This window comes from Paenibacillus sp. FSL H7-689 (genome assembly GCF_000517905.1).
Taxonomy (GTDB): Bacteria; Bacillota; Bacilli; order Paenibacillales; family Paenibacillaceae; genus Paenibacillus; species Paenibacillus amylolyticus.
Map to the genome: position 1 here is coordinate 57,672 of NZ_ASPU01000017.1, position 115,343 is coordinate 173,014.

The following is a 115,343-nucleotide window of genomic DNA, read 5'->3' on the forward strand; positions in this document are numbered from 1 at the left end:
ACCGTGATGCCAACAGATAAAGTTAATACGGCTCCAACCAGCAAGGAACGTTCCTGTCGATTAAATGCGTAAAGAATACAGGCATACATGCCGTGGAGGAGCAGAACCAGAAAGGTGAGCATCTGAAAACCAATGGAATACCAACGCGAAAAATCAACGGCTGCCTGTGAACCAAAGCGAACAGGTTTGCTAATTCCGCCCATATAAGGGCTGTCGTAATTGGCCACGCGTATCAATAACTCAATGGATGTTGTTCCTTCCTGATCATAGGTCGCTGTATATGAAGTGCTTCGGGGTATATATGTACTGCTATCCGCGGAGACCTCACCCATACCCCCGTCCGCGTCTCCATTCAACTCGATCTCGGATGAACTTCGGATTCCCTTGAACCAGAAGGTTATCGGCGTCTGAAGTGGATCTGTCAAAATGCGCAATCGATATGTTCCGTAACCGTACGAACTCTCTTGTTCCTGATTCTGTGCACTCCCCCAGTCTCCTGGGACCTGAACAGTCTTTGCACCGCCATTCCTCTTCGCAATATCTTGTTGGGTCAGCAACTCATCCGGGTAAAGTTCCCATTCCCCATTCAAGTACATGACAGGGGACTGATCCAGATCCACATCTCTCAAATCAAGCACCCCGTTAACGGCGCGATGCTCATCTACTGTGTGGAATAGCTCAGACCATACCGAGCGCATGCCAATTAACACTCCAAAAATGATTAGCATGATGAACAAATATCTGTAACGGTCCATACGTTTCGTTTGAAGTAATTTCATTAATTATTTTTTCATGACTTTGGTTAAACCGAGCTTCCAGTCCTGATACCATTCGGTAATGTCCTCACTGATCGGTATCTCCAAATCTTGCTCCATTCTGGTGGTTAAGAGACGATACTGCTCCTCCACACCGAGATCGTTGTGCATTTCATCATATAACTTCATTAGCATAAAATAACTTTCTTCTTCGTCCGGAAGCATATGCTGGATACGTTGGGTACTCTCGACCACTTTCTCCGCCAGCCCATGCTGCTGGTAATACAGACTTAGTTGTCTCATATGATACAGCCACAGATAGCGTAATCTTTCCCGCTCAGGTTCAGCCCACATGTATTCATAATTGCCAAGATAGGTACCCTTATATAGATGAAGCGCTTGCTCATAGGCATGAACGGTACTTGCGTCTACGACTTTCCATTGCCTGATTTCCCGTTCCCACTGCTCACTATCCAACTGAGCCTCACCCAATTCGAGTCGATAGCCTGCCTCCAGGTGTCCACTCTGAATCGTGATCATATCCATATTGCAAGTTTTCAGGGTTTGGCGGACATGATACATTGCAGTGTAGAGTTGATGTGTCGTCTTCTCCTCTTCCATTCCCGGCCACAGAAGCTCCAGCAGAACACTGCGATGGATGACCTGGTTCCGGTGGTGAAGCAAGTATGCAAACAGCTCCTGCGCCTTGCTTGTACGCCATTTGGCCACCTGAACATCCTTGCCTGGAAGCTTAAACTGAATCTGATTAAAACAGCAAATTAAAGGTACGTTTGTATCCTTTGACCGCTGCTCGCGTTTTACGCTCAGTTTCTCTCTTACACGGCTCACCGTCTGCTTCAATCGATCCTTTTGGATCGGCTTCATCACATAGTCCAAAGCCTGTAATTCGAAAGCATGCACCGCATATTGATCGTAACTGGTCACAAATATAATTTCGGTGCCCGGTGTTGCCGCCTGAATCTGTCTTCCCAGATCCATACCATCCATCTCCGGCATATGAATATCCAGAAATACAACATCAGGACGGTGCTCCACAATACCCGCCACAGCCTCTGTTGGATTCATATATGTAGCGATAATTTCAATGCCGCTGACTTCTTTTTCTAGTGATTTTTGAAGGCCTATCAACGCTAGACGTTCGTCGTCAACCAATATCACTTTCACAGGAGCTTCCTCCTCGACCCTGAGGTCTTGAGATTTATTTTCACTATTATATCATAGGCATTTTAAGTATTTAGCGTTCTTCGTTACCCATTTTTAATTTTTAGCAATTTAATTGTATAATACTAAATAGAAGACAGGTTATCAGATCCGGTCTTGGAAGAGAGGAAGGTACCATATGTCAGATGTTAATCAAAGCTTTGGGCAAGCCCTTGTCAAATCATTAGTGGGGGAACGTGGTCATATCCGCATCGCCCGTGCTCTACCCGATATCGATGTCACACTTGCTGCTCGTACACACGATGCCATGCCATATACGATCTATCAGTTGGTGAAGCACATGCATTATTGGCAGCAATTCATGCTCGAACACTTGGAAGGACGCAAGCCACAACTCCCTGCTAACGTGAGTGAGAGCTGGCCTGAGGAGAAGGGTCCACAGGACGAAGCCACGTGGAAGGCAGATATTCAGGCCTTCTTGGATGGGGTTGATCAAGCCGTAGCCATTGCAGAAACTGCACAATTAGATGATCCACTGCTCTATTTCCCGGGTGAAACCAAGGCAGGACTTCTGCGCAATATCGCCTCCCATAACTCGTACCATCTAGGGGAGATTGTTCTGCTGCGTCGCTTTTACGGCGCATGGCCGCCTCCAGGTGGCGGTTTCCCGGCGTAAACCGGAAAGATTCCGATAGAACGAAAGCAAGCCGCAAGGGAATGTATCTCCCTCGCGGCTTGTATTGTTTTTACCATACTCTACATTGTCTAGTTAGCACTAGTATAGAGGCGCTTCAACACAATGATATTATTCATACTAGACTTCTGGAGTCATCAGCCCTTGGATAAACATCTCAAAGTTCGGTGCCAGCGGAATGATCTCTTTGGGATTCTCCCTCTTCACATAAACGACCTCAGGTTCTCCATCATTACCGAATGAACGATAATCGAGCATGACAACCCCCGACTCCGAAGGAGATACCGCGATGACCACACCAATCTCCGGATACCCTTCACGTTCAATCAAATTCCAGCTACCTTGAATACCCGCTAGTGTGCGAGGCTTCTCACGGCCAATGCCCAGTATACCTTCAATTTCAACATAATCCGTAGCTCCCGTATCTGTGTTCGCCACAGGGAAATAACGATTGTACGGAATACCGCCGTTATGTAGCTTCATCATCTCAATGTAGGAAGCCGGCAGTCGGAACACCAATTGCTCCTCAACAGAATCAATGAGGCCATCACTTGGCGGATTGGACACATAGTGCTCCAGTGCCTGCTCACTATCGTTCCAGAATTCGCCGGATTCCGGTCTGGGAATCGCTTCAAAGGTCGCTACAACGTCAACGGGTACATGGAATTCTCCAACAGCCTCTGGATCCGTTTCAACTTCATGTTCAGATTCGGACGGCTCCTCCATTTTGCTTCGAATCCATCCCAGAAACTCCAGCGTATCTTCATCCTCAGGGTCCAATTGATCCGCTCTTTCGAACGCTTGCTGGGCATGCGCGTATTGCTCCAGATAATAATAAGCCAGTCCAATCCGATAATGCCAGAGTGGGTCACCTGTGCCCTCTTTAGCAACCGTCAGGAATTGTTCAACCGCTTCTTCATACTGTTCCAAGTTATTTAGCGCTCGTCCCAAATGGTTAACCAGCTCATAATCCCTTTCTTCCACGGGAATCGCTTGGATTGCATCTACAATTTCCTGAAATTCATCTTCTTCATGCCACTCTTGCAATTGAACCAACAGATCGTCTCTCATTCTCTTTTCCTCCCCGTTCATTCACTCATGATTACGTATTGAAAATTATACCACTATCCGGATCACCATCTCCAGCAAAGCAAGATCCTTAGGGATCTCATGAATCGATATCTTTTCATTTCTGATGACAAGACTAAAAGAGGTAACCTGAACCCGGTTAGGAAAACCAGGCAGACTACCTCCTTAATTCCTTCCACTACATTGAATTCTTCATTCAATTCAGCAATTCAACACAATCGTAGACCCAACCTGCACTTAACCAGTTACCCAAGTCACTGGAACCACTGATCGGCGTAATCGTGATAGTGTTGGAACCATTGACGAAGTAGGATGCTGGAACATTCCAGCTAAAGGTTGTGTTGTTACCACGATAGGTACCAATGGTGAAGCTACGAGAATTGGGCTGTGAAGACGCGGCAGGATTAGTTAATGCATGTCCATTAACCGTTACACTCGGTCTCCCATTATTATAGGCTGCGGTAATACCGATGTTGAGCGTATGAGAAGATGCCGCTTGAGATGCATTCAAATTAAACGTTATTGTGGTTGGAGAATTCTGACCACGGAACTGGATTGCCGGGAATCGATTGGTCGCGCTACCGGTAGCATAGGTGACAGGTCCCCAGCTTGGGTTGCGACTATCGGAAGGGTGACGAATCGGAATCGTCTGTCCATTCAGGAGCTCCCGTGGTGTACCATCCCAATTACCAATTCGCCAGATGTTAGAGGCTTTACTCGGGTCATTGTTGATTGTACGTGTATTCAGAGTCGTCGTTTGCCCTGCCGTGACATTAACCGTTTCCGTATATACGGCCAGTTCTCCCTTATAAGCTGTCATAGTGTACGTGCCCGGGATCATGCTGTATTTGGCTGCCGCCCCACTTGAAGACGTCCCCACCCAATACTGGGCGTTGCTATTGGCAAACCCAATTGTGTAAGCATACCCTGTATCCATCCCGGAGAGGCCATTAAGTACCACGTTCCCCCTACTGGATACCCAACCCTGCAGATTAAGACCAGACATCCAGCTGAAGTCGGGTACACTTGGCGTACCTCCCGTTGTAAAGATCAAAGCGTACGGCCCATGCAGACCCAGGCGCCAATTCTCCGTCTGTGCATGTCCTGAGTTCATATAGTTATATACTTCCGTCTCTGTTCCACTTTGGAACTGGATGTCGCGGAAGAATGGACCACCAGAGCTTTTTTCCCGATTGCCGTAGGCCATAAACACACCGACGCCATTCCCCGTAACTCCACGAACGGATAAATCTTTGGCCTGATCATTACCATAATATTTGGAGGCCGACTGTCCATTTGCAAACCCGAACACATCCTGACTTTCAATCGCTCCGGTGTTACCCCTGTTGTTTGAATTCGCCGGAACACCTGTCAAAACACTACCATTACCACGGAAAATGTATCGCAGCTCCCCGATCGAAGGTTGAGCCGTGATATGCGTGGCCATGTATATGATATTCTCCCCACCACGTGAAGCATAATAGTGAGTTAGTGTGCTTGTGGATACCGTGATTAACACGGTTGATCCTGAAGGAGAGGTATTCCACGTCACATTGGCGGAGGAGCCCAAACCTGAGCCGATATGTGATCCTCTGTTGCTGTTCAGCTCCGTACCGTTCATTTTGGCCGATATAATATCCCCATTGGTTTTGTTCACCACATAGACTAATCCTGATCCGGTGTTCACTTCAATTCTGGAGCCGTTATCGGTCACATTAATGGTTGCCGCGTGTCCGGTAGATGCAGGGTATACAACAGCTGTTGCGATCATAACGATGATTAAAAACAAACCAAGCGCCTTTCTCACTATACTTTTGGTCATGAGTAATTTCCTCCTTGGAACTCATTTGATAAAGCGCTTACATTATAATGTATAATAACTGACACTTCCGTCTCATATCGATATGTCTGCTATGTGAGCCTGTCCATAATCAATGGAATGTTATGTCTGCGTGCGTATAGAATAGAGTCATCACTTCATGTAAATCTGATCTCGCCACCCCCTTTTTAAATCACTCTTCTACATACAAGTATTCTTACAATTCCAATAAAATAATACCATTATATTACATATATTTGCAATGAAAACGGCCCGTATATCTGATTGCAAATTCTGAATACAAAAAACGCAGCTTCAAAAAGCTGCGCCCGCAGATACCAAGCTCGAGACAGTATCATCTCTTCCGAATAGGTATCCAAATCTCGCTTCTATATTTCTCTACAGTAACATCCTTGTGCTCATTCCATAGCATTTCCGGACCCTCACTCAGCTCATAGTCCGATGAAGGAAACCATTCCGCGTAGATCCGGCCCCATACCTCCTGAAGCGTGCCTGGAAATGGGCCAACGACAGTAAATACAGCCCACGTCGAAGCAGGAACCTCCAGGTGTTCCAGTCCTTCAGGCGTCTCTTTTGTCGTAGCTGCACCAATGTAATGATCCAGTTCTCCCTGTTCTGCCATCCGCCCCTCACTGAAATGGGCCGAAGCACTAATTAAGCCCAGAGGCTGGACGTTCGATGCCCCCTTAATCGTGTCGATCAATTCCGGTGTAAGACTCTGGTACATCGCAGCGATCTCCGGATTAACCCCGTTGAATACGATTGGCACCCTTTTACGAATACCCACGATTCGAAACGCCTCTTTATCTTCAATACGGTAGTTCATTTCGCTTCCTCCTTGAATGGTCAGTTGAAATGTCATCCGTGGGAAGGCTTTAAGGGATGGGCCATGGTTTCGCGCTTCGGAGGGCGTAGTGCCATGCATGCTTTGAAATGCCCTAGTGAAAGAATCCGGCGATGCATACCCGTACTTCAGCGCAATATCAATGATTTTGCTGTCACTGTGGCTTAACTCCATGGCTGCAAGTGTCAAGCGGCGACGTCGAATATATTCCGAGAGTGTTACACCACTAAGAAAAGAGAACATGCGTGTAAAATGATACTCCGAGCAGCAGGCAATCCGGGAAATCTCCTTCATGTCCACGACATCCATCAGATGCTCCTCAATATAATTCGAGGCTTCATTTAACCGCCTCAGCGTATCCATATCATCCCTCCCACGTTAATTTAAGCTTAGCAAAGTCATTCTCTTTGCATCCGACATTACCTGCACCATTCTGTAGGCTCTTTGCATTTAAACCAGAAAAAAAGAGCAGCATCAGCTACTCTTTTCTAACTTTGATATTCACATATCACCAGTAGTCAAGTCAAACAGGTCAAACCAGATACTCCGCCATAATCTGCTCGATATCATAGGGTGTAATACCTTGATCGACCGAATAGATTGTATCCGCCTGATCTATTGTATCCACCAGTTCTCCTCTAGCTTTGGCGTGGAGCATGAACAAGTCGTGCAGATCGGGTTTGCGTAAAGTCGTTAGTGCTTTGCCCATCAGCACGATACCTTTTTGATTCCCCTCTACGTTATTGTAGTAATCCGGATATCTAGTCAGCGCCAGGTCTGTCCAGATGACGGTACGTTCAACCAGGTCCATAATGACAGGGATCGCAATCTGCGTATCCGCGGTAATATCGATTTTGTTCGCTACGGTAGACGGTTCGAAAATCTCGCCAGACCCCGGCTTCTTCCTCATCATCCAGCCCACAAAACATTCGGGCAGATCACAATACGGATGACTGGTAAACGATAGCAGTGTCGCCACCACATATCGTCCACCATAAGCCACGATGGATGGAATATGCAGATCAATGAACTCACTTGCGCCGTTAGGTGCAGTCACGATATCTCCGCTATGGACAGCCTTATAGTTAGAGGATCGCAGATTCGTATAGGAAATATGCTCCACATAGTTCCAGTCCTTATCGTACATCACCGCAGACAAGTCAATGTCCACACGCCCTGTAGACTGGCCATTCACGTCCCCCTCTTTCCACCAGTTGAAGAAACGAATCGTATCTCCCTCCGCCATCGGCACACGACTCCCACGAACAATGGTATGGAGAGCCTTGCTCGCCGATCTCTGGGAAAAGGGCACCAGATAATCATGGAGCTGCGGATCGACATAGGTCTTCCCGAGCGTGGGAAGGGCTGCGAAGCGCTCTATCAATGCCTTCTCGCACAATTGCACGACATCCTGACATGTGGCTTCATCGATCTCTGGCAGCTCATTCGGAACAGCAAAAGCTTTGGCTACATTGCCTTTCGGGAAGAAGACACGCAGATCCTGCGGTTCATTACGGTGGGCAAAATGCTGTCTCACCTGCAATAACACCGGGGTAGATACTTGCTCCAGTACCTCACCAAATGCGAGCAGTACATACGCTTCATCTTCGGTCATCCGCAACAAGTGATCCAGTCTTCTCGCAAATTCACCTGGACGCTGTGACAACAGATCAATCAGACTCCATACATTCCGATATTGGAAGGCAAGCTCCACACTTCCGTTGAAGGTCGAATAAGGTTTATTATTACGCAAAATATCAAAGGCTTCTTCGCATCGTGGATACCGAAGCTTATATTCCGAAGGATGCAGAATTTCGCCAAGGCGAATCCAGCGATCCTTATATCGCAGCATATCCTCCGTCATGGAGCCACACTGCTCCAATAATCCGAGCAAAAGGCGTCTCTCGCGGCGTTTGAATTTCCGGAAGGGAGAAGCCGCAGCCAGGCTGACATCACCATCGGACCAGGCAACAGCCAGACGCAGGACATCACTTGCCGTTTTGAAATACGGACCGATCCGGTCGATGTTCGCTTTTTCATGCTTCAACAGCGAGGCGACCACAAAGCCCACATTTTCTTTGAACGGAATCTCAGTGGGTAATAGCGCATCCACGTCTTCCGGGTCTGCATGCTCCAATACCGTGTCGATATCGGCCTTGTCTGTTTCCGAGATGGAACCTTTTGCTTCAATGATCTGACGAATGAGTGTCTGGAATTCTTGCTGGTTTCCCAAACCAATGACTTTCAAGTCCGTCTTCTCCAGCAAAGGCGTTCTCTCCACCGATGGTTGATCCGGATAGACCACAGTCAGGTTGGTCAGATAATGAATAATCGCATTAAGGTATAACTCCGCTTCATCCGCTTGCATCACCTGCATTGGGAATCCTGCATACATCGGTGTGTACTTCACATGTGCGCCGACCATGACTCTTAGATCAGCCACAAGTTGATGATACACTGTTTCAAATTGTTCCTTGGACAGCTGCCGCATCGCCTGCATTAGCTCATCCGAGAAGGTGTATCCGAGTGCTTCAATATTTTTGAGGGCAGTCGCCAGATATGTCTTCGGCAACTGTTGTTTCCCTTCATTTGATTCAATAATGAGTTTATTCGCTCTGCGCAAATAGATCGTATTGTTCATGATAAAAGAGTCCAGGAAAGCCACATCCCTATATAACGTGAAAGGTTAGGGTTAGAAGGAAGGAATGTGATAGCCTGGACGCCTCCTCTCTGAAATAAAATCTTCAGGAGAGCTGCGACCCTATGATCTCCAATGATTGTAGAAGGAAGGATCGCAATAGCCTGAAGGCCAGCAGTTCAAAGTTTGTCACCCGAACCTCTGGTGAACCCATCATCTCAGATTCCACGATCTGCCAACAGGGCGAAAGTATTACGACATGGATTTAAGAATTTAATAAAAATAGAAAAAAGCCTTTGCCGACCCCCAATGTCAGCAAAGGCTTTTCATTTTAGATTGTGTTTATTGATCAATCAAGTTTGTTACTTTCAACATTCTTGCAATCAATGCAGTAACCTCGGCACGAGTCATCGTGGTCTTTGGACTCAGCACCTCCGGCCCATTACCTTGGATGATTCCGGCTGCAATCAACTGGGCTACATCTTCTTTGGCCCAATTCGATACATCCGTTGCATCACTGTAACGTTCCAGTTCAGAGTTCATCTGATCCGGGCTGATTACCGCTTCCGGCTCAATCAGACGGTAGGCACGAGCAACCATAGCAAATCCTTGCTCACGTGTGATTTCCTGATTACCGTTGAAGTTCCCATTATCGTAACCGCGAACGATACCGAATTCATTTGCAAGGGCTACCGCAGAGCGGAACCATGCGGAATCGTTAACGTCAGGGAATAGATTCTGTGGTGCATCCTGACGCATTAAGCCCAGTCCAAGCACAACAATCTCGGCAAACTCAGAACGAGTAACCTGACGGTTCGGTGAGAATGTGTTATCTCCGTTACCTTGAAGATCTAATCTCGCAGCGATGTTGTTCACATCGGTTTTGCCCCAATGGGATCTGGCATCTTCAAAATCCTGTGGGTTCCAGATAACCGAGTAACTTCCGCTGCTACGCAAGTCATTAATGAGTGCGTAGTAACGACTACTGATCTTTGTGACAACCGTTGGTACATGGAAGATGCTACCGTCCGGATTAATGATTACGCCTGTAGTAATCCGGTTCGGATCGATACCTTCCGGAAGTGCAATATACTTCGGTGCATAACCGTTCAGCTGGCCGGATCGCACGGTCTGTCCATCTTTCGTAAACGTCAGATCCAGATCAACCGGTGTGACAAGTAGCTCGTATCCTTGGGATGCGGCTCTTGTCTCAGCGCTGTCAATCAAAGCATCCGAGGAACGTGCGATATCAACATGGACATCAATATCATTCAACGCTGCATTACCAAGCTTTCTGGACACACCATTCACGTCCATTTTACCACCAGGTACCGGATAGATTGCCAGCGGATTGCTAATGTTTAGTTTGGAACCTTGATCCACCAATTGTTTCAGTGTTTCCAGGGTTAAACCGTTCACCTTCATATCCCCATCATTCGGTGAATGAATGGCGAACTGCTGGCCTGTGCCTTGTGACATGGCAACATTCAGCTTGGCTGGATCAACTTGAACCAATGTTTCTTTGTTGTCAGATGGTTTGGATGTAGCAAATGGTTGATGGTTACCATCCCGAGTTGTTTCCAAATTATCCTTCACGGGTACCGGAGTTGGCGTTGGTACTGGCGCAGGTGTAGGTGCTGGTGCTGGTGTAGGTGCTGGTGCTGGTGTACTTCCGCCGTTACCTCCCGTATTTCCACCGCCGCCATTGTTGCCTCCACCATTGTTACCATTGTCACTGGATGCTCTAGTCACGTTGATTTTATACGCCGTAACATTTCCAAGTGAATCGGTTACTCTAACAACGATCTTATTTCCACCGACTTGGAGCGGTAGATTCTCACTTACAGTACCACTTGAAACCTCGTTCCATTCTCCATCTCCAACAGCTATTTCAATCTTCGCAAGTGGATCAAGTGCCGTTGGCGTGAGCTGGAATTGATATACGCTATTCGGCACAGAGATGGTGTACGTGTCTTTCGCCGGATCAAAAGCCGGAGACAATCTTCCCACGGAAGGGACCAGTGTTTGCAACGTAGACTCATCTGTACCAATTACTTTGGTAAGTCCCGTTCTAGCGTTAGTCAGATCCTGAAGTGCCTTGTCTACCTGCGCTTGATTCGCTGTCAGATCATTAAGCACTCGATTTGCTTCATTCATCGCATCTTTGAGTGCTTCCCAGCTCGCTGGTGTGTACGCTGACTCTTCCAGGCTTTCACCTGTAATTTCAGTTACTTTCGCTTGCAAAACTGATTTATCTACAACGGGTACAGATGTTGTAGGGATTAGGCCCGTTCTTGCATCTGTCAGATCCTGAAGTGCCTTATCTACCTGCGCTTGAGTCGCTGTCGGTTCATTCAACACTCGCTCTGCTTCATTCATCGCATCTTTGAGTGTTACCCAGCTCGCTGGTGTGTACGCTGACTCTTCCAGGCTTTCACCTGTAATTTCAGTTACTTTCGCTTGCAAAACTGATTTATCTACAACGGGTACAGATGTTGTAGGGATTAGGCCCGTTCTTGCATCTGTCAGATCCTGAAGTGCCTTGTCTACCTGCGCTTGATTCGCTGTCAGATCATTAAGCACTCGATTTGCTTCATTCATCGCATCTTTGAGTGCTTCCCAGCTCGCTGGTGTGTACGCTGACTCTTCCAGGCTTTCACCTGTAATTTCAGTTACTTTCGCTTGCAAAACTGATTTATCTACAACAGGTACAGATGTTGTAGGGATTAGGCCCGTTCTTGCATCAGTCAGATCCAAAAGAACCTTGTTTACCTGCGCTTGGGTCGCTGTCGGATCATTCAACACTCGCTCTGCTTCATTCATCGCATTATCCAGTGCTGTCCAGCTCGCTGGTGTGTACTCCTCTTCGTCCAGTTCGCCTGTTTCGATATTACCGTTAATCTCATCGATTTTGGCTTTCAACTTCGCCTTATCAATAACATCATAACTTTTCGAATTCGACTCTTCTGAATCTGAATAGGCTGGATTGTTCGTCTTCGCTGTTACTGTCACTTTGTAGGTGCCAACTTCTAGCGATGGTACCAATTGCGACAGGTTAAGCGCCATTCCGGTTACTTCCACCGTCCGCTTCGTGCCGTCTTCCAGTTCGATTGTTACTTCATATTTATCTGCATGTGCAACTGCTTCCCATGTCAACTCATCGTCGGTCAGTGTGACGTCCGGTACCGTCAAAGGAGTAGCAGCAGTTGCAATGGTAAAGTATGAGTTCGGACCAAAACTAGAGGTATTCAGGGTTAATTGGCCATTCTCAATTAAATGTAATGAGTTTGGATTACCAAATTGAGTATCATCGCTGATCACAACATACCGAGGCAACGCCGGGTTACCTCCCGTTTCGTCTACCTGAAGTGTAATCTGTGATTCAGTCCAATTTGCTTTCTGTACCTTGAAGACACGCTCCATCCCAAGTAGTTTTTTCCCATCTTTCGTAATTGGTGTTTTGAATTCAGTACTTGCTCCATTGTCACCAAACGTAAAGAAAGAAGAATCCTTTAAGAATTCATTTTTATTTGCAGAATTGGTATCCTCAACACTGTTGCCCAATGCAATCGTCAACGTAGATCCCAGTTCCTGCGCTTTGGCTTGTTTCTGCATCAATCCGCTCTGATCATCTCGACCGATGCTTGTAATGCGATGGGTATAGACTGCGTTCTCCTGGGCATCCCAGATCGTAGCCATGTTTGAATCGACATATGAATTTGCTGTCGTCTGATCCATCGTGTAGCCATATTTGATCGCCAGATATGTGCTGACTTTTTGGCGTTCTGCGTCCGTAAGAGCATGGTCAAATACGATAATTTCTTCAATCGTACCCTGCCAATGTTCAATGCCCGTAGCTGCTGGGATCAGCTTACCGACTACTGCTCCGCCAGAGTTACCAGTATCCCATAGCTTAACATTATCTTTTCCCCAGTCATTTAGTTGCTGTACCTGCTTCATTTTACTGTACAATCTAGCTTGGTTTATACCAGTATCTCCGCCTGTCCAAGTAACAAATTGCTCGTTCGGGAAAGTCGTGCCCAAGAATCCTTCAGGGGTGTATAATGTTTGGTTCCTATCACTGTTAAATGTCGTCAAGCCGCCCCTTGTATTATTCTGAAGCATCCCCATACCCGTATAAGCATTCGGTGTTTGTACTCCCCATGAAATAATATAATTGAGGCCTCCCGTTTTATTGGTTTTGCTAACGGTAATGATCGATCTGGGGCTCTTCCCTTGAGGAAGCTTACTTACATCCAGATTCATAAAACTACTCGTGCCGTTATATTCCAATACCGGATTGAAATTGATATTATGATTTTTATCATCCCAATAGGTCGGTTGATTAGCTTCCGTACTTTGGGTTGCGTTGTTTATTTTACTGCCTTGATCTTCCCAGATACTCACCTTTTCGCCGCTGGCAACTCCGCTTACCCGCTCTGGTCGTAGCCATAGTGAAGGGGATCCAACTCCGCCCGGACCAACAGGAGTCTGGTTAGTTGCCTCCGCTTGAGCCAAACTCATGGGCAACGTTCCAATCGCTAGAATAAAGGAAAGAACCAGCATGGAAATTCTTTGCCATGGTTTCTTCCGGATTTTTGCTGTGTACATAGTTTCCTCCTACTTAATATGTTATTTTTGGACTGCTTACTGACTCAAAACATCATATCTACCCTCATCTTGCTTATTCTACACATGGCCTCTTACCAAACTCTTACCAAACCTTTCACTAGCAAATACAACAAAAAACAGCCTTGCAAATGAAGCTGCAAGGCTGTATATTTCCAATTAACTATTCGAATTTTTCCATTGTTGGTACCATAACTCAACTTCTAGGCCAGGGCGTATACCTGCCTCTTGTTCTAAAGCGATAACCAACTGATTATATTGAGCGACCACAGGATCTTTATTGCCTAATCGATCGTAGGTCTTCATTAAGGCCAGTCCGACTTCCTCCAATGATGGTTCGAATTGCTGTACCCGGTAATATAACGTGAGTGCTTCCGTATTCTGTCCCAGTTCGATGTAATATTGTGCAAGTTGCATGGCATGATTACGCCATAGTGCATGCAAGCGCTGACGCTCCAGTTCAGCCCATACGTAATCGTCCTCACCATAATATTTGCCTTCATATTGATCTGAGGTCTGTCGATGTTCAGCTATTGTAGACGAAGATAATAGAGGCAATCGGTTAAGACGGCTCTCCCATTCTTCCGCGTCAATCCTGAATTCACCCGTTTCCAATAGATAACCAAACTGTTGATAGCGAATGGACATCTTATCCTCACCCATGAGTTCGTTCATCATGCTGCGTAAGCGATGGATCCCACTGTGCAGATTGGATATACCTCTCCGCTCATCCAACTCTGGCCACAACAATTCAAGTAGTGTATCCCGCTTAATTGGTTTGTTCCGATGGTGGAGCAGATAAGCAAATAACTCTCTAATCTTGGTTGTTCTGAATTTCATATGTTTTGGCGGCTCATTGGGGTGCACTTGGACTTGGAGCATCCCCAGACAACGGATCAACATGGATGGCCCTTCTGCTACATTCAGACTTGCTGACACCGTTCGGCGTTGATACATCTTCATCGTTTTTTCCAAACGGTCACGCGTTACAGGCTTCATAATATAATCCAGCACTTCAAGCCCATAGGCCGTCAGTGCATGTTCGTTATATGCGGTTGTGAAAATAACTTCTGTTCCAGGAGAAACCTCATGGATACGTTCGGTCGCCTCGATCCCGTTCATCCCCGGCATTTGAACGTCCATGAAGACGATTTCCGGCAGATGAATTTCGATCTGATCTATGGCTTCCTGTGCCGTCAGAAAAGAGCCGATAACTTCGCAATCCTCTCTCTCTTGCAACAGTTTGTTCAACCTGCTCAGAGCGAGATATTCATCATCTACCAAAATCACTCTCATATGCACAACTCCTCTGGCTCACTGATCACCCTTTAATCTATAATTTTACCATAAATCCTGACGTGGGACCGCTATCATTTAAATATAGAATCTATGTTCCGGTATTCAAAAAAATGTTCATCTTTGGCAGAGGGCATGCAGGAATTTGAAGTAAACTGTCGAAAACTAAAGTCTGCCATGAAACCAATAACCTATAAAAAGATACCCCGTTATGTAGTGCTGTCGATTCTATTCCTGACTATTTTGCTTGGCTTTCGCTGGATATGGTCCGAGACTTTCACTATACCCGCACATCCTGAACCCATTGAAGGCTTGTTAGACCTTCGAGGCTGGGACCTCGCCAACACTTCACCCATATCCCTGGATGGAGAATGGGAGTTTTATCCCCAGACGTTAATCTCTAATCGTGACGCGAAAATAGCGGATAACCCATCCACACCGATTCAAGTTCCCGGTGACTGGCGTGATGCATTACCACAATCCTCATCGTCGTTCGGATATGGGACGTACCGTCTTCGCATACTTTTAGATCCATCTGTGGAGGAAGTCTCTCTCTGGGCTCAGAAAATCCAGACATCATCGATTATCGAGATGAACGGGACCATTGTTGCCGAATTCGGCCAACCTGCCACTCATGCCGAAGCCTATCGACCAGAAAGGACTGCATTTACAACTTCCTATGTGCTTGACGGTTCTACCGAACTCAATCTTTTGGTGCAGACAGCCAATTTTGACGATCCTTATAGCGGAGGGATCACACGCTCTCTCTATTTTGGTTCTCCAGAAGCCATTGGAAGTGAACGAGGACTATCCATTGACTTGCAAAAGATTACATTCGCTATACTGCTTTTGCACAGCCTATACGCTTTTGTCATGTTTCTATTTATCCGAAAGGAACGAGCTCTTCTGACGTTCTCGATGCTAACACTGGTAGCTGCCCTAACGGTCGCTTCCGACCATGACAATCTGTTATTAAGTTGGATTCCTCTCAACTTCACTTGGATCGTTAAGGCCAAAGCGTTGTCCTATCCGTTGTTCGCATTCTTTCTTTTACAAATGGCTAAAAGCTTCTCCCATAATCTACAATGGCGTAAACTGTTCCGTATCTATGCCAGCGTGCTTGGCGTTTACTGTTTATTTTTACTCGTCGCACCCGTGACCCTAATCTATCATGTACTTGAGATTGGGCTTTCTGATTTCCTCTATCTGTTTGCCATCGGCTGGTCTGTGTACCTATTCTTCCGAATGGCAGCCGAGAAACGAAGCGACGCAAGCTTTTTGCTCTTTGCGGCTACTAGCAGCCTATCAAGCGTGTTATGGGGAATTGTGAACTCACATAGCGAAATTACCAACGTGTATTATCCGATCGATGTGATTGCGGCCATGTTTGGCTTCTCCGCCTATTGGTTCAGAAAATACTTCCGCAATTCAAGTGAGATCGAGAAGTTGTACGAACAGCTCAAAGAAGAGGATCGCCAGAAGGATCAGTTTCTTGTGAATACGGCTCATGAATTGCGTACACCGCTGCACGGGATCATCAATATCGCCGAGAGCATCGCGGTCCGTGAACGGCGTAAATCAGGTGGGCAGCAGGCAGAAGACATGAAGCTGTTAGTTACCATCGGCCGACGCATGTCCCAACTGGTGGATGACCTCCTGGATGTTATTCGTTTGAAGGAAAAACGTATTACGCTTCAGAAGAAACCTTTATCTCTTGCATCTGTCATTCCAGGCGTGATCGGTATGTTCCGATTCATGGCAGAGGGCAAGCCCATCCATATGAAGGTGGATATTCCAGATTCACTGCCGTTGATTCAGGCCGATGAGAGAAGACTTGTTCAGGTGCTCTACAACCTATTGCATAATGCGCTCAAATTTACCGATGAGGGTACCATTACCGTGTCTGTTCGTGAACATGGAGAGTACGTCTTGATTCAAGTTTCAGATACAGGTGTTGGTATGAGTGAGGAGATACAACAGCGAATATTCGAGGCGTATGAACAAGGGACCCCAGAGGCCCGTTTAAGCGGAGGAATCGGCCTCGGTCTCAATATCAGCAGGCAGCTCACAGAACTCCATGGCGGCCAACTCACCGTGCAATCCGTACCTGGGCAAGGATCGACCTTCCAGATCTCGCTTCCACGGGAGGACACCGCATCGCTATCGGACCAGACTGAGCAGCAATGGGACGCTCACAGCTTCGATGAAATTGCGATTGCAGAGCCGCAGCAGCAGACCGTCTCTCAAGATAAGACTGCCGCAAGAATTCTTGCCGTCGATGATGATCCTGTAAACCTGCGAGTACTGATCTCCATGCTTGCGAATGAACCGTATCATATTCAACCCGCGGCCTCGGCGCTTGAGGCACTTGAATTATTAGATAAGGAGCCTTGGGACTTACTGATTGCCGATGTCATGATGCCTCATATGTCCGGTTATGAACTGACCGAGAATGTACGCAAGCGTTATTCGGTATCCGAGCTTCCCCTCCTGTTGCTGACAGCCCGTAACGAGCCAGCGGATGTATACGCCGGATTCATGGCCGGTGCTACGGACTATGTCACCAAGCCCGTGGATGCCGTTGAATTAAGGCATCGCATCGGGTCTCTGATCGTACTGAAACAATCTATAGATGAGCGACTGCGCATGGAGGCTGCTTACTTACAAGCACAGATTCAGCCCCATTTTCTTTTTAATACGCTCAATTCAATCATGGTTCTTAGTGAGATGGACACGGAGCGAATGCAGAAACTGGGCGATGCTTTTATCGAGTACCTTCAGACCAGTTTTCATTTTGTTAATTCGGAGAAAATGGTTGAGGTCACTCATGAGTTGGATCTCTCCCGCGCCTATCTCTACATTGAGAAAGAACGATTCATGCATCGGTTGAACGTCATCTGGGATATTCCCGATGATCTTGATCTATCCCTGCCGCCACTCACCATTCAACCGCTCATTGAGAATGCTGTTCGACATGGTATTCTCAGCAAAGTTGAGGGTGGAACCGTGCATATCCGAATCATCAACCAAACAGCGTCCACCTTGATCGAAATCGAGGATGACGGTGTAGGGATGCAGCCCGAGCAGATCGAACGGGCACTGGCATGGCCCAAGAAAGGTCCCGGCGGAACCGGAGGCATTGGATTAACCAATACACATCGCCGGTTGACCCAGATGTACGGACAAGGTTTGACCATCGTCAGCTCGCCGGGCCAAGGTACGAAAGTTTCCTTTGTCATCCCTTTGGACCGCAGTTGAGAGCCTGAGCATTAAGATCGTTCTATAACTCTACAGCGGCATATTATTCGATCCATATCCGTTTGCTCTGTGTAAGGTCTACGGGGAGCGCTGTGATAGCGGATATGTTCAAGTTCAAGTTCAAGTTCAGGTTCCGATATACCAAATAAACCAAAAGAGAGCTAAGCACAGGTTTCGACCCGGCTTAGCTCTCTTTTCTATGACTTCATTATGATCTAACGCGATAAACTAAACGTTATACGTGCATGACATGTTTTTCATCCGATAACCCCAGCGCCTTGGCTGTTGAAGAATGAACCTCTTTGAGGAGATCCAGATTCTCCACAAGGGATATACCGTAGGAAGGAATCATTTCCTTGATCTTTGGCTCCCATGCCTCCATATGCTGCGGAAAGCACCGCTGAAGAATCTCAAGCATGACCTGAACCGCGGTGGATGCACCCGGTGATGCACCTAGCAGAGCCGCAATCGTTCCATCTGCAGACGTGACCACTTCTGTACCGAATTGGAGCGTACCCTTGCCACCTTGAACGGTATCCTTGATCACCTGCACACGCTGGCCCGCCAGAACCATATCCCAATCCTCGCTCTTCGCACCCGGAACAAAGTCACGCAATTCTGCCATACGTTGTTCTTTGGATAACATTAGTTGTTGGATCAGATATTTGGTCAAAGAGATTTCTTTGACACCTGCTGCGAGCATCGTAAGCAGATTATGCATCTTAACCGACGTGATTAAATCAGCATTGGAACCCGTCTTCAGGAACTTCGGCGAGAACCCGGCAAACGGTCCGAATAACAGCGACTTCTTATTGTCGATAAAACGGGTATCCAGATGTGGAACCGACATCGGCGGAGCCCCTACCGAAGCCTTGCCATATACTTTGGCGTGATGCTGTTCCACGACTTTTTGATTTTTACACACCATAAAGATCCCACTGACCGGGAATCCGCCGATATGTTTACCTTCCGGAATGCCGGTCTTCTGGAGCAAATGCAGACTTCCGCCGCCCGCGCCGATGAAGACGAATTTTGCCTTATGGCGTTCGACTGCACCACTCTTCAGGTTTTTCACGGATAATTCCCATTGTCCATCGCTGGTGCGTTTCATATTCTTCACGCTATGTTGGTAGTGGATGCCCACGTGTTGTTCCTTTAAATGTTTGATTAGCATACGCGTTAAAGCACCAAAGTTAACGTCCGTACCGGAGTCAATTTTGGTCGCTGCAACAGGTTCATTACTGGTACGATCTTTCATCATCAGCGGCATCCATTTTGCCAGCTCTTTCTTGTCATCCGAGAATTCCATGCCTGCGAATAGCGGGTGATTCGATAAAGAGTCATACCGTCTTTTCAAAAACTGGACATTGCTCTCTCCATGTACATAACTCAAATGAGGAATCGGCATAATGAAGTCCCGCGGATTACGAATCAGACGGCTATTGACGAGATAGGACCAAAATTGCTTTGAGATCTGAAATTGTTCATTCACTTTAATCGCTTTGCTAATATCTACGGTTCCGTCTGGTCGTTCAACGGTATAGTTAAGTTCGCACAATGCAGCATGCCCGGTTCCGGCATTATTCCATTCGTTGGAGCTTTCCTCTCCTGCAGTGGCTAGCTTTTCGAAAACCTTAATATTCCAGTCTGGTGCCAATTCTTTTAGCAAAGTTCCCAAAGTTGCACTCATAATTCCGGCACCAATCAAGATAACATCTGTACTCGTTTGTCCCTGGCTCATGTCTACCGTCCTTATATCCTATATTTGCCAAAAGGATGTAAGCGTTATCGATTTGGCATTTGCAGCAAGCCCATTCTTGAACGGGATCGCACCTTCTCTGAATGATTATAACCTTGATCTAGTGTATCAATAATATAGAGCAATTTAAATATGCAATTTCAAGATATTTGCTATTCCATCAGTATACGCTAGTTTACATCGGAACGTTAGCCCGGTTATAGGCCTGAAAGATATATTTGTTCAAAACAAAGAAAGGAACCCGGATTTAGGGGGACTTGGGTGATCAAATGGATGCACTAAAAGCCGCTCTCGAATCTCTTCGTAAGGCGGCTTCATATATAAATCAACGATTACAACCCCCGGCGTTTCCGGGAGTACTCAGAAAATTGAAATCAGTTCCCTTGTATACGGATGGCGTTCTTCAGCGAACAACGCATCTGCACCAAAGCGGTCAACGATCTGACCTTCGCGCATAACGATGATGCGCTGGCTCATGCGATGTACCGCGGCCAGATCATGCGAGATAAACACGTATGAAAGACCAAGTGATGTGCGGAGATCCGTAAGCAATTGCAGAACTGCACCTTGCGAGATCACGTCCAGGCTGGCTGTCGGTTCATCCAGGACAACAACGTCCGGTTCAATGCCAATAGCACGTGCAATCGTGACGCGCTGACGCTGTCCACCACTTAGCTCATGGGGGTAACGTCCAGCCAAATCGCTAGGAAGCTCCACCGCTTCAAGCAACTTTTGGACGTAAGCCTCCTTCGACGTATAGGTAAAGTGGGACAGCTCGGCGTTCCGTCCAAGTTGTTCGTACGGATCAATCAGCGAATCAGCAATCTTGAGCTTCGGGTTTAGTGCAGCCATTGGATTCTGGAAAACAATCTGAATCTTCCGGCGATGAGGTCGCAACCGTCGGCCGCTCAGCCGTGCAATATCCTGTCCACCCAGTGTAATCGAGCCTGTATCTGCATCCTCAATCCGTAGCAGACAGCGGGCGAGCGTACTCTTGCCGCACCCGCTCTCGCCAACCAGGCCAAGACATTCGCCGTGGTTCAGGGTGAAGGAAATATCGTTCACAGCCGGTCGGTCTGCACCCGCATACGTTCGGCTCAGATGTTCCACGTGAAGCACAGGATTGCCAAGGGTGCTGAGCGATGAAGCATTGTCTGAACCGGCATTATCTATATCCGCATCTGTATCCGCATGATCTGAATTTGTAGTATTTATGACTGTATTGTCTGTGTCTGCATGGTTTACGTCTTTTGCAAAATCGTGGCTTCGCACACCAGATTCTTCTTCGGACTGCACAAGTCCACAGCGTTCAGCATCTGTGGTTGTCTTCATTCCGTTCCTGCCTCCTTCAATCCCGACTTCAGTGAGCGACTCAGAACGGGAGCCGCATCAATTAGCTGGCGCGTATATTCATGCTGGGGATGGTCAAGAATGCGATGCTTCCCGCCAGATTCGACGATCTGCCCTTCCTTCATCACAGCCAAGCGGTTGGCATAGCGACGTACATGGCGCCAATCGTGTGTGATAAACAGAATGGCACATCCCGTCTCCGCTTGTTTGCGTGCCAGCAGTTCCAACACGTGATGCCCAGACACACTGTCCAGTGCCGTTGTTGCTTCGTCAGCAATCAGCAGACGAGGAGACAGCATTAGCGATGTGGCGATTGATGCCCGCTGAAGCTGTCCACCGCTTAACTGGAACGGATAGCGGCGCAGCAATTCAGCGCCAAGGCCAACCGATTCCAGCGCTTCCTCCGCTCGTTTCTTGCGGATAGCAGAAGACTTTTCCCCATGTACCTTCTGGTATTCATCAAAGTGCCCACCAATGCTGCGAAAGGGCGTAAATGCTCCCTGATAGTCTTGAAAAATATATGAGATGCGGCTTCCCCGCAGGGCGCGCATCTCCTTTGGCTTCCGTTCGAGCAGGTTGCTACCTTCGAACATGACTCGCCCCGACGCATGCAAGTTGGGCGGCAGCAGACGACCAATCGCTTGCGAGAGCAAGCTTTTGCCACTACCACTCTGTCCAACCAATGCCATGAACTCGCCTTCGCGAACAGCCAGAGAGACTTGATCTACAATCGTACGATCCCGACTGGAGATGCTCAGTTCCTCAATGGAGAGAATCATGGCTGCACCTCCTTCTTCACGTCAAACCGGTCTCTTAGATAGTCGCCCAGCATGTTGGCAAGCAGCACTACCGAGACAATGGCAAGACCCGGATAGATCATCAGCTCCGGCCGAGACTGGAAGTAAGGCCGTGAGTCGTTCAGCATCGCACCCCATTCAGGTGTTGGTGGCTGTGCACCAAGGCCGATGTAGGACAAGGAAGAGATGAGTAGAATGATTTTACCCAGATCAAGACTGGCCAGCACAAGCACATGGCCTGCGATATGCGGAAGCAGATGTTTTCTCATGATACGACCGTCCGAAAGTCCGTTGGTCCGGGCGATGCGAATGTAATCCTTTTGGGACTCCGATAAAACCGTACTTCGAACAAGACGCGCATAGCTGACCCACTTCACGATCACAATCGCCAATACTAGATTACCGATTCCCGCGCCAAGCAGGCCACTTAGCACAATCGCTACGATGGTATCAGGGAAAGCAAGAAAGGCATCAGCAATCCGCATGAACAACTTATCGACCCAACCACGTTTGTATCCTGCGATCAAACCAAACGGAATGCCAATCAGCAATGCAGCACCGAGTGCCAGCAGACTATAACCCAGTGTTTGGCCGCCGCCAAGCAGCAGACGTGTCAGTACATCGCGGCCCAGATGGTCGGTGCCGAACGGATGGAGAGCACTTGCACCCTGCAATCGTCCTCGCAGATCGGTTAAGGTATGATCATGTTTCAGAACTAAAAAGGCATATACGGAGGCCGCGATGACCAGCAGTGCAAACAGCAGACCAACGATCGCCTGCCAGCTATGTTTTTTGGATTTTGTAGGTGGAATGGGCAGGGGTATGGTTTTCATCGGTGGGCCTCCTTTTCCTTGAGTTTCATTTCAGGATTCAAATAACGATAAGACAGATCAACCGCCGTATTCACGAGGAATACCACGATAGCCATGATCAGAATGTAACCCTGAATCAGTGGATAATCACGCTGGCGGATGGCGTCAACAACAAGCTTGCCGATGCCCGGATAAGCGAACAACACTTCAATCACAACAACTCCACCAATCAGGCTACCGAGACTGACACCGAATACCGTAATGACAGGCGGCAGACTGTGCCGAAACGCGTGAAGCATGAAGATCCGGCCTTCAGATAACCCTCTTGCCCGGGCGGAGCGAACGAACTCCTGGCTAAGAGAATCCAATAGGCTGGAACGCAAAAGACGCACATAAACGCTGGAGATGGCAAGTCCCAGCGTCAGAGATGGCAGAATAAGTGAGGTGAATCCATCCCGGCCCATGGTCGGCAGATTGCCAAAGCGTACGCCGAACATATCGATTAGGATTAGACCCAGCCAGAAGCTTGGCACCGCCGCACCCACAATGGAGAGCATCCGGCTGCCGCGGTCAATCCAACTGCCACGATGGAGTGCTGATAGCGAGCCGAGCGGGATAGCTATAACAAGCATGACCAGCAGTGCGCCAATCGTCAGTTCAGCCGTAGCAGGCAGCGCACGCATCAGGGTCTGCATAACTGGCTGGCCTGTTGAATACGATACGCCGAAGTCGAGACGAACAAAATCGAGCAACCAGTTGCCGAACTGGACAGGAAGCGAATCATTGAAGCCCATCTCCTCGCGTACAGCTTCGACCTGCTCCTGACTAACGGACAGTTCGTCCACGTTCAATATCGTCAGCACGGGATCACCCGGAGCCAGACGAATGAACAGGAAACTCACAAACATAATGAACAACAGAAAGATAAATACCTCAAGGAACTTCCGAAGCAAAATGTGAAACATTACATCACATCCAGCTTATTGGTAATCATGTAATATTCACTGCGAGTGGTAACCCAGTTCTTGATCTTCTTGCCGTTATAGGCAACGATCGTACCTGGATGCAGCACGAATGAATTTAGTACGTTATCATGCACATAGTTGGCTGCCTTCTCGGCAAGCTCTGCGCGCTTCTCCGGTGCAACCGTGAGATTCAGCTCGTCGATGATCTTAGTCAGCTCCGGATCTTCCGATCCGCTGAAGTTAAGAGCACCCTTCGGATGGTATGTTGCATTCAGGTAATAACCAGCATCCCCACGCGGAGCCGTCAAATTACTGTACGTCGCAATATCCCAGTCGCGGTTGGACGCCATATAATCTTCCGGCGTGTCGATCTGACGGATCTGCACGTCGATGCCGATCTTCTTCGCATCAGATTGGAACACTTGAGCGATCAGCGGCAGATCGGCACGGGCTGAATATGTCAGCAGCGTCAGCTGCAATGGTTTGCCATCCTTGGTCATCACGCCGTTTTGCTGCGTGTACCCTGCTTCGTTGAGATATTTTACAGCAACATCAGCTCCGGATTCCGTTGCTGTATCCGTATAGGTTGGTGCGAATGGCAGCGATGGCAGGAACGGTCCGATAGCAGCTTCACCGTAGCCGAGCAGGATCGTGTCCACGATACCCTGACGGTCAATCAGCGCATCCAGCGCACGACGAACATTCAGGTCCTTCATACTCTCCCGCTGCATGTTCATCGTTAGCTGATGCACGCGGAACGTCGACGTGGACTCAACGGTCATGCCGTCCATCGCTTTGAGCGATTCGAGGCTCTCGACTTCAGGACGGTATACGATATCTACCTGCCCAGATTTGAGCGCTAGTGTACGGGCATTGGCATCTTCATTGAATGAGAATGTGATGGAATCCAGAGGCGATGCTCCGTCCCAGTACTCATCATAGCGATCCAGTTCCAGCTTGCTGCCTGGGGTAAAAGAAGTCAGCTTGAAAGGGCCCGTACCAATAGGCTTGTTCACAATGTCCGGCTCACTCACGTCGATAATCGCTGTGTTGGGATTCACCAGTTCCGAAGCGAACTCCGGGAACGGCTGAGTTGTGGTAATCTCCAACTTGTCGCCCTCGGCTTCAATCGTATCGATCTTCAGCGCGTTCTGGATGGCTACATTCTCTTCCAGTGCCCGCTCAAGGGATGCCTTAACGGATTCACCCGTCATTGGCTTGCCGTTCTGGAAGGTCACATCATCTCGCAGGTCAATCGTCCAATGCTGACCGTCCTCGCTCTCCCAGCTCTCGGCGAGCCATGGAGCAACCGTCAGGTTATCTTCATCGAGACGAACCAGCGTTTCCGTAATGCCCGCGCGGAGCGGCACATAGCTTGAATCCACATGCGGATCTAGCGAACTGGTGGAGAAGTTATATAGGAAGTGAACATTTTTATTATCAGTGGATGACTGCGCAGCGGGACTGGACTCAGATGATCCGCAGGCGCTCAACAGTCCAGCGCTCAAGGCCAAGGAGACCAGCGCTAGCAGTGGCGTCTTTTTATTCAAGGTAATGCCCCTCTCTCTTAATCGTAATCATTATGATCTAAACAATGAGTATTATCATATCGTAATGATTACGTTTTGACAAGAGTTATATTGGTGTTAGAACGAGAAAGAATCCGACTCTCGGATGAGAGCGGATTCTTCATGTTTTTTGTTACATATGAGGGCTTTATTAGTGGGCATTTCCTTTACGATCCGGGATTGTTTGCAGGTAGAACCGTGCAGGATTACTCGAAGAGTTACAACCCAGTTTCGTAGTCTTCCAGCAGATGTGACCAGTAACCTCAATGTTGTTATCACAATTTTAAAGGCTAACCTTTTTCAGAAAACGTTCTAATAACTCAGCGTACTCTTCCTGATCTTCTTCATCAGCCCATTCGAACTGAGAAAGATTACTCTTGATAGTCTGGAGTAATTTTTTCAGTTGTAATAAGTCTCTGAAATTATTCGTTTCAATAGAACAAAGAAGCTTCAACAAATGTCCATCATACATCTCCCCAGCAAGGGGATCTTCTGATAATATTTCTATAGCCTTTTCTATACCAAGATCTATAAATACATGTTGGCCCAACATTCTACTAACATCTTCTAAATCAAGCTCATTCACTTTTTTATTTATAAGTCTATCGTACCAATGATCCAAAGGTGAATCAGAGTTATCAGTCTGGATATTTTGATCTATTGAATATATTTCTTTAATTAATTTACTCATTTATTTTATTCCTCCAAATGGTTCAAATAAATCCTCGATTTTTTTCAAATTAGTATTGGCCTTGTCCAAGGCCCCCTCCAATGTACTTTTCAGTGAAGGCGATAGATTAGGGTTCTGTAGAGAACCTTCTAATCCGCGTTTTATTTTACTTAATCCTTTGTATGAGTCCTGCATCTCTTGTAAATGATTCCAATACCCGCCTGTTTTTTTGTTCGGCACTGGGTTTCCTTGCAAATCACGTAAAGTACCGGAAAAATCCATCTCAGTAAGATGCTTATCAACTATATTATCCAATGTTGTAAGGTTCCTTTGTTGCGCTCTAGAAAGATCCTCGACAATAGGAGAGCTTCGTGTTCCCTCAACTGTTTTCTCCGCTGGCTTATTAACCAATTTCGCTTCCGATTCAGCCTTCTTTATATTATTCTGAATCTTAGATGCCAAGCCAGTTGACGAAGTTTTAAACGGTCCCGAACGTCCTGGCATACTCCCACGAACCATCTGAATGGCCATGAATATCTGACTAAACTTCAGAGAGGTCACCATCATCTGAGCATACTTATCGGATACAGGCTCGCCCGTCGTAGGATGAATCCCCATCTCAAATGCCTTGATCTGTAACGCAAAAATATCTTCCCCAGGCGGTTCAACGTTCACAGCTTGCATGCGATTAAAGTCCAGATTTCCCTGATCCCTCTGATAAGCCCGAAGAGCAGCCTGATCCGCAACACCATTCTCGTTGACAGGCATCCATACCAATTTACCGAACATATTGATTTGCGCCATCCGATAGCCCTTGTCACCCGAACCTGAACCACCTGTTGATTTGGTCATCATAGCTGCGGCACCGACTGCTCCAAACGCACCACCCAGACTTACCTTCTGAGCATCTGCATCTTGGAATCGCGTGGCGATATCCTTCAATTCCTTGGATGTATTCACCATACTCTCTAGCGCTTTATCCAGTATAGGTCGTGACTGCTCGAACTCATAGTAAAATCGCTCCTGCGTCGCACCCATCCACATCATCTGAACGAACATGATCTGTCTCATCAGATCACTTCGTATACTCTCCAACTGCTGTCTGGCTTGATCCACCTGATTCGATACGTGATTTAGTTGTTCAGGGGTAACTTTGATTGTACTCATACGTTTCTCCGCTCATTCAAAATATGATTATCCTATGTTAGCAGAAGTGTAATATGTAAACTATCCGGCTAACATCCTGATTTCACCATGGTAAAAACACAAGCTGTGCTCCTCATCGGTGCTATGGTCCTATATGCATATACCCACTTCAAGGCATATCCTACCAGTTTCAGTAAATACCTTTCCTACTTCATTTCCTCCAACATGACCCGATACCGCCCGATCTGCTCCGCTGTCGCCTCTTCCCGCAATGATTCCAACAATGCTATGCACCTTATAAAATACCGATCCAACCCAAGCTTATCCGCTAACCGAATCCCCTGCAAAATGAATTCCACGGCCTCCTGCGGTCTTCCCATCCACCGTTCATACAAAGCCCGCTGATAACAGTAATGGTACATATCATCGTTGTTTGAAGAATTCATTTTTGTGCCATCGCCCAGCATCTGATCCTCAATCACCTGTAAAACCCGATCAATCTGCCACCTATGCCGCACTGCTGCCTCCGTAATCACTTTCAGACCTGCCAACCATTCCTCCGGATGCTCAAGCAAAAAGTTCACAAACTCCTCCAGCAGTTCCACCTGCCCAGCTTCAATCTCAAGAGCATACCGATTCACCTGTGCCTTATGCCTGAACTCCTGTACCACCTGCATGCCTACCTCATCCAGATCCTCCATCCACCCCAGTTCTGCGTACTGATCGATACATGCCCGCGCCTGATCTACCTGTCCCATCTTCCGGTGAGCCATACCCCGCATTAAGTGACTGAACCCGTAATAGTAGACCAGGGGCTGCTCGATGTGTATATGTGGTGCAGGCACTCCCTTTGACCGATACTCCTGCCGCTCTTCATGGATCGACTGCACACATTGATATAACATGTCTGCCCTCTCCATCACCTTGTTCCAATTTTCAAAAGCCACAGCCATCTCCAACATTTCAACAATGATGTCAGGTTTGAGTGATTTTAGGATAGATTTCCGCAAAGATAATCCTCCTTAATTATCGATTTTCTTATAATTGTATAGATAAATCAAAAGAAGATCAATATAAATTGTACTTATAAGTACTGTTTAATAATCATTTCCTTTGCACATATTAGTCTGTAAGGATTCTATAACCTCTTCTAACCTTAAGTGGAGGTGATCAAATGAGTTTACCAGAGGACGTAGGAAATCGAATACGTGAGTTAAGGAAAGCAAAAGGCTGGACTCAGGAACAACTGGCGGAAGCAGCAGGTCTTCATTACAGCTATATTGGTGGAGTTGAACGGGGAGATCGTAACATTTCTTTGGAGACTCTTGAGAAAATAATCAATGGATTGCAGGTCACTGCTGAAGAAATCTTTAAATTCAAAGAAGACTCTGAGTACAAAAGAGCCTTGGATGAACATATAACTTTAATAAGCGGCAAAAGTACAGATACAATCGTATCATTGACCAAAATTAGCAAAGAATTTTTAAATGCTATCGAAAAATCACATAAAAATTCCGAATAAATATCTCTACATCAAAATCATACGCTAACACCAAAAAGAGTGGAGTACGTCTCCACTCTTATCTTATTTCTCTTTTCAAATAACTCCCCGCTCAAACTCCGCAAACTCCACTCTGTTACGCCCATTCTGCTTCGCCTGATACAAGGCCTTATCCACCGCAGCGAACAGCTGAGTCAAATACCCCTCCGGATTGTCCGGTACATGCACAACTTCAAAGTCCTCAAAGGAAAGAATCCCAATACTAATCGTAATCGACACCTGCATAATCTCGTGATCCACCATAATGTGGTTGGACTCCACAGCTGTTCTCACGCGCTCTGCGATTTGGTTCGCCAGATCATGCTCCGTATGCGGAAGGTAGATCATGAACTCTTCCCCGCCATAACGCGTCAGGATATCGGTACTGCGAATGGATTGTTTGACCGCCTCCGCCGTACGGACGAGCACTTCGTCCCCGATGACATGCCCATAGCGATCATTGATCGCTTTGAAGTAGTCGATATCGAGCAGCAGGAGTGAAAATGGTGTTTTGTATTGAATATTGGTAATGACCTCGTGATTCAGGTGTTGGGTCAGATATCGACGGTTGTAACAGTTGGTTAAACTGTCCGTCAGCGCCAGTTCCTCCAGTTTGCGATTGGCCTCGGATAACTCCTGACGGATCAGGTCTAGAGCCTGATTTCGCTCTTGAAGCGTTACGTTCTGGCGATTCATCTCTTTCACATAGAAGCGCTCTTGCGAGACATCCTGGAACGTGAGTATATGACCAATCGGCACAAGAGCCGAATCCACAATCGGAGAAGATTGCAGGATATAGTGCCGGATATTGTTGTCCCGCTCCACGATCACTTCGATGTGAGAGAGGGTATTTTCTTTTTTCTTATAGTGATTCACGAACTCCCGACAGCTGCCCACAACATGAACAGACTCCAGAAAGGCTTCCATATCAAATGAATCCCCCACATGCAGATCCATAAAGGATCGTGAGGCTTTGTTCGCTTCAACAATGATTTCATTCTCATCCAGTACCAGGATGCCATATGGAATGGTATTGATTACGTCCTCATGGGCGATGGAGACCAGATCGAACACATTGTATCTTTTGATCACATAGACAAAGAACAGGTCCGACAGAAAGATCCCCAGCGAAGTCATGCCAGGAATGATCGGCAACCAGCGGGCTAGAACGACATTCAGAATCGCATCAATTGTTGCAAAAACAGCCAAGACGAAGATGCCCCACAGGGTAATCCGCACCTGTTTTTTGATCATGGCAGACGTCTGCGAAGAATACACCGCCCGGAATAGAACCACGAGAGAAGTCAAGAAATAACTCACCAGAATAGTCATCACAACCCAGAACCAAAGGCCGTAATCCCGCTCGATGTACCCGCCCTCCAGTGGAATGACGAACTCGTTCCATGGATTTGCGACCACACCTATAGCCCCGATCACCGCAGGGATAAATAGCAAGAAGGTTCCTTTTGCACTCAGACGCTCTGAATAACCGGTAATAAAGATCGTCAGTAGAAGCCACCCGCTCCCAAGCAGAGAGACCGCAACGAAAGATAAGGTAACGTAGAACAATTGCAGACCGGAATCATCCGTGAGCGTACTCGCAAATTGACAGAAAGGCCAGAGCATCATCAACCCGTGAAATAAAAAGTACACTTTATGTAAGTTCGTAATTCTAACCGTAGCAAACACATATACACCTACACCAAACAAAAGGACAAATAAAAAGAGATCATACCATACTAAAGGGTTCACGAATCTTCTCCTTCTTAGATGCTACAATGACAACGTGGTTGTTCATGATTCTATGTGATACTTATATATAACTTCAATAAACACCTATACAATTCTGCTACGCCAAACTTATTGGTTAATTTAACCATATCTTATCACACCACCATAAGGGTGAGTAGCCCATACACTGGAAGTCCGACCAACCTCTGATCGAAATGCTGATCTATTTCTGATTATTTTGAATGCTTTTGAAGGTTAGAGTACAAACAGGAGAGGAGATCATCTGCTCAGGAGATATTCGGGTATCATCAAGTGGTCGATATTGAGCCATCCGGCTACCGGACGGCCCTTGTATCATTCGGTTACTGCATGTAGAGGGAGATTGTCCGTGAATAGATCGGGGTTATGCTTGAGCATCTCCGTAATTACCTCTTCTGTCTTAGCCGCATCACACACTCTTACGACCGCATCGCCGAGCTTTCCTATACGCATCGCACCTTCGCGAACCAATACCTCGTCTACTTTCCAGAAATGCTCCGACCATGGCAACCCACAATGTCTGCGGGATGGTACTGAAATCTGGCTTCCATCCGGTAAAACCGTATACAGCATCTCATGCTCGTCCGTCATTCTGCCAGGGATGTCCACCCACTCTTCGACCCCGTGGATAAATGTATTCCGCTTCAAGTCAACGCCTACTAACAAGATCGACGCTTTCCGATCAAGCAGTTTCCCCCATGCTGAACCTCTCGCACACGGTGTATCGAAGAGATGATCGTCCTTCGTAAATGCCTCTGCGTCCCTTCCCAGTGCCGCTACCGAATGCGTAGGGTGCCACGAACGAACTACGCCCGCACGTTTACGAAAAAGTTCAGGCAGAATGCCCACGCAACAGGTAGTATTTTCCACGTGGAACACTGGGTTATCCGCATTAATGGTAGACCACGTATGAGTGGGAAGCACCAACAATCCCTCTTTCATATAGTCACTAAAGGCATCCAACACCGTGTCTGCTCCACCTTCAACCTCGCCTATACTTTTCATTGAAGAGTGAATGAGCAACGTGCCTTGCCTATCCATACCAAGCTGCTCTAGCTGCTGCATCAAGCTTTCTTTTGTATACATGTCCTTCCTCCTTCATTTCTTATCCCTTTTCGATGAAAAAGCAAATCCTTGCTCAGCTTCACATCATGCTTCTCAGCATAACAAACAAAGGGCCGAGGGTTAACCCCCGGCCACAGAGAAAAAAATTGTATGAGTTCAGGCAGTAGCTGCCAATCCACTTTTACTTAATAATAACGTACTCCAGATTCACCAGCTTCGCATACGTCACGATCTGATCTGTAGTCAGGTTCAAGGATACAACCGTATGGTGACCACCACCATTTTCGATCCATGCCTTCACTCCATCTTGGAAGTTCGGCTTCACGCTCCACAGAACACGTGCTACTGGCAGATTAGGTGCTGGAACGGTTGGTTCAAAAGCAGATACTTCGTTGATCAGCAGTTTGTAATGTGTACCGAAGTCTGCCATGGATACCACGACACCTTCACCTGCTTTGCCGTCGAATACGAGACGAGCCGGATCTTCACGATCGCCAATGCCCAGTGGGGACACGATGATTCTTGGTTTGGTGCTGGCAAGTGTCGGATCTACTTCAAGCATGTGAGATTGCAGGATAGCTTCCTGTCCAGCAGCCATCTCGTATGTGTAATCTTCCATGAAGCCCGTGTTCTCGTTATGGGCCATGATTTTCAGCAAACGATCCAGCGCAGCTGTTTTCCAGTCACCCTCACCGGCAAATCCGTACCCTTGAGCCATCAGGCGTTGTACAGCCAGACCCGGAAGTTGTTTCATGCCATGCAGATCTTCGAAGTTTGTAGTGAAGGCACTGTAACCACCTTCGTCCAGGAAACGTTTGATCGCAATTTCATAGCTCGCTTGCACACGTACACTGGCTTCCCAAGCTTCCTTGCTGTTCGTGCCGTAATCGAATTCGTAGAGGTCTCCATACTGAGCAATCAAATCATCGATTTCCTGCTCTGTTACAGCGTTCACGTATTGCACGAGGTCGCCAATGCCGAAGTAATCAACCGTCCATCCGAATTGGATCTGTGCTTCCACTTTATCACCTTCGGTTACGCCCACGTTACGCATGTTATCACCGAAGCGAGCTACTTTGATGTTAAAGCTTTCATTATAAGCTACCGCTACGTCCATCCAGTCAGCAACCTGTTGTTGCACTTCTGGGCGCTCCCAGTAGCCAACAACGATTTTATTTTGTTTTCTCAGACGGGCATTAATGAAGCCATATTCACGGTCACCGTGTGCCGCTTGGTTCAAGTTCATGAAGTCCATATCGATGGTTGCCCAAGGAATGCTTTCGTTGAATTGGGTTGCCAAGTGCAGCAAAGGTTTTTGCAGCAATTTTGTACCACGAATCCACATTTTCGCCGGGGAGAATGTATGCATCCATGTGATCACACCCGCTACTTCGTCGCGGTAATTGACTTCTTTCATCGTGCTCGTGATTTTATCTGCGCTTACCGCCAGATCCTGCAATACGAGCGGGTACGGCAGTACGCCACTTGCATTAAGCGCATCCGTAATTTTCTGTGCGTTGGCTTTTACTTCACCCAGTGCTTCTTCTCCGTACAAGTGCTGTGAACCGACCACAAACCAGAATTCTTTTGCTGCTGACATATAATCATCCTCATTTCATTATTTTATAGTTGAACAAATGGGTTACACTAGAACACTGCGATTGCAGTACCATCTTCCGATCGCTGGTTATCCCCGGATTTCTTTGATCAATTTTAATAAGGATGATATCCGGTTATAAAGGCGAGCGCTTCGCTTCTACAGATTGGTACTGCACTCTCCGTTATCGTGTAAAAGTTTGATACAACTTCATTGGTAGTAGTAACAAACAACCTATTCGCTTGAATTATTATCAACCGATCGCTATATAACCTAATTACTTTTGTCCGTAATACGCGTCTTTTCCGTGTTTTCGCAGATAGTGTTTATCCAAAATGCCTTGTGGCAGTTCTTTCGCGAAGTTATTCAATTGCCGCGCGTACAGGTTCATTTTGCACACTTCCTCCAGCACGACACTGTTTACCACCGCAGACTTGGCATCTTTCCCCCACGTAAACGGCGCATGACCATGAAGCAATACAGCCGGAACAGCCATAACATCAATCCCGCGCTGTTCAAACGTTTCAATAATGACGCGTCCCGTCTCCGCTTCGTATCCTCGATCCACCTCGTCCTGATTCAGGAAACGTGCACAAGGCACCGCTCCATAGAACGTGTCTGCATGTGTTGTTCCCATAACAGGGACGTCCAGTCCGGCTTGCGCCCAGATGGTCGCCCATGTGGAGTGTGTGTGCACAATGCCGCCAATCTCCGAGTAATGCTTATATAGTACGGCATGTGTTGCGGTGTCCGAGGAAGGTCGCATCTCACCCTCCACGACGTTACCGTCCAGATCAACCACAACCATGTCGCTTGCTTTCATCGTATCGTAGCTGACGCCACTTGGTTTGATCACGAACAGACCGCTTTCCCGATCGATTGCGCTGACGTTACCCCATGTGAATTTCACAAGTCCGTGCTTTGGCAGTTCCAGATTCGCCTGAAATACCTCTTCTTTCAGTTGTTCTAACATGTTATTCCCTCCCGTTCTCTAATAGTGCGTGTTCAAAAAGTCGGTTTTCAGTACCGAGAAGATGGGATGAAGCTAGAAATGGAGTAGCGGAGCGTAGATCGAGCTACGTGAGCAACGGACATTTCGGCTGAATTCCATATTCGATGTTGATGATGCCACTAGGCATCCTTCGTAATCAAAAGCGGTCTTTTTGAACAACCTCTACCAGATGATCTACGGCTGATTGCTCAATCGCAAGTCCACTCCGATAGCGTTCGATAAATGCTTCAAACCCTTTCACATCCGATGCATCCGGTGCCACTTCGACACCCTCCACATCGTTAAAGACTTTCTGCTCCAGGAACACATCCAGGCTCTCCTCTTGATCCTTGTTGATCATGTAGGAAGCTAGAAGCGCCATGCCCCATGCGCCGCCTTCACCAGCGGTAGACATTACCGATACCGGTACGTTCATCGCAGCAGCCACAATACGTTGTCCCACCACAGGAGTCTTGAACAAGCCACCGTGCGCCAAAATACTATCAATGGCTACATTCTCTTCCTCCGTCAAAATGTCCATACCCAACTTGAGTGCACCGAAGGCACTGAACAGATGTGTCCGCATGAAGTTTGCCAGATTGAAGTTGCTTTCTGGGGAGCGGACAAACAATGGACGGCCTTTCTCAAGTCCCGTAATGTTCTCGCCTGAGTAGTAACCGTAGCTGAGCAAGCCACCACCATCAGGGTCTGCCTCCAAAGCCTTGTTAAACAACACGCTAAACAACTTTCCGTTGTCCACTTCATATCCCATCGCTTGAGAGAATTCACGGAACAATCCAATCCATGCATTGATATCACTGGAACAGTTGTTGGCATGCACCATCCCTACTGGACTGCCATCCGGCGTGGTGACCATATCGATCTCGGGATACACTTTGGACAATTCCTTCTCCAGTACGATCATCGCAAATACGGATGTGCCGACGGAGATGTTGCCCGTACGTTTTCTCACGCTATTTGTTGCCACCATACCCGTTCCGGCATCGCCTTCTGGCGGGCAGAGCGGAATGCCTGCTTGCAGATCTTGTGAAGGGTCGAGTAACTTGGCTCCCGCTTCCGTTAGCTCACCCGCATTCTCACCCGCGAGATATACCTTGGGCAGAAGGTCCTCAACTTTCCACGGATAACCTTTGCCTGCGATCTGTTCGTCGAACTGTTGGATCATGGATGGGTGATAGTTATGTGTAGACTCGTCAATTGGGAAAATGCCTGAAGCATCGCCGATCCCAATCGCCTTATTGCCCGTCAGCAACCAGTGGATGTATCCAGCCAAAGTTGTCAGGTGATCGATCTGTGGCACATGCACCTCTTCGTTCAAAATCGCTTGATACAAGTGGGCAATGCTCCAGCGTTCCGGAATATTGAATTTCAGAAGTTCCGTTAGCTCTCTTGCAGCTGCTCCCGTCGTAGCGTTACGCCACGTGCGGAAAGGTACCAACAGTTCACCAGCGCTATCCAAAGCGATATATCCGTGCATCATGGCCGAGAATCCGATAGACCCGACCGTGCGCAGCGTAATACCGTATTTCTGTTCCACATCTTGCTTCATCTCACGATAAGCCGTTTGCAGACCTGTGATGATATCCTCCTGGTTGTACGTCCAATATCCATCTTTCAGGAGGTTCTCCCATTCATAACTGCCTGACGCGATGGTCTCAAAACGCTCGTCAATCAACACCGCCTTAATCCGCGTTGATCCAAATTCAATACCGAGCGAAGTAGCACCCTTGGTAATGGCTTCTTTCAAGTCCAATTGACTCATAATCACGTGTATCCCCTCTCCGGTCGCGATTTCACATCCCAAAGGATGCATATATAAGGTGAATCTCTTACTTATAGCAGTGACTAATAATATTTTTGTATAAATGCTTCCTGTTGTGTTTTCAAAGAATGCGCTTTCCTTTTCTGACAGCCTTAGTATATTTTTTGTACGTACATTTGTCAATAATATATAATAGTTATACTTACAAAGGACACATATTGTACTCTATTTAACCATTCAAAGGTCTTATATGGCTATAAATTGGCTATGCTGTAAGGTACACCTCTTTCTAAAAAGACCTGATATGTACGGTTTATTTCAAAAATTGTGCTGTTTTATATGCATTCAAACTGAATCATGCTAAAATATGTACGTACAACTATTTGAACAACTACGTTTATATAGATGAGTAACGATGAAAGAAGTGGACTACGTGAAGCCAAAATATCAGGTCATCATTGATGATATAAAGAGTCATATCCTTTCGGGGACATATAGCATAGGCGAACAGATCCCCACCGAGTTGGCTTTACAGGAAAGCTACACCGTAAGTCGCCAGACGGTGCGGAAGGCTATTTTGGAGTTATCAAACGAAGGGTTTTTACGAAGCGAAAAGGGTTCAGGAACTTACGTTAGCAATCAGTATCGATCACGATCAGGTGGCCATACGTCTAAGAAAACGATTGGTGTGATCACGACATACATCTCGGATTACATCTTTCCGTCCATCATTCGCGGTATTGAGAGTCGTCTGAATGAGGACAACTACTCGTTACTGCTGGCCAGTACTAATAATGATGTAGCGCAGGAGAAAAAAGCCCTCGAAATGATGCTCTCCTACGGCGTGGATGGCCTGATTGTCGAACCAACCAAAAGTAATCTCTACAATCCCAACATTGCATACTACCTATCGTTCAAAGAGCAGGATGTGCCGTTTACGATGATTAATGCATTTTATGAGGAGCTGGAGGTTCCGTTCTTCTGCCTGGATGACGTGCAATCCAGTTATCTTGCCACACGTGAATTGATCGCCAAAGGCCATACCCAGATCGGCATTATTGCCAAAATGGATGATCTACAGGGCAAGTACCGGATGAAGGGGTACATCAAGGCGCTGGGTGAAGCGAAGTTACGGTTCCATCCTGAGCAAGTGCTTTCCTTTGATACCGCATCGAAACCGGATTTATCTTCTAGTGTAGCCACATATCTGGACGAAAACAGGGATGCGCTCACCGCGATTGTTTGTTACAACGATGAAGTGGGACTGGAGGTCGTGCACGCCTGCAGGCAACTGGGCATCTCGATCCCGGATGAGTTATCCATCATTGGACAGGACAATTCGTATATTGCCAAGAACGCCAACATAAGGCTTACAACGCTCACCCACCCCCAAGAGCAAATGGGCCGCGATGCTGCCGACTGGGTGATCAAGAATCTGCAAGGCAAAAAGGATCTGCCAACGAACACCTACTATCAGCCTGTGCTGGTTGAAGGAGAGACGGTGAAGGAGATCGAAGTGGAATAATATTGTTGTGGGACGGGCGTTAATTTGTTACCGAGCGTTTCTGTTCAGCATGTTTAAAGAAGGCCGTCAGAATATCTGCGGCCTTCTTTGTTTTTGTTCAATATAATGAGGGATTAACTTCTTCTTACATATACATATACATTTTTTCTAATCGAAACTACTTCGCCTGATCCGCTTCATCGCTTACCAGACTTACAAGGACACCTTTCTTCTCCAGCTTTTTCACAACCTGCTCTGCTCGATCATTCAACGGATTGTTAGCCAAATATACCTCTGTTAGATGTGGGATGGTTTCGAGCACTGAAATATCCTCAATGAGGTTATTTTCTACATATAGATACTCCAAGGTCGGATGATTTTTTAAAGGAGTCAGATCCTGAATTTTATTATCGTTCATAATGACCCATTCCAGCTTTAACTTCTGAAGAGGAATTAGATCAGTCACCTGATTACCACTGGCGAGCAGACTGGTCAGCTTATGCATATTTTTTAATGGAGCCAGGCTTTTGATTTTGTTATCGTCCATAACCAGATTTTGCAGATTAGTCAGACCTAAAAGTGGCGAGATATCTGCAATCTGATTGCCTTCAACAGCTAAGAACGTCAATTTCTTTAACTTGTAGAGTGGCTTAATATTTTTTATATTTTGACCAGGCAAGAATAGATCCGTCATATTAACGGCATGTTCAAGACCTTGCAGGTTAGAAATCTTACTTTTTAATTCCATAGCATATAGAGATTTTAATTTTTTCAAATCGGCAGCCTTTATTTCCTTCTTAGCCGACATCTTCAGATCTGCTCGAATAACTTTGGCCAAGACCGGGTCCTTAATAAGTGACGACGCAGCCAAAACGCTCGTTGCTGGTAATAATACAAAAACCAAACAAAGAACGATCAACTTTTTGATGAATTGATTATGCATGTAGAATCTCCTTACATTATTTAATAATACAAATATACCATGATCTGGAATGTAATACATGGATATTATTTTTATCCTAATTTAATAGAACCCCTCCTGCTCTCATCCTATAACTGTTCCGTTAAGAACGGATAATGGACTACTTCATCAAGGAATGTAACCCTCTGTGCTTCATACCGGGAAACTTGTGGCTGAGGGTAAGCCCGCAGAGGTGATAACCGCCCCACAGGTTAAAGACATTTTCGGATTGGAATGTACGGTCATAGAAGACCCCGTCTCGGGATCGCCCATGGTGGTGCCTAAAGGACGATATCATGCGAAATAGACAAATAGCGGCAGTTGCGACAAAGATCCCTTTGTCCTAACTGTCGCTATTTTATTTCGTCCACCACACCTCTTCCTGACTCATGCCGATTCCCTGAACCGTTACTCGCATCTCTACCCATTGCTTCACTCTCTTGGCTATTATGGACTCTGATCAAACATCCACTCTACAATGAGGACTACACCAAAAAGCCATACGGATGATGGTCCGTACGGCTTTTTAGCGAATTTTTACTTATGCATAACATGTGCGTGAATGATGAATGACGTTGAAAAAGTTACTTCCAAAGCTCTTCAGCAATTTCCTTAATGAAGGCAAGTTTGCGCCATTGCTGTTCCTCGGTCAGATGGTTGCCTTCTTCCGTGGAAGCGAAGCCGCATTGTGGACTCAGGCAGATTCGATCCAGATCAACATATTGTGTAGCTTCCTCAATCCGTTTCAGGATATCTTCCTTGTTCTCCAACTCTCCGAATTTGGAAGAGAAGAGGCCAAGTACGACCTGCTGATTGTCCTTCAGGAATCGAAGTGGCTTGAAGTCTCCAGCCCGTTCCGTATCAAACTCCAGATAGAATCCAGAGTAGTTATCGATGCTCAGAAGTGTCTGCGCAATCGGCTCATAACCGCCACCGACTCCTGCAAATGTCGAAACATAATTACCGCGGCAGACATGAGTGGTTACCACGAGGTCTTCCGGCAGGCCAGATACCACATCTTCGTTCAGTTTTGCGAGTTCATTGGCGTACTCTTCCACATTAACACCAATCTGCTCCATCACTGTGATGAACTGTTGGTCACACAATGCACCCCATGTGCAATCATCAATCTGGATGCTACGGCAGCCGGCTTCATAAAAAGCCAGGATGGATGCTTTGTACGCTCCGACAATGTCCGAGAGAAGCTCTTGGCGGTTCGGATAGATGGCCTGTGTGCTTTCCTTATTATCTGCCCGGTCCAATTCGAATAGGAACTGAGCTGCTGCTGGAATGGACTGACGGGCAACAACGTCTTCCCCAGCCGCTTCTTTCAAGAAGGCATAATGCGCTACAAATGGATGACTGCTATAGCTGATTTTGCCGCTCAGACGAGCTGTTTCCGGTCTGGATGTCGCACCGTTGAATCGGTAGCCTTCCTCAATGATTGTCCGCTCTACACCATCCAGTCCCCAGAAAAAGTCCAGATGCCACCAAGAGCGGCGGAATTCGCCGTCCGTTACAGCCTGAAGTCCAACCTCTTTTTGCTTCTGTACAAGTTTCACAATCTCGGCATTCTCCACTTCATTCAACTGTTCCGTGGTAATTTCGCCGTTCTGGTATTTTAATCGGGCATCCTTCAACGCACTCGGGCGCAGGAAACTGCCAACAATATCATATCGAAATGGAGTGACTGTTCGTTGTTTAGGTTCTGTTTGTATGCTCATAGTTTAATCTCCCCGTTTATCATTATAGAATTAAATATAACATATCCGATCGGAATAGCTGTTCTACGAAAGAGTTATAGCCCGCTATAGGTATTAGCTATAGCGGGCTATATTTAAGGAGACTCTATATACAATCATGTATTCCATCTATCCTGACCTGATGCTCAGAACAGGATCTCAACAATTATGATCTCACGTCAAAGTAAGAACGATCTGATCCCCGGCACGGGTGATTTTGTAGATCCCCTCTTGCATGTCGATGCCATAATGTTTTTTCAGCAACCACTTGGCATTGAGGTCCGTCTCCACAACCACCAGATAATCGTAACCGCTCAGAAGGTTATCCATATTATCCTCATAGAACAACACAATTCCGTCCACATGAGGAGCATACAAGAAATACTTCCCTACATATTGCATGTAATAGTTCGTGACCTGTTGGTCCCTGTCTGAGGCGTAGAAGAGATATCTGTTATTATCCTCTTGCCCATCTGAGTACCACCGATCACCAGTAACCGCATGAATCTTGTAAGGGAGCGTTGTATCATAACTTTGGGCGATAGACACGATACCATTATATTCGGACAAAAGGATGGTGGCCGCAACCGCCATACAGCCGATGATGCCTTTTTGATAATGACCTTTGGTCTCAACCGTCTTAAAGGATTGATAATCAGGCACTTCACCAATCCGATAGTGAAATGATCGCTCCAGGTCGATCGCAGCACACAACACCAGCCCACCGGCGAACAGCACCACGATACTGGACGCATAACGCTCAAATCCAGCTAGGACAATTGCTTCATCCAATGGCATGGAGAAGAGATACAGGGCCAGGATCCCTGCGTAATACAGTAACAGAACAACGTCCAGTGCAATTAGTGCTTTCCACAAGTTCCACTTCTTCTTGAGCACAACGATGGCAAATACAGAAGCTGCGATTGGGATAAGCTGGAAAATAACAATGCCGATCACTGGCCGTGTCGTCAGATCCGTACTGGCCTTGAGGAAAGTCCACAGAATCTCACGCATCTGCTCTGGCGTTTTGCCGGCCTGAATCCCCGAGGTAGCCACATCGAACTTGTTATCAATCCCTTGGAACACCTTCGCCATTCGCCAGCTCCAGCCAAAGTAGGGAATCAGCGCACCGCAGATCGTACCCACTACAGCGAGCGCTGTTTTCCAACTGAACTTTTGCTTATGTTTTAGCCATGAGTACACTAGGAAAATCAGACTGATCGCGGCGAAAATAATACCCGTGCTTTTGATGATGGTCAGTAATCCCGCAAGCGGAAAAACAACAATACATGCCTTTTTGATCTCATTACGATATTGGTAGATCACTGCCAGGATCGCGAGCGCGTAGATCGGAAGCAAGAAATCCACGAGCAGGTTAGTGATCCGAATCGTAAGATTGAAAAACGAAAGTGTAGATAACCCGAGTCCAAGAAAAGCATACAGAAGAAAGCGTTTCTTCTCCGAAACAATGCCAAACATGGCATAAAAACAGGAAAAGATAAGCAATCCCTGTGCCAAGAGCATTACGGACTGGGAGTGCCCCATGAAACGACAGACATAATAAATGAACGACGAAGTCCCGAGCGGATAGTTTTTAAAATCAATCAGGTTGGAGTCTGGCGTCGGAAAGGCATCTGTACTCAACATCTGCTTCAATACGATAGCCCAGTGTGAGAAATTATCGTAATGTGTTAATTGGTTCTGAAAGAGTACCAGCAAGAAAACAAAAGTTCCTGCCAGGAATGAAAATTGGAATATGGAAAAGGACATACGTAATGATGCCCCTCGGCGCGGCCTGAGAAACAACATTCCCCCATATAAAAGCAAACCTGCAATCAGGATGACAAGGCTGCCCGTAAAGAGCTGACCTGCCAAGCCAGCGAAATATACGATGCAGGCAATCGAGGAAAACACAAATACAGGGATAAACTCCCACCGTAGTGCAAATGTCTTCCGAACAAACTGCATATAACCAACAAAGGAGATTATCAATAAAACTCCCATCACAAAATGAAGCACAATGAGCATCTCTATCTCTCCTAACCCTCTCTGGTGGCACGATCAGAATGTGGCTGAATCAAATCCGTCAGCAATTGGTCGATCAGGCCCTTCTCCACAATATCATCGATATTCTCCACCGAGAGAAGCACTTCGCGCTCACGGGCTGTCGTTTTTCCCGTATGTTGCAAAATGACTTCAATATTACTCTTCGTATAAAAAGTAACGACCGCTCCTGCCGCAATATCACCATGGAAACCCGTCGCGGAGAAGAAACGATAATTGAAGCTGCGCAGCGTACAGCTAGCATCATTGGTGAAATGAACTGGAAGCTGAAGGGAAAGCCGCGGCATTTTTCGCTGATCCGATCTGGGTTGAACAATCCTTTTTTTCACATTACGTAACATATCGTCATAAGCCGTATCCCACAGATTCATCTGCTCTGGCAACGAGTGTTTACGGTCGTAGATGATTTGCATGTATTGGCGGTTATCATTCTCATCAATCGGCTGAACCGTTGCGGAGTAACGCCAGCCCTCTCCATCCTGTTTCACATAAACGATGACTGCATCGAGATTGGCCTCATACCGGTCGGTTTTGACAACCAAAGAGATGATCTTCTGCTCAGCCAAATAAATGGGATATGGGACATAGAAGGCAATACCTTGCTCAGATACATCCACCGTCTTGGCCTGATAACGCAGATTGTTGGCTTGGTCGTGAATCGTGACATCTTCCTGCGCCCGAATCCGTTCTGTCTCCCGATACGCACGGCGGCCGATCATGAAGAACAGGGCATAACACAGCGCAATCATGTTATGAATCAGCCAGAAAATAATGATACTGCTGAAGAACAGCGCAATGCCGTACTTGCCATTCACATACCGAATCACGGCTGCAATGGAAAGCAACAGCAAGAAGATATGCGGAAGTGCATATAACAGAGCAGACATCCATTGTCGACCGCTTGCTCTGCTTTTGTTGGTGACCTTGAATTTTTTCTCGCGAATTCCCAGCGTCTCCAGGAGAACCGGCCAGATCAGATAAGGCATAAATATGGTATCGATAACCTGACTCCATCGCTGATTCCGAATATTACTGGACAGATATCGCATGGATACACTATAGAAGAAATAAGATGGAAGCCAGAATATTAGGATTTGCCAAAAGGTTGTATTCACAATCTGGAAGTCGAACAACGCAAACAAAATAGGTGCCAAAATGAAAATCAACCGATTAAAGAAGGACCACCAGTATAAGAAACTGCTTAAGTAGGTCACTCTCGTCCAGAAAGGGAGCTTGCCAGATAAAGGTGCACGCGTATTCTGCAGGCTCTGAATGATACCCCGTGCCCAACGAATTCGTTGTTTAATCATGCTCTTCACTGTTGTTGTTGTCTGCCCGGCAGCTTGAACCTCTTGAGTCGCATAGGTAATATAACCTTCCTGCTGCAAGCGGATGCTTGTCTCAAAGTCCTCGGTGATTGTATTGAGCGGAAAACCTCCGATGTCTTCCATACCCTGCCGGGAAATGATCGTATTACTTCCTGTATAGGCTACCGCATTGGAGGCATTACGCAGGATGTTCACTTCTCTGGAGAAGAAATCCTGTTCATTCGGAATACCTTGCTCTGCATACAGGTTAAACTGGAATAGATCTGGATTGTAGAAGCTTTGCGGGGTCTGCACCAGACCAAGCTTGAACTTAGGGTCCATCTCGTCCTCTCGGCGAGGACGCCATACCTCATTCTCCTTAATAAACGTGGAGAGCATGAAATAGGGTACCGTTTTCATCAAAAAGGTGTGCTGTGGAATCATATCCGCATCAAACGTTGCAATGAGCGGCGAAGAGCTTTTGCTCAGTGCATTGTTCAGATTACCAGACTTGGCATCCTTGTTTCCGGGGAACCCCAGATACCCCACGCCAAATTGTCTGGCAAGCTCCTCCACCTCAGGTCTTGCTCCATCGTCACAGAGATAGATATGAACCTTCTGCTTGTCCGGGTAATCCATGAACGTACAGGCATTAACGGTTTTATATAACAGATCAACAGGCTCATTATGCGTAGCAATAAATACATCCACATCCGGATAATACTCCGGCGGAACGATTGGGAAATCGAGCTGTGTACGTTCTTTTTGCATCTTTTGAAAGAATAATTCAAAGGTTGTCAGTACGGTGACCGTTTCAGCCACAATCAGCAGCATACCAAAAATGACGTTCAGTACGCCCTCACCCCATGGCAACGTAAAGAACGTACGCCATACCAAATAAATCGACATCAGGATCATCGTGATGACAAAAAAGATATTCTGCCTTTTTTCGTTTTGCACTACAACTGCTTCCTCCTTGCTGCAAATACCCATCTTCGCTGCAATTGGAAACTGAGCAGGAACAGCAAGGCATCACAGACGAATTTCGCCAATTTCTCATCTACGAAGAGAACGGTATGGAATATATAAACACCGGTACTGGACAGCAAGATCACTACTCCGCATAACGTTAGATAGCGCCATAGACTGCCCTGGCTATCCTCCTTGCGGAATACAAAGTGTCTGTTCAGTACATAGTTGACCACAATGGAAATAACTCTCGCAATCACGGTTGCAAGCAAAATTCTTAAATAGTGCTGCTCACCCAACACGGGCCGCAACGCGTCGATCAAAAACCAGGCGATACCCAAATCAACAACAGAACTGGCCACAGATGATGAAATGAACCGCAGAAAATTGGAGAACAACACACCCATTACTCGGGCACTATCCTGGATTGCTTTAAAATGAGTTCCCGCATTGCCATTTTCATAAATGACTTGGATTGGCATCGTATGAATCGGTATGCCAGACTGAATGCACGAGATGAGCATCTGCAGCTCATATTCAAATCGAGTGCCGCGAACATCCTGCATAAACGCAAGTAACCCTGGACCGAAGGCACGAAGCCCAGTCTGGGTATCTGACAGTTTTTTACCATAGAGCATGGCAAAAATAAAGGAGGTCATTCGATTGCCTAACAGGGACTTTGGGGGTATATTCCCCTCGCTGAAGTTTCTTACCCCGAGCACCAATGAGTCCGGATAAATCCTTGCTTCTTGGGCTATGAGGTATACATCCTCAGCTGCGTGTTGTCCGTCTGAATCAGCGGTTACGACGAAGGAAGATGCGTCGAATTGCTTCCCAATATACTCAAATCCGGTCTTGAGTGCCGCACCCTTCCCCTGATTTTCCGCATGTGTTAGCAGAGCACAACCATTCTCACGAAGCTCCTCGAAAATCGACTGGTAGGCCTCACCCGATCCGTCGTCCACAATAACAATATTGGTCAATCCATACTCTCGCAATTGCCGTACATAGGTTGGAAGTCTCTCATCCGGTTCAAGTGATGGAATGAGGATGATCGCTTCGCCGTTTTGTTTACCTATAATCATCCTGATAAGCCTCAATTCGACATATTTCAACAAATTTTTTTGAATATTGTGAGTATAACATCGAAAAGTCATACAGTAAACGAATAATTTATATATATATTGGTAAAAAAGTCGCACTTTTTTATAAGCTAATTTATAGGTAAAAAGTACTAGTGGAAGGTCAGTCTAGTACTACTCAAACCATTTCACATTTGGCTCTTGTTTCAGTACATGTACCAGCACGGCATGCCGTTATCCACGGTGGTGATAGAAGTGAGCCTGCGTATCCAGAAGCACTCAAAGCGTGAATGAGCGCCTTCCCAGAATGCAGTAATTTCCGCAAAAGTTCATCTTCTGTCTCCATCGACCGATTGGACATGCATCGACTTACAAATCTGGACGAATGGTCACTTATGCGAATCACGAATTTGAATTAGAATTACCATAGACGATTAAAAAAAGGCTGTGATTCCAATGTTATTCGAAAGAGACAAATGGTTGCAGTGTGGCATTCTGCGCGATGAGCCCTCTCTCGCTGAACGGTTGCCAGAAACACAGTTGCTTGAGAAGGATACGTTAACGAAGATGCTTCTTCAGTATCCCAGCGTTGTACTGAAACCTCGTAATGGCAGTTACGGAAGGGGTATCCTGTTCATTAAACGAAGCGGTGCAAATGCTTATCGTATTCAAAATGAAAATAACACAGTCACCATGAGAGACAACGAGCAGTTACTGGAATGGTTCGAACAAACAATCAAAAGTGATGAATATATTGTCCAAAAGCGTCTGCAGCTTGCTCAAATTAAACACAGGCCGTTCGACATTCGGATCATGGTTCAGCGCAAAAAGAGTTCCTCGTCCACTTGGAACGTGACAGGTTCCTATGCTAAAGTCGCTGCACAAGGATACCAAGTCACCAATGTGAATAACCGCCCCATTCCCGTTTTTAAAGCACTGAGACTGGCTCGAATTGGAGATCGGCGCTTACTTGTCAGAGCGGAACAAGTTGCACGATTAGCTGCCAAACGATTGGGAGAGCATTACCCTATGCTTAGACAAGTCGGGTTCGATATAGCCATCGACAAGAAACGGCGAATTTGGATTATAGAAGGCAATTATCAACCAGCCTTACGGCCTTTCCGACTTTTGAAAGATTCCTCGATGCACCGCAGAATATTATGGTACAAAGAACATTAAAGCAAAAGAAGACGACCTGCCTGCTAGCCCGGGCAAGTCGTCTCTTCATGTTTCGTACCTAATCTCGATATTAACCCTCTTCGGTTATTTCCGGCATTTTCTAATCGCACTTGTAACACGTGTCACTCGGAACTGATTTACCCCTACCTGTATAATGGCGAACTGGCTGTACGAAGTACCAGAAGAGGTATACGGTTCAGCCTCAATATTTCCACTCGGTGTTCTAACTGTCGCGGTGATTCTAGTTACCAGGCACACACCACGGCCGGAAGATCTCCAAGTCTCATCACGCTGAACACTATATCTATCGTTGCTACAAAAGATGGATGCATACTCCACTACTCCACTCGCATTAAACGAAGTCGAGTTATAGATCTGAACAGGGTCATAACCACCTCTAGGTGCTCCAGGTCTTCTATTTCCCATTCTCAAAACCTCCTTTTTTATTGATAATCTATTAAATGCAATTAAATAGTTTTGGTGAGGTATAAATGTGGACAAGGCAGAAAAAGTGTGTTTGTCCGAGGGTCGCAGACATAAAAAAGAACCACCCTTTCATGTGCAAAGGTGGTTCGAGAATTATAGTCCTATTATCATAATCATCTTATTCAGCCAATTGAGCCGAAACGGTACATTATAGAAGGTCAAATAGAAGGTCAAAACTCCCTAAATTGCAGATGCTTCTATTCTGCCGCCTCCGCCAACCATGCTTGCATAGCCGGAGATTCCGCCCGATTCAAACGTAAGGCAATTTCGGTATTGATCTCATCCGGCGGCATGACTTCAACAAGGGCACATACGGACTCTCGCGATTGATTTAAGGCAAATACGCCTTCATCATCGAGCATTTTCATCGCCAGCTCCATGGCGTTCAGCCTCACATCCAACTCGCGCTTCCAATCATCATTCTCCAGTTCCGCAATGAAAGGACGCTCGTTATATCGTTGTTTGACATCGTCAAAGTGATCATCCCCAAAACAACAATAGGGCGAATCCGCATACGACCATTTGATGAGATCCGCAATCGTGGATACCGGCGTATCACTTTCCTCTGCTTGCCTAGCAGATTCTAACGCCAAAGCTTCCCACGACCATGCAGAGATACTTGGCGCATGTCCCTCGCCAGTAGTGTATAACGTGCAATAATAGTAACGTTCACCATTTTCAAAAAGAGTACAAAAAGACGTTCTGGCGGCAGCGGCGATCTCTATGGCCAGCGTCTCTATTTCTTGCATTGGCTTCATGATTAGAGTTCCCCTTTTCATTCGTTGATCATTTGCCCCTTCGATATGAATTGGCTATTTGGACTAGATACCAGACACCCGCACCCACAAGGGCAGCAAACACCAGATTGATACAGCCGAACACGATGAGTGACTTTGCTTGGCCTGGACCAATCCGGAAAGCGGTAACAAGCTGGAAGACAGCCGGTAGCAAAAATGCCAGCCAGGAGATGGTTATAAGCTTTTCTGTTCTGAAACTCCACCATACTGCGGAACATGAGGCAACTAGCAGTACCCAGGTACAGATAATATTTAGGGCGAACGTCATTTCAGCCCCTCCTATTTGCCATGAATCACAAGTCTATATTTACTGAAGATCCACGATTGGCTCAATTTGTGCATTGCATCATGGCTTATACGCACAGAGGGCTTTTGCTCCTTCATCGCTTCTGCATCAAGGGCTGAGAAGCGAAGGGGTTTGGTCATTTTTTTGATAGAGTCTCTTATTTCATCGAAAAACGTATAGGTCAGCGGCTTATGGTCCCGGATATCCTCATATATATAGTACTTTCCTTTTTCATCTTCCAAATTAACTTGGAAACCTTTCGGAAATGAAATCAAGATACACGGCAGTTCATCCTCTGCCCATTGTCCGTGATATGGAAAAGAAACCCCTTCATTTCTCACAAAAAATCCTGAACTTTCTTGATCCGATGCAATAGAAATAGAGTAAACAAAGAAGGGATGGATGTCATCTCTCTTTTCTCCTGCCACAAAATACTGATAGAACGTCTGATACTCCTCGTACACCTGATTATAATCATGCTCTGTTCGGGCAGCATTGGTACGATGGAATTGCGCTTGCCGATGCTCCAAAAGCTGCAAAAGGCTTTTAAACTCTTCAGGAGTGATGAAGAATCTCAGTTTATAGAATCCGCTATTCTTTAATTTGTCCATTTCTTTTCGCTCACCGCCCTGTTTAGAAATGTTATGCCAATGACCTTAGCAGTTCGGGTTCAACTATATATGTATCTTATTTCCATTATAGTGATTACCTTTCCTGAGTCTACCTACTTTACACCTGAATTTTGCGAATGAACTTTGAAAGGGTAGCGAAATATCAGGATCATTGCGCCTGTACGCGAGCAAAAGACATACGTAAGGTGAATTCCAGACTACCCGTCCTTGTGAGGATGGGAGCACGCCAACATCTCGTAATCAGCACAAATTAGCCGTACGGATGATCACCCGTACGGCTAATTTTGACTTATTCAGCTTTGCGAATTTAGAATTGTTAAGGTTTAACTACAGAGAGAAGAGACTCATTCCCCTCAGAGATCACCGTCACATCTGGTGCAAACGTAGCATCACTTACATGTAACGTTTCACCAAGGTCCATAGCACTAATGTCGAATTCAATCGACGTTGGCAAGTGTCTCGGCAATGCCTCCACTTCAATAGAAGATAATTGAACTTGCACGACTCCGCCCTGCTTTGTGCCAATCGGTGTGCCGTTGAACTTCACAGGAATTTTAGTACGCAGGATCTCATTGGTCTGCACCTGCTGAAAATCCACATGAAGTAAATCCCGTGTAACTGGATCACGCTGGAGATCTTCCAACAATACAGTCAATGAGCCTTTCTCTTCAAACTGCAGTTCTATAAAACCAGACGTACCCTGCTTCAACCATTTTTGAAATTGTATTGTTGGAATATGAATCATTTCATTCTCCGTATTTTTGCCAAAAACAATACCTGGCAAACGCCCGGATTTACGTAAATCCCTAAGTCGGGATGTATTTAATGGAATGCGGTTCTCCGCTTGAAAACTAGTAGTCATGCTATGTTCGCTCCTCTTTATTAAATGATATTTTCACATTTTTCATACTCATCCAACCATCCCCTGTTGGGGCTAAAGAGAGAAACATAGCATCACCACCTCCATATACGATCCAATTGATTTTAAAATACATTTAATGTAAGCACCCATAATATACATGAAGGCACTCTACTCCGAAGAGTAGAATGCCTATGGGATGCTTCAACCCTATCATAGAAACATAGATTTGTCGATTTAACCCGCCATTTCCCATTTTTACGACTGGAACAGGCCTTCATCTCCTCATTACATCCTCGATACTCGTTGGATTCGTCAGAATTTATCGATCTGCGTAATTCCTCAAGCCACATGTCCATGAGCACCTTATTTCGGGGACAATAAAAATCGCGTCCTCTAAGGAGAGGACGCGAAATAAAGCAGATTGATTTTGTGTTTCAGCATCGTCAATTAACGCTTTCGAGCCACCACCGCTAACCTACCGTTTTCGGTCGAATACTCGCATGTGGACAGCACAATAAGCTTGTCACCATACTGTGCTGTTACACCTGTGTCATAAAGAGAGCGTTGTTTGATATTCTGAACATATGAATCGAACTCGGCGGGCGTATTTACATTCTCAATCTGGTAGTATTTAAACACGTCGTCCGATTTGCGATAAACTTTTGACAGAATAACGGCAACAATTTCATACTCTTCCTTTTCATAAAGCGTGCTGAACTGGAACGTCGCATGTTCTTGATAAAAGCTTTCGTTCTTGTACTTCATTAAATCTTTAAACATCCAACCACTTTTCATGTGATGACCATGAATCAGCAAAATGTCCGAATGGTTGGTCGTACTAGACTCGTCCAAAAAAGGAAGACCGCCTTGGTTTTCATTTTTATCAAAATCATGATTGAGATAGTACTCCGAATCCTGTGGGCTCTGCATGACTGGGTACTCAATTCGGGTACCGTCAATCTTCAGCCAGCCGACGATGTCTGAGTTCCTCTCGTAAAGATCTCGAAATTCGGGAAGCATAACCGGCTCATTGCCTTTATTGAACAAAAGGGAGGGGATTGCATCCCCTCCACCTTGTTCTGATCCTTCTTTCCAAACCTTTGTTAACTCTTCGATTTTCTGCTTCTCGGCATAATCTCGCAAGAAAGTCCTCGCAAGACTGACAAGTGAAAATACCAACACAAGCAAGGAAACAGCGATAAGAATTTTTTTAGTTTTGCTCATTTTCTTACCGCCTTCCCTTCCATTACTGGATGTGCTTTTTCTTCTTGTACCCGAGCAGACAGAACCCGATCGTCATTAAGGACATCAGCGCCAAAACCATATACAAGAATGGCGATACGCTGTTATCTCCAGTTTTCGGAGCATCGTCCAACTCGTTGCTATCGTTCTTAAGCTGATCGTTACCATTGCTTGGTTCAGGCGTTACGATGCCTGGTTCTGGCGTTACAGTGCTCGGATCTGGCGTTACCGTGCCTGGATCTGGCGTTACCGTGCCTGGTTCTGGCGTTACAGTGCCTGGTTCTGGCGTTACCGTGCCTGGTTCTGGCGTTACCGTGCCTGGACCTGGCGTTACGGTGCCCGGATCTGGCGTTACGGTGCCCGGATCTGGCGTTACGCTGCCCGGATCTGGCGTTACGCTGCCCGGATCTGGCGTTACGCTGCCTGGACCAGGCGTTACGGTGCCGCCTCCGTTGTTACCATTGCCGCCATTGCCGCCACCAGAACTAATTGGCTTCATTGGCACATCGTACCTGACAATGTCAAAATCGACTGAAATCGTACCACTTGTGTGCGTTTCGTATCCGTCCTTCGTTACGATCAGATAGTAATCCGCTTCAGGAAACACCATGTACGCATAGAAGCCATCTGCATCACTATTCTGCTCCGGGCTCTCATTGTCGTACGGTGGGAAATTTGGAACCTTTGGAAGCGTTACTTTCGTACCCGGAATGCGGCCGTTATCTCTATTCCGCTGCGTATCCGCATAATACAGTGTAACTTTGGCTCCATCAATTTTCTTGCCAGTGACGGCATCTCCTGTCGTTTCATCATAGACCGTACCGTAAGGGTCGACTAACTCCTCTGAAATATTCAGCTCTCCGTTAGCTTTAACGTCAAGTTGCGCCACTTTGAGGAGCAATTCCTCGCCTGTCTCAGCTTGATATCGAACTTCCATTGTGTACGTCTGCTCGCTTAGCCCTTCCACAGAGAAAGTTCCATTCGTAGCCATAGGGAATGCTTTAGGTTGGCCGTTTTCCTTAATATAAATGCCATCCTTGTCTTTCAAATAGATATGCATCTGGCTAGTCAATAAATCGTTGAATAGCACTGTTGTTCCATCCAGTTGTTTGAACAGAATGATCCCCACGGCCGTAATGTCCGCTGGAACAGTCTCGTCCGTTACACTTCTGTTCACATTTGCTTTCTGCGTAAACTCAACAGGTACATCTTTACCGCCTACCCGATACAATTTCGTATATCTGATCGTATAGTCGGTATCCGCTACGGCTGGAATTGAATATTCACCCTTCTCATTCGTCTGTGTCTGAATCTCTTCGCCTGTCTTCAGATCGGTTACCGTAATCGGTGCATTCGGAATGACTTCTCCTGTGTTATTGTTACGCAACACGCCTTCCAGATACGGTCGGGTATTGGCAAAATGTGCTTCAGACCATTTTTTCTCTGGAATAGTGCCAATGTGAGTGAGACTTTTTGGATCAGTCACATAGCCATCTTGCGTATAATCATCTTGGGTCACTTTGTACTGAAGATTGGTTGGAAGCCCTTGGACAATGAGCGTCTGGCCATCTGTAAGCTCAAAGCTCTCACCGCTCTTGATCATGCCCTTGCTGCCGTCTGATTTCTCATAGACGTAGGATTCGTCCGATCCCTCGCCGGTGAAGGCAACCGTGTATTTAAACAGCTTCTTCTTGTCTTCATCTTTGCCTTTAACTGTGTTGCTGATTAATAGGCCGCCCTTCAAAACTCGCACGTTCGTGAATGGGGCATCTTCATCAATGCCTTTCATGACCCCGGTATAGTACCGTTCTTCAGGAGTAGTCATGTATTCATCGGTTGTGTAATCTTGTTGGGTAACTGTGTATTTCAGATTCTTAGGCAAACCCAAAATATCCAGTGCCTCTCCATCCTTAAGGCGGAATTTACCGCCGGACTTGATCGAACCTGTGCTGCCGTCCGTCTTCAAGTAAGAGTAACTTTCCTCTTTGCCTGTATCCTCAAAGTTGACGGTGTACTCGAACTCCTTCGTTTTATCGCCGCCGTTGCCCATGACCGTATTGCTGATGGTCAGCTTGTTAACGGTCCGTTCATTGATGAAATCCGCCTTGTGATCACCTTTATTCACGATTGAGCCAGACAGCTCTCTCGTACCCGGTATCGTCGTATAACCGTCAACGGATGTATAATCAGCCTCGGTTACGGTATAGACCAGATCCGCAGGCAAGGCTGGGAACGTCACAGATTCCCCGTGCTTAAGGGCAATCTTGCCTCCGCTCTTGATCGTGCCAAACGTATCATCCGACTTCTTATAGGTATACTCTCTGTCCTTACCTTCGCCGGTGATGGTCACGGTGTACTCGAACTCTTTGTCCGGATCACTGCCGTTGCCTTCCACCTTATTGGTAATGGTCAGCTTGCCTTGGGCCGGTGTAGGCACGATCAGTGGATTATCAGAGGTTAATTTCACCCCGTCTACCCAGATGGGCTTCCCTGGCGTATTCCCTACATATACTTGGTATACCCTTGTAGTTGGTAGCCAAGTATTGGTGTCAATATAAGTTTCTTTCAGCTCATAATACCCTGGATCAGGGAATAGCAGATTAAGTTTCCCTCCGCTATCGGTTTTTCCTTTGGTGATTATAGTTCCGCCGTCTTTCTTATAGAGTGTAAACTCTACGTCTTTTAGCGGATTGCCATTGGGATCTACCTTTTTCAGAGGCAACAGAGCATTGGAACTTGAACTGCCGGCCACGTCCGAACTGTCCAGCGTACTTTCGCTTCTGGCACTGACAGATTTCAGATTGTCATCGCCCTCCAGTTTTACCTCGTTGCCCATTGTGTCTCCAGCTTTCGCTTTAGATGGATCAACTTCTGTTTGGTACACAAACTGGTAAAGCTGATTAGGGTCGTCCATTTTAAATGTTAGAACCGTAGCGCCACCCGTGCCTGGTGCAGCTTCTACTTGAACTTCAGCATTCGGGTCGCTGAGGTCCAGTGCTGCGCCCTCTCGTTCAAGAGTGCCGCTTGCGGTCAATTTAGCAGGATAGACTGCCATACTAGGTGATGTCAGCACAAGCTTTCCGTTTTCTTCATAACGCAAATTCATGCCTGCACCCAGGGTATCCTGCAAATAAACACCCTGCTTCATGTTAAATGGCGGGCTATAGTTCACCGTCCATTCCAGCACTCCTGGAACTGGCTTAGTTACCGACTTTCCAAGGGTCTGAATAGGTACAATAACTTTGCGCTGTTCGGTGACAACCTTCTCCACTCCACCCCATGTCATATGAAGGTCGGCTTTGTTATACAGCACCTGTTTGTCCGTGCCGTTGATGGTGTATTCCTCTAAATACTTCTGCAGAGCATCATTGGAAGGTCTTGCCTTCACCAGAATGATATAAGGACTTTCCAACTTGGAGAAGGTGAAAGTACCCTCGTTTCCAATGTGTGAAAAATGGACTACATGAGAACTGGTACCTGGTTCAATTAGAGTTCTAGCATCGTTTCTAACACCATATTCTGTTCCTGCACCATTGTCCGAAAATCCTTTCCAAAGCTCAAAGTCCTTAGTTTCAGAGAAAGGAACGAATTCCCAGCCTTCGGGAAGTGTATCCACTAACTTAATATTACTAATGACTCGATTACCGCCATCCTTAGCCATTTCTTCTGTGTTATATCCAGGCATATTTACCCCTAAACGGAATGTGACCGTTTTGGTTGTCCTGTCATAGCCAGAAATTGTCCATGCTTCATTGTTATCATTTCTAATGTAACTGCTAACGTTATTCGGCGTCACATTGTCAAAAGTACCATCTACTTTTAATGGCCTCGAAGCAAAGAGCATATCCTTGTTCAACATATGCATGTGTAGGTTGGCGCTGTTATCTGCTTTTTTTACGGTTTCGCCATCAATGAGCAAAGCCCGATTCGAAACAGTTTTCCCTGCGTTAATATCCTGTCTGAAGAGAATGTTCGGGTTGGTCTCAAGTGCACGGAAGCTGAAGGATGCCGCTTCTTCGGTGTATCCGGTCACCTTGATCAAATCCGCCACCACTTTACCGTCCACGGTTAATGGAATAGCTTTCATCGTCAATCCGGTTGCATTCGACTTCAGAGTTCCCGCTTTGTACTGCTTCCAAAGCTGCGCAGAAGTGATATTTGCTTTAATTTTCGCAATTGTCTCCGCACTCACCTCGCTGGTTTCATCTACAGCGTTGTCCAAGACGTTCAAGTCACCGCCATGCACAAGGACATCGTATACTACCGCGTTAGGTAAGGCATACTGTGGTGCTAGATTAACGGTCCACGTGATACTGCCCAGGTTATAATCCTCGGTTGATACTGCGCCTGTTTTTGTAAACGTGTGTGCGCCAATGCTGACGACTGCCTCATCTGTCACCGCAATAGGTCTTTTACCCGTCATTACATCGTTGTTCTGTATAACCCCTGGTGTATCCAAATTCCAGTTGGCACGAGGGTCAATTTGGAAGCTGGAACCACTTATCGCCTTGCTTTTAATCAACAATTCGACTTTTCCGTTAATATCCCCGAAGGAATACACGCCGTTTGAATCTGGTGTAATTGGCGTTTCTTCAGATACAGCGCCATCTACCCATGTCTGCCATGCAGCCGATTCAAATTCCAGCCCAGCCGGTAATACATTTGTGATGGTAAAGTCCTTTAACTCTTTTTTATTATATTGGTTAACCGCGATCTTCCATGTAATGGTTTCATTCGCATGGTCATACGAAGCGCTGGCTTGAATCCAGTCGGGAGCAAAAGAAATCTCCTGACCTGCCTGTACCAACATGTTGTTGTCCTGTCTCAGTTCCACTTTGCCATTCATGTCCCGGTAGCTGCGACCAAGATTGTTTGGCGGATTCCGATGTTCGTAATAATAAGCTTCCTTTGGAATCCATGTTTTATATTCAACCTTTGGATCTAGACCTGTTCCCTGCGGAAATATGTAAGTCAGCGATCCGTCGCCCCCAATGACTGGCGTTACATTTTGGCCGTTTACTTTGAATGAACCCTCCTTATAGATACCACGGACATTTCCAAAACCCGTATTATAAGTGGCTGGATTCGTATAGAATGTCTTCCCGTCTAACGGCAATTTGACTGTTTTATCAAACTGATCGAATGCAGAGACGTTTGACTCCCAAGTAATTGCACCTTCAACCAATTGCGCTGGCTGAATCCCGCGGTAACCATACTGATCCCACCTGATCATTCCAGGCGAGCTTAAAGTAATGTTATACTCTGCTGTAACATCTGGGTTCTCTAGCTGATATGCACCACCAAAGATGTTGATCGGCTTTTTATCGCCATACGCTAGTCCCGTTATATCTGCATTGGCAGTAGATTCAAAGCTGAAGGCAATACCTCGTCCAACACCATTGAAAAAATTATCTTCACCGTTAAATACAATCTTGATGCTATTTGGAGTGAAATAGGCGGTACCCAGCTGTTTTGTACCTGATTCCGTCTGTGCATTCAAGGTTTTAGTAGCTGTTGGCAGCACCACTTCCTTGAAGTAATCTTCTCTTTTCAGCTCGATCCAGTCACCCTTTTGGATGTATTTCTCAGGATCTGCATTAGTTGGATTTGGGTCATCACCATTCACTGGTACCTTGAGACCTTCCGATTTGAGCGTAAAGGGCTGTCTACCCTGAATAATACCGTTTGGATTAATAACAGCATTCCCCTGTGTCACTTCCAGCGGAAAGGTTGAATTAGATTCCATAAATACCGCTGTTTTGTCCGTTGGGACTGCCGCCATCGCTACGAAATTATTCGGTTTGTCGTTCACTGCCTCTGGTACCGAAAGCGGTTCCTCTTGCACTTCCTCAGGTTCCGAAGGCGGTTCGTCGGCACTCGGTGAGTCAGATTCAATGACCGCTTCCATTCCGGAATCGGTTGGCACACTCTCCGCATATGCGGCGGTGGAGTATATCACTGTCTGCAAGACGAGCAGCATTGCCAGAAATAAAGACAATATCGGTTTACCTATATTGCGTTTTTGTTTCAAACGAAAATCTCCTCCACTTCTAAAATTTTTGCAGCAACCAGAAACTTTTTCCCTTTCCTTTGGCCATTCCATCCTTACAACAGAAACTGATAAAATTCATCAAGTTCATATGGCTTGCCTTACCATTTTACTGTAGAGCCCTTACCAAATTCTGAACACTAAACGGTAACCAAACCATAGAGCCAATTCAGACATAGATTTCTCCATAGAATCGTGGATTTTAAGCATAAAAAAAACATCCTAAATTGGGATATGGCATTCTCTTGGATAAACCCTTTTCACCAATTAAAGAACTACTTGATGAGAGGGTTTATCCGTAGAGGAATGCTCATTCGCCCGATAGGATGTGTTTCTCTGTTTTAATATAAAGTTTGAATAAGTTCTACATTATGAAGCTTTTGCTGCAACAGCTTTTTCAATTAATGCTTTTGCATCCTTAGTAGTCAGACCTAGTTTAGGTTGAAGTGATTTTTTATCTGTTCCAGCAAAAATACCTTTGTCAATCAATTTTGCCATAGGTTTAATTGCATAGGCAGACACGGATTTACCATCTTCGAAACTAGCAATAATTGTAGCAGCGTCTTTATCAGTCGCTTGATCTTTTACCAATTTAGCAAGAATGGTAGCAGCTTCTTCACGTGTGATATCCCGATCAGGATAGAAGTTTCCACCATAACCTTGAATGAATCCAGCATGCGTAGCTTCAGCAATCGCATCTGCATATGCAGCATTAGCCGCAACATCTTTGAATGCAGGTGCTGTAGCTACTTCGTTAAGTTTCAACATGTCGACCAGAGCACTTACAAATTCAGCACGAGAAATGACTTCTGTTGTTACAGGTGTTTCTGTTGGCTCGGTAGATGCAGCCAGGTTTGTGATACGTCCTTCATTTTTAGCTTCGATGCTACCGCCTTTATACGTGTCTACGATGTATTGGTAGAATACATCAAGATCGATAGGACCTGCCAGGGATGATTTAGCATCCAGCAGCACTTTATAGTTATCTCCACCTGCAGCCATAAAGTTGTTAACTACAGCCGTATATGTTTTTGCAGGATCAATCGTTGTTCCATCTTCAAGACTGAGACCTGTAACGCGTTCTGCGACCGGCTTATTGAAATCTGCAGTGTATTTCAAACCAGAGATTTGGAGTGTTTTGGTATTAGGTGTACCGTCAGCATTGATACCCCATTGCTGCTGCAACAAGGTTTTAACCTGTTCGCCAGTCAGCTCAAGTTTTACTAGAGTATTACCAAACGGTTGGATTTTGGCAAGATCAGCAAAGGTCACATCGCCTTGTGGCAGATCCGCACGAATACCGCCTGGATTCATAAATGCAAAGTCAGCTGCACTTGCCTCATCCCCAAAGTCTGCTTCACGCATTGAATCTGCAATGAGGTTGCCTAGAGGGGCTTCGTTATTATAAGCATCTGTACGGGTAACAGAACCATCCGTTGTACCTACTGGCTTCGTCAGCTCAGGATGCTTGTCTAATGATTTTTTAATAATAGCTAAAGATTCAGGGTCTTCTTTTACACCCTCTTGGAAAGTCGTTGTAACAGTCGCTGATTTTTCAGTTACATCCCCGGTAGCAGGGTCAATCATCAGCTTGATATCTTCAAACGCCGTACCATATGAGTAGGCTTGCACAATCAACTTTCCGTTCACTTCACCGTTAGCCAAAGCATGATTGTCACCTGCAACGATAACGTCAACAGGGGAGTCCGCCGGTAAAGCTTTTGCCAGATCAGCTGCTTCTCCAGTGGTTACGCCTTCTTTGGTTGTTGCTGGATCATGTGCCAAAACAATGATCGTTTCTACACCTTGGTCTTGCAATTCTTTAGCATATTTATTAACGGCTTCCACTTCTTCTTCTGCGCTCAAGAAACGTACGCCAGCTGTCCCCGATGGAGATACTTTGGCAGGTGTGGATTTCGTCACTAGTCCGATAAATCCAATTTTAACTCCGCCCACTTCTTTAATCACATACGGCTTAATCAATGTTTTTCCTGTGGCAGTTTCAATCACGTTTGCATTGACGTAATCAAATTTTGCACCGGCATGTGTTACCTTACCTTCTTTTGGATCAAGGCCACCAAAGATCTGTGCCTTTAAAGCAGCGACACCTTGGTCGAATTCGTGATTCCCTAAGGAACCTACATCAAAGCCCATCATATTCATCCATTCCATGGTAGGCTCGTCACGATCCAAAGATGAGGCTGGAGCAGATGCACCAACAGAGTCCCCATTATGGAAGAGTAGAGAGTATTCATATTTGGCTTGAGCTTCTTTGAGATAGGTTGCTAGAATTGGAGCCGTTCCTGCCTTCTTATCACCCACGATTGATGTGGTATCTAACTGACCGTGGAAATCATTGATTCCAATCAAGTGTACTTCTACATCGTTACCTGCGGCAGAGACAGAACCTGTTGCGCCCAATAGTTGCGTGAGTAATAGTGCAGCAGTAGCTACACGCAGTGTGCTTTTACCCAAAACTTTTTTCCAAAACATGAATGAAAAAACCCCTCTCCAATTTTAGATCCTGAGATATTTTACCATAGTTCAATTCATAAAAATCATTAAATATATAAAATTGATGTAAAAATTTTGGGAGATTGATAGAGGAGATGAATACCTATGTCTCGAGCTGCACCAAAGTTAGTGTTTGGCTTCAATTTATTCAAGCGAATAATAGGTTTTTTTCTAGCTCAGGAGACGAGAAGTTATAACGCATTGGTTGTAAGTAATAGATTCAAAATTTCATATAGAAAAATATGGCTTTTATATTTTTTGTTGCTATAATGGAAAATAAAGTATGTATTTTCACTTGATGATATAACTCCTCTACTAAAAAACACTTAGCTTCCATCTCCTAAAACACACACATCCCATTACATAATATGTATCAAAGATTTTCACACTTCTATTAAAGGAGGTGACCGTTGGGAGCATTTTAGATCTTAGTTCCCGTTTTACACCAGATGGGGACGTGTTACCTCACCGCTCCTGACTGAATACAACGCAGAAACATGCAATAGCTGTAAGGATTTGTTGTTCTATGCATTTAACTTTAACCATTATAAGAAAAATAGGAGCGTGTCCAATGAACAAACGACTTTTTCCCAGATCTTTTCGAGTTCTTATGGCTTGCTTGTTGATTCTTGCATTTGCCGTACCAGCAACAGCTTCTGCTGGCTATCTTGGAGATAAACTCACGATCGGCCAAAGCATGGCAAAGGGTGACTATCTCACCTCCCAAGATGGCAGGTTCTCAGCCATCTGGCAAAATGACGGGAATTTTGTTATCTATCAAAATGGTTCTTCTCTCTGGAGTAGCGGAACTAGTAATAGTGGGGCTCTTTCATTCAATTTTGAATCACAGTATGGGAAACCTGTCATCTATAAATATGGCATGAAATATCAAGACGTTTACCAATATGGTTATCGTTATGGTTTCAACCCGGCTACAGGTAAATTCGAATATTACACCGGTTGGGGATGGGATAAAGTTTTGATGATTGATACTTCTGTACAGGTAGCTGCTTGGTCTCCCAATACCACCTCATGGATTCCAGGTCATCACGGGAGCAGCTTACCGGCTAACACAACAGGTGATACACTGGTCATGCAAAGTGATGGGAATTTAGTTCTCTATAACACAACCCTGACCAATAGCAATTATCCGAACAGTTGGATTCCTGTCTGGGCTTCCAATACGGGCGGGCGTTAAAATCAGATAGAGAGCTGCATGATGCGCGGCTCTTTTTTTGTTTATTCAGAAGGATATCATTGATATTGTTCATATTGCTGTTGAATAGACAGCGAAGGCTGTAATCCAAGTTCATGAAGCAGTAATTGCGTATATTGCTCATAGTGTTTATGTAGTGATTTTCGATCTCCCATGGCTCCCAATATACTTAACAACAGCAATGTTGACTCTTCCTCAAACTCATTGCGGGATACAATTCTTCTGGCAATGCGTGCTGCTTCATTATATTGATTCCGTTCCAGCAACCAGCTTGCAAGACGCTTGGCATAGGAAACGTACACAATTAACAATCTCTCACGTTCCCCTGTCGCCCAATCAAAAGATTTACCCTCAAACAACTCGCCTACGAACTGTTTCTCTAACGCTATGGCCGCTTTTTCATTAGTTATATTGAATTCGAATAACTCCAACATGGTCTGTTCGAATCGAATAAAATCAACATCGGCTTGATCTAAATCTACCCGATATTGTTCTTGTGCTGATAGGATCATCTCCTTGAACCCATGCTCGGATAACACCTTTCTAAGCTGATAGACAATCGTATTCAAGTACACTTCCGCCTGCTTGAGAGGCCTCCCTGGGAAGAGATCCTCCAGGATTCGGGATTTGGCTACACTTCGACCCTGATGAACAAGCAGATAGGCAAATAGCTCCATGCTTTTCTTGGATTTCCATTTTACTGCACCCGCTTGCTTGCTGCTAGCCTCGAAGCAACTCAGTCCATGAACCGTCAGCCGATTAGGCACAAGGTCGTCAGCAAGATTAGAAGAAGATCTGCGTCTGCTGGCCGCCCTAGTGAGCGTCTGAGCCAGTCGCATTCTGGAAATCGGCTTAACCATGTAGTCCAACGGATAAACATCGTAAGCGTGAATCGCATATTCTGCATGCGAAGTGGTAAACACAATGTCAAGATCATTACAAACTGAGATCAAGCTGCGTGCAAGCTCTAATCCATTGTCCGTAGCAATCTGGATGTCCAGGAATGCGAGATCCACTTCCCTGTTCTTAACGAAATCGAGTGCCTCTGCCGCATTCTGAAAGCTTCCGACAATCTCCACATCTTGCATATTCGACAGCATCCGCTTCATTGCCAACAGCATGGCAGGCTCATCATCAACGATGAGAACTTTCATCTCTCTGTTCCGCCTCTCAAAGTGAAGTGAAATACGCTTCCTTGTCGCACCGTGCTTTCTGCCCACATATCTCCACCACTTAGTTGTACGAACTGTCGACTTACGAGCAGTCCAAGCCCTGCCCCTTTTTCACCTAATGTACCCGCCATGGAGTTGAGTTGCTTCTCGTTAAATAGCTGACGAACTCGCCCCTCTTCCATACCTACTCCGTTATCACGAACGGACACGATCACCATGTCTCCTGACAACTGAGCGTACACTTCGATTAAACCACCCAATTCGGAAAATTTGATGGCGTTGGTTAATAAGTTACGAATAATTAAACCAACTGTTTCCCGGTCTGCATATACATGGGTGCCTATAGCAATCTTATTCATCACGCTGATATGTTTACTCTCACTTTTAATGTGTAACATATGACAACAGTCCTCAACAACCTCCGAAAGCTCCAGTAACTCTGGACGAAGTGTCATGTCTTCAACCTGACTGCGAAACCACTCCAACAAGTTATTAGCCATTCCAAGTGTATTACGAATCTGGTCACCCAGCTGCTCAATGATCTCCTGATGATCCGCAGCGAAGGATTGCCTGTCCGCCTCCAGTAACTCCACGAGTTGAAACTGCAGCGCTAGCGGACTGCGAATATCATGCGATATAATTGTAAACAGTTGATCCTTCAACTGGTTCAACTGTGCCATCTGCTCCAGATGCCGTTGTTTCTCTGTAATATCAAAAATAAGAGAAATATTACCCTGTGCCTTACCCAGTGTATATAATGGATATACGTTTACACTATATATTTTTCTTTCTCCATCCAGCCACTTATCAATCTCTACACTGCCCGGTTGCATAGACTTGCTCAGCTTATACCATTCTGGCCAGGATGCTAGGATTTCCGATATATTCCGACCCGAAATATTGGTATAGCCCAACTCTGAGAACCATTGTGAAGCTCGATTATTGTTATCGATGACCTTTCCCGAACCATTCACAATCACAATACTCTCCTGCAACGTATCGAGCACAATATTCCTGGCAATCGGAACGGTAGAGAAGAACTTAATCCTCAGAATAATCACCAGCATAATTGTCCCTGTAGATCCGCAATAAACTGTTAATGGAAGTAACCATGATGACCACTCAGGCTTCACAAATTTGATAATCTCCAGGATAAACGGTAATGTAGCCAGAAGGAGAACCCACATTCCCGGCTTACGATAATCACTCCTAATATTCCTTACATACTGAAATAAATAGTAGAGGCATATAACCACTGCACTATAGCAAATGAGGCTGAATGCTCTAGAATAGAGGGTTTTTGTTGTGACTAGGTGGCCATTATAAAGCTCAATCGTCAGATATATAATATGAAAGTTTGGGTCAAGCCACATAAGCAACGACCACGATACAAATACGGCAAACAATAGGATCTTCCATTGGTTCTTCAGCAGCTTGTCTCGACCGACTAAGTGATAAACGAATAAGATCAAGAAAGGGACCATTACATTTTGGGTCGTATTCTGAATATTGCGAAAAATTAATTTAGTCATAAATACATCGCTATGTCTCTCCAGAATGATACTGCTTGAGTACATCATTCGGCATACGATCAAACCTACGAGGTAGATTACTCCGCGCTCTCGTCTAAACCCGTACACAGTGAGTAAGATGATACCCGTCATGATCAATGAAACAATCATCAGGATAAGTTCTACAGTGGAATTCATACATCAGGTCCCTTTATATTTAAATTAAGAAAATAGACACCTTATGCCTTTTCTATCCATAATAGTAGAGGGAATTATGGATTACAAGCATATCTCCTATCAGGCTTCAACAAAAACTGACCCCTGTTGTCATCTAATGACATCAGGGGTCAGTCCTTTATTGCTTAATGTATAGATTTCCAAAGTCGCAAGAGTACAACCGCAGCTTCGGCTCTTGTTGTTCGTCCCTCCGGAACAAATCGATTACCCGCTTGCCCTTTCAGAAGTCCGTGCTCCTGAGCAGCTTCGACATATGCCTTGGCCCATGTTGGAATGCTTGTATTATCAGAGAAATAAGAGCTAGCCGTACGATCAGCATTCCACTTCATGGCCTTGGAGACCATCGTAGCCATCTCTGCACGGCTTACCGTTTGCTTCGGCCGTAATGTTCCATCGGGATATCCTTGCAGAATTCCCTCGGCTACGGCTGTCTGGATCGTCAGGTGTGCCCATGCCGGGATGCTCTCTGCATCGCTGAAAGACACCTCACTTGATTCGTTACGTATCGGGATCTGAATTGTCCGCATCAGCATAACGGCGAACTCCGTTCTTGTTACGTTGCCTCTTGGTACAAAGGTGTAGGCATCTATCCCCTCCACAATACCCAATTCTGCTGCCTCGCATATATCTGATGTTGCCCAGTGATTCTCGATATCCGTGAACCGACATACCGGAGCTGAAGGAACATGATGTTCATCATGGGTCATACGGTTAATGGTGACGGTATACGTCTTGATCGTTCCATCCTCAGCTTGAACCGTAAGGGTTAATACATTAGCACCCATCACCAAAGGAACAGTCGTCATCTCACTTATCCGTTCTCCCAACAGCTTCACAACCGCCTTGGGATGGGCTGAAGCTACTTCCAGTTCAACCTGCGCAGCGTCTGTTTCTACTGTATACGTCGTAGTCCCCGACGTGAACTTAGGAGATAATTCCAATGTCTTTCCGGAATTATAAACATTTATTTTAGCTAAAGCTGCCTGGTTAGATCGGGATGGGGTTACCGAAGGCCCAACAGGTGAACTACCGCCTTGATCTATTGGATTCGGTGCTGGTACCGGCATTGTGTTATCCAGTAGAAAAGGATTGGAAATCGCATCCGTAACATTCCCTACGTTGTCTGTTGCGCGAATGTGTAAGTACCAGTTGCCATTTCCGCTAGTCTGACTCAAGTTATCACTGTTGCTGAAGGGCAACCAGCCACCTGTCGGAACGACGGTACTTTGCGTCCACACATATTGCAGTGAATGATCATCTATTCCGCTTTGTAGGTCGCTGACCGTTACGATACTCGCTGCAGTTTTCGCTGCCACTACACCACCATTCGTACCAAACTGCACTTCCGGAGGCGTTGAATCGATCGCCAGCGTAATGGTATACGTTTTACCGGGTAACAAGTAGGGCTCCACGCGAACAGGAATAACCGTATCCGTGGTTGCTCCCGCAAAGTTTATCATCTTCGTGCTACCTGACGGCAGCAGCTCACCGTTCACATACATAACTGTCTGGTCAGTGCTCTCGAGTGTCGGCGTTACATCTACACTGGACAGCGATTGACCGTCGTAATAATACGTGTAGTCCATGACTGAAGGATCAAAGGATTCTGTGAAATCCCCTTCCTGTAGCTTAAGATCGCTCAGATTGGCATTCCCAGGTACATTCATTTGTCCATCCTGATTATATCCCCAGGTAATTACGGTACCATCTGACTTTAAGGCAAGCGAATGAAAATGACCTGCAGCGACCGCTACTACTCCTTCTAAGTCGGCTGGTACATTGGTTTGACCACCATTATTGTATCCCCAGGCAACCACTGTGCCATCTGACTTTAGCGCTAATGAATGATATTCTCCTGCAACAATCGCCACTACTCCGTCTAAGCCCGATGGCACATTGGTTTGACCGTCCTGATTAGATCCCCAGGCAACCACTGTACCATCTGACTTTAGCGCTAGTGAATGAGTTTCTCCTGCAGCGATCGCCACTACTCCGCTTAAGCCTACGGGCACATTGATTGCACCACTATTATTGCCTCCCAAGGCGACCACCGTGCCATCTGACTTCAGTGCAAGCGAATGGATGTTTCTAGCAGCAATCGCCACTACTCCGTCTACAACCACTGGTTCATTGGTTTGACCGTTGGAATTGTTACCCCAGCCGACAACCGTGTTGTCTGACCTCAGTGCAAGCGAATGGTTGCTTCCTGTAGCGATAGCCACCACATCATTCAAGCCCGCTGGCACGTTTAGTTGACCAACGCTATTGTTACCCCAGCCGACAACAGTACCGTCCGATTTCAATGCAAGTGTATGGAAATATCCAACATCGATTGCAACAACTTCACTTAAACCTAAGGGAACGTTTAGTTGACCAAAGTCGTTTCTCCCCCAGCCGACCACCGTGCCATCTGACCTTATCGCCATTGAAGCAAGACCTCCTGCGTCTATTTTATCCGCTTTAACAGGTGAAGAAGGATCTGCAGCATAAACTGATCGCACCTCGAATGGAACGATTATGCTGAACAACAATACGAAGCTTATAACAAGATAAACCGTCTTTCTCCAATTAAACGATAACAATATGTATTCTCTCCTTCATCCCTTTGATTCAGGCAACGCCAGAGCATACTTTTTGATCAGATCCGAGAGTCATCACCTTCTATGGATATTAACAGAGCGCTATGAAAGAATAATGAAAGAAAGTAGGATGATGGAACCAACTCGCTATATTTGTGATAAGGTTCAGCTTTAATTTTACATACTGCAAGGTGTGCTGATAGACTCACCACTTAACAAAAAGAGGTCAACCAGTAAAAATGGCTGACCTCTATACATAAATATCGTATGGACTATTCCGCTCTCTATATTTCGGGGAAATAAAATATCTCTAGAGAGTCTATTACTTTGCCGTCTGAGCCTTCTTCAATTTATCAGCAACGGCTTGAGTGTTGGATTGAATAGCTGCAGTTGCTTTGTCTAATGTTTTCTTCCCGTTTACTACCTGTGTCAATTCTTTCAATACAATTGATCGAAATCTCAATTCAAAATTTGGTGACTTGTTCATAAGAACATAACTTGTTATCGATGAATCCAGATTAGGTTTTAATTTATAGAATGCATCCAACTTGTACCCTGAGTACTCCTTAATCATGCGAGATAGAGGAGCACCGATACTATTGTTCGAGTTCTTGGGTTTATAGTATTCATTAGCGTAGTCATCTCCATTGAAATATTTGATGAAATCCCAAGCTGCATCAACATGAGATGCGTCTGCTGGAATCGCAAATATCTCATTAACATACACGTTCCCTGTTGACTTTCCGTCCTTAGCGGCAGGGCCGGCAGCAATACCAAGCGTGAAAGGTTTATAATTCTTCATACCTTTTTTGGCTGCTTGCAGGGACTGTAACTGACTAATAGAGGCTACTTTCATAGCTGATCGTCCCATAATGAACGAACTGCTTTCCAAGTAACTTTTGCCAGACAGACTAATCATTTCGTCAAGTACCCCGAACTTCGTTGCCTTGCTCGACAGACGATAGGCATTTTTCCACGCAGCTGTATTTGCAGTAGCCTTTAGGGTATTTGGATCCAAGTACGTTAATCCTTCTGTTCTGGCGATATCCATTACCAAATTGCTTGATCCAAAGGAGCTTAGGCCCCAGATTCGGGAGTTCTTATCTCCCTTAGTGGGGAATTTCTTAGCAAGATTCAATATCTCTTCCCATGTCATCCCATCCGTTGGAGTTTTAACATTGTACTTTTTAAATAAATCAGCATTATACAGAAGAGCGTAGGAATCCGCTTTTGGGCTTAATCCATAAAGTTTGCCACCACCTTGTTTCTTCAATTCATCAAGCAAGCCGGGGTATAACGTTGTCGTGTCATACGTATCTCGCTTAATTAAAGGTTCTAAATCGACCAACTTTTTATCTTTAGACATTTGTTGGTATTGGTAAGGGGGGAGCATCACAAGATCGGGTGAATACTTATTGATAGCCCCGCTGTAATCCTTAATCGCTTCCATACCTCCAGGTGTAACTACTTCGATATTTACATTCGGGTACTTCTGACTAAACAGATCTCCATATGTCATTTTGAAATCATTTTCATTCCAGTACAATACTTTTAAAGTACGTGTAGAATCTGCCCCGTTGTCCGAATTTGCAGAAACTTGCTTGCCTGTGCTAAAAACTGTTGAAATACCGATTAACATAACACTTAGACTAACAAGCATGGCCTTCTGTAATACCTTATGCTTCAAAAATAAAACCTCCACTCATGTATTGTTCAAACGATGATTCGCTTGTGTTGTACTCAGTATAGAAGTGAAAGCTTATCATCTAACTACCGAACTTCTTATCATTTCCTTAAATCGTCCTGACGTTATTCAATGCATAAGAAATATCGCTTATAATTATCGTGATGCTCTTCAATTTTTATTTTATCGAGAATTCTCCACCTCCAGACCAGTTCCTGTTGAAAGTCAACGTAAATCAGTTAGTTCTGTCCAATGGCCCGGATCAGCAGAATCTGCTCACTGGAGACTGGAGCTTCGAAATTCCTGTGAAGAAAAATTATGAGCAAAAAAACAACGGTCAAAGCGAGCCCTTGTAGAATTCACCAGACAGACCTAGTACGTTTCACATCAGCTTTAAAAAAACCTGAGGGACCTAGTTAGGTCCCTCAGGTTAGTTTGAGATAAATTGCTTATACTTTTAAGCTTGAGTGTATTGATAGAGCGAGATTACCACAGATCTTCCGGGATGTACTTGATCATCGTTTCGGAGCCATCTTCATTGATCTTATACGTATGGGTTCTTGTGGCTTCCTCGACATGTCCATATGACCATTTGTCCAAACGGTTGTCCGGATATGAAGGTTCTGCTCCAGTCAGAGGACCTCTATACAGCATCCCATTAATCATCTTAACGGCTTCCTCTCGGGTAATCTGACTTCCAGGTTGGAAAGAAGCATCCTTATACCCTGATACGATACCAAAACGGAAAACTTCATCGATAGACTGCTCTGCCCAGTTCCCCTCAATATCTGTAAACGAGCTAATTCTCAAGATAGGGTCCATCTTCAGCTCTTTGGCAACGCCGAGATAACGCGCAATGGCTGTCGCCAGCTCTGCTCTTGTAATGGGCTGATCCGGTCTGAATGTATGATCCGCATAGCCTTTGAATATCCCTTTATTTGCAACAGCTTCGATATAATTGGCACCCCAGTAATCCGTAGCGACATCGCTGTACAGCTTGATTTGTCGAACCTCATCTTGCAAATGAAGTGTACGGGCAAAAATAGCTGCAATCTCTGCACGAGTGATGAGCTTTTCAGGTTTCACATTACCGTCTGGGTACCCCATAATATATCGATCATGTTTGTGCTCATAACGGTTAGAGTACAACATCACTTTAATCAAGGACGTATCGTCCTGCGTATTCACAAGCGTAAGCTTATGATCTGAGCCGATCACAGCCGTAACAGAAGCATAGTTCTCGCCCTCGGTCATTTCGTTAACCTTTAGTTTAAACGTCAGTTGGCCTCGTGTGTCTCCTGCCAGCTTCCCAACATTCCATTTTATTTCTTGGCCGGTAACGACGCCGCCGTTAGCATCAACTAAACTCATTCCGGCCGGGATCGTAGCTTTAACATACAAGCCATCAGCCTCAGTCAACGTTTTATTGGCGTAAATCACCGTGAAGGTTAGAATATCATCTTCTCTGCCCTTCATTTTGTCCACAAGGATAGCTGTGGCAAAGTCAATGGGCTTGGTCGTTATGGTCTTCGGTGGTGCAGGCTCAGTCGTTGTGACTGGTGGCGCTACAGGATCAGTCGTTACAACTGGAGATCCCCCTCCGTTGGATGACGGCAGTGGCGTCATGCTAAAGTCATACAGTACGATCTCCGTACCTACATGAATTAGTGGCTGCTTCGTATCGACAACTCTGCTGTCGAAATCCTTATATCCTGCCTTGGTCGCGGTTAAGTAGTAGTCCGTATGAGGAAATACCATGAACGCATACTGCCCAGTCGCATCACTCGTCTGCGGGTTCGCGTTATCCGCTGGCGGGAAGTTGCCCACCGGTGGCAAGTTGACCACCGTTCCGTTGCTGTAATGAAGCGTAACGATTGCACCGGATATTGGATGACCCGTCACGGAATCGGTAATTGTACCGTAGGGGTCAATGAGCACCTCACTAATGCTGATTTGTCCTTCTGAACTAATCTCAATATCAGCATGACCAACAACAACAGGTTGTGTTCCACCGCCCGGGAGCGGAATGTTATAGATGACATCGGCAGTGTAGATGCCCTTAAGTACACTGTCGATATTAAATATTCCATTAGAATCAATTTGGCCTGTATGAGTCCCATTGCCGTCATTGATCAACACCGTGTAACCGCCGCCCACAGTTCCGTTGAGTGCCAGGGAGCCACCCTGCGATGTTTCTACCAAGACAACACCAGAGACTGTTTTATTTCCCTCAAAGGATCGACCATCCACACTAGCATTTACTGGAACACTCTGATTAAACGTGACGGGTTTTTTCTGTCCACCAATCTCTACTTGCTTTGTAATGGATACATCGTATGTCACATTACCCTGCGGTATAGCTAGGGTGTATGCTCCATCGCCCGCTGTAACTGCAACAGCATGAAAATCAGTAATACCATCACCATCAAAATCTTTGCTCACTTTAATCAAAGCGCCTGCTACGGGGTGACCCGCTTGGTCTGTGACGATACCCGTAATAACACCAGGGGTGATCGTAATATGAATCGTATCACTCACGTAGAGATCTCTTGGGCTATCAGCAACCGTTGCCGTTAATGGAATAGATGTAGATTCCGTACCGCCAAGTATAGCCGCCGTGAAGGTTGTAGTTGCGATTCCGTGTGCGTCCGTCAAGACGCTTATCATATTCAAGTTCCCAGCAAAATGGCCGTATGTTGTATCCGGCACTTTAAATACGACTTGAACCCCTGCCTGAGGATGACCCTCTTTATCAGTCACCACCGCCTTAAAGACGGATGTTGACGCGCCGTTACCAAGTATGGACGATGGGTTGGCCGTCAATGTCATTTCAAACTCGACAAGCTCAAAGTCTTGGATGACAACTCCATTCGTATTAACGTTGATCGTGGATACTGAGATTTCTCGATGAGCAAAGCTGTACTCATCGCTAACCACTTCTAGAATATATTTATTGATCACGACATTCTCAAAATTGTATTTACCATTTGAACCTGTCGTGAACCGCTCCTTCTCTTTACCTGCAAGGTCACGTAAAATGACTGTCGCCCCGGATACCGGATCTCCGGTTTTCTTATCCGTCACCGTTCCAACAATGCTCGGGTTGGTAATTGTGATCGTCACCGTAGCAATGTTGGACTGACCTGTTCCGTCAGAAGCTTGATATGTGAACGTCACACTTCCTGATGCTTCCTCTTTTGCCTCAAACGTGAATGAGCCATCCGAGCTGGCCGTCAGCGTACCCTTGCTTGCTTCGCTAACTGAACTAATATTCACTGCTGTGAGCGTATCATTCCCTACGCTAGTGTCGTTGAGTAAAATTCCTTTTTCTGCCGGGACGGTAAGTTTACCCCCTCTTGCAACCTGATAGCTGTCATTCTCGGCAACTGGCACCGCTCTGAATTTTGCATAATAGTCTCCGGCTGTCTGAACAGTAAAGGTGTATGACGCATCCGTGCTTACTGGAATACCTGTGCCTTCTTCGTTCTCATACCATCCCACGAATGAATAGCCCAGACTTGGGTTAGACGCAATTGTTGCCGATTCGCCAAGCCCATAAGCATCGTCACCATTAGTCGTGCCCCCGACATTTCCAATGACATGTGTATTGATTGGCAACGTAATTGTGATCGTCACCGTAGCTACACTCGAATAAACGGTTCCGTCAAAGGCTTGATAGGTAAACGTAACATTACCGGAAGCATTCTCCTCCGCAATGAACGTGAACGATCCGTCAGGGCTCACATTCAGCGTGCCCATGCTTGGATCACTGATTGAGCTGACATTCATCGCCGTAAGCGGATGATTCTCATCATCGGTATCGTTCGTGAGTATACCTGCCTCAACTGGAACAGTGAGTGTATCTCCACTCTTAATGCGATAGGTGTCATTCTCCGCAATAGGCTCATGCGTAGAAACTGGTAGAGTAATCGCAATCGTCACCGTAGCTACGTTTGACTGGGCGATGCCATTGTCTGCTTGGTAGGTAAACGTCACGTCACCGGATGCTTCCTCATCTGCCACGAATGTGAATGATCCGTCAGGACTTACATTCAGAGTGCCCTTGCTCGGGTCACTGACAGAGCTGATAGCCCCCGCCGTAAGTGGACGTCCCTCCGCATCCGTATCGTTCATCAAGATGCCCTCTAGTGCCGAAACGGTGAGCGTATCTCCTCTTAAGACACTATACGTGTCATTCTCCGCGACTGGCAGCATAACATATTTAGCATAATAGCCTACATCCGTCTGAACGGTAAACGTATATGCTGCACTTGTACTTACTGGAGTACCAGTGCCTGCTTGGTTGTCGTACCATCCCACGAATGCATATCCTTGATCTGCGCTTGCCTTAATTGTTGCTGAGTCACCAATACTGTAGGTGTTATCCCCTTCAGTCGTGCCTCCAATGGCTTCGATGACATGCGTGGTGACTACAGCTGTTGTCACATCCGTTACATTGGTAGTTACTGTATTAGAGCCAAGATTAATACCCGAAATTACAGCATTGTCGCTGATCACAGTTTGCGGTGTACCTGGTGCCGTTTTCGTGAAGCTCAGCACCTTACTGCTATTCGCGGGTACATCAATTCCCGTTTGTGTTTGGCCCTCACTGGTGACACTAAGACCTGTTTTTGTTGTATTCGTATAGTTATAAATTGTAACTGTGTAGTTTATAGATCCGTTGGTCTGAATCGTTGCAGGACCTGTCTTGTCAATCCCCATCTTCAGATCAAGCTTACCGTTGTTTCCAAGTTTCATCGTCGCTCTTCCATTATTCAGTGACTCCTCGGTTACATAGGTTGCACCAATTCCATCTGATTTGGAGATCGTCTGCTTACTCGTTAAAGCAAGATAGTAAGGGCTGTCCGTAGGCGGGAAGAAATAAGCCGCTGTTTTGGCCCCATCCATGGCATTACCTGAATTCAGGTAGCGAGATATGTTTCCTACATTATTGGGAGATACCCGAAAAGTAGGTTTTACTTTATAGTTGAGTGCAAATGAACCGTCTGTTGGTGCACTATATTCTCCCGACTTTGGGCTTGTCCGGTTCTTGAAGCGATAAATATGCCGTTGCATATCTTCTGCGTCGATATACCAAGTGAGACTGGTAACACCTGCGACTGTCTTAATGACGGCTTTACTTCCGTATCCAGCGAATTGATACGCTGTACCGCCATTTATCGTTGTAGTTGCATCCACCGTTGCGACAGCGTCAACGATTTTCAACGTGGACAGATCAACATTAAAGTCCTCGCTGATTTCGTCTGCAACAACAATTGCACTTGCTATATCGGCTGTCTCTGAGCCAAGATCGGTAGTCTCCGGTATATTGAGAAGCGGAAGTATGGTCGTAGTAGCTTCTACATCGTTGGCCAACCCAGCAAAAGCTGAACTCACAATGTCATAGGTTGGAGCGAATGTGTAATAATTACTGTACACAAAAGAGTCTGCGTAGTTAAAACCATTTGGCCCCTGAGCAGCATACGTTTTCAACTTGTCATAGGTATTCTTTGCCGTACCATAGTTATAACTACTGTCTTCCTTATGATCGTTGACTCTTTTCGGGTCAAGACCTGCCCATGCGTAGACTGGCTGGTTACCATTATACGGTCCGTTAATTGCCGTTGTGGAACCCAGTCCCACTGTATACACTTTGGCTTTAGTGGATTCTCCTCCATTGTATGCAGTGTACTGATTATCTAAAAGACCCTTCATATATGCGCCCGTGAGTATAGTCAGCGCAGCAATTTCCGGATCACCTGTATTGGCCAGACTGGTACCGGCAGTAGCTGGTACGTATTTGGTACCATCAGTGCCACTCTGATTGTAGTTTGCAATCGTTGTAGCTTCGGTTACCGCATTCTGAAAATCAGTTTCAAACGATTTGCCTTTGGGCGAAGTATACCATGCCTTCTTGGCATGAATTGCCGCCCCATCTGATAGAAGGAACAAGTAAGGCTGGCGCTTAGGTCCCGTGCCCTTAGTTCCCACACTGCTCATCGTCTTGGAGACACCATACATGATACCGTCCTGCGTTGGCGTACCTGCCCCTAGCGAGACTGCCGACTTCGTTCCAACGGCCGTACCATCCTTGACTAGATTGCTGTTCAATGTGATGTTTTGGTTCGATGTTGCATATTTCAAATAATCTTCCGTTCCATGTCCTGAACTAAATACGTAGTGTCCTAGTTCCATAAAAGTGCCAAGGTGGTTGGAGCTAGCCGATCCTCCAAACCAATAAACCGCAACGCGGTTATTGGGATTCGCATTCATGACTGTGCGGATTGCATCATTGGCTGCCTTGGCCATCGCTTCGACACGATAGTACACACCAGGTCCACCTGCTGTTTCTGCTATTTCTCTCCCATTTAGATTTCCCATAGACGAACTCATGTCCAAAATAAAGGTTACGTCCGCCGCAGGACCGTCAGCATTGCCGCTCCCTCCGACACCTGGGTTGGTCAAATTTGCAGTCATATATTCTTGTGCTAACGCTGACAATTTGACATTAAAACTGCCATCACCCTCTGCCGTAACGCTCTTGTCAGTCCAAATACGTCCGTCTGATGCCGCTGTACCAAAGCCGCTAGGTGGCGCATCCGTCACCGGGTCGGCAGTTAACTTGACTTGGTACTGGTCGTAGTTCGTCTCCGCCATAGTCGGAGCGATTGCCGCATTGGCCACTGAGCCGTCTAAAGGAGTAAGACCACTAAGCCCAAATATTAGACAGACCGTAAGCGCAATTGAAATAAATTTTCTAAAGCCATTGTTGTTCATATCTAGTCCTCCGTACAAAATTGAAATGTAAATATCCCTAATACAGCAAACTTCTTGTGTTTATTCGTCTATAACCTAACCTGTTCAAAAAGAACTATAGCAACATTTATTACCTTCTTCCCGTCTCCAGATTTGTTGCGAATTTTAGTATAATCATTAACTCTAAACAAAAACTGAACAAGAACGTAATAGACTGATACTCAGTTCGATCACAGTGAATTCGATACATTAAATTAATCGCATTATGTATAGTTCCTAGATAAAATTGGGCAGAACAATTTAAAGAGAAACTTGATGCAGGGCAAGTAAAAGAAATCAGTATCGGCATGATTAATCCCACCATATTAAGCGAGGAAGAAAAAAATACGGTTATCCAAATGATACAAGATGCAGAACTTAGACCTTTTGATGCAGGTGATGTTGTTGGATCGAACAATGCTGGAAAAATTACATTTACAGACGAAACGAGCCTAGACATCGTTATTTTCGGACCTTCTGGAGGAATCGAATTGGATCCGAAGGCTACCGACAAGGAGTATGAGATCATGAGTGAAGAGTTAAAAAATTGGTTTCACACCAATTATAGTGATCAGTAGTGTAAGAAAAATTTTGCAATTGCCCTCCAAGCAAAAAGGGTCTGGAAGCTTACTTCCAGACCCTTTTTCCATATTAAGGCTTCCAGTTCTTATTTCGTTTGTTAACTTCAATTGCAATGAACTCTGGCAAATAATTAGGAGTACAACCCTTTGATACCATTTCATCTTTATAAAGACCTGTATTCTCACCAAGTTTAATACAACGTGCACGGTACTTTTGATCATAAATGCCTATCCAACCTGCAATGAAATTCATAGCCCACTGGACTGTCGGCTCTTCCTGCGTAATATTAGCTTCAATTGCAGATAGTAAGTCCTCGGTGTTATCAGGAGGCGTTTGTCCGGTCCATCTCAATCGCGCTTGATAATACCAAAAAGCTCGCCTTTGAAGAGCAGAAGGGCTTTTTTCCCATGACTCCATCAATGCAATGGTCTTCTTGTCTTTGGTAAGCTGATTAGCCATTAACCAATCCATTAAGTTATTTCGCTCATCAAAAGTGTGAGTCTGCATATCCTTATCAAACTTATTAAGCACTTCTTGTGAGAGAAGTTTTTTATCCATAATTAAAATAGCTAATAGTCTGGGCAAAAACGCTTCGGTCGACCAAAGTTCCATAGCTAGTTCGTGATCTTTTTTAATATCCTTTGCGATTTTTCGTAATTCGCCTAGCTTAGTTTTACTATTGATCTGCTGTAGAATGTCCCCTGCTTTTGAAGAGTATTTCATTTCTATACTTTTATCCTTATTCATTTGATACCACAGCTCCTTTATGGCGAAAGTCTTTGAAGAGCGAAAGGGCTATTTCCCATGACTCCATCAACCGCAGTAAGATACGCTTATTTTCATATATTGACAAATAAATGTGTTAGACTACTAAAAGAAGAATTGCCAATCTATACTAAAGAATGCTACACAACTGGATACAGGCAGTTCTTACGATAAACGTGTTAGAAAGGAAACCCCATGAATAGTTCCTTGAAGCAACGAATGAAATCATTATTAGCACCCGTGTTTCCCGGTGGAATCATAACCATTCTGATATTTTCCCTTGATTACTTCCAAATCGAACTTGTTGAAAAATTTCTGCTTTTTGCGGCTTTTGTCATTGTACCTCTTGTGATTTTACTTTTGAACCATGACGAAAAGAATAAACATCAACGAATGATTTATGCCGCTATGAAATGGCTTCAATTTCCCGCTGCGCTTCTTACCCTGGCCTCGGTAATGAGTAGTAAGATGTGGGGGTTAGAAAGTACGGAAATCCCAGGGATTCTGTCTCTTGGATGGCTACTGTTCACACTGCTGCTTGGCATCTATGGCTTAACCACTATTGTAATCTCTAAAGGAAAAGCAGCTGAAATAGCGATTGGTGCGGGGCTCGTTTATTTTTTTATCGGGGGCATTTGGTTTACCTTATATCAATATCAATTGAACCTGTTCCAAGCTAATCCTTCAACGCACGCGTTAAGCTCGCTCCACTTCCATTTCTCATCTGCGATCGTTCCGATTTTTATTGGTGCACTGGGACGCATCATGACGAAGAAAAGCTGGTATCCTTGGATCGTTGCCATCGATATCATCGGACCAATCTTGATTGCTATTGGTATGATTTTCTCCAAGCCAATTGAATACGTCGGTGTCACTTTGTTCGCCTGTAATATTGTGGTTTACACCGCTTATCTCCTTTCTTACTTGAGGAAGAACTCTTTGGATAATAAGGCAACCATCTTTTTAGGCCTATCTTGTCTAGCCTTTTACGCGGTTGTTGTCCTTTCTATTTTCTATCCGTTACTGAAAAATATGTACTCCTTAACCATACTCGATTTTATTCCCATTTATGGATCTCTACATGCGTTTGGTTTTGTCTTATGTGGACTAATTGGTTGGGTGTATATGGTGGACTTCATTAAGGAAAAGGCTAACCAATCGGCTTCATAGGAGTAGTTTAGTCAGGTTCGTGCTATAATAGTGATCACATAAATAACATTCATCATTCTGCCGAGATGGCGATGATTAAGGAGATTGAATTTTGACGAACAACCATGATATTGGAGCAGTTAACGAACTACCGGAGAACTTTGAAGAGCTCAAACGAGCGGCTAACCGGACGTCGAGCTGGAGAGAAAGACTGAATGCGGTGAACGAATTGGGGAACTGGAATACAGCCCCTACCATTAAGTTGCTTCAGCATGTTTTGAAAAATGATCAAGTGTTTCAAGTGCGCGAAGCCGCATATCAAAAGCTCAAGCAGTTGGATGAAGATGTACAAATGCCTGCCAAAAACAAAGGTGAGCTGTTTAAAGGTACTAACAAAATTTTGCTGCGGATTAAAAAAAGCCTTCCTGAAGGTCACACATTCGAGCAATTCAAGGAAAAACTGCAAAAGACACGTCTGGATATTTATGATACTTACGAGGGCGACAAAGATGCTGATTTCGATTCCTGGCTCCATGGAATTTGGGAGACACTAGGTAGAAGATAACCGCCGTTCACCGTATAATAGCTGAGTATCAAGCCACTCCATCAATGGAGTGGCTTCTTTATTTCTTCAGCGTCACCTCCATCAGATGTGGGGGTATTTTCTCTCTAAAAAAGTCACCACTGTCAAACTGATCTGACAAAAAAACGCCCTGTCTACTGATTCTTAAAAATCAGTAAACAAAGCGCAAAGTTAGAGCCTTTTTGAACAACCTCTATACCATTTACTCTGGTATATAAGGAAGATCCAGTGTCTTCGGAACGTTGATGACATGTTTTTCTGTATACGTGCGGATGCCTTCGGCGCCGTATTCACGGCCAATACCAGATTGCTTAACCCCACCGAAAGGGAACCGAACATCGAGCCCCTGCACAGCAGCTGTATTGATCATAGTCGTTCCAGCTTCGAGTTGACGTGCAACGGAGATGGCATCCTCTTCTTTCCCCCACACAGAACTCGTCAATCCATATACACTTTCATTGTGTAGATGAATAACCTGCTCTTCATCGTCAAATGGAAGAATCGGAACCGTAGGACCAAACTGTTCCTCCACTACAATCGGATCATGAACATCGCAACCCAAGACAAGCGTAGGTTGTAGGTAGTAACCTTGTTCAAACAGCTTCTGATCAAGAATTTGACCGAGAGGGATGACCTTAGCCCCACGCTTTTGCGCATCTTCAACCAAACCAAGCACATAATTTTTCTGCTTCAGGTTATTAACCGGACCTACTGTCGTATTTGAATCAAATGGGTCACCAATTCGAATCCAGCGATTAGCCGCCTCTATATATTTTTCCACAAACTCATCATATATAGAACGGTGCACATACACACGTTTGGCGATCATACAGATCTGGCCTGCTGTCAAGAAATTAGAAATGACAATCCGGCGCATTGCTCGCTCATCATGAACATCAAAACTTTCCAAGAAGATAGCCGCATCATTACCACCAAGCTCAAGCGTCATATCCTTAATCGTTTCCGAAGCCGCTTTAATAATATGCTTAGCTGTTGCGGTTCCACCTGTAAAGGCGATTTTAGTAACGAGAGGGTTACTGGTCAGTTCAACGCCCACATCCGCATCACCATGAACGACATTGATTACCCCAGCCGGGAACTCACTCGCAATAATCTCTGCCACTTTCGCTGCCGCCAGTGGCGCATATGGACTTGGTTTAAGCACAATGGTGTTACCCGCAAGTAAGGCAGGAGCGATCTTAATCGTAGATAACGCAATGGGATAGTTCCATGGACTAATCGCAGCCACCACACCAATTGGATCATAGGAAAGAATCGTTTTACCATTCTCATGCTCTTTGATTTCTTCCTGTAGAGCCGATTTAGCTTCATTACAAGCAAACTCCATCCACATTAACGAAACATAAATTTCACCGTGTGCATCATACAGGGGCTTGCCATGCTCTCTAGACAGCAAATGTACAATTTCATTCTCAGCTGCTCTAATCTTCTCGATCGCCTTGCGCATCATCGTAATGCGTTCATCAATGGGGGTCTGCTTCCATGTTTTAAAAGCCCCTGCCGCCGCTTCAATCGCTTCAACCGCTTGTTCTTTCGTAGTGACAGGGAAATAACCTACCATCTCAGTTGGGTTTGTCGGATTCTCTTTTGCTACCTGCGAAAGGGATTTTACATTCTGACCATTTATGAACGCTTCAACTATAATTGTCTCTTGGTCTGCTTGGATCGTCATTTTGAATCCCCTCCGTTATTTAGATGGATTAATTCCAAACTTCTTCTGCAATTTCCTTCACATAACGAAGTTTACGCCATTGTTGTTCTTCCGTTAAAATATTGCCTTCTTCTGTAGACGAAAAGCCACATTGTGGACTCAAACATAGTTGCTCAAGTGGTACATAGGTTGCCGCCTCTGCAATCCGAGCTTTAATGTGTTCTTTATCCTCTAACTCGCCTGTTTTCGATGTGAGTAAACCAAGCACGATTTTCAGATCTTTTCGATTCACATATTGTAATGGCTCAAAACCACCTGAGCGCTCATCATCAAATTCTAAAAATAATCCATCTACGTTTAAGCCTCCAAAGATAACTTCAGAAGCGTAATCATAACCACCCGTTGAGAAATAATTCGATTTATAGTTACCACGACAAATATGCATCGTCACCACTAAATCTGCTGGTTTATGAGACAATGTTTCGTTAATCATACGTTGCATCGTTTTCAACTCTTCCGCCGGTTCCAGACCTTTAGCACGTAACTTATCGTGACCAGCGTCTGAGAATAGGTCTGCCCAAGCTGTATCATCTAATTGCAGGTATCGACATCCTGCATCATAGAAGGCTTGAATTGCTTTTTGATACGCCGCAATCGTATCCTGGAGGAATTGCTCTCGGTCTGTATAGATATTAGCGTCATTCTCCAATCGATATAGAAGCATGTTGGGACTTGGAATCGTCTGTTTCGCTACTGCGTCACCTGCATGTTTTTTCAAAAACTCAAAATCCTGAACAAAGGGATGACTCGAAAAATCAACTTTACCAACAACACGAATCCCACCCTTGCGCGTTTGCATATTATGGAATTTCGGTCCGTCTATTTGCTCATACAACTCTACGCCATCCAAGCCACCCAGAAAATCAAAATGCCACCAGCTTCTGCGGAATTCACCATCCGTAACTGCCAATACGCCATTTTCTTTTTGCTTATCAATAATTCGAATAATCTCTTTATCTTCCACAGCTCTTAATTCCTCATATGTGATGTTGCCTGATTTATATTGTTCACGTGCCTGACTTAAATCTGCAGGACGTAGAAAGCTACCTACATGATCATTACGAAATGGTATCATAACTATGTCTCCTTCTAACTTTTTAGTCTAATGAGTATAGCATGATGAAAAGGAATGCTTGTTATATGAAAAAAGCATGGCTAGTCATAGCTTTTAACAATAGCTAAAGTCTCAAAAAGCAAAAAAACCACAACCTCATAGGGTACTAGATGTGGTTTACCTCATATCAATATCAATTTAGCCTGACACCCGCCTTCCTATCTCTCCCATTACATTTATTTTCTAGTATAATAACGGGATACAACAAACATTTTAAAATAGAAGGAGAGTTGTTATGGAATATCATGTATCCATACATGGGAATGATCAAGGAAAAGGAACAGCGGATCAACCCCTTCGTACCATATCACGCGCTGCGGCTCATGCCATGGCTGGTGATACAGTTATTGTTCATGCGGGAGTATACAGGGAATGGGTTAACCCGGCCAATGGAGGAACAGCGGAGCATAGAATCGTATATCGATCCGCAGGAGACGGGGAAGTCGTGATTACAGGAGCTGAGCGGATTACCAACTGGAAGTCTGAAGGAGACCATGTCTGGAGCACAGAAGTGCTCAATTCCCTCTTTTCCGTTCGCAATCCCTATGAGGTAGAGCTCAGTGGAGACTGGTTGTTTGACGGGCCCTTCACAATTCATCTCGGCGATGTCTATTTGGATGGCAAATCATTGTATGAATGCGATAGTATTGAAAGCGTTCACAATCCTGAAGTTTGGTCCGAAGCCAAGTATCCCAAGGATTCATTGTTAAAATGGTATGCCGAGGTTGGTTCTACAACAACAAAAATCTGGGCCACCTTTGGTGGAAAAGATCCTCGTACGGAAAATGTAGAAATTAATGTACGTCCTTATTGCTTCTGGCCTGTGAAACCGGGAATTAACTACATCACCGTAAGCGGTTTCACTCTGCGTCAAGCCTCCCCCCAATGGGCACCGCCTACAGACTACCAGGAAGGTTTGATTGGACCTCACTGGAGCAAGGGCTGGATTATTGAGAACAATATAATCAGTGAATCCAAATGCGTTGGTATTAGCCTGGGTACCGAAATCGGCACAGGGCACACCAAGTCCTTGGAGAAGCATAGTAAAGGCGGTACTCAACGCGAGCAGGAGGTTATTTTACGAGCATTACGCTCCGGGTGGCATAAGGATAATATCGGCAGTCACATTGTTCGAGGTAATGTAATTCATGATTGTGAACAGGCAGGTATTGTGGGTCATATGGGAGCAGCCTTCAGCCACATTTATCAGAACCGTATTTATAATATTCACCACAAACGACTCAGACATGGTGCCGAAGTAGCGGGAATTAAACTGCATGCTTCACTGGATACTCAAATTAGCGAAAATATAATGTATAGCTGTTACCGTGCGCTTTGGTTGGACTGGCAGGCACAGGGCACTCGCATCAGCCGTAATGTATTTTTTGACAATCTTTCGGAAGACCTTTTCGTTGAGGTTTGCCATGGTCCGTATATGGTCGATCACAATCTATTTCTCTCTCCGATGAATTTCAGAAATATGGCTCAGGGCGGGGCATTTACTCATAATTTATTTGCAGGCCGATTTGTAGTTCGTTCCGAGATTACCCGTATTACGCCATATCACTTCCCACACGAGACGGCCTTGGCGGGATACTCCAATATCACTGGGGGCGATGACAGGTACTACAACAATATCTTTATAGGTGACAATGATCCTAATAAGGAGCCTGTGCCCATCACCTTTTTTGAGCATCTTCCCCTTAAACCAAGGGATGAAGTTGGAGAGGACGGGAAGACGGTCATGGATGGTGTTCCGGACAATTCCATATGTTATCTGCATGCTGTGGGACTGGGCGGCTACGATCAACATCCTGATGTGAAAGATAAGAAATGGTGGGAATACACCAAAGAGGAGCTTATGGCGCTTGGCGATGCGGCGAAGGATTTCTTTATAGGCAATGCCGTACTTCCGGTAGCTGTGGGTGGCAATGTATTTCTTAACGATGCGGTTCCAAGCCGTCACGAATCCCAAGCGAAGATAGTTGCACAGAAGGGCGTAAACGTTGAGACGAATCTTGCACTAGGCAAAGTGCACATTCAGATTCATGGTCCCGAATTGCTTCGGGGAACCTCTTCAATGTTAGTTACCACGGATCTGCTTGGAAAGACTTATCACGCCAACATGAAGTTTGAGGAGCCGGACAGTAGTCCATATCATTTTGACTCCGACTTTTTCGGAACAAAGAGACCCGATGCAGATGTCACAGCTGGTCCGTTTGAGTTAAGCGGAGATGGTACTCTTGATTTTAAAATTTAAGTTTATGATTGAGGGTCCAGTCATCTTAGGTGATTGGATCTTTTTTTCGTTTAAAGCCTCTACTCCGATTAGCGGAGTAGAGGCTTTAATTGGTGAACGATGCTCTGTTTCCTTTCGGGTGATCTCTATTTTTATCAAAAGCATTCCGCTGTTACTTGTGGTACGGTTCACCGCGCTGTCTGTAACGGCAAGTTTAGTGAATCCTACTTATGATACCTACAAAATAAACTGTTAATCAAATAATAAGAAAAAGCTGCTCCTCTGTGGGAAGCAGCCTCTGACTACTGCAAGAGTTTACTAATATCCTCAGCCAGTTGTGCTAGTCTCTCTTTAAGACCTCTTACAGCTTCTGGACTCCTTTCAGCTAGATTTTGAAAGGCTGTAACCGCCCTTTCCAACTCTGTAAGTTCTTTGGGTTGGTTCATTCTATTCCCTTCCTTCTACTGTCTTCCATCCTTTGGCACGCTTCCCAAACTACTTGTAGAGCAGGATGTAGCTCCTTCTTTGGTACCCGATCATAAAGTCGAATGTACTCTTCGATTTCATCGCGTAGCCCAGCCGCTACAGCATATGCATCTGAATCTTCTGAAATGGATTTAATCATTTGATCAAAATCGCCCATTGCGTCGAAACGATTTAACCTAACAGCCGCAGCGAGTACGCTTAAAACTGCGTAACTCTTGATTTCGGGTGATGTTGCATCCTTAAAAACAAATCTCATCTTGCGGGCTACTGCATCGGCGAAAGAGTAAGGATATCCACTCACCTCTTTTTGTATCGCTAAAGTATATTTATTAATTATGGGTTCAAACTCTGAAGTCAGTTGGGATGCATAAACGGGAAGTAATGGTTCGGGAAGTTTATGAAATAAATCAATACAATCATCTTGATCGTCCACGCTGTAAATAAGCTGAAGAAGCTTGAGCGCATTATCAGGATCATATTGATTAATACTTAGTTTTTCCTCAGCCGTTATTAAAAGTTGAGCGAATACCCCTTTAGGATTCATCGCTGGATCAATTGCTCTTCTCGTATCATAAAGAGCATCTAACATTTGATTCACAGATTGGTAACGTTCATCAGGATTCTGACGTGTTGCCTTTTGAATTACGTACCAAATGCCACTCGGCACTAAAGCAGGGGTCATTACAGAGGGACGGTGTCCAGTGATGAGATGATACAATGTTTTACCAAGTTGATAGATATCGCCTCTATGGTCTAGATCTCTCGTACCACCATATGTCCTTTGCTCTGGTGGACTATAATCTAAAGTACCCATGTAGATACTCGCTCTAGTTAAAACAGTTGTATCCCTCTCATCAAGTTTCGCAAGACCTAGATCGGAGACAACAATATGTTCTCCTTCATAAACAAGAACATTTTCCGGTTTAATATCCCGATGGGTATGACCGCTAATATGAATTGCATTGATTCCTTTACAAATGCTTTCAAAAACATTTAATGCCCTGTTGTAGTCATCTTGCAATTCTGGAATAAGCCCAGTTGCTGAATCTAATGCAAGGGGCATCGTGAAATACGGTGGGGTGTGTTCTGTGTTCGAATTCAATACCTCAATAACATTCTCATGATTAATACTCTCCATAATCTGTACTTCACGTTTAAATCTACGAAGATGTTCAACATCTGTTTCGGTGCAATATTTTAAAGCGACGACCTTTCCATCTGTCAAATCTTTTGCACTAACTACTCTACCAAACCCTCCTCCACCCCTTTTATCATTCACTACTTTATATCTTTCATCAATGATTTCTCCCTCTTGAAACTGTGGGACCATAATCCACACCATCCTTCAGCCATTGAAATTTAAACTCTCAAGAATTCTATATCTTTAAAATGCTTGGATGATTAGCCCACAAGTTGAATGCTTAAACCTGAATTGGGCTTAGGTATAGCAATAAACGCACCTTGACTACTTCTTAGAGTAGAGAGAAGCTCTTCTGCATTTATTATCTGGCCAATCATAGCTTGTGACTCAAGACGAGGATCATCAACATTCTTGGCTCTGTAAATGGTGAGCTGTCCTGAAAGTTCATTAATTACACGGGAACAAAGACCTCTCATGTAAATCCTATTAAATTCCCCTTCAGCTAAAGTTTCATTAGCATTATAGGGAACACTTGACTCGGTATATCCTCCCCCCTCTTTTTCTTTAATTCCATTTTAGACATATAGTCTTTCAGATCAGCAGCAAGCTTAGAATCATCTCCGTAGAGTATACTATCTCGGAAAAGATCAGGATAAGCATGCCTTCCAGGTTCCGTAAGCCTAGAACTTAAGTATAGATTGTTGTTTCTTATATCGTACTCAAACTCTTCAAGCATATATCTTCTAGTTTCTTTGTCTAAATTATTGAGATTTAAAGCCATGTTAACTCCTCCATTATTGGTTTTTAGTTAGACATTAGTAAATAGCCTTTAACGTTTAGGTAAATCTAGTTTCCACCTGATCATATCTCCAATAATAGGGAATATGTCATTGTGCTTACTTCCGAATCTCATCCACCCGGTAGAATCTTCAAAATTACCAATATCCCTGTTACCACTTGATCCATCAGGCAGGTAGTCCTTCAAGTCCTGTAAACCGAACTCTTCGATATCTTCATCGCTCAATTGATAATAACGCCACATCGGATTATCATGTCCAAAATCTAACTCTGTCATTTCATCTAGCAGCTTGTCCAGCAACTCTTCTTTGGCTTGTCGTCCAAAGGAAAAATCGTATGTTAATTTAGCTAAGGCTTTCAAAACAACAGGTTGGGCTGCAACTGTTTTTTGCTTTGCATGACTATCTCCAAAGTCGTTGATTTGAGTAACAGCTTCCCAGAAACGTTTCGCAATACTAAGCCGTGGTTTGACTACTGTAGGTGTAGCACCATTAATGTTGGACTTATTAAGAATTAAATGCGCATTGATTGCCACAATATCTTTACGAGTAAAGCTGCCATCATCATTGCTCCAGTCTACTTTGTCCCCGGAGGTAAGCTTGATAAGAGCAGGCTCAATTAATTCATCCTTAATAAAAGCATTGACAGGATTGGAACTATCAAATTCCAAAGCAAGACTTACTTCCATTTTCTTTGAGAGATTATTTAAATCGTGAAACAATTGCCGCTCTTCAAGAATACCGAGACCAAGGTGAATTTCCACGTTTACAGTACACTCACTTCTGGTAACTTGATAGCATTCTAGCCATATATTAAGTTCATCATTAGGCACGGTCCTATCTTCACGAGAATATGGAAATAGTGAACTTTTCGCAGGTGGATATTTCTGAGTCATCCTTATATCTTCAAGAAACTCTATTACTATTTGCATGGCTTTTCGTCTATGTTGTCCGTCTACTACCCAAAGAATATCTTTCTGCCCCAACCAAATCCTAGCTCCAATTCCTTCATCATTTGAAGCTACAAGTGGTTTACCCTGGAGGTTTGTACCATTACGGCCAGCGGTTCGCAGGTTTGCTACTATTGGTTGCATAGCTAAATAGGGCTGCTTCCCAATCATTTCGAGCATACGTACTCTCGTATCCATAACCGGCCCTTCATCTTCCTTATTTATATATATAGTAGTAGATAGCAGGCCTTTTAGTATGTAGCGTGCTAAGGATGCAGCATGCTTTGGATCTAATTTACGTTGTGTTACTGGCTTACCATCATCTGATCTTTCATTTGCGACATCAGACATTCTATAAAACTCATACATTGGTAACTTTGTGAGTAACGTACTATTACCTAAATTATTACTTAAGAACGCTTTGATTTGAGTTTCCGAAGTGTCTCCCCGCTGTATTAATTGGTCTAGTGATCTAACCTCTTTGTCCATATCAGTTTGAAACATTTTATTGCCTCCCTAGTAATTGGTTTTATTTACCTGTCTATGAATCTATTATACATCAAGATTCTGTCATGTAAATACCCTGGATATAATTTTTATTACCCAGGGTATTTATTTTAACAACCAGGATTCACTTTTAGTTAACAATATGAATCCTGGGATAATTTTTTCGCAAAAAATTTCCGTAAAAGGATTTGTGACATGCGAATCATCAAAAGCCAACAAGACATTACCACGCTACACTCAGCCAGCCTCTTCCCCTCCCTACTATCCCCCCAGAACCACTTCAACCAACTCCGTGACGAAATCGGCGATACAGGTAATCGCCTCTTTGTGCTGGGCAGATACGACTATATCGTTATTCTGGAAGAAGGAGACAACCTGTATGATCTGGGATGCGTCGGGCTAAACCGAGAGGATTACGGATTGCTGGGCAAGTTTGCCGGAGTATGTAGAAACACTACAATTCGATGACATGACCGTCTACAAGATCGTCGTCATGCACACCCACAACTTTATCATGACCTTCTTTACCCAAAAGGGAATTCACGACGAGGAGATTGAGCAATGGCTAAAACATCCATTAACAGCTAACGAGCTAATCATTAAAAAGCTAAAAGAAGCCTTCGATCAGAACGGCAATATCCTGAAAGAACCGAATAACACTAACGTGTGGCTCATGTCAGTAGCGAAATTCGATTCCCATAAACACACTCTATTATTCCAGACGACTGACGACTTCACACCTACGCATTACATCCGTGTCATTCTCCGCACATCAGATGCCTCTTAAAACCCATAAGCCCAAAGTCACTCCCTCACCAGAAACTTTGGAGTTTATTCATCGTCTTATGCTAGAAGAAGACTAGCACTGGGCGAATAAATATCTTACTGCCAAATTACTCGGCAGTACCGACTATTCTGAACTCATTCTAGGGGGCGTAGCCTAATGGCACCAGCATTTTCAACCTTAGAAATCGCAACAATCAGAATTTATGCTCGGGTGAGTAAGGAGGAACAAGCCTAACACGGCTTCAGTATCGAAGCTCAGCTTGGAGATATTAGTGCCAAGTGTAAGGAAGCGAAGAAGGTTGTCTACGGTGAGTACGTAGATGCTGGTATTTCAGGCAAGTCGATGGACAAACGCCCTGCCCTTCAGAATATGCTGGAAGATATAAAGAATGGAAAACTGCAGGAAGTCTGGGTATGGAAGACAGATCGCCTTTCGCGTAAATTGGCCGATCTCATACAGATGATAGAGTTTTTTAATCGGTATAAAGTTACTTTCCGAAGCATTTCTGAAAAAGATTTCGATCCGAGTACTTCATCACGGAAGGCATGATGCAGATGATGGGTGTGATGGCTGAGTTTCAACGAAACATCATTGTTAAGTATGTCAAAATGGGAATGAAGCAACGTGGGAGAAACGGGAAATAGAACAGCGGTCAGGTACTCGGCTATGATGTCGTCGAGGTTCCCATTTCTAAAGGAAAGGATTCCGCACTGCAAATCAACCCCGTTGAAGCTGAATTGGTGCGGAAAATATTTCATATGTATACCGGAGGACGAGGACTACGCAGCATTGCTAACCGAACTGAACCACAACGGATACAAAATGAAGCCTAACAACCCATTCAGTGCCGTTTCGATCAAGGCGATCATCAACAATCCCGTCTACATCGGTAAGATTCGGTACAACGTGAGAGAAAACTGGAGTGAACAAAGGCGTAAGGGTATTAATTATGATCCTATCATTGTTGATGGCGAACACGAACGTATTATCTCACAGGATATGTGGGAAACCGTACAAAGCTCTACGCTAAAAAAGTCCATCACCTCGCCGCGTGTCTTCAATGGAACCTATTTGTTGACCGGAATGATGCGTTGCCCTGACTGCGGAGCCACGCTTGTCGCACATCGATTTCATGATACGCTCAAGGATGGAACCAAGGTTGTACAGCGATACTACATTTGCAGCAACTTCCGTGCTAAAGGTAGCTACTTTTGTACTTCAAACAGTGTGAAGGCTGACATAGCTGAACAATATGTAACTGACCGAATTGCTGCCGTTGTGAGAAAGCCTAATATATTGGAGGAAATCGTGGCACGAATCAATAATAACCGTACAGTGAATGTCGTCCCTCTCCAAAAAGAACTAGCTTCCGTTGACAAGGAGCTTGGAACGTTGGATGCCCAAAAGAAGAAATACTTCAAGCTCTACAAAGTCGATGTTGTTGATAATGAATTCCTACTCCAGCGTATGAATGAACTTAAGCAGCAGCATGAAGCACTGACAAGAAGAAGGCAAGAGGCCTTACGACAGCTTGAATGAAGCTCCGCTGACCCGGTTCCACTACATCAAGTAAAGCAGGTACTGTCTCAACTCCATGAGTTGTTATTGTCAGCACCGATTGAAACACAAAAGAACCTGCTTCAGATCATCGTGAAGCAGATTCGTGTGAAGAAAGACCAGAAAATCGAAGGCATCGAATTGGAGTTCGATGATAAAGTCAATGCGTGTTTTTTGGATATGCCCCTTCCACCCAAACGGAGCGTCATCTAATGTCACATAGGAGTAAGTCCCGTCCAGCTCTATGCCCTCAAATCACAGCATATCGCCTCTATAGCAGGCTTTTTCACAGATAGTGACTTAGGGTAAATCCCTGCCATACTAATCCTTTTCCACGCTTTTTACGCAGTTCCCCACAAAAAACTTGCCGCTACTTGTGGTACGGTTCACCCCGATTTATCTTCACCGCGCGATAAATCTGCTCCACCAACACCAGCCGCATAAGCTGATGCGGCAGGGTCATGCGCCCGAAGCTCAAGCGCTGCTTCGCACGGCGCAACACCTCATCGGAGAGCCCGTGGCTTCCTCCGATGACAAACACGACATGGCTCGTCCCATACGTGCCGAGCTTGTCGATCTCCAATGCCAGCTCCTCAGAACTCCAGAGCTGGCCATCCAGTGCGAGCGCGACCACGTGCGCCTCGCTCTTCACATGCGCGAGGATGCGTTCGCCCTCGCGCTCTTTTACCGCCCGAACCTCAGCTTCGCTCAGGGTATCGGGCGCCTTTTCGTCTGCGACCTCGATCATCTGAAACTTGATGTACGGGGCGAGCCGCTTGGCATATTCCTGAATGCCCAGCGTCAGATATTTTTCCTTCAATTTGCCTACGCCAATAATCTGAATAAACATAAAACCCATTCCTCCTAAATTGTCTTGCGAAATATTCTATAAGTAAGATGCTTCATCGCATCGTTCGTTCCAACTGTACTATACCTATACTACACATTTCTCCAAATTCTAACGAATCCCACACACCTTATTCAGCCCCATTTCGGCTACTTTAAAATCTAACGAATCTGAAACACGCTATCTCAGTCAAAACGAGCTTTCCCCACCTCTTTCGAGGCCTTTTCAGTAATGTAACGTGTCTACGATTCGTTAGATTTCAACCAGGCGGTATTTGCCACGAATAAGATCCGTCAGGTTCTTTAGAGTTACTCCGCTCCGCCACACCCACGTCCCTACCCACATCGCTGTTACCCAACGTCACTTTTCTCCCATGCTCGGGCTTTCTTTTCTATTACCTACACACCTTGCACCGCTGCTACAACCTGAGCTCCCTCCCAAATCGGAACTCGGCACCTACACCTACCTTAATCTTCCCCTACCCTCGCCTACTTCCACGTTAACCCCTACAATCCTCGCCCAGCTCCACACCGCCTAACAACCACCACCATTCCCCACACAAAGACAAAAAGAGCGCTCATCACGCTCTCCTTGGCCTCTTGCTGTGATGTTCATACCGGATGGAAAGTCAGCCCGAAGCGCCACCTTAAATCACGCCTCCGGCTATCTAAGTCCTACAGTACGCTAAACGACGAGAAATTCCGCATGCTGTTCGCACTCGGCGCATTTCGCAGGCGGGTCCCAGTCGGCAAATTCCGTCTCCTTCAGATCAACGATATCTGGAGCGTCCTCATACTCATCGACAAACATGTCGATGGCAATGTCCACGTGTTCTTTGCATACAACGTACATCCGTTAAGCATCCTTTCTGTAACCAGCTATGTTCCCGATTCACAACCGCGTACCCCATTACAGGATAGCCACTTCTCAGTTCTATCACACCTGCCGCCGAAAAGAAACCCCTACACGCCTAATGACAGCAAAAACATCCCTCCCACTTAACAGGATAAGGATGTTCGCCCTTTACTTATACCGTTTCTAGAATTCCATCGTTATACTTAAGGCCAAGAAATTTCGCCTTTAATTACCTGAGCGCTCGTATCCAGATCGCCTGTATTCGTAAAGTCCGGATATGCTTTTTTCATGGCTGCAATCAGTTCTTTAGAATCTTTGGCTGTCTCTGCCTCTGCTTCAAATTTAGCAATATAATTACGAGTGAATGTAACACTCGATATATCCCCGGCACTGGTACCCAGGTAATGACCTGGAATCACTCGCTCTGGATTCAATGCAATAATTTGGTCTAACAATTGGCGCCAGTAGTCACGGCTCTCTGGCGTTTGGTTATCTGCGATCCAGACGTGCGAATTTTCATAGACAGTAACGCCACCCAGAACAGTTTTAATGGAAGGAATCCACAGGAACGTATGGGACGGATCGGAACCATCTAGACCGATAATCTCTACGGTTTCTCCATCTACGGTCAATTGAGCACCCTCAAGGACGTTCGGAACAATCTGTGCAGTTGGTGCATTTTCTTTCAAAATCGGATTCCAATATTCATTCTTCACTTGAATTGTTTCCTTGATTCCTTCCACCGTTGCTGGAGTCGCAACGATTTTTGCATCAGGGAACGCCTCACGGATCACCGATAGACCGAAGTAGTAGTCCGGGTCCTTGTGGCTGATATATACGGTGGTCAGTTTTTTACCCGTTTCTTTAATCATTTTGACCAATTGCTCGGCATCATTCTTTTGGAACTGCGCATCAACGAGCACGATTTCAGTTGGACCTTCAATCAGGTTTGATGAAACGCCAAAAATGCTGTTTTCCCCAGGATTATAGGTAGTCACTTTCAGCTCCACCGCTGGTGTGTTTGTTTCCTCGCTCTTTGTATTTCCAGCACTAGCAGCATTGGATGAAGAGTCTTCCGCATTTTCGGTTTTACTTGCTGTACCCGCACAAGCACTCAGAATTAACATGAAACATAGAACGAGCATAACGCCCATTGATGATTTTTTAATAAACATTTAATTGATCTCCCTCTCTTTATGTCGCTGCCATTCATCCATATCAATGCATCTAGCAGCCAATTCCGTTGATTTTTTAAACCATCCTATAGTCTGGTTGTACAATTGCTTCGACTGAATCCCCCTTCAAATCATTATATGTAACTACTATAGTTACAACTTATATGATGTAATGATTATAGTTACAACTAGATGCGTATGTCAAGTTATTATCAGAAAAATCTATATCTAATTATTTCTCTGCTACTCACAGACTTTATAAAAACAACAAAAAAACCAACCAGAATTTTCTGATTGGCCCACATTTAACTTCCCCTAACCCTGTAATACGCTTTATTCCACAGATTCAGGCTCTTCATGTCCAATACTATTTACTTCAATCCCGACTGCGCCTTCGTCAACAGCTTCCCGCCTTGAAAAGCAATAACCGCATTGGCACCATTGCCGGCTGTGCCTTTATAGTTGTAAACCACCATATTCTCCGCTTCACTCAGCGCTTCACCTTCGCCGCCAAGGATCTCGATGACATCTCCCACCGACATGCCAACCTCAAGCTTCTCATACTGGGCAAAGGTAATCAGCACCCCATCGCCTTTCCCCGCCGATCCGTTGTTTCCCGATGTTACAGGCGTTTGGCCACCAGCCTCACCTACCGCAATCACATTTGTACTCAACTCATTCAACTTGGTCTCAAGTGCTGCGATCTTTTGCTCCTGCTCAACGCTCTTGGCTCCTTGCTCCACCAGTTTCTTCTCAAGCCCTGCAATCTTCTCTTGCAGAGCACTCGTATCTACAGATGCTCCTGTCGTAGCTACCTCAGACCCACAGGCGGACAACATAAATAGGGACAGAGCCAAACTCGTTCCCCCAAGCATCTTTTTCTTCAAATGTTTCATCAAAAATACCCCTTCCATTCTGAAATAAAATCAGATCGACAAACAGATGTTATTGCATCAGCGACCGTCTCCAACATATTGACAACAGTTTACCACAGCACAAGTATTATGTATCTGCTCCTTTGGCTCCGGGTCTAACTGATCATGAGAATATAAAAATGGTTGATCTACTCATTTACTGTCGAACGAGCACATCCACCCATAACAACTAAAAAAGAGTGGTCAGTTGATCTGATCACTCTTCTAGCATTCCCCTATTACAATCCAAACAACAGCATAAGCTCCGTTCGAAACTTCCCTTACTCCGGTTTATCCGTCAGCTTCACTGATACTTTCTCCGCTTTGCCATCCCGGTAGAAGGTCACTTCAATGGTATCTCCAATCTTCTTCTCATCGTACAGATACTTCCGTAGATCCAGCGTGGAGGTAATTTTTTGCCCGTCAAACTCCGTAATAACATCATTCAGCTTCATTCCTGCTTCGGATGCTGGACCAGATGCTTCCAACACAACCACGCCGCTGTCCACGTGAGATGGCAGCTTCAGATCTTTACGCTGCTCGTCATCCAGTGGTGCATAAGGGTTGCTCAGATCCACCGTGTACACGCCGAGGTATGGACGAGATACTTTGCCGTTCAGTAGCAGGGAATCTACCGTTTTCATCACTTCGTTCATCGGAATCGCGAAGCCAAGACCTTCAACGCCCGTATCCGAGATCTTCATCGTGTTGATGCCGACCACTTTGCCGTTCAAATCGACCAAAGCACCGCCGCTATTACCTTCATTAATCGCCGCATCCGTCTGGATCACGTTTTGCTCCCAGTCGTACACTCCGTCCTGATTAATCGATACAGGCAGAATACGATCCGTGTAACTGACAATACCGGATGTCAGCGTACCGCCCAGACCGAGCGGGTTCCCGATCGCCAGCACAGTTTGACCGCGCTGAAGTTTGCTGGAATCACCGATCTCCGCGACTGCTCCCAGCCCTTTATCTTCTGCGGATAGTACAGCAATGTCACTTACACGGTCTTTACCGACCAGCTTTGCCTTATGTGTCTCCCCATCTACGGTCACAATCTCCAGATCACTCGCACCCTCCACAACGTGGTGGTTGGTCATAATATATGCCTTGCCATCTTCCTTCTTGAAAATGACCCCTGAGCCCAGCGCCGAATCTTCCATCGATAGACTACTACCCGTTTTATGGTTCACAATGCTCACCACGGAAGGACGAACGTGGGCTGCTGCCTGGATAATCCGATCGTATGGATCAGCTGCCTGCGCTGTCTGTGCACCGCCTCCACCACCATTACCTGTAGCATTAGCCAGCGGTAACGAAGCAGGCTGTGTGATGAAGCTAAACAGCATGACGGTCACGATGGAGCTGATCACCGAGCTAATCACAGCTACCTTCACAGTGGAACTGATTCCCGTACGCGATCTGCGCGGATTGCTCCAGCGGTCACGTCCACGTGCTCTGCCTCCAGGGCGGATGATCTGAAGTTTGCCTTTCTGTTCAGGTTCGGCGCGTCTTGATACTTTGGTTGAATAAAAATCGTCTCCAAACAATCCCATCGTGATCCTCTCCCCTTCGTTGTCACGCATCAAGACCCTGACTGCCGCCTAAGTTGTCGCATGGTTCAACGATGGTGTTCTTACGTTACCCCACTCCAGCCACAGCCGAGCTTCCGATCGCTGTTACTCACAAATTTTTTTATTTCTTTTTCCTAGGTAAAATTTGTTCATAAAGGCGAACGCTACGCTTCTCCAGCCTCGTTCTGTGTCTTTCGTTACGTGCGTACCGTAAATAACCTCTCGTTTTCCCATGCTTTTTTGCAATTTTAAAAAATGGTCTTGCATATCGCCGCATCCCGGCATCAAATCAAGATACAGCGTCTATGTACAACAGAACGGACACGCCATTCTGTCAGTGACTCTATCAATCATGCTCTCGCATTCTATGACATGCCATTTCACACGCAAAACAGCCAAAATCACAATGCTCCTCATATACTAAACACGTCAAATCACAAAAAGTTGCATATTTACGAAAATTAAAGCAAATTTCCGCTATAACGCGCTTAACAATAAAGGTCCATAGTATCTATCACCACAAAATCCGGTCCGCTAAGCGCCATTTTGGCAAATTTGAAGAACTTTTTCACCCCTGCATAGTCACAGGTTCAGCATACACGTCTCATCACACAAATGTTAGCGGCAAAAAGAGGAATGTTTTCCATCAAGCCTGACTACAATAATAGTAAAAGACAATTCGAAGCTTAATAGAGGAGGATATATATGGATCGCACACGTACACTTACAGCCATGGATGAAGTTCATATGGCGGCCAAGCTGGCCGATCTCAAGGAAGAACACTATCGCAATACCCTTGCACTCAGCACCATCATTGAACTACTTATTGATAAAGGCATCCTAACCCGCGAGGAAGTTGAGCGCAAAGCCGCCGAACTGGACAGCTTTATGGCTCACCCACCCTATCCCATGGCGTAGGACGATCGTAATACGTATCACAGAGTTTGAACTCATGATCCCGATAAAAACATCCACGGCTCTCCATCGCGTCGCGCACCGACATTTTTGCCAAGTCCATCATATTATGATCTCGGCTAAGATGTGCCAAATACGTGCGCTTGATGCGTCCGTTCATCAGTTCACTAAGCGCTGCCCCTGCCGCTTCGTTCGACAAATGCCCAATGTCGCTCAAAATCCGGCGCTTGGTGTTCCATGGATAACGTCCCATACGCAGTAATTCGACATCATGATTCGCCTCCAGCACCAGCACGTCAGAATCGGAAATCGCTTCACGAACCTTGTCGCTCATGTACCCAAGATCCGTTGCAACAGACAGCTTCTCCGTACCATCATCGAATGTGTAGCCTACCGGCTCAGCCGCATCATGCGAGATCCCGAAGGATTCCACGCGCAGTGACCCAAAATCATGCTTTTCACCCGTCTCAAATACCCTCCGGTTTTCCTCTGGAATCGCCCCAACCGACTTCTCCAGTGCCGCCCACGTATTCAGATTCGCGTAGATTGGTAAATTATATTTCCGAGACATCGCGCCTAGTCCTTTAATGTGATCGGAATGTTCATGTGTAACCAGAATCCCGTCCAATTCTGCCCCAGAAATCTCCCTTTCCTGAAACAGTGCATCCAATCGCTTCGCACTAAGACCCGCATCAATCATGAGAGAGGTACCCCCATGTTGTATGACTGTGGCATTACCTGTCGAACCGCTGGATAACACGGTAAAATATATCCCCATAACGCATTACTCCCCTGGTTTGTCTGTCTTGGGACTGAATACATCCCCACTGATGCCCTGCACGTACAACACTTCGCCACTTTCCAGCACGAACCGCCATGCCGGCATCGCTACCTGTATATCTGAATTGAACAACTGGCCGTAATAGCCCAGCTGAATATCTTTAACAATTGCATCATTTGGCAAAAAGTTCTCGATCAGCGTTCCCAGCGCCTTCGACGCCGGAAGCACCTGCTGATCGCTCTCCTCTGCGGTTGTAATCCGCACTGGAGTTTGACGGTAACCCGTTATTTTCTGGTCGCTGTAGAATAACTCCAGACTCACATTGAAGAGCGGCCATTTGCCATCGACCAGTGGGTGAAGCACAAATGCCCCATCCTCGGCCATCAGCTGATCCAGCCGGTATGTCCCGATCTGTGGAATCTCACGCTCTAATGCATCTTCCAGCTCACTTTGAGAGAAGATTAACTTGCTATCTACAGGCTGTTCCAGTTCCATATCCACGCCAGCCTTGTCCTCTTCAATGAACTCATAGGACAACTTCGGCAGCTTTGGCGTTTCATTTGGAATCGGAGCCAGCACCTGAATGCCCTTCTCTTCCATCGCCTGCTGTGTATTATCTGCCAGTGAGGTGAAGTCCAGATTGGCTCCGGCCGTCTCTCGCGCATCCATCCAGATCTGGTATCCCAGCACCAGATTGAGCAGCAGAAAGGCATAGATCAACACATTTTTTGCCCGTCCCCAATCCAAAACATTCACCTCCGTCCATTTGATAAAAGCAACTAATATCACACTGGCCCACTCCGCGGTCAGAACAATCTTCCGATCGCTGTTATCCCCAGATTTCTTGATTCCCTTTTCCTAAGGGAGAAATCCGGCGATAAAGGCGAAGCGTATGCTTTCGATGCAGCTTTCTTTCAGAAAGCTTTTGGCTTCGCTTCTCCAGCTTTTTTCTGCCCTCTCCGTTATCGTGTGACCTTACACCTCGCTCGGATATCGAATGACTCCATTACCCTACAACCCATCAAGAAACGGTGGTTTCCTCCCCGTTTCCAAAGCGGATCACCCATACCGGGATCAGCTTTAGTCCGTCCTCAATCGAAGAAGGACGATAAGCAGGGTACACGTCCACGACCTGGCGATTCTCACCTGCTACCTTTTTAATAAGAGCCTTCAGCTTTTCTCCGCCAGGCAACTTCACCGATTTCTTCGTCTCTGCACCTTCGTTCAGGTATTCCAGTGATCGTTCATAACTGGATACCGTCTCCTGCTGCATCTCCATGCTGATCGTGCCAAAGCGGAACTGCATGGAATCCATAATCGGATAACTGCCATAATACTGCTGGAATTCAAGCTGCGTCTTGCTCTCGGCGGTCTCCAGCATCATGCGCGAACGGCCTTTCCAGCCACCATGCTGATTCACAAAGTCAACCGCAGACAACGCATCCTTCGCGGGATCAATCTGTCCCGCAGGTGGTGCCGCCGGATCGGTGTAACTGATCCAGCGCTGTTCCTGTTTTACCTGCAGACTACGTTTACTATCCGTGTAGATCTCCGATCCATCTTTTTCCCGGATATTCCGGGTCATGCTTGGATCGAAAAACAGACTACGCTGCATTTGCTCAACCGTGAATTGCCCTGTCGGCACATCTGCCTCAATCGTCTCCAGAGCTTGGGCCGGGATATAATACCCGCCAGCCATCAGCGTATATGGCGTCCAGTTCGTACCGAAGTCAACATGCTGTTGCACGTCTTGTACTGTCAGGTCCGCCTGCGTTGCTTCGTATACCACGTCTCCCTTGGCGCTGAAGAACAGCGCATGGGCCTTCGTTTCATTTTTGGACGTATAGATCGAAATTCGGTTAATGGTCTCCCCTTGGAACAAGGAATCCGTCCCAAGCCTCATCACCCGCTGTAACAATGCTACGGGAATACCTTCTTTGAACGATAGCTCAAACCCAGGGTTCTCCTTGCGAATCTGATCCCAGTTCACCGATTGCACACTGCGGCGCTGAAAATCATCGAACGCCCGCCCCTGTAACCGTGAATAGATCAACTGATAGAACGTATTGCCAGGGTAAAACACCGTATGTTTATCCTCACCCAGATGAATAATCATCTGATCAGGGAAGATCAATTCTTCAATATTGCGTTCCTGACCCATATTTTCCGTCTTCACATAGTTCGTTTCTGACGTCACAATGGAATCCCCGCCTCCGGGCAAACGGTAGATCAGAAAATAACTCTGAACCAGACTGGCTACAACAAGGGCAGCAAGCACCAAGGATTTAATCCGTTCCTTCACGGTGCTCACCCCCTTTCTCACGCATCGGCAGTGTGAACGTTACTGTCGTTCCCACATCTACTTCAGACTCCAAAGAGATGCTTCCATCATGTGCCTTCACAATTTCCCGGGCAATGGACAGTCCTAGCCCTGTGCCTCCCATACTGCGGGAACGAGCCTTGTCCACCCGATAAAACCGCTCAAAAATGCGATCCAAATCACGCTGTGGGATACCCATTCCGGTATCCGATACCGAGATGGCAAGTGCTTGTTCATCACTGCGTCTAGCCGCAATTGTAATGGTGCCGCCTTCCAATGTATATTTCAGCGCATTGGACACGACATTATCCAGCACCTGATCAATCTGGTCACGATCCAGCGGAACAGCCGGAATATCATTCTCTACAGACAGCACAGGCTGAATATCCTTCTGATGCATCTGAAACGAGAATCGATCCGTCACTTCCTCCAGCATTTCCAGGATATCGGTTGGCTGTTTACGTAGCAAAGCCTCTTTGGAATCCAGCCGAGATAGATGCAGCAGATCCGTAACCAGTCGTATCATTCGCTCCGTCTCGTTCTGAATAACACCAACGAAACGACCGGCAAGCTGCGGATCTTCCAGTGCACCGTCATCCAGTGCTTCCGCGTAACTCTTGATCGTGGTCAGTGGTGTACGCAGTTCATGGGATACATTGGCTACGAATTCACGCCGGGATGCCTCAAGCTCTTCCTGCTCCGTAACATCCTGAAGTACGGCAATCGTTCCCGTGATCCCCCGTTCACGTCGATGAACTGGTGTAAACGTCATCCGAATGACCACAGGTTCTTCTTGTCCTGCGGGTGCAATCTGTAACAACGTTGAACCTGTGAAACCACTCGCGAGAGCTTCCGCATCCTCCGGATCAATACCGAGTAATATGGCGAAGTGTCTTCCTTCAATATCCGCAGGATGCATACCCAGAATGCTGCTGGCACGACGGTTTACGAGAATGACTTTACCGTACTCATCCGTAGCCACCACACCATCACTCATATTCGTCAGAATGGAAGTCAACTTCTCCTTCTCCTCTTCATTCAGTGAAAGTGCGTCCCGAAGCCTACTGGTCATATAGTTAAAAGCCCGACTGAGCTGACCAATCTCATCCGTGCCAAATACAGGTGTCTGCTGATCGAAGTTACCTTCTGCGACCGCTGTCGCTCTCCGAGTCACTTCCTTAATCGGCTGCGTTATCGTATGAGACAAGATCACGCCAAGTACCGCCGTTAGCACCAAGGCAATCAAAATGCCGGAGATAAAGATTTTGTTGATTCCCTCCATCGTGGAATACAGCTCGTTCATGGATGCCGCGATGTAGACCGCACCAATGATCTTGCCGCCGGACAGCACCGGCTTGGCGACGACCTTTTTGCGAACATTATCCTCGTCCACGATATATTCCTCATTGTCCCGAATGCCTTGCAGCGCACGGCTGACGACGGTCTGGGTGTTTTTGCGACCCACATAGTCCGAATGTGAACTTAGCGAGGTCGTGAGTACCTTGCCGCTGGCATCCAGCACCTGAATCTCGGCACCGTTAATGTTGAACAGGTTGTTCACCAGCACACGCAGATTTTCCGTTTTGTCCTCGCCAGCCTCTGCTTCTCCACCAGCCATCGTCTCCCCCACGAGAACCGACAGCATCTCCGCACGCGCCTGCAAGTCTTCCGTAAAGTTGCTCGTTAGTGAGTTCTTCATCGCGCTCACAAAATAAACCCCGATCAATTGCATCGCAATCAGAATCAGCAGTACATAGATAATGATCAATTTCGCCTGAATCGTTCGGAAGAACGAAAATCGCGCGAATCGGCCCATTATATCCCCACGCTTTTGGCACTGCGCACGAGATAACCGAGCCCGCGGCGAGTCAGAATCGTTTCCGGTTTGCTCGGATTCTCCTCAATCTTCTCACGCAAACGACGGATCGTGACATCCACGGTACGTACATCACCGAAATATTCATATCCCCATACCGCTTGCAGCAGATGTTCCCGTGTCATAACCTTGCCGGAATGCTTCGCCATATAATAGAGAAGTTCGTATTCACGGTGGGTCAGATCAAGCGGTTCTCCGCCTTTATAAGCCGTATACATGTCCATATCAAACGCCAGATCAAATAGCCGCATGACCTGCTTCTCTTCGTCTTCGTGCGCTTCTGCCGTAATCGCAAGTTTTTGCCGTCTGCGCATCTGTGCCTTCACCCGTGCAAGCAACTCACGCGTACTGAATGGCTTCGTCACGTAATCATCCGCACCCAATTCTAGTCCGAGCACCTTGTCGATCTCGCCATCCTTGGCGGTAAGCATAATGATTGGCATCTCTAGATGAGCGCGCACCTCGCGACAGACATCCATACCGTCCTTGCCCGGGAGCATCAGATCCAGCAGCATCAGGTCCGGTTTCTCGGATAACGCCAATTCAACCGCACGAATGCCATCAAATGCACAGATGACCTCGTAACCCTCTTTTTCCAAATTAAACTTCAGAATGTCCGCGATGGGCTGTTCATCGTCCACCACCAAAATCTTCCCCTGCATCGGCTAAGTTCACCCCTATATCCTGCTTAATCCGCGTTAGCGTTTATATCTCTCTTCTATGTTTAGCTTGTACCAAGCCTACTTGATTTGTTTCTCTAGTTTGTTGTTTATACTCTCTAGTTTAACATACCTGAAGCACCGTCACATCCCGATCAGGGGCTTGGAAGGTCTTTCATCTGAAAATTTTTTACAGCAGCAAAAAACAAGGCCAGCATTATAGCCAACCTTGCTCTACTTAAGTTCTATATTAGTTCAGATACGTTAACGGATTTTCTACCGTTCCATTCTTAATAATCTCAAAATGCAGATGTGTTCCAGTCGAACGACCCGTGTTGCCCATAACGCCGATACTCTCGCCTTTTTCAACCACTTGTCCAACCTTAACGCCAATGCTGTTCAAATGTCCATACAGTGTTTCGTATCCGTTACGGTGGTTAATAATGATGACATTACCATAACCACTTTTCTGTCCTGCAAAAGTAATTACACCCTCATCAGACGCTTTCACATCGCGGTTACCTACCAGATCGACACCTTTGTGCTGGCGACCCCAACGTTGTCCAAAGCTACTACTCATCGTTGCATTTGATACCGGCCAAGCAAATTCACCTGAGCCTTCACCAACAACTTTTGTTCCGCTAAGGACTACTTCAGTTACAGCTGCTTTAATCACTTCCTGACCAAGCCACTCTTCCTGAACCACTTCACCATTTTCTTTGGTTATACGATACTGCATGCTTTTCAAGCCGCTTTGTCCTGGGCGCACGACTTTTGTTGTACCTGCTTTCAACTCGTCACTTTTGCGCACTTCCACTTGCGGTTTGATCTCAATCTGTTCAACAACCTGCTCAACCGATTTAACGGTTACCGCCGGTTTCGGAACGGTCAAGGTCAGTTCGTCTCCGATTTGAAGCGACGTTTCCTTGATGCCCGGATTATGCTTACGAATCTCGCTTTGTGTAATTTCATACTTGGCAGCGATCGAAGAGATTGTATCTCCTTCACGAACCACATAAGTTACAGGCGCGTCTTTACCAACGGTTAAAGCTTTAACCGCCTCGGACACATCCCATATTTTATTTGGATCAGCCTTCACCACATCTGTCGCTACATCTTCCTTGATGCCTACCGACTTCAGGGTTGTGCTAGGTCCCTCCTCTTTCTTCGAGGAGTTAGCCGATACCGACTTCGTCTTAAGCGAACTTCGCACAGCCGATGCCGATATGTATTTGCTCTGCACTTGTTCCAGGATTGCATCAGCTGTTGCCTGATCCTTCACGATACCAATGACTTCACCGTCTACCTTGAGCTCCACACCTTTGGCGTAGGCTGTCAGCATATCACCCAGTTTGTCTAGCGTCTCGTCACTGTTCACTTCAGGTTTGTACGCTCTTACCGTTTCGGTTGTGATGCCATCCGTGTTCAGCACCATCTCTGCATCCGGATATTTATGTTGATATTCCTCAGTTTTGTCTGTAAATAGTTGTTGTAATTGTGCCTCATCTGCAATGGTACCAATCTCGCTACCTTTAACCATTACTTTATAGTACGGTACGGTGTTTGCAGTAACATATTGTTTGCCTGCGAACCCGAGCGATGCTGCGATGAATACACCACATGCTACTGTAATGATCCATTTGCGCGAGGCCAGAACGCGCTTCTTATTCACACTGAAGGTGGACATGCTCATGTTGTTTTTGTCTTCGGCCGTCCGGTGTTCCCCGGATTGTTCGTGTACCCGGTCTTTGCCCGGTTGGCGTATGCCTCTGAAACCTTTCATGATTCTCTCCTTTTCAGCACTTCTCAGTTCGCATTTCTGTCAAGACATCACCCATCGTGTCTGTTTCATGCTCGTTGATACTTGTATTGGGTGTCCGCAAAATCAGGACTTTAGCTGCGCTCGTAAAAGTGTCAAAATTTTAACCTTTTATCACACCCGTATACTTTAACACAGGTTTTACACTCATTTCAACTCTACACGTCACACCGCAAAGCCACGCCCCGCTTGCTTTCCCTTAATTATCCATAAGATAGTACGGCTGGTCCATCACCCATTATGCCTCAACATCCGCTGTACTATGTACTTTTGTTCGCAAATTAAGACTAGGTTCTAAGACCCAGTGAAATATGCTTTATTTTTCATAAAAATACATATAAAATCCCTCACCAGATCAACTCTGATAAGGGATTACGTAAACAACCTGTTTGTGGTTTATCTTAAACTGGATTTCAGCTCATGCCACAATAGAAATTAACTTTTATGTCTCTATTCTTTGACTGCAAGAATTACAAATCGCTTTTGCTGTACTTCCCAGAATCCATTGTGCTCCATCTCCATATGAATATCCATTAACGGCTGACGGAACTGTTCCACTTTGAAATCAGGTACTTGCCACGGGATAGTCTTTAGATAATATACCAATGCGCCTATATCATAGAAACGTTGTGCAGGGGTTGCTTCCCGTTGCTCCAGAATACGGAATCCAGACTGTTCCAGCTGAAGAACAGCACGATCCAGTTCCCATCCAGCGTAATCCCCTGGCATAGGAATGCCGAGCCGATCATTGATCTCCCTGCAATCTGACCAACCTACCTGTTGAGTTAGAAACATTCCCCCTACCGATAGAATCCGCCTAACTTCCCGCTCATCATACGACTCATGCCGATTAAGAATCAGATCGAATTCCCCATCTGTGAAAGGAAGTTGCGAATCATCAGTCACTGGAAGCACCTTCACACCGAGCGGCTGTAAACGTTCCTCTGCAATAGGTATATTGGGGAGATAGCCCTCGGTCGCACATGTGTATGGAGGAAGCGGAAGGAGTCTGGACAGCATTTCTCCTCCACCCGTCCCCATGTCGAGCATTCGCTCTGTCTGATTCATCAATCGGCGCGCCATAGTTCCATAGGACCAAGGCAACATTCCGCTCTGAAGTCGCTCACTCCCTGTTACATAGCTAAAATCCCAGCCACTAAACGGCTGGTCCGCCTCTTGCAGCCCTTGCTCGTATCGCTCTTTCGCCGCCTCGGCAAACTCTTTTACTGATGGTTCTGAATTAGAATGATATAAGTTCATGGTCAATACAACCTCCAATTAGTGTATTCGTAAACACAAGTCCATCGTTTCTCTTGAAAGCACCTATGAACGGAGGTCCACGAATTGGACTGGAGGTTTCTGCAATGTTGCCTGAACGTTTTTATATGTTGTGTTCTTTACCTTTATATTTCATACACTTTTCCCTCCTATAGGCATTTCCAGAATTTATTTAAATAAATTATATTCAATCATCCTCGACAAGTCCATTACATTATGAATCAGGCGATACGTCTATGAGCACGCCTGTCTTCCCTGCCTGCCTATCATCCTATTCTGTTTGCAGTACTTCCATCAGGTTGTCGTACTCTTCACTGGTCAGGTACTTCGAGATCACCTGTTCAATCTCACGTAATTCCTGTTCCGTTAGGCCACCTTCCATGGCACCTGAGATCTGCTGCATCTCTTTCTGCGGCAGCTTGTTCATGAGCAGACTGAAGATTTTTTCTTTCTCCTCTGCTGGCAGCTTGTCCTTCGCTCCTGTAATGTCATCCGGTGATACAACAATGGCATCATTGCCTGAAGAAGCACCGCCGCTGGCCGCTCCGGTTCCATTGCCTGAAGCTGAACCACTACCCTGATCTGTTCCTGAGTCATTACCCGTGCCCGTATCCGTCCTATTGCCTGCACTTGTGCCTGAGTTTGATCCTACGGTCGTATCTGTACCTGAACCTTCCCCTGTGCCCTCGTTTGAGCCACTTCCTTGGGACGCATTATTGCCTGCATCTACCCCAGATTGACCGCTCTCCGTCCCATTCCCCATAACTGAAACAGCATCTTCCGGAACCTGCTCTTCGTCCGCTCCTGTCGGCTGATCTGTCGTCCCATTTCCTGATTTGTTCCCCTCGCTGGTTTTACCGCCCAAGGCACCTTGGAACATGGCGGTTAACCCCATGGGTTGACCTTCCCACTGAATATTGAAACTCGCAAGTAGCGACTTCGCATATGACTGTACAATTAATCCGGTCGTGAGCAGTGTTAATGAACTGACCATCACCACGGTCAGCACGATTTTAACAAACCACACAAGCAACTTCATTCCGTTCTCTCCCTCCGATTATCCCACCCGTCTAACATGCGCATGTCGGGGTCTGTGACTCTACTGTTAACCAGTATTGACGGAAATCTCGGGATTATATCCGATAAACATACAAAAAACCTCCAGTCATCGCTATAAAAGCAACAACTGGAGGCTTAACATGCCTAAGTCGGCAGAGGATTCTATTTTATAATTCAAGAAACAATCTCTCTATTTCTTCGATTACTCGTAGATTGGAAGAACTTGATTCGTTTGCTCACGGTTACGACCAACAGAGAAGATGGCAATTGGAATGCCTGTCAGTTCAGAAACACGTTTTACATAATTCTGTGTGTTCACTGGCAGGTCTTCAAGTTTCTTAGCTCCAGTGATATCTTCGCTCCAGCCTGGCATCTCTTCGTATACCGCTTCACATTCTGCCAGCATTTTGAGGCTTGCCGGATAGTGTGTGATGACCTCGCCACGGAATTTGTATCCTGTGCAGATTTTCACAGTTTCCAGACCTGTCATTACGTCCAGAGAGTTCAGGGACAGACCTGTGATTCCACTGACACGACGCGCGTGGCGAACAACAACACTATCGAACCAACCTACACGACGTGGACGTCCAGTTACCGTACCGTACTCATGTCCAGTCTCACGGATTTGGTCACCGATTGCATCATACAATTCCGTAGGGAATGGGCCATCTCCTACACGGGTTGTGTAAGCTTTCGCTACCCCAATGACTTGCTGAATACGAGCCGGGCCTACGCCAGAACCGATACATACGCCACCTGCGGACGGATTGGATGATGTAACAAATGGATAAGTTCCTTGATCAAGGTCCAACATAACGCCTTGTGCGCCTTCAAACAATACCTTTTTGTCCTCATCAATATATTCGTTCAGAACAACGGATGTATCACGTACGTAAGGACGCAGAATTTCAGCATATCCGAGGTAATCTTGCAGAATCTCTTCAACATCAACAGGCTGGCCGCCGTAAACTTGCTCGATGACGCGGTTCTTTTCTTTGACCAGATGACGCAGTTTCAGTTCGAAATCTTCAGCATCCAGCAGGTCAACCATCCGAATACCAATACGGGCTGATTTGTCCATGTAACATGGGCCAATTCCTTTGCCAGTTGTACCGATTTTGTTCGGACCTTTGCTCTCTTCTTCGAGTGCATCCAGTACCATGTGATATGGCAGGATGATATGTGCACGCTCACTGATGGACAGGTTCTTCGTTGTGAAATCATTGTCATGAATATAGTTAATTTCTTCGATGAGTGCCTTCGGGTTGATAACCATTCCGTTACCAATCACACACGCTTTATCCGTGTAGAAAATCCCTGATGGAATCATCGTCAGTTTATATTTTTTGTTATCAATCAGAATTGTATGACCCGCATTGTTACCACCTTGATAACGAGCCACCACATCAGCGCTCTCCGCCAAATAATCCGTGATTTTACCTTTTCCTTCGTCTCCCCATTGCGTTCCCACTACAACTACCGTTGACATAGTTAACATTCCTCCGTGGGTGCCTTGCGCACCTTTGTATTGGTCTGTCCGTCCTCTATCCCGGCAGGCATGTTACGCAATAAACCGACTGAGAAGCGTGCTAACGGACAGTAAAAATGTCCTTCCGTTACATTCAAGGGAAGGTTTGCGCTGCTTTAACGCAGCAGTATTAGTGTACCAGTACCCTTTTTCAAAGTCAAATCAAATGGCGAACAATTAGATATAGTACAACCGTAATGTTCGGGATTTACCCATTATTTCAACACAAAAAACCGGAGACTTCAGTCCAAGCTTGCTTGACTGCTATCACCGGTTCAAGGATACCCATTTCAATATGAATCTATATCTGGTATTTATCACACATGTTTGAGTTCAGTTGCTCTAATGGTTGATCTTCGGGACAGACGATTCTGGCTTCTTGATCGAAGCCTTCAGCACCTGCCCATTACATCGCGAAGGCATCATTGTGTGCCCTCTCGTAATTGACGAATTTATTAAAGTTTTTCAGGAAGACCAGTTCAACCGTACCTACCGGACCATTACGCTGTTTGGCGATAATGATCTCAATAATATTTTTCTTCTCGGTCTCCTGGTTATAGTAGTCATCCCGGTACAGGAACGCTACGATGTCGGCATCTTGCTCGATTGAACCCGATTCCCGCAAGTCACTCATCATCGGACGTTTGTCCTGACGTTGCTCTACACCCCGGCTCAGCTGGGACAAGGCAATAACCGGAACTTCCAGTTCCCGGCCAATCTGTTTCAGTGTACGTGAGATCTCGGATACCTCTTGTTGACGGTTCTCCCCTGCTTTACCACGTCCACTAATCAGTTGAAGATAGTCAATCAGGATCATGCCAAGGCCTTTCTCTTTCTTCAGACGACGGCATTTGGCACGAATATCCGCTACGGTAATCCCTGGCGTATCATCTATGAAGATGTTGGCTTCTGACAAAGCTGCAATACCCATCGTCAGCTTCTGCCAATCTTCATCACCCTTGAAATCACCCATACGCATCACGCTGGCATCCAGGTTGGCTTCCGCACAGATCATACGTTGCACCAGCTGGGCGGCTGACATCTCCAGACTGAAGATGGCTACCGTCTCCTGGGCCCGAATGGCTACGTTCTGAGCGATATTCAGGGCGAAGGCCGTCTTACCTACGGAAGGACGGGCCGCTACAATGATCAAGTCACTGCGCTGGAATCCGGCAGTCATCTTGTCCAGATCGATAAACCCGGACGGAATACCTGTCGTTGTACCCTTATTCTGATGAAGTGTTTCCACACGATCGAATACTTCCATCAATACGTCCTGAATGGCTATAAAACCACTACTGGAGCGACGGTTGGAGATCTCCAGAATGCGACGTTCAGCTTCTCCGAGCATCGCTGCAACATCTTCGCCGCCTGTATATCCTTCGCTCACGATCTGTGTTGCCGTACGAATCAGGCGACGCAGCATCGATTTCTCTTCGATAATCTGAGCGTAATAGTCTACGTTCGCGGCTGTAGGTACACCATGGGCTAGCTTAGCCAGATAACTAACGCCCCCGATGTCCTCCAACTCACCTTTATCCTTCAGAAGCGAAGTCAGTGTAACAAGGTCAATCGGTTGATTTCCCTCACCAAGCTGGATCATCGCTTCAAAGATTAATTGATGGGGTTTATCATAGAAATCCTCGGTTTGCACCCGTTCCATCGCTGTAATCAGGGCCTCGCCCTGCAACAGGATTGCACCCAGCACGGCCTGTTCGGCTTCCAGGTTCTGCGGGGGAATCCGGTCGAATAACATTTCTCCGCCCATCTTACTCTTCCGTTACCTGTACCTTCAAGGTTGCCTTCACTTCAGGGTGAACCTTGACAGTTACTTGTGTTACGCCGAGTGTACGAATAGGCTCGTCCAGCTCAATTTTGCGTTTGTCTACTTTCAGACCCTTTTTAGACAAAGCTTCTGCGATCTGTTTGCTCGTAATGGCGCCAAACAGACGACCACCTTCGCCGGACTTGGCTTTCAGTTCAGTCACTTCTGCTTCCAGCTTCTTCGCAAGTGCTTCCGCTTCAGCTTTCTCTTCCTGTTTGAGTCTTTCCTCAGCCGCCTTCTGGTTGTCCAGTGTCTTCATGTTGCCGTCTGTTGCCAGACGTGCGATTCCCCGTGGCAGTAAGAAGTTCTGTGCGTAACCCTCAGATACTTCTTTCACTTGCCCTTTCTTGCCTTGACCCTTCATATCTTTTATAAAAATGACTTTCATTCGAACAGCCCCTCTTCCTTTTCGATTTCAGCCAGTACGTTCGTCAGCCGTTTTTCTGCCTCTCCAAGCGTTCCTTCAAGCTGCACGGCAGCATTCGTCAAATGTCCGCCACCGCCCAGTCGTTCCATGACAACTTGAACATTCATGCGCCCCAGCGATCTCGCGCTGATGCCAATCAGTCCATCCGGACGCTCACTAATCACAAATGAAGCGACCACGTCAGTCATATTCAGCAATGTATCCGCCACCTGGGCGATCATCATCTGTGAAATCTTGCTACCAGGGTCTGTGACCGCCAGCGCAATGTTTCCATATACCATTTTAGCATGCTTTATGATTTCTGCCTTAGCAATATATTCTGACAGATCCTCTTTCATCAACCGCTGGATCATAATGGTGTCCGCACCGCTACGGCGCAAGAAGCCTGCCGCTTCGAACGTTCTGGACCCCGTGTGCAGTGCAAAATGCTTCGTATCCACCGTAATCCCGGCAAGTAGAGCCGTAGCTTCTAGCGGAGTGAATTGTACCTTATCATGAATGTATTGCAAGAGTTCGGTTACCAATTCGGCAGCAGAAGACGCATAAGGTTCCAGATAGATCAACACTGCATCATTGATGAACTCTTCACCCCGCCGATGGTGATCCACAACTACGACACGGGTAGCAGACTGTACCAGTTTCGGTTCCATGGTCATGGAGGCCTTATGAGTATCCACCACCACCAGCAACGTGTGCTCGGTCATCATCTGGGTTGCCTGTTCCGGTGATACAAATGCTTTGGACAACTTCTCGTCCTTGTTCACTTGCTCCATCATGCGTTCAATTGATGGATTAATTCCATCCAGAACAATTCGGGCTTCCACATTGTACAGACTGGCCGCTTTCCACACTCCGATGGATGCACCGATCGCGTCCATATCCGGAATTTTGTGCCCCATGATGAGCACCCGATCGCTCTCCTGCATGAGATCACGCAGCGCGTGCGCAATAACGCGGGCTCTTACCCGTGTCCGTTTCTCCACTGCGTTAGACTTGCCGCCATAGAAAGACAGGCGTTGTCCGGATTTCACGGCAGCCTGATCACCACCACGTCCAAGTGCCATGTCCAGACTGGACTGTGCCAGTTCTCCCATCTCACTGATGCTATCCGATCCAAACGCCAGTCCAACACTGAGTGTCATTGGCACTTTGAGGTCAGCAGTCATCTCCCGAACCTCATCCAAAATGACAAATCGGCTCTGTTCCAGTTCCTGCAAAGACTTATGATTCAGCATCAACAGATAACGATCAGAAGACAGACGGCGCAGGTACACTTCGTACCGCTTGGCCCAAGACGTAATTTCGCTGGTCACTCGGGCAATCAGTGCTGTACGCTGTTGATCGTCCATGCCTTGGGCAGCCTCGTCCAGGTTATCCAGAACGAGAATTCCCAATGCAAGGCGTTCATTTTCATATTTATCACGAAGAATGGCTAACTCCGTAATCTCGTATACATATACATACCGCTCCTGCGGGTTATGAATAACTCCATAATGCCGATCATCCAACTGGAATTCGTCATGGAACTCCTTGGATGAATGTTCCTTCGTCCCATCCTTCTTCTCTTTAGGCTGAGGAAGTTTGGGAAACAAATTAAGTAGCGGATTACCCACCATTGTCTTCTCCTGGAACATCTCCGCGACAAAGCGGTTATGCCACTCTACCGTACGATCTTCGCTGTACAGCACAATTCCGAATGGAAGCATGCTGACCGCTTCCCCCTCCATCCGTTTGATCCGAATAGATAGGCCATTAATGTAGTCGTTAAGCTCACGGCGGAACGCGAGCTCCGCCTTAATCATGACGATTCCCAGCGCCGAAGCCAGTATCAGACTAATCAAACCAAGCGTCCAGTTATAAATGGTAACGAACATAACGAGCAACAGCAGCAGTATGAACGCCCATACGGTATAGTAGCCGTGCCAGCGTTTCTTCAGAAATTTAGGCATGACTCATCACCCTATCGTTTTGATTTCGATATTGCCTCACGAAGCGGGAACGCCAGATCGATAATTCCGATTATCCGAAGCGGACCAATGAAGAAGACCGCTGCCGCCAGGAAATATGGTATAACCGGATTCCATTTCTTTGTATGTGAGAGAAAGAAGAAGAAACCGATCGCTTGAATCATGAAGCCCAGATTAATTAACGGCGACAGATTCATGGCAATCATGGTCCAGTATGTTCCATCACTTTGTCTGGAGATCACTTCGATCAAGAGAGCAAGGAAATAATACCAGATCAATGCACGCGGCATACGCCATTCTCTCGCTGGTGGAAGCTTCGATACCACCACACCCATCACGTTCAGAATTGGACGAGCTATGGCGTGTGTAATAAAGGCCATTACCATCGATGTGACAACGAGAGCAAACGGAATCATAAGCTGTGTTTGTTTGGCAACATCCTCGGTCATCTCAGGTGTCCATGCAAAACCGTTGATCATCTGATTCGATGTATTGGTTAACGGTTCAATGGTCAATTTGACCACATCTTCAATATAACTGGACAGGTCGAATTGGAAAATGACACTGCCGACTAAGAGCAACAACAAGTATTCTGCCAACATCATGCCACTTCCCGCCATCAGAGCGAACAGGGCCGATTTGCGTGTTTTATACGCGTGACCCATAACGATTGCAGGCAGGGTAAAGATGAGCAATAGTAACAGATAGATGGGGTGGAATACGACCAAAATAACGGCTACGGGCACGAGATGCCATATAAATGATTTTAAAGATAATGAAGCATACAAAATAACTCCCGGAATCATCATAAAAAATATGGCAAGTACCGATAAAGGAGTTAACAGCGAAAGTAGCAAGAGCAGATAGACTGCGCTCCAAACAGCTGATTTAAAGCTAAATTTCAACAAATTCACCTCTTACGCATATGATCTTCTAGCGAGGAAATATCCTGGTACCAGTCTTCAAGCTGGTGACCTTCCTGTTTATGCTTTTTCAACTTCTCAACTAGCAGTGCATCCAGATCCTTGAAAGGAATACCGAGCCTGCGGCCCAATATGTAACTACTCATAATCAAACTGGCAAGACTGTCCCCGATTCGAGTTGTACTGCCTTCCCATAACGCCTTGAATAATCGGGATACCTGATCAAGCACTTCGGTTTTCAGCCATTCAATCACTTTAGCACGTTTGGCTACATCCAGTTCTTTAGGCATATTGGCGAAAGTCACTCTCCCCCGAAAAAGCTTTATTCTCGATTATAGCATAAAAAGAGGGCCCGCAAAATTACCCCAAAAAACGGAGAAGTTCTCCGAAACTGATGTCAGGTACTTATGCGGAGTCCTCCGTACATCCTATCGACCTATATATTTGTAAAAAACTTCGAATGCGCCCCTGATTCAGGACTTCTTAAGTTTAACATGATACCGGACGGCTGTGATTATCCATCATGACACAATAATGTTTAAATTCGTAACAGCCTTACTTCGCCTTGATCGATTCTTTGGCTACAATGCCCTCGCAGTACTCAATAATCTGACTCCGTCTGACAATACCAATGAACCGATCCATATCATCGACCACAGGAACAAAGTTCTGAACTTTAGCCAGATTAATCAGGTCCTCCATGTTGGCGTTAATGGATACAGGTTTAATATCCAAGCGAAGGGGAACATCCTTGAGCAAGAACTTTGAAGCGTTTTCAAATGAAATCTTTCCCTCGGCATTCTTCATATACCACAGTAAGTCGCCTTCGGTAACCGTACCAATATATTTGCCCTCTTTATTCAAAATGGGTACCGCCGTAAAACGATGATATTCCATCCGTTCCAACGTTTGCCGTAGCGTAGAATCCGACGTCACGCACGTAACCTCTTGTTTGGGTAGCAAAAAAAATGCGATGTTCATACCCTTGTGTATCCTCCTTGTGAATTTCTTCGTTCAACTTATCTCGCTCAACTTATATTATACGGATCAGAACGCAGGATGTTCCAAAAGGATAATAGTTCTCAATACAAAGAAAAAAAACAGCAGCCCGCGAATAAACGTACTGCTGATTGTGGTCTACAACACATCATTGGTATGGAATTGGTTATTCAATCTTTTGCCGGTCAGGGATCATGACTTCACCGGCTGGGGTCGATTGATCCATCCAGTTGTTAATCAGCTCTTTGGCATATTGGACATCTTTCTCGTCAGCCTGACCATAATAGATACCGTCTTTTTTCATTCCCTCACCCAGGATGGTGAAGCTTGAAATCTGCGGTTTCTCCTGAGTAAGCACTTGTTTGGCCAGATCAATAATGAAAGAAGCTCGCATATCCGTCTGGAAGCTGTCTCCCATGATCTGAATCAGTTCCGGAATTTTGGCAATTTGATTCAAATTCAGCATCTCATTCGCCATCGAGTTTAGGAAAATCTGCTGCCGCTTGGTACGATTAAAATCGCTATCCTCACGGTATCTTACATAATACAGTGCTTCCTGCCCGTCATAGATCGGCTTACCGCCTTCAATCGTGAATTGCACATGATCCGGATTCTTGTTCACAATGTCCTCATCAATTGGCAGTTTTACACCACCGAGCGCATCAACCACTTTTTTGATTCCGTCGAAGTTGATCGTTGCATAATAACCCACATCAGCATCAAGAAATTTCTCCACGGTATTGATGGACATATTCTCCCCACCAAAAGCATAGGCATGCGCCAGCTTATCATAATCATCTTCGCCGTCCTTGTTGGCATCCCGTCCTACAATCTGCACATACGTATCACGTGGAATGGATACCAACAGCACACGGGATTCCTTCGGACGTACTACAGCATAGATGACGGTATCGGAACGTCCACGCGTTTTTTCATAGGCGCGTTTGTCCGAACCGAGCAGTAATACGGAAAATGGTTCCTTACGGTATACCGTTGGATCAGGCGTGTTGTTGCCTTCCTGCGGTACATAAGAACGGGATAACTGATCTTCTACCGAACCGGCGAGAAACAGATCAAATGCCGCTACAGCCAGTTGCTGACGGAACAAATAACCTCCGATTAACAAAACAACAAGTGAAACGAGCGTTATATATAGGCCTTTTCTTCTTTTCTTCTTCTTATCTTTAGTTCTGCTTTTCATCCATTGATTCCTTCTTCACTATCAAAATGATACTGCCTACTATATAAGTTTCATCTAATATTTACACTAATAACGGAGAGGTCAGAAAAAACCTGAAGAAGCGTAGCGCTCGCCTTTATCACCGGATTTTTACCTTTGGAATAAGGAAATCAAAAAAATCTGGGGATAACAGCGATCGGAAGGTTATTCTGAACTCGCAGTGATGAAGTGTAACGATTCGTTCAACTTATATAATACCAATTAAACGTCTGAGATGTCTTGTGACTCGGTGTTCACTGAAGTTTTCTCTCTCTGGAATCAAGACACCGCTTACGCTCGTTCTATTGTAATCATTGCAGGAGCAAGAAAAGTTACAATCCGGTTAAATTGAAAAGAACAGCGACTCCTTTTTAGCTACAAAAGGTGCACTGTTCTCTTCATTTCTAACGTTATCGAATCAGTTTGTGGATATACTTTCCACATGTTGGCTCTTCTCTTTTTGACGCAGACGTCCCGTTATAAGCGCAGCTACCAGCGTAAGCACACTGAATACCACCGCAGACCAGAAAAGGCCATTATAACCCTGCCCTGTCGTTTGATGCACTGCCTGGAGCAACACATCACGAATACTTGCATCAGGAATCTGGGACAGGCCCTCTGTCAGACTGGATACATCACTGCCTGATGCTCCACCCGAGGCATATTGCTCCAGCATTTCAGGCGGCACCTGAATTCCTTTGTCAGCGAATCCTGCCTGAATGTTGGACCCCAGATTAATGAAAGAACGTGCCAGGAATCCAGCGAAAATCGTAGGTGCAATAGCCATCGCCATCTGGCGGAATAACGAGCTGGTCGCTACCGCGATGCCTTTGTTGTTCTCCCCCGCCTGTTCCGTGACAAGTACGTTAACTGGCGCACCAAGCATCATGCCGAAACCGATACCTACGAGTGTACTCGCGATGACAAATTGCCAGATATGCTCCACCCATAGCGGGAACAGCAGGAATCCAATGGCAGATAACAGCCCCGCAACCGATAACGTCCAGATCGGCCCTTTGCGGTCAACGAGGTATCCACCTCCACCTGCCCCGATGCCGGATGCCAGCGCGAGTGGAGTAAACC

The 115,343-nt window shown here is 45.8% G+C and carries 86 protein-coding genes (2 of these 86 cut by a window edge); 17 read left to right on the plus strand and 69 right to left on the minus strand.

The window, feature by feature from the left end:
• Positions 1-779 carry the start of a hybrid sensor histidine kinase/response regulator gene (locus C170_RS16360; protein ID WP_036611756.1) on the minus strand. Its footprint begins 2,359 nt before the window's first position, so only the first 779 of its 3,138 coding nucleotides appear in the window; the start codon lies at positions 777-779; the stop codon falls past the left edge of the window.
• 3 nt (positions 780-782) lie between these two features.
• Positions 783-1,940 carry a response regulator gene (locus C170_RS16365; RefSeq protein ID WP_036611759.1) on the minus strand — a complete coding sequence of 386 codons (1,158 nt, stop codon included), beginning with the start codon at positions 1,938-1,940 and terminating at the stop codon, positions 783-785.
• 175 nt (positions 1,941-2,115) lie between these two features.
• Here C170_RS16365 and C170_RS16370 point away from each other — a divergent pair, with 175 nt between their 5' ends.
• Positions 2,116-2,613: a DinB family protein gene (locus tag C170_RS16370; RefSeq protein WP_036611762.1), complete on the plus strand. Its 498-nt coding sequence runs from the start codon at positions 2,116-2,118 to the stop codon at positions 2,611-2,613.
• Positions 2,614-2,751: 138 nt separating this feature from the next.
• Here C170_RS16370 and C170_RS16375 read toward each other — a convergent pair whose 3' ends face one another.
• The 6 genes from C170_RS16375 to C170_RS16400 all read right to left on the minus strand — a co-directional run bounded on the left by C170_RS16375 (position 2,752) and on the right by C170_RS16400 (position 14,967).
• Positions 2,752-3,702 (minus strand): SMI1/KNR4 family protein, encoded by a 951-nt coding sequence (locus C170_RS16375; RefSeq protein WP_036611765.1) that lies wholly within the window; start codon positions 3,700-3,702, stop codon positions 2,752-2,754.
• A 214-nt stretch (positions 3,703-3,916) separates the two neighbouring features.
• The gene (locus C170_RS16380) at positions 3,917-5,542 is read right to left on the minus strand and encodes a rhamnogalacturonan lyase B N-terminal domain-containing protein (RefSeq protein WP_036611768.1); all 1,626 of its coding nucleotides are present in this window, start codon (positions 5,540-5,542) and stop codon (positions 3,917-3,919) included.
• A 352-nt stretch (positions 5,543-5,894) separates the two neighbouring features.
• Positions 5,895-6,767 carry an AraC family transcriptional regulator gene (locus tag C170_RS16385; protein ID WP_036611771.1) on the minus strand — a complete coding sequence of 291 codons (873 nt, stop codon included), beginning with the start codon at positions 6,765-6,767 and terminating at the stop codon, positions 5,895-5,897.
• Between the two features lie 169 nt (positions 6,768-6,936).
• On the minus strand, positions 6,937-9,045 hold the full coding sequence (locus C170_RS16390; RefSeq protein WP_036611776.1) for a TerD family protein: 2,109 nt from the start codon (positions 9,043-9,045) through the stop codon (positions 6,937-6,939).
• 339 nt (positions 9,046-9,384) lie between these two features.
• A complete protein-coding gene (locus C170_RS31495) occupies positions 9,385-13,653 on the minus strand; it encodes an S-layer homology domain-containing protein (RefSeq protein ID WP_036611779.1) in 4,269 nt (1,422 codons plus the stop codon).
• Positions 13,654-13,830: 177 nt separating this feature from the next.
• Positions 13,831-14,967: a response regulator gene (locus tag C170_RS16400; protein ID WP_036611781.1), complete on the minus strand. Its 1,137-nt coding sequence runs from the start codon at positions 14,965-14,967 to the stop codon at positions 13,831-13,833.
• A gap of 177 nt (positions 14,968-15,144) precedes the next feature.
• On the opposite strand from C170_RS16400, the gene C170_RS16405 reads away from it, so the two are divergent.
• Positions 15,145-18,225 (plus strand): hybrid sensor histidine kinase/response regulator, encoded by a 3,081-nt coding sequence (locus C170_RS16405; protein WP_036611784.1) that lies wholly within the window; start codon positions 15,145-15,147, stop codon positions 18,223-18,225.
• Between the two features lie 235 nt (positions 18,226-18,460).
• On the opposite strand, the gene C170_RS16410 is transcribed toward C170_RS16405, so the two are convergent.
• The 9 genes from C170_RS16410 to C170_RS16455 all read right to left on the minus strand — a co-directional run bounded on the left by C170_RS16410 (position 18,461) and on the right by C170_RS16455 (position 28,302).
• Positions 18,461-19,966 carry a malate:quinone oxidoreductase gene (locus C170_RS16410; RefSeq protein WP_036611787.1) on the minus strand — a complete coding sequence of 502 codons (1,506 nt, stop codon included), beginning with the start codon at positions 19,964-19,966 and terminating at the stop codon, positions 18,461-18,463.
• A 378-nt stretch (positions 19,967-20,344) separates the two neighbouring features.
• Entirely contained in the window at positions 20,345-21,316 is a 972-nt protein-coding gene (locus tag C170_RS16415) for an ABC transporter ATP-binding protein (RefSeq protein WP_081745961.1), read from the minus strand.
• A complete protein-coding gene (locus C170_RS16420) occupies positions 21,313-22,113 on the minus strand; it encodes an ABC transporter ATP-binding protein (RefSeq protein WP_036611789.1) in 801 nt (266 codons plus the stop codon). The genes C170_RS16415 and C170_RS16420 overlap by 4 nt, the downstream gene beginning before the upstream one ends.
• Entirely contained in the window at positions 22,110-22,964 is an 855-nt protein-coding gene (gene nikC / locus C170_RS16425) for a nickel transporter permease (protein ID WP_036611792.1), read from the minus strand. The genes C170_RS16420 and nikC overlap by 4 nt, the downstream gene beginning before the upstream one ends.
• The gene (nikB, locus tag C170_RS16430; protein WP_036611795.1) at positions 22,961-23,908 is read right to left on the minus strand and encodes a nickel ABC transporter permease; all 948 of its coding nucleotides are present in this window, start codon (positions 23,906-23,908) and stop codon (positions 22,961-22,963) included. Before nikB ends, nikC begins: the two co-directional genes overlap by 4 nt.
• Positions 23,908-25,458, minus strand: coding sequence for a nickel ABC transporter substrate-binding protein (nikA, locus tag C170_RS16435; protein ID WP_036611798.1), 1,551 nt, complete (start codon positions 25,456-25,458; stop codon positions 23,908-23,910). Before nikA ends, nikB begins: the two co-directional genes overlap by 1 nt.
• 301 nt (positions 25,459-25,759) lie before the next feature.
• Positions 25,760-26,167: a contact-dependent growth inhibition system immunity protein gene (locus C170_RS16440; protein ID WP_036611801.1), complete on the minus strand. Its 408-nt coding sequence runs from the start codon at positions 26,165-26,167 to the stop codon at positions 25,760-25,762.
• On the minus strand, positions 26,168-27,313 hold the full coding sequence (locus tag C170_RS30445; RefSeq protein ID WP_081745962.1) for a WXG100 family type VII secretion target: 1,146 nt from the start codon (positions 27,311-27,313) through the stop codon (positions 26,168-26,170).
• 185 nt (positions 27,314-27,498) lie between these two features.
• Positions 27,499-28,302 carry a hypothetical protein gene (locus C170_RS16455; RefSeq protein ID WP_036611803.1) on the minus strand — a complete coding sequence of 268 codons (804 nt, stop codon included), beginning with the start codon at positions 28,300-28,302 and terminating at the stop codon, positions 27,499-27,501.
• A gap of 164 nt (positions 28,303-28,466) precedes the next feature.
• Between C170_RS16455 and C170_RS16460 the strand changes: the two genes are divergently transcribed.
• Positions 28,467-28,814: a helix-turn-helix domain-containing protein gene (locus C170_RS16460; RefSeq protein ID WP_036611805.1), complete on the plus strand. Its 348-nt coding sequence runs from the start codon at positions 28,467-28,469 to the stop codon at positions 28,812-28,814.
• Positions 28,815-28,889: 75 nt separating this feature from the next.
• On the opposite strand, the gene C170_RS16465 is transcribed toward C170_RS16460, so the two are convergent.
• The 5 genes from C170_RS16465 to C170_RS16485 all read right to left on the minus strand — a co-directional run bounded on the left by C170_RS16465 (position 28,890) and on the right by C170_RS16485 (position 36,038).
• Complete coding sequence (locus C170_RS16465; protein ID WP_036611807.1) at positions 28,890-30,584, minus strand: histidine kinase N-terminal 7TM domain-containing diguanylate cyclase; 1,695 nt, start codon at positions 30,582-30,584, stop codon at positions 28,890-28,892.
• 333 nt (positions 30,585-30,917) lie between these two features.
• Positions 30,918-31,688, minus strand: a complete 771-nt coding sequence (locus C170_RS16470) for an AAC(3) family N-acetyltransferase (protein WP_036611810.1) — start codon at positions 31,686-31,688, stop codon at positions 30,918-30,920.
• 160 nt (positions 31,689-31,848) lie between these two features.
• The gene (gene araA / locus C170_RS16475; RefSeq protein WP_017691494.1) at positions 31,849-33,267 is read right to left on the minus strand and encodes an L-arabinose isomerase; all 1,419 of its coding nucleotides are present in this window, start codon (positions 33,265-33,267) and stop codon (positions 31,849-31,851) included.
• Positions 33,268-33,541: 274 nt separating this feature from the next.
• Positions 33,542-34,237 (minus strand): L-ribulose-5-phosphate 4-epimerase, encoded by a 696-nt coding sequence (locus C170_RS16480; protein WP_036611813.1) that lies wholly within the window; start codon positions 34,235-34,237, stop codon positions 33,542-33,544.
• A gap of 175 nt (positions 34,238-34,412) precedes the next feature.
• Positions 34,413-36,038, minus strand: a complete 1,626-nt coding sequence (locus C170_RS16485; RefSeq protein WP_036611816.1) for a xylulokinase — start codon at positions 36,036-36,038, stop codon at positions 34,413-34,415.
• 433 nt (positions 36,039-36,471) lie between these two features.
• Between C170_RS16485 and C170_RS16490 the strand changes: the two genes are divergently transcribed.
• Positions 36,472-37,563 carry a GntR family transcriptional regulator gene (locus C170_RS16490; protein WP_036612022.1) on the plus strand — a complete coding sequence of 364 codons (1,092 nt, stop codon included), beginning with the start codon at positions 36,472-36,474 and terminating at the stop codon, positions 37,561-37,563.
• Between the two features lie 157 nt (positions 37,564-37,720).
• On the opposite strand, the gene C170_RS16495 is transcribed toward C170_RS16490, so the two are convergent.
• The 5 genes from C170_RS16495 to C170_RS16515 all read right to left on the minus strand — a co-directional run bounded on the left by C170_RS16495 (position 37,721) and on the right by C170_RS16515 (position 45,670).
• Positions 37,721-38,485: a leucine-rich repeat domain-containing protein gene (locus tag C170_RS16495; protein ID WP_036611818.1), complete on the minus strand. Its 765-nt coding sequence runs from the start codon at positions 38,483-38,485 to the stop codon at positions 37,721-37,723.
• 602 nt (positions 38,486-39,087) lie between these two features.
• On the minus strand, positions 39,088-40,227 hold the full coding sequence (locus tag C170_RS16500) for a 5-methyltetrahydropteroyltriglutamate--homocysteine S-methyltransferase (protein ID WP_036611821.1): 1,140 nt from the start codon (positions 40,225-40,227) through the stop codon (positions 39,088-39,090).
• A gap of 192 nt (positions 40,228-40,419) precedes the next feature.
• On the minus strand, positions 40,420-42,273 hold the full coding sequence (locus C170_RS16505; protein ID WP_036611823.1) for a hypothetical protein: 1,854 nt from the start codon (positions 42,271-42,273) through the stop codon (positions 40,420-40,422).
• Between the two features lie 11 nt (positions 42,274-42,284).
• Positions 42,285-44,576, minus strand: coding sequence for a glycosyltransferase family 2 protein (locus C170_RS16510; protein ID WP_051447234.1), 2,292 nt, complete (start codon positions 44,574-44,576; stop codon positions 42,285-42,287).
• Positions 44,576-45,670, minus strand: a complete 1,095-nt coding sequence (locus C170_RS16515) for a bifunctional glycosyltransferase family 2/GtrA family protein (RefSeq protein ID WP_036611825.1) — start codon at positions 45,668-45,670, stop codon at positions 44,576-44,578. The genes C170_RS16510 and C170_RS16515 overlap by 1 nt, the downstream gene beginning before the upstream one ends.
• A gap of 453 nt (positions 45,671-46,123) precedes the next feature.
• On the opposite strand from C170_RS16515, the gene C170_RS16520 reads away from it, so the two are divergent.
• The gene (locus C170_RS16520; RefSeq protein WP_036611827.1) at positions 46,124-46,846 is read left to right on the plus strand and encodes a YheC/YheD family protein; all 723 of its coding nucleotides are present in this window, start codon (positions 46,124-46,126) and stop codon (positions 46,844-46,846) included.
• Between the two features lie 84 nt (positions 46,847-46,930).
• Here C170_RS16520 and C170_RS16525 read toward each other — a convergent pair whose 3' ends face one another.
• The 8 genes from C170_RS16525 to C170_RS16560 form a co-directional block, all read right to left on the minus strand.
• A complete protein-coding gene (locus C170_RS16525; protein ID WP_051447236.1) occupies positions 46,931-47,272 on the minus strand; it encodes a hypothetical protein in 342 nt (113 codons plus the stop codon).
• A gap of 257 nt (positions 47,273-47,529) precedes the next feature.
• Entirely contained in the window at positions 47,530-48,090 is a 561-nt protein-coding gene (locus tag C170_RS16530) for a DUF4303 domain-containing protein (protein ID WP_036611830.1), read from the minus strand.
• A gap of 28 nt (positions 48,091-48,118) precedes the next feature.
• Positions 48,119-48,397 (minus strand): hypothetical protein, encoded by a 279-nt coding sequence (locus C170_RS16535; protein ID WP_036611832.1) that lies wholly within the window; start codon positions 48,395-48,397, stop codon positions 48,119-48,121.
• 11 nt (positions 48,398-48,408) lie between these two features.
• Entirely contained in the window at positions 48,409-49,026 is a 618-nt protein-coding gene (locus C170_RS16540; RefSeq protein WP_036611834.1) for a hypothetical protein, read from the minus strand.
• Between the two features lie 337 nt (positions 49,027-49,363).
• On the minus strand, positions 49,364-49,909 hold the full coding sequence (locus C170_RS16545; protein WP_036611836.1) for a 50S ribosomal protein L25: 546 nt from the start codon (positions 49,907-49,909) through the stop codon (positions 49,364-49,366).
• A 447-nt stretch (positions 49,910-50,356) separates the two neighbouring features.
• On the minus strand, positions 50,357-51,133 hold the full coding sequence (gene srtB / locus C170_RS16550) for a class B sortase (protein ID WP_036611839.1): 777 nt from the start codon (positions 51,131-51,133) through the stop codon (positions 50,357-50,359).
• Between the two features lie 22 nt (positions 51,134-51,155).
• Complete coding sequence (locus C170_RS16555; protein ID WP_036611841.1) at positions 51,156-57,182, minus strand: DUF7601 domain-containing protein; 6,027 nt, start codon at positions 57,180-57,182, stop codon at positions 51,156-51,158.
• A 387-nt stretch (positions 57,183-57,569) separates the two neighbouring features.
• Positions 57,570-59,693 (minus strand): 5'-nucleotidase C-terminal domain-containing protein, encoded by a 2,124-nt coding sequence (locus C170_RS16560; RefSeq protein ID WP_036611844.1) that lies wholly within the window; start codon positions 59,691-59,693, stop codon positions 57,570-57,572.
• 592 nt (positions 59,694-60,285) lie between these two features.
• On the opposite strand from C170_RS16560, the gene C170_RS30105 reads away from it, so the two are divergent.
• Positions 60,286-60,912 (plus strand): hypothetical protein, encoded by a 627-nt coding sequence (locus tag C170_RS30105; protein WP_051447237.1) that lies wholly within the window; start codon positions 60,286-60,288, stop codon positions 60,910-60,912.
• A gap of 56 nt (positions 60,913-60,968) precedes the next feature.
• On the opposite strand, the gene C170_RS16570 is transcribed toward C170_RS30105, so the two are convergent.
• The 5 genes from C170_RS16570 to C170_RS16595 all read right to left on the minus strand — a co-directional run bounded on the left by C170_RS16570 (position 60,969) and on the right by C170_RS16595 (position 74,890).
• Complete coding sequence (locus C170_RS16570; RefSeq protein WP_036611847.1) at positions 60,969-62,084, minus strand: response regulator; 1,116 nt, start codon at positions 62,082-62,084, stop codon at positions 60,969-60,971.
• A complete protein-coding gene (locus tag C170_RS31500) occupies positions 62,081-63,811 on the minus strand; it encodes a sensor histidine kinase (protein WP_081745965.1) in 1,731 nt (576 codons plus the stop codon). The genes C170_RS16570 and C170_RS31500 overlap by 4 nt, the downstream gene beginning before the upstream one ends.
• Positions 63,812-63,975: 164 nt before the next feature.
• The gene (locus C170_RS30110; RefSeq protein WP_268748586.1) at positions 63,976-66,351 is read right to left on the minus strand and encodes an RCC1 domain-containing protein; all 2,376 of its coding nucleotides are present in this window, start codon (positions 66,349-66,351) and stop codon (positions 63,976-63,978) included.
• Positions 66,352-66,751: 400 nt separating this feature from the next.
• Positions 66,752-68,116, minus strand: coding sequence for an ABC transporter substrate-binding protein (locus tag C170_RS16585; RefSeq protein WP_051447239.1), 1,365 nt, complete (start codon positions 68,114-68,116; stop codon positions 66,752-66,754).
• Between the two features lie 483 nt (positions 68,117-68,599).
• Positions 68,600-74,890: an Ig-like domain-containing protein gene (locus tag C170_RS16595; protein WP_036611856.1), complete on the minus strand. Its 6,291-nt coding sequence runs from the start codon at positions 74,888-74,890 to the stop codon at positions 68,600-68,602.
• A 326-nt stretch (positions 74,891-75,216) separates the two neighbouring features.
• Here C170_RS16595 and C170_RS16600 point away from each other — a divergent pair, with 326 nt between their 5' ends.
• Complete coding sequence (locus tag C170_RS16600) at positions 75,217-75,486, plus strand: hypothetical protein (RefSeq protein WP_036611859.1); 270 nt, start codon at positions 75,217-75,219, stop codon at positions 75,484-75,486.
• A gap of 73 nt (positions 75,487-75,559) precedes the next feature.
• Here C170_RS16600 and C170_RS16605 read toward each other — a convergent pair whose 3' ends face one another.
• Positions 75,560-76,237 carry a DNA alkylation repair protein gene (locus C170_RS16605; RefSeq protein ID WP_036611861.1) on the minus strand — a complete coding sequence of 226 codons (678 nt, stop codon included), beginning with the start codon at positions 76,235-76,237 and terminating at the stop codon, positions 75,560-75,562.
• 213 nt (positions 76,238-76,450) lie between these two features.
• On the opposite strand from C170_RS16605, the gene C170_RS16610 reads away from it, so the two are divergent.
• Together C170_RS16610 and C170_RS16615 are read left to right on the plus strand one after the other, a co-directional pair.
• Positions 76,451-77,425, plus strand: a complete 975-nt coding sequence (locus C170_RS16610) for a YndJ family transporter (protein WP_036611864.1) — start codon at positions 76,451-76,453, stop codon at positions 77,423-77,425.
• A 91-nt stretch (positions 77,426-77,516) separates the two neighbouring features.
• Positions 77,517-77,969: a HEAT repeat domain-containing protein gene (locus C170_RS16615; protein ID WP_036611867.1), complete on the plus strand. Its 453-nt coding sequence runs from the start codon at positions 77,517-77,519 to the stop codon at positions 77,967-77,969.
• 220 nt (positions 77,970-78,189) lie between these two features.
• On the opposite strand, the gene C170_RS16620 is transcribed toward C170_RS16615, so the two are convergent.
• Complete coding sequence (locus C170_RS16620) at positions 78,190-79,680, minus strand: aldehyde dehydrogenase family protein (RefSeq protein WP_036611870.1); 1,491 nt, start codon at positions 79,678-79,680, stop codon at positions 78,190-78,192.
• Positions 79,681-79,708: 28 nt separating this feature from the next.
• A complete protein-coding gene (locus tag C170_RS16625) occupies positions 79,709-80,794 on the minus strand; it encodes a 5-methyltetrahydropteroyltriglutamate--homocysteine S-methyltransferase (protein WP_036611873.1) in 1,086 nt (361 codons plus the stop codon).
• 274 nt (positions 80,795-81,068) lie between these two features.
• Between C170_RS16625 and C170_RS16630 the strand changes: the two genes are divergently transcribed.
• The gene (locus C170_RS16630) at positions 81,069-83,093 is read left to right on the plus strand and encodes a right-handed parallel beta-helix repeat-containing protein (RefSeq protein WP_036611875.1); all 2,025 of its coding nucleotides are present in this window, start codon (positions 81,069-81,071) and stop codon (positions 83,091-83,093) included.
• A gap of 281 nt (positions 83,094-83,374) precedes the next feature.
• On the opposite strand, the gene C170_RS30820 is transcribed toward C170_RS16630, so the two are convergent.
• The 4 genes from C170_RS30820 to C170_RS16655 form a co-directional block, all read right to left on the minus strand.
• On the minus strand, positions 83,375-83,518 hold the full coding sequence (locus C170_RS30820; protein WP_155985085.1) for a hypothetical protein: 144 nt from the start codon (positions 83,516-83,518) through the stop codon (positions 83,375-83,377).
• Positions 83,515-84,888, minus strand: a complete 1,374-nt coding sequence (locus tag C170_RS16640; RefSeq protein WP_036611881.1) for a serine/threonine-protein kinase — start codon at positions 84,886-84,888, stop codon at positions 83,515-83,517. The genes C170_RS30820 and C170_RS16640 overlap by 4 nt, the downstream gene beginning before the upstream one ends.
• A gap of 313 nt (positions 84,889-85,201) precedes the next feature.
• Positions 85,202-85,480, minus strand: coding sequence for a hypothetical protein (locus C170_RS16650; protein WP_036611889.1), 279 nt, complete (start codon positions 85,478-85,480; stop codon positions 85,202-85,204).
• Between the two features lie 48 nt (positions 85,481-85,528).
• A complete protein-coding gene (locus C170_RS16655; protein ID WP_051447240.1) occupies positions 85,529-86,950 on the minus strand; it encodes a DNA sulfur modification protein DndB in 1,422 nt (473 codons plus the stop codon).
• Positions 86,951-87,386: 436 nt separating this feature from the next.
• Here C170_RS16655 and C170_RS30115 point away from each other — a divergent pair, with 436 nt between their 5' ends.
• From C170_RS30115 to C170_RS30830, 6 genes are all read left to right on the plus strand, one after another.
• Positions 87,387-87,740, plus strand: coding sequence for a hypothetical protein (locus C170_RS30115; RefSeq protein ID WP_155985086.1), 354 nt, complete (start codon positions 87,387-87,389; stop codon positions 87,738-87,740).
• A gap of 246 nt (positions 87,741-87,986) precedes the next feature.
• Positions 87,987-88,289, plus strand: a complete 303-nt coding sequence (locus C170_RS31655) for a recombinase family protein (protein ID WP_081745968.1) — start codon at positions 87,987-87,989, stop codon at positions 88,287-88,289.
• Positions 88,289-88,384 (plus strand): hypothetical protein, encoded by a 96-nt coding sequence (locus tag C170_RS31660; RefSeq protein ID WP_442789462.1) that lies wholly within the window; start codon positions 88,289-88,291, stop codon positions 88,382-88,384. Before C170_RS31655 ends, C170_RS31660 begins: the two co-directional genes overlap by 1 nt.
• A 72-nt stretch (positions 88,385-88,456) precedes the next feature.
• Complete coding sequence (locus C170_RS31665; protein WP_442789463.1) at positions 88,457-88,573, plus strand: recombinase family protein; 117 nt, start codon at positions 88,457-88,459, stop codon at positions 88,571-88,573.
• Positions 88,530-89,279 (plus strand): recombinase family protein, encoded by a 750-nt coding sequence (locus tag C170_RS30125; RefSeq protein WP_162158979.1) that lies wholly within the window; start codon positions 88,530-88,532, stop codon positions 89,277-89,279. Before C170_RS31665 ends, C170_RS30125 begins: the two co-directional genes overlap by 44 nt.
• A gap of 66 nt (positions 89,280-89,345) precedes the next feature.
• Complete coding sequence (locus C170_RS30830; RefSeq protein ID WP_155985088.1) at positions 89,346-89,510, plus strand: hypothetical protein; 165 nt, start codon at positions 89,346-89,348, stop codon at positions 89,508-89,510.
• 157 nt (positions 89,511-89,667) lie between these two features.
• Here C170_RS30830 and rlmH read toward each other — a convergent pair whose 3' ends face one another.
• The 5 genes from rlmH to C170_RS16685 all read right to left on the minus strand — a co-directional run bounded on the left by rlmH (position 89,668) and on the right by C170_RS16685 (position 94,647).
• Positions 89,668-90,147, minus strand: a complete 480-nt coding sequence (rlmH, locus tag C170_RS16670; RefSeq protein WP_017691463.1) for a 23S rRNA (pseudouridine(1915)-N(3))-methyltransferase RlmH — start codon at positions 90,145-90,147, stop codon at positions 89,668-89,670.
• Positions 90,148-90,828: 681 nt separating this feature from the next.
• On the minus strand, positions 90,829-90,996 hold the full coding sequence (locus C170_RS30455) for a CxxH/CxxC protein (protein WP_017691462.1): 168 nt from the start codon (positions 90,994-90,996) through the stop codon (positions 90,829-90,831).
• Positions 90,997-91,202: 206 nt separating this feature from the next.
• Positions 91,203-92,174 carry an MBL fold metallo-hydrolase gene (locus tag C170_RS16675; protein ID WP_036611893.1) on the minus strand — a complete coding sequence of 324 codons (972 nt, stop codon included), beginning with the start codon at positions 92,172-92,174 and terminating at the stop codon, positions 91,203-91,205.
• A gap of 371 nt (positions 92,175-92,545) precedes the next feature.
• A complete protein-coding gene (locus C170_RS31365; protein ID WP_051447245.1) occupies positions 92,546-93,070 on the minus strand; it encodes a hypothetical protein in 525 nt (174 codons plus the stop codon).
• Between the two features lie 299 nt (positions 93,071-93,369).
• On the minus strand, positions 93,370-94,647 hold the full coding sequence (locus tag C170_RS16685; RefSeq protein ID WP_036611896.1) for a S1C family serine protease: 1,278 nt from the start codon (positions 94,645-94,647) through the stop codon (positions 93,370-93,372).
• Between the two features lie 723 nt (positions 94,648-95,370).
• Here C170_RS16685 and C170_RS16690 point away from each other — a divergent pair.
• Positions 95,371-95,583 carry a hypothetical protein gene (locus C170_RS16690; RefSeq protein ID WP_036611899.1) on the plus strand — a complete coding sequence of 71 codons (213 nt, stop codon included), beginning with the start codon at positions 95,371-95,373 and terminating at the stop codon, positions 95,581-95,583.
• Here the strand turns inward: C170_RS16690 and C170_RS16695 are convergent.
• From C170_RS16695 to C170_RS16775, 17 genes are all read right to left on the minus strand, one after another.
• Positions 95,552-96,358: an MBL fold metallo-hydrolase gene (locus C170_RS16695; RefSeq protein ID WP_036611902.1), complete on the minus strand. Its 807-nt coding sequence runs from the start codon at positions 96,356-96,358 to the stop codon at positions 95,552-95,554. The two genes, C170_RS16690 and C170_RS16695, sit on opposite strands and share 32 nt — an antisense overlap.
• Before the next feature lie 6 nt (positions 96,359-96,364).
• Entirely contained in the window at positions 96,365-97,108 is a 744-nt protein-coding gene (gene yycI, locus C170_RS16700) for a two-component system regulatory protein YycI (RefSeq protein WP_036612041.1), read from the minus strand.
• A gap of 274 nt (positions 97,109-97,382) precedes the next feature.
• Positions 97,383-98,663: a YycH family regulatory protein gene (locus C170_RS16705; protein ID WP_036611905.1), complete on the minus strand. Its 1,281-nt coding sequence runs from the start codon at positions 98,661-98,663 to the stop codon at positions 97,383-97,385.
• Positions 98,647-100,497, minus strand: coding sequence for a cell wall metabolism sensor histidine kinase WalK (walK, locus tag C170_RS16710; protein ID WP_036611909.1), 1,851 nt, complete (start codon positions 100,495-100,497; stop codon positions 98,647-98,649). The genes C170_RS16705 and walK overlap by 17 nt, the downstream gene beginning before the upstream one ends.
• Positions 100,497-101,219 (minus strand): response regulator YycF, encoded by a 723-nt coding sequence (gene yycF / locus C170_RS16715; RefSeq protein ID WP_017691453.1) that lies wholly within the window; start codon positions 101,217-101,219, stop codon positions 100,497-100,499. The genes walK and yycF overlap by 1 nt, the downstream gene beginning before the upstream one ends.
• A 247-nt stretch (positions 101,220-101,466) precedes the next feature.
• Positions 101,467-102,999, minus strand: coding sequence for a peptidoglycan DD-metalloendopeptidase family protein (locus C170_RS16720; RefSeq protein ID WP_036611913.1), 1,533 nt, complete (start codon positions 102,997-102,999; stop codon positions 101,467-101,469).
• Positions 103,000-103,485: 486 nt separating this feature from the next.
• Positions 103,486-104,295 carry a class I SAM-dependent methyltransferase gene (locus C170_RS16725; protein ID WP_235200779.1) on the minus strand — a complete coding sequence of 270 codons (810 nt, stop codon included), beginning with the start codon at positions 104,293-104,295 and terminating at the stop codon, positions 103,486-103,488.
• 289 nt (positions 104,296-104,584) lie between these two features.
• Complete coding sequence (locus C170_RS16730; protein WP_036611916.1) at positions 104,585-105,352, minus strand: hypothetical protein; 768 nt, start codon at positions 105,350-105,352, stop codon at positions 104,585-104,587.
• A gap of 222 nt (positions 105,353-105,574) precedes the next feature.
• Positions 105,575-106,861 carry an adenylosuccinate synthase gene (locus C170_RS16735; RefSeq protein ID WP_036611919.1) on the minus strand — a complete coding sequence of 429 codons (1,287 nt, stop codon included), beginning with the start codon at positions 106,859-106,861 and terminating at the stop codon, positions 105,575-105,577.
• Positions 106,862-107,306: 445 nt separating this feature from the next.
• Positions 107,307-108,668, minus strand: coding sequence for a replicative DNA helicase (dnaB, locus tag C170_RS16740; RefSeq protein ID WP_036611922.1), 1,362 nt, complete (start codon positions 108,666-108,668; stop codon positions 107,307-107,309).
• 1 nt (position 108,669) lies between these two features.
• Entirely contained in the window at positions 108,670-109,113 is a 444-nt protein-coding gene (gene rplI / locus C170_RS16745; protein ID WP_036611925.1) for a 50S ribosomal protein L9, read from the minus strand.
• On the minus strand, positions 109,110-111,101 hold the full coding sequence (locus C170_RS16750; protein WP_036611927.1) for a DHH family phosphoesterase: 1,992 nt from the start codon (positions 111,099-111,101) through the stop codon (positions 109,110-109,112). The genes rplI and C170_RS16750 overlap by 4 nt, the downstream gene beginning before the upstream one ends.
• Positions 111,102-111,112: 11 nt before the next feature.
• Positions 111,113-112,024, minus strand: a complete 912-nt coding sequence (locus C170_RS16755) for a DUF2232 domain-containing protein (RefSeq protein ID WP_036612044.1) — start codon at positions 112,022-112,024, stop codon at positions 111,113-111,115.
• Positions 112,025-112,029: 5 nt separating this feature from the next.
• Entirely contained in the window at positions 112,030-112,332 is a 303-nt protein-coding gene (locus tag C170_RS16760; RefSeq protein WP_036611930.1) for a MazG-like family protein, read from the minus strand.
• 265 nt (positions 112,333-112,597) lie between these two features.
• Positions 112,598-113,023, minus strand: coding sequence for a CBS domain-containing protein (locus C170_RS16765; RefSeq protein ID WP_017691444.1), 426 nt, complete (start codon positions 113,021-113,023; stop codon positions 112,598-112,600).
• A gap of 184 nt (positions 113,024-113,207) precedes the next feature.
• Entirely contained in the window at positions 113,208-114,242 is a 1,035-nt protein-coding gene (locus C170_RS16770; RefSeq protein WP_036611933.1) for an LCP family protein, read from the minus strand.
• A 436-nt stretch (positions 114,243-114,678) separates the two neighbouring features.
• Positions 114,679-115,343: the 3' end of an MFS transporter gene (locus C170_RS16775; RefSeq protein WP_036611935.1), read on the minus strand. Its footprint extends 922 nt past the window's final position; the window shows 665 of its 1,587 coding nt (coding positions 923-1,587); its start codon lies beyond the right edge, outside the window — the gene reads right to left on this strand; its stop codon occupies positions 114,679-114,681.

Coding starts and splice junctions, on each gene's coding strand:
- C170_RS30105 (WP_051447237.1), top strand. CDS start 60,286: ATGAACAAACGACTTTTTCCCAGATCTTTTCGAGTTCTTATGGCTTGC.
- C170_RS16410 (WP_036611787.1), bottom strand. CDS start 19,966: ATGAGCCAGGGACAAACGAGTACAGATGTTATCTTGATTGGTGCCGGA.
- C170_RS16600 (WP_036611859.1), top strand. CDS start 75,217: ATGATTAATCCCACCATATTAAGCGAGGAAGAAAAAAATACGGTTATC.
- C170_RS16560 (WP_036611844.1), bottom strand. CDS start 59,693: ATGTTTTGGAAAAAAGTTTTGGGTAAAAGCACACTGCGTGTAGCTACT.
- C170_RS16375 (WP_036611765.1), bottom strand. CDS start 3,702: ATGAGAGACGATCTGTTGGTTCAATTGCAAGAGTGGCATGAAGAAGAT.
- C170_RS16695 (WP_036611902.1), bottom strand. CDS start 96,358: ATGGGGATATATTTTACCGTGTTATCCAGCGGTTCGACAGGTAATGCC.
- C170_RS16520 (WP_036611827.1), top strand. CDS start 46,124: ATGTTATTCGAAAGAGACAAATGGTTGCAGTGTGGCATTCTGCGCGAT.
- C170_RS16370 (WP_036611762.1), top strand. CDS start 2,116: ATGTCAGATGTTAATCAAAGCTTTGGGCAAGCCCTTGTCAAATCATTA.
- C170_RS16500 (WP_036611821.1), bottom strand. CDS start 40,227: ATGAGCATACAAACAGAACCTAAACAACGAACAGTCACTCCATTTCGA.
- C170_RS16480 (WP_036611813.1), bottom strand. CDS start 34,237: ATGTTAGAACAACTGAAAGAAGAGGTATTTCAGGCGAATCTGGAACTG.
- rplI (WP_036611925.1), bottom strand. CDS start 109,113: ATGAAAGTCATTTTTATAAAAGATATGAAGGGTCAAGGCAAGAAAGGG.
- C170_RS16650 (WP_036611889.1), bottom strand. CDS start 85,480: ATGGCTTTAAATCTCAATAATTTAGACAAAGAAACTAGAAGATATATG.
- C170_RS16605 (WP_036611861.1), bottom strand. CDS start 76,237: ATGAATAAGGATAAAAGTATAGAAATGAAATACTCTTCAAAAGCAGGG.
- C170_RS16515 (WP_036611825.1), bottom strand. CDS start 45,670: ATGATTATAGGTAAACAAAACGGCGAAGCGATCATCCTCATTCCATCA.
- yycF (WP_017691453.1), bottom strand. CDS start 101,219: ATGCAGGGGAAGATTTTGGTGGTGGACGATGAACAGCCCATCGCGGAC.
- C170_RS16390 (WP_036611776.1), bottom strand. CDS start 9,045: ATGAACAATACGATCTATTTGCGCAGAGCGAATAAACTCATTATTGAA.
- C170_RS16405 (WP_036611784.1), top strand. CDS start 15,145: ATGAAACCAATAACCTATAAAAAGATACCCCGTTATGTAGTGCTGTCG.
- C170_RS16735 (WP_036611919.1), bottom strand. CDS start 106,861: ATGTCAACGGTAGTTGTAGTGGGAACGCAATGGGGAGACGAAGGAAAA.
- C170_RS16420 (WP_036611789.1), bottom strand. CDS start 22,113: ATGATTCTCTCCATTGAGGAACTGAGCATCTCCAGTCGGGATCGTACG.
- C170_RS16505 (WP_036611823.1), bottom strand. CDS start 42,273: ATGCTCATTGTGCTTCATTTTGTGATGGGAGTTTTATTGATAATCTCC.
- dnaB (WP_036611922.1), bottom strand. CDS start 108,668: ATGGGCGGAGAAATGTTATTCGACCGGATTCCCCCGCAGAACCTGGAA.
- C170_RS30820 (WP_155985085.1), bottom strand. CDS start 83,518: ATGAACCAACCCAAAGAACTTACAGAGTTGGAAAGGGCGGTTACAGCC.
- C170_RS31660 (WP_442789462.1), top strand. CDS start 88,289: ATGCAGATGATGGGTGTGATGGCTGAGTTTCAACGAAACATCATTGTT.
- C170_RS16685 (WP_036611896.1), bottom strand. CDS start 94,647: ATGGGATTGTTTGGAGACGATTTTTATTCAACCAAAGTATCAAGACGC.
- srtB (WP_036611839.1), bottom strand. CDS start 51,133: ATGAGCAAAACTAAAAAAATTCTTATCGCTGTTTCCTTGCTTGTGTTG.
- C170_RS16750 (WP_036611927.1), bottom strand. CDS start 111,101: ATGCCTAAATTTCTGAAGAAACGCTGGCACGGCTACTATACCGTATGG.
- C170_RS16495 (WP_036611818.1), bottom strand. CDS start 38,485: ATGCATAATCAATTCATCAAAAAGTTGATCGTTCTTTGTTTGGTTTTT.
- C170_RS16640 (WP_036611881.1), bottom strand. CDS start 84,888: ATGGTCCCACAGTTTCAAGAGGGAGAAATCATTGATGAAAGATATAAA.
- C170_RS16545 (WP_036611836.1), bottom strand. CDS start 49,909: ATGACTACTAGTTTTCAAGCGGAGAACCGCATTCCATTAAATACATCC.
- C170_RS16675 (WP_036611893.1), bottom strand. CDS start 92,174: ATGTTTATTAAAAAATCATCAATGGGCGTTATGCTCGTTCTATGTTTC.
- C170_RS16380 (WP_036611768.1), bottom strand. CDS start 5,542: ATGACCAAAAGTATAGTGAGAAAGGCGCTTGGTTTGTTTTTAATCATC.
- C170_RS31500 (WP_081745965.1), bottom strand. CDS start 63,811: ATGAATTCCACTGTAGAACTTATCCTGATGATTGTTTCATTGATCATG.
- C170_RS16770 (WP_036611933.1), bottom strand. CDS start 114,242: ATGAAAAGCAGAACTAAAGATAAGAAGAAGAAAAGAAGAAAAGGCCTA.
- nikB (WP_036611795.1), bottom strand. CDS start 23,908: ATGTTTCACATTTTGCTTCGGAAGTTCCTTGAGGTATTTATCTTTCTG.
- C170_RS16760 (WP_036611930.1), bottom strand. CDS start 112,332: ATGCCTAAAGAACTGGATGTAGCCAAACGTGCTAAAGTGATTGAATGG.
- nikC (WP_036611792.1), bottom strand. CDS start 22,964: ATGAAAACCATACCCCTGCCCATTCCACCTACAAAATCCAAAAAACAT.
- C170_RS30445 (WP_081745962.1), bottom strand. CDS start 27,313: ATGAGTACAATCAAAGTTACCCCTGAACAACTAAATCACGTATCGAAT.
- C170_RS16460 (WP_036611805.1), top strand. CDS start 28,467: ATGAGTTTACCAGAGGACGTAGGAAATCGAATACGTGAGTTAAGGAAA.
- C170_RS16720 (WP_036611913.1), bottom strand. CDS start 102,999: ATGAAAGGTTTCAGAGGCATACGCCAACCGGGCAAAGACCGGGTACAC.
- C170_RS16655 (WP_051447240.1), bottom strand. CDS start 86,950: ATGTTTCAAACTGATATGGACAAAGAGGTTAGATCACTAGACCAATTA.
- C170_RS16470 (WP_036611810.1), bottom strand. CDS start 31,688: ATGTATACAAAAGAAAGCTTGATGCAGCAGCTAGAGCAGCTTGGTATG.
- C170_RS16765 (WP_017691444.1), bottom strand. CDS start 113,023: ATGAACATCGCATTTTTTTTGCTACCCAAACAAGAGGTTACGTGCGTG.
- C170_RS16570 (WP_036611847.1), bottom strand. CDS start 62,084: ATGAAAGTTCTCATCGTTGATGATGAGCCTGCCATGCTGTTGGCAATG.
- C170_RS16525 (WP_051447236.1), bottom strand. CDS start 47,272: ATGGGAAATAGAAGACCTGGAGCACCTAGAGGTGGTTATGACCCTGTT.
- C170_RS16535 (WP_036611832.1), bottom strand. CDS start 48,397: ATGACGTTCGCCCTAAATATTATCTGTACCTGGGTACTGCTAGTTGCC.
- C170_RS16630 (WP_036611875.1), top strand. CDS start 81,069: ATGGAATATCATGTATCCATACATGGGAATGATCAAGGAAAAGGAACA.
- C170_RS30455 (WP_017691462.1), bottom strand. CDS start 90,996: ATGTACGTTGTATGCAAAGAACACGTGGACATTGCCATCGACATGTTT.
- C170_RS31495 (WP_036611779.1), bottom strand. CDS start 13,653: ATGTACACAGCAAAAATCCGGAAGAAACCATGGCAAAGAATTTCCATG.
- C170_RS16385 (WP_036611771.1), bottom strand. CDS start 6,767: ATGGATACGCTGAGGCGGTTAAATGAAGCCTCGAATTATATTGAGGAG.
- rlmH (WP_017691463.1), bottom strand. CDS start 90,147: ATGTTTATTCAGATTATTGGCGTAGGCAAATTGAAGGAAAAATATCTG.
- C170_RS16400 (WP_036611781.1), bottom strand. CDS start 14,967: ATGAGAGTGATTTTGGTAGATGATGAATATCTCGCTCTGAGCAGGTTG.
- araA (WP_017691494.1), bottom strand. CDS start 33,267: ATGTCAGCAGCAAAAGAATTCTGGTTTGTGGTCGGTTCACAGCACTTG.
- C170_RS31365 (WP_051447245.1), bottom strand. CDS start 93,070: ATGAAACATTTGAAGAAAAAGATGCTTGGGGGAACGAGTTTGGCTCTG.
- C170_RS16725 (WP_235200779.1), bottom strand. CDS start 104,295: ATGAACTTATATCATTCTAATTCAGAACCATCAGTAAAAGAGTTTGCC.
- C170_RS16730 (WP_036611916.1), bottom strand. CDS start 105,352: ATGAAGTTGCTTGTGTGGTTTGTTAAAATCGTGCTGACCGTGGTGATG.
- C170_RS16690 (WP_036611899.1), top strand. CDS start 95,371: ATGGATCGCACACGTACACTTACAGCCATGGATGAAGTTCATATGGCG.
- C170_RS16530 (WP_036611830.1), bottom strand. CDS start 48,090: ATGAAGCCAATGCAAGAAATAGAGACGCTGGCCATAGAGATCGCCGCT.
- C170_RS16485 (WP_036611816.1), bottom strand. CDS start 36,038: ATGAGTCAATTGGACTTGAAAGAAGCCATTACCAAGGGTGCTACTTCG.
- C170_RS16620 (WP_036611870.1), bottom strand. CDS start 79,680: ATGACGATCCAAGCAGACCAAGAGACAATTATAGTTGAAGCGTTCATA.
- C170_RS16540 (WP_036611834.1), bottom strand. CDS start 49,026: ATGGACAAATTAAAGAATAGCGGATTCTATAAACTGAGATTCTTCATC.
- walK (WP_036611909.1), bottom strand. CDS start 100,497: ATGGGCCGATTCGCGCGATTTTCGTTCTTCCGAACGATTCAGGCGAAA.
- C170_RS16610 (WP_036611864.1), top strand. CDS start 76,451: ATGAATAGTTCCTTGAAGCAACGAATGAAATCATTATTAGCACCCGTG.
- C170_RS16625 (WP_036611873.1), bottom strand. CDS start 80,794: ATGATACCATTTCGTAATGATCATGTAGGTAGCTTTCTACGTCCTGCA.
- C170_RS16440 (WP_036611801.1), bottom strand. CDS start 26,167: ATGAGTAAATTAATTAAAGAAATATATTCAATAGATCAAAATATCCAG.
- C170_RS16595 (WP_036611856.1), bottom strand. CDS start 74,890: ATGAACAACAATGGCTTTAGAAAATTTATTTCAATTGCGCTTACGGTC.
- C170_RS16415 (WP_081745961.1), bottom strand. CDS start 21,316: ATGAAGACAACCACAGATGCTGAACGCTGTGGACTTGTGCAGTCCGAA.